Consider the following 108,813-nt stretch of genomic DNA (forward strand, 5'->3'; position numbering starts at 1 on the left):
CAGTCATGTCGGCTTGGATCGTCTGCGTGCGGATCTGCAGGGTGAGATTGATTACCTGAAGGCGATCGGTGGCCGTTACATCATATGCCCTTGGGTATCCGAAACCGAGCGTGACCGGGTCGAGGACTGGGAGAAGCACATCGAGTTCTGGAAACACGTAGGTGCTGAAGTCCGCAAGCAGGGGCTGACGTTTGCTTATCATAATCACGATTTCGAATTTCATCTGCAGCTTAATGGCGAATATGTGTTTGATGCCATTTATTCTGCTTCGGCGCCGGAAGAGATTCAAGTTGAGATGGACGTATGCTGGGTTCAGTTTGCAGGACAAGACCCGATTGCCTATATTCAAAAATATGCCGGCAGGCTGCCGCTCCTCCATTTGAAGGATTTCAATAAGGACTTGAACGGACAGATGGTAACACTGGAGCTTGGACAAGGCGTCGTACAGTTGAAGGATGTCATCGCGGCTGCTTCTGAAGCGAATGTGGAATGGCTTCTCGTCGAGCAGGACAACTGTCAGAACCCGCCGCTGCAAAGCGTGGCCAACAGCTTAAACTGGGTAAGACAGAATTATTTGACGCTCTTATAGGTTGAGAATGGACACGACGGCGTTCATGGGCCTTGTACAAGCTGCTTGTCCCAACCTTCAGGTTTACACCCTTTGTAGGTTAATAATCGATCAGGAGGTTCATTTCATATGTCTAAAGTTAAAGTGGCTGTCATCGGCTGTGGTTCGATTTCAAGGTTTCGCCATATTCCGGAATACGCGGATAATCCGAACGTGGAGCTGGTTGCATTCGTCGATGTGGTTCCCGAGCGATCCCAGCAGTATGCAGAGAAGTACGGTGCGAAGGCTTATACCGACTATAAACAAATGCTTGAGCTCGAGAAGCCGCATGCGGTCAGCGTCAATCTGCCTAATGCCCTTCATGCTCCCGTCGCGATCGACGTGGCGAACGCGGGCGCGCATGTTCTAGTAGAGAAGCCGATGGCGGCAACTGAAGAAGAAGCGTTAGCGATGATCGAAGCCGCAAAGAACAATAACGTGTTCCTCATGGTGGGTCATAATCAGCGACTTATGCCTCCGCACGTGAAGGCGAAGGAAATCCTGGAAACCGGCGTTCTTGGAAGAGTGCTTACCTTCCGGACGTCATTCGGCCACCCTGGACCTGAGGGCTGGAGTGTAGATGGGCGCAACAGCTGGTTCTTCAACAAGGAAGAAGCCGTCATGGGCGCTATGGGGGATCTGGGGGTTCACAAGTCCGATCTGATCCGGTATCTGTTGAATGACGAAGTATCGGAAGTAGGCGCCTTTATCGGCACCCTGCATAAGGATGGAACGGAAGTCGACGATAATGCGACATGCTTGCTGCGGATGAAGAGCGGAGCAATCGGCTCTTTAGTGGCCAGCTGGACCTATTACAAAGGCGAAGACAACAGCACGTTGCTCTGGTGTGAGAATGGCGTCATGAAAATCGGTACGCATCCGGATGATCAAGTCATTGTCGAGCTTCGCAACGGTTCGGTGGAGAAATATAAAGTGGGCGCAATTTCGACGAACGACAAACAAGAGTCCAGCGGTGTTATCGATGCGTTCATCGATTCGATCGTAACGGGAAATCCTCCAAGCATCTCCGGCGAAGAGGGCTTGAAGTCGCTTAAGGTCATATTAGCCGCTTTCGAGTCGCAAGCCACCGGCCAAATCATTAAGCTTTAATAGGCAGTGCTTACTCTGTTTTTCATCAATAAGCCATCCCCAGAGTCCAATAATGACTCTGAGGGTGGCTTATTCTGCTATTATCCCTTGAAAAAGGTCGCTATTGAGATGTAATGTGTATTATATAAAGAAATATTGCACATTAAATAATTAAGGTGTACAATTTTCTCTAGCAAAGAAAGATATAAAAAGAGACACTGGGAGTGTGATTCGTAATGGAACGCGAGTTGTCGCTAGAGATTGTAAGGGTGACGGAGGCGGCGGCATTGGCTTCCGCGCCATGGATGGGACGCGGGGACAAGAACGAAGCGGATGGAGCGGCTACTTCGGCTATGCGTCTAATGTTCGACACGGTTTCGATTCAAGGGACTGTCGTGATCGGAGAAGGCGAGATGGACGAAGCGCCTATGCTATATATCGGAGAAAAAGTAGGCGGAGGCGACGGCCCGGAGGTTGATGTGGCTGTGGATCCTTTGGAAGGAACGGAAATCGTCGCTAAAGGGTTGAATAATGCGCTATCGGTTATCGCCGTTGCACCGAAGGGCCAACTGCTTCATGCTCCTGACATGTACATGGAGAAGCTTGCGGTAGGTCCTGCTCTTCGTGGGTTACTTAGTATTACCGACTCGCCGGAAGTGACCATCGCGAAAGCGGCCAAGGCTCTCGATAAGAATATTTCCGATCTTACGGTTGTTCTGCTGGATCGGGAGCGCCATGCTGAGCTGATACAAACGCTTCGCAATATTGGCGTTAGAATTAAGCTGTTGTCCGATGGCGACGTTGTGGGTGCGATCGCGCCTTCATTCCCTGAAACGGGAATTGATTTATATATGGGCTCCGGCGGCGCTCCGGAGGGCGTATTGGCCGCGGCTGCTCTGAAGTGTCTGGGCGGCGAGCTGCAGGGCAGGCTCATGCCTGCTAATGAGGCTGAGTACGCCCGCTGCATAGAAATGGGAATAACCGATCCCCGGAAAGTATTAGTGATGGATGATATGATCGGTACGGGTGATGTTATTTTCGCAGCAACGGGCATCACGCCCGGTGAATTTCTGAGCGGTGTGCGGTATTTGCCGGATCAGCGCGTAGAGACGCATTCGATCGTCATGCGTGCGAAGACGCAAACGGTAAGACATGTGCATGCTTCGCACTACTTGCCGAATAAATCATATTTGTTTCGGGGCTAACGCAGACTTGTCTAATGCGGTGGTTTCCGATTAAACTTAGGATTGACAACGATTGGAATGGAGTGGATCGACATCGAACTGACCGCGCGTCAACTTGACATCGTAAAACTTGTCAAAACGCATGCGCCAATAACGGGGGACCAGATCGCCGAGATGCTCGGCTTGAGTCGGGCGACAATCCGATCGGACTTGTCGCTCCTGGTCATGCTGCATCTGTTAAGTGCCAAGCCGAAGGTCGGGTATTTTCCCGGTGAATTGCATAAAGCCGAAGCGTCTACCCCCAACTGGATGGGAATATCCGTTAATCAAGTGCAGGGTATGCCTGTCATCGTGACAGGATCGCTATCTGTACATGAAGCGGTCGTGACGCTGTTCCTCGAGAATGCGGAGACGCTGACCGTTATTGACGATCAGAAGCGGTTTCTCGGTATCGTCACGGCCAAAGACATGCTGAAGCTGACGCTAGGCAATTCACAAGCCGGCTCAATGCCGGTCGGGATGGTCATGTCACGCCTGCCGGACATGGCGGCGGTAGGTCCGGAAGACCTCGTAGAGACAGTCGTACGTATCATGCTAGCGCATGGTCTTGACGGCGTGCCCGTGTTATCGCCGGAACGTGAAGTCGTGGGTTGGGTTGGAAAGACGACGATCTTGCGGCGGTTAATGGAAACGGCGGATGAGAGCCATGAATAGGGGGAAGCCGGGATTGGGACTGATCAATAATCAGAATCAGCATATATATGTCTGCTCGGATGCTGTAGGTGAGACGGCAGAAGCCGTCGTCAAAGCGGCAATGCGGCAGTTTAAATTCAACCATATTAAACTAAAGCGCTACGGGCATATTAAACACGAGGATGAAATTATCGCCATCGTGGATGAGGCAGCCCGTACCGGCGGTTTTATCGCCTTTACACTCGTTCAGCCCGAGCTCTGCGAGATGATGAAAGAGGAATCGATACGGCGCGGCGTGCGTGCGGTTGATGTCATGGGACCGATGATGCAGGCGTTCGTCGATACCTTTAACGATTCTCCGAAGCAGCAGCCTGGTCTATTGCATACGCTGGATGACGATTACTTTCGCAAGATCGATGCGATGGAGTTTGCGGTCAACTACGATGACGGCAAAGATATGCGGGGACTGCAGCTCGCGCAGGTCGTCCTGATCGGTGTATCCCGTACGTCCAAGACGCCTATATGCATCTACATGGCGCATAAGGGCGTCCGCGCGGCCAATCTGCCGCTAGTCCCCGAGATGAATGTGCCGTCGGAGCTGAAGGTAAGACCGGACGGTCTGATTATCGGACTTACGATGGATCCGGAGAAGCTCGCCTCCATCCGTTCCGAGCGGCTTATTGCGATGGGCTTGCCGCAAGGCTCCCGATACGCTTCGGTAGAACGGATCGAGGAAGAAATTGTGTTCGCGCAGAGTGTCATGAAGAAGCTTGGATGTGAGGTTATCGATGTCACGAACAAGGCTGTGGAGGAAACGGCCGGGCTGATTTTATCCCGAATTCCTGAGGGGATCTCTTCCTCCTCTTCTTCATTATAGGGAGTCGTAATCACACGAACGGTATAGAAGATTTGCACTTATTATGGAAGAGATATGGTCAGCCAGGGTAATCTGGCTGGCCTGTTTGTTATGTCTGGATCAGTGAAGATGAGGATGGCGGCAGGATGGACGAGAGTCTAGCGGAGCGGGTCTTTTCTATATGCGCCAGGCGCAAGACCAACCGCTTGCTTGAATGCCTTCGAGAAGTGGTGGATATCGGCAAAACCGCAATAGGCTGCAATTTCATCGATCCGAATATCGGAGGTTTCCAGCAGCTCCCGGGCATGGCGGATTCTTAGATCACGCACATATTGATGAGGCGGAATACCGAATTCCTCCTTGAATTTTGCGCTGAATCGGGATGGAGACAAATTCGCTCTGCGTGCCATCTCCGGGACCGTAATCGGCTCAGACAGGTTGAAGGAGAAGAAGGAGGTAATCCAATTGAGCGGCTGCGGAGCGGCTTGCTCGGCTTTGGTCAGATCGGTATGGTCTTCCAGAACGATTAACAAAATTTCCGTGGCGAGCGATTGTGCGCGGAGCTGCATGATCGTGTCGCGGTGCTGCCAGCATTCAACCATCTCAAGTACCTTGTCCCGGAGCGCGATGGGCTGCTTCGGCTTCAAGCGGACCGGAATATGGATGCCTTGCAAATCATTCAACCTCGGCTGCAGCAGATGGGAATAGCTGCTCAAATCGGTTTGCCCGGCTCGGGTCGGAAAGCTGTTCTCGCGCTCGGGATTGTAGAACAGGTCAAAATGCGCGAAGGGCGTAATCGTATTCGAAACGCCCTCCAGGTCAGTCAGGCTGCCCGGTTGAATGAGACAAGTATCGCCGCTCTTCAGCGCATACTCGGTCCCATCGACACGAAACAAACATTCGCCCTCTTGGATATAGACCAGCAAATAATCAAGCAGCCGCCGTTCGGGGCTATTCCAGGGCTTGCGTATAGCGAAGTCGCTTTGACGGATATAGGGTACGATGGGGGACTTGGCGATCAGTTCGGATAAATAGATGGGGAACAACCCCTTCACTAGACTTTCAAACAGTATAGTCGTTTTTGACAAAAGAATGAAGAGGGTTATGCAAAGCCGGGCGTGCTGATCTTTCCTATAATATAAGGGAAAACCGTTCCTAGATTTGATGGATAAAGGAGATTCGACTACGATGCCCGATAATAAAGTACCGGCGGAGCTGCCGCTGTTGGATGAAGATTACGCGTTGACGCCGGAGCAAATCGCGTCTTACCAGGAGAACGGACATATTAAGCTGGATGGGGTCGCAGCCCCGGATGAAATCGAGTGTTACGAGCCCGTTATCGCAGGCTATGTACGTCAGCACAATCATCACGATAAGCCGCTGCGGGAGCGGGATACGTATGGCAAAGCGTTCATTCAAGTAGGAAATCTGTGGGAATTCAGCGAGGAAGCGGCGCGCTTCGTAATGGCGAGACGCTTCGCGAAGATCGCAGCGGAGCTGATGGGGGTAGAGGCGGTTCGAATCTATCACGATCAAGCATTATTTAAGGAGCCGGGAGGCGGTTTTACCCCCTGGCATCAGGATCAGCTCTATTGGCCGCTGGACTCGTCGAATACGATTACGATGTGGATGCCGCTTGTCGACGTTTCCGAGGAAGTGGGCTCGATGACTTTCGTCGACGGCACGCACAAGCTTGGATATGTCAGCCGCCAGCTGATATCCGACGAGTCGCACAAGACGATCGGCTCCTATATTGAGGGCAAAGGGCTGGCGACTACGTCTTATGGTGCCTTGTCGGCGGGTGATGCGACATTCCATGCGGGCTGGACGATTCACAGCGCTCCGGGCAATCCGACGGAGTCTATGCGGGAAGTAATGACGGTGATTTACTACGCGGACGGTACGCGCGCGCTTAATCCGGACAGCAGGGCGAGGGAAAACGACTTGAAGCGGTGGCTGCCCGGCGTCAATCCGGGTGAGCTTGCTGTCAGTCCGTTAAATCCGGTTGTTTATCAGCGGTAAGCCTCTTACTTCCTAAAGACAGGTCCATTCATAAATTGGGGCCGACTCCAAGGCTTTACTTTGGAGCTAGCTCATTTGATCATTAAAATTGTGTTTGCATTGAAATGTACAAAGAAATCGCGCTTTGGAATGGCTGGGTCATACCTCCATTTTCCCAAAGGCGATTTCTTTTTTTTGATTTTGGGCATATTTTTCCCGAAACCGATAAAGAAAAAAGAGGATATATCTGCTGTAGGAGCGATAGCGTTTGCCTTTGGAATCGTGAAATCACCTTGATGCGAGTTTACCTATTCCAATTTCACGATTCCAACAGCAACCGGAAGGAGATATATCCCCAAGATTAATGATCGATACGATTTACAAAGTGGAAGTTTCACTTATGGGAAGCCCTTTTTGTGATTGACCACAATTACTAAATGGAGTAATATGAACGTAAATAAACGCATTTGAACTTAAAAGGAGATGTTAGTCCAATGGATATCCGTTATGCATCCCACCCGGATGAAGTGAAGAGCTTCGATACATCGAGGCTGCGCCAGGAATTTCTGATGGAATCATTATTCGTACCGAATGAATTGACGCTTACATATACCCATGTGGACCGATTTATCGTCGGAGGCGTGCTGCCGATGGGTCAAGCCGTGCTGCTGGAAGCGGACAAGAAGGAGATGGGTGCCGACTTTTTCCTCGAGCGCCGGGAGATCGGTATTATCAACATTGGCGGCAGTGGAACGGTATCCGTTGACGGCACGATTTACAGTATGGACTCCAAGGATGGTTTATATATTGGGCTTGGAGCTCGTGAAGTCGCCTTCACAAGTGATAACCCAAACGAGCCGGCGAAATTCTACTTGAACTCGGCTCCCGCCCACCGGACGTATCTGACGGTGAAGATCGCGATCAGTGAAGCATCCCCTAATCATCTGGGCAGCATCTCCAATTCGAATGAACGCACGATTTACCGTTACATCCATACGGGCGGCGTGCAGAGCTGCCAGCTTGTTATGGGCATGACGCTGCTTAAGCCGGGCAACATGTGGAACACGATGCCGTGCCATACGCACAACCGCCGTTCGGAAATTTATTTCTACTTCGATATGCCCAGTGACGGCGTTGTCTTCCATTATATGGGCGAGCCGCAGGAAACGCGTCATCTTGTCGTGCGCAATGAACAGGCGATTATATCGCCAAGCTGGTCGATTCATAGCGGGGTAGGTACGAGCAGCTATACGTTTATTTGGGGGATGGCCGGCGAGAATCAAACATTCGAAGATATGGACGCGGTTGCCATGAAAGATTTAAGATAGGGGAAACCAACCTAGCAGAAACGGATGATTGCGATGAACCCTCTCCGAAGATACGAGAATATAATGGAAATGCTCCTTGAGCGTAAGGAAGTAACGGTTAGCGAGCTGAGTGAGCGGCTGTCCGTAACGGGCAAGACGATTCGGGAAGATCTGGCGAAGCTCGAGGAGAAAGGCCTGCTTCTGCGCGTCCATGGCGGAGCCATGCTGGCCCAAGGCGAGCAGCTTGGGATTCTGACGACTAGAGGCCCCGTCCATAAACATCAATCCGAGAAAGCGGAAGCCGCTGAACGGGCCCTCCGCTACATTGAACCCCATGACATTATCGCGCTCGACGGGGGCAGTACGACGCTTGAAATGGCAAGGCGGCTCGATAATGGGCCGCTGACGGTCATAACCAATGATTTGAATATCATAAGCGAGCTGGTACGCAAGGATGAGATCCGGTTAGTTGTCCCCGGCGGATACCGGGTTCGCAATATGCTTGCTGGACCAGAGGCCGTCACCTACATCCGTACGCTGAATATTAAGAAGGCTTTCATCTCCTCTACGGGCGTACATATCCAGCATGGCTTTACGATCTACACGAATGATCTGATCGATTATAAGCGGGCGATCATCGAAACGAGCGCGGCGGTCTACGCCGTCGTCGATCATTATAAATTTGGCCAATCCGCGCTGCGGACGTTCGCTGGTTTATCTGAAGTTTCACGAATTCTAACCGATAGCGGATGCGATCCGGAGACGGCGGCAGCATTCCGGGCAGCCGGAATCGAAGTGGAATATGAATGAAGAGGTGCGATAATAATGAATTTATTTGATCTCACGGGTAAACGCGCTCTAGTTACCGGTGCCTCCGGCGGTCTCGGACAAGCGATCGCGATCGGACTGGCTGAAGCCGGTGCCGATGTTGTCGCTGTCTCCTCCTCAGAGAGCCGTGAAACCGTAGACAAGATCCGGTCACTCGGCAGACAGGCGCAGTTCATTGCAGCCGATCTCGGCAAGGAAGAGCTGCTGGAAGGCGTCGTAACGGAAGCGATCGGTCTGTTTGGCGGAATTGATATTCTCATAAACAATGCAGGCATCATTCGCCGTACGCCAGCGGCGGATCACAAGCGCCAGGACTGGCATGATGTCATGGCGCTTAACCTGGACTCGGTCTTCTTTCTCTGTCAGCTGCTCGGCAATCATATGCTGGAGCGGGGAAGCGGTAAGATTATTAACATCGCTTCCGTGCTTACGTTTCAAGGTGGGGTTAACGTGCCGGGGTATACGGCCAGCAAACATGGAATAGCCGGTATTACGAAGGCCTTGGCCAATGAATGGGCTGGACGCGGCATCCAAATCAATGCCATCGCTCCAGGATACATGACAACGAACAATACAGCTCCGATCATAGCGGATGAGAAGCGTTATAAGTCCATCACTGAGCGCATTCCGGCAGGACGCTGGGGAGCACCGGCCGATATGAAGGGTCCTGCCGTCTTCCTGTCCTCATCAGCTTCCGATTATATGAATGGTCATGTTCTCTGCGTAGATGGCGGATGGATGGCCAGATAGGAGTATAGTTTACGAAACATAATCGTGTAAACTTGGCCGCCCTCATCTCGAGGCGGCCTTTCTGATCGATAGGGAACCTTTGCCAACATTTTGACAATACGCTATAGTTGTTTCATCCGGGTTGAATCGAGGTGGCTTTAGGCCCAATGTCACTGTACCAGAATGCATACGCGATTATTATCCTTCTAAACTTACTGTTTGCTGTGGCAGTCGTCTTCCTGGAACGTCGTAATGTCGGCGTCACTTGGGCATGGCTGATGATCCTTCTCTTTCTGCCTATTGTCGGTTTTGCACTCTACCTGCTGTTCGGACAAAACCTGAGCAAGGTCAAGCTGTACAAGATAAGCAAGCTGATTAGCCGGGATATTAAAGCAATCGTGGAGGGGCAGCGCAGAGCTTATCTCCATAATGAAATCGAGTTCAAGGATCCGGCAATGCTTCCTTACCGCGATATGGTCTATATGAACTTAACGAGCGGCTATGCTTTGTACACGCAGGACAATGATGTTCATATCTTTACAGATGGCAATGACAAATTCGAGGCTCTTCTACAATCGATTGCGGAGGCCAAATCCCATATTCATCTCATGTATTACATTGTAAGAGATGATGCCATCGGGCAGAGGCTGATAAAGGCATTGGTAGCCAAAGCCGAGGAAGGCGTCGAGGTACGGTTTCTGTATGACGCCATCGGAAGCTGGCATCTTCGCAGTCAATATTTCAGTCCTCTCATACATGCCGGGGGGAAGGTAGCGGCGTTCTTTCCTTCGAAAATTCTCTATCTGAACATACGGGTTAATTACCGGAACCACCGGAAGCTCGCCATTATAGATGGGGAGATTGGCTATATTGGCGGATTTAACGTGGGCGATGAATATTTGAGTCTCGACAAGCGATTCGGTTATTGGCGAGATACGCATCTGCGGATTAGCGGCAGTGCCGTGCTCCAGATGCAGGCGCTCTTTTTCCTGGATTGGAATTTGGCCTCTGAGGTGCCAATCCCGGAGGACTACGACTATTTTCCCGTCGGCCCTGCTCAAGGTAACGTCGGAATACAGATCGTCTCGAGCGGACCGAACAATTCCGAGGAACAGATTAAGAATGCGTACATCAAAATGATTCATGCTGCAAAAAAGAGCATCTGCATTCAAACGCCTTACTTCATTCCTGACGAAAGCGTGCTGACAGCATTACGGCTGGCAGCTCTATCCGGCGTAGAGGTCTTCCTGATGCTGCCGAGCAAGCCGGACCATAAGATGGTCTACTGGGCTTCGTTCTCTTATCTGGGTGATTTGCTCGAGGCGGGCGGAAGATGCTTATTGTATGAGAAAGGCTTCCTTCACGCCAAGTCGATTGTAGTAGACGGGTTGATTGCTTCGATTGGCACGGCGAATGTCGATATTCGCAGCTTCAAGTTGAACTTTGAGGCGAATGCCATCATCTATGATAGCAAGACGGCTGCCGAACTCCAGCACATTTTCGATCATGACCGGGTATATAGCCGTGAGCTGACTTTAGCGGAATACAGTGCAAGATCGCGCATGCAGCGAATCAAGGAATCCTTCACGCGTCTCCTATCACCGATCTTGTAGCGGCTCAGCAGGATGGATCTTGTTCTCCCGTAAAGGGATTTTACTTGCCTTAAGACTGCCGGGACAGTTATATCCGGCAGTCTTATTCGTGCTGTGGCTGACCTCGGCATTCTAACAAAAAGGCGTTTACATTTGATCACCCATTTTATATTATATATAATACATAAACAAAATATAGACATGTACGATTTATTAGCGATATTGTCCGATCCCAATATGTATTCTGTGAGAAATAGAGGTTGATAGGTAAGATGGAGAAATTTACGAAACCGCATGTATTGACGAAGCAAAGTATTAGTGGAGACCTGGTAGAACTGATCAAAAATCAAATATTAGAAGGTGATCTGAATCCCGGCGATCGAATCGTGGAGACGAAGCTGGCCAAGGATTATGGAATCAGCCAGACACCCGTTCGCGAGGCGATCCGCCAATTGTCAGGGGAAGGCATCATTATAATCGTCCCGAATAAAGGGCCGATGGTGCGCGATTTTCATATGAAAGACGTGTTTGAAATTTATTCGCTGCGGGCGGTCTATGAAGGATTGGCGATCCGAATAGCCGTTATGAAGGCGACCGATGAGGATATCCTGTCTTTGCAGGATTTCTATGAACAAATGAAAGTGAAGGTTCACGACGATTCGATCCCTTCACTGCTCCAGGATTCCCTGCACATCCATCAGACGATCATCGAGCTCTCTTCGCATGAACGTCTCATTGCCATGTACAGAACGATTTCATTCCAGATCGCGCTTGTGAATCGTATTCTGGGCAGCGCTTCAACGAAGGAGAAGGAGATCGAGCAGCACTTGGAGCTGATCGAAGCATTAAGCAAGCGGGATCCGGATGAAGCGGAGAAAGTGATGCGCAGCCATATCTACCGCTCGTATTGTGAATATGCCGATATGAAGAAAGGGCCTGACGATGAATTTGACAACCGGGCCTGGTTCTAGAGGAGCACCTGGTTCTATAGCGGGCGGAAACTCCCCTCTTTAGGGGAGGGCATGCATCGGTCAACGCCTATCTGACGTCGAGAAGCGACAGGCCTGGCGGGCGGGAGAACCATGCACTCATCAAGCTTTAGTAATGGAAGCGCTATTAATGTAAATTTGTGCGGATTTCTTTGCAGGTATAGCAAGGGTGGCAGGCGAATATATGAAGGCGAATCAGTCTTGTTAACAATTGAGGCGGAGAGCTGGGAAACCATTAGTTGAACAACATTTTGCTGCGAAGAAAGGTTGGATGATGAGCATGAGTTTGAAGATTGGATTCATTGGGGTAGGCGGAATTGCCTCTCTCCATATTGAAAGCTTGAAGAAAATCGAAGATGCGGAGATTGTATCGATCTTCGATGTGAACAGGGAGAACGCAAGCAAAGCTGCCGAGAGTACCGGAGCGCAGGTGATGGATAGCGCGGAGGATGTTCTGGACCCAAGCCGGATCGATGCCGTGTTTATTTGTACGCCGCAGTTCGCAAGGGGGAATCTGGAGGAGCTTGCCGCAACGCGCGGTATTCACCTGTTCGTGGAGAAGCCGCTCGGACTGAATATGGAAGATGTACGCCGGAAAGAACGCATCATTCTAGATGCCGGAATCATTCATTCGGTCGGCTATTGTCTCCGTTACCTGGATACGGTCCAGCAGGCGAAAGCTTACTTGCACGGGCGTCAAGCCCATCTGATCCAAGCCTACCGGTTTGGAGGCTCGCATCCCGCGCAATGGTGGCATCAGCTCGATATGTCCGGGGGGCATCTGGTGGATGCCGTGACGCATCAGGTGGATATGATCCGTTATTTGGCTGGCGAATTCCATGAGGTCGAAGCCAAATTTGGACGCGTCTCCTTCGATGCTCAGCAGAAGCAAGGAACAATTTATGATGCGGGCTCGATTACGTTCTCGATGGAGCAGGGCACGATTGGCAGTATCACGGAATCTTGCTTCTCCGTCCATCATTCCGCATCGGATGTCAAATTGTTCGGTCCGGATTTCTTCGTTCATCTGAGCAATAACGGCTTTACCTTAACCATCGTAGACGAGAATCAGAATGAGACGATGACTTCTACAATGGAGCCTTATTTCGAGCAATGCAAGACGTTTATCGATGCGATCGCACGCAACACGCAAGAATCGATCTTGAGCAGCTACAGCGATGCTGCGCGCACGCTCGCCGTTACACTGGCAGCGAACCAATCGTCGTTGGAACATACAGCGCTTCAGCTCTAATACGAATACGATGAATTAGGCTTAGGCCGGATCAGAGGGAGTGAAGGATTAATGAGGAAAGAAATCATTAAGACGGACAAAGTACCGGTACCGAGCGGGAAATATTCGCAGGCCGTCAAGCTTGGCGATATGGTGTATGTAGCGGGGACCTGCCCATTCGATCTCGAAACCGGAGCTGTATTGCATCCAGGGGATATTGAAAAGCAGACGCATCTGGTACTGTCCTATATCGAGGAAATATTGCGAGCGGCCGGTACTTCCCTCGAGCATGTCGTCAAAGTGACCTCCTTTATCGATGAGCTGGATGACTTCGGAATCTATAACCAAGTATACGGGACGTTCTTCCAGGATGAGCCTCCCGCTCGAAGCACCTTCGAGATCGTGAAATTCCCTCCCGGGATGCGCGTTGAAATCGAGTGCATTGCCTATATTCCGTCATGATCAGGGTCGATGATGCCATCTATATGGTTGGCAGCGGCAAGCATGGCGCTCAGCTAAGCCATGCGACGGATTGCAACGTCTTTGTTCTGGATGGAGGGGGCGGTGAATATGCCCTTATCGATGCCGGCGGCGGCGTGGAGCCGGAGCGAATCGTTGCGAATATACAGCGTATCGGCATTAAACCGGAGCAAATTCGATATTTGCTCCTTACTCACGCTCATGGCGATCATGCGGCGGGAGCCGCCTATTTTCACCGCCAGTATGGGATGCAGGTTGCAGCTTCCGCGGAAGCTGCTCCTTGGATCGAGAACGCCGACCGTGAGAAGGTCAGCCTCAACGCGGCGATACGGGCAGGCGTGTATCCGGCGGATTATGAATATGCGCCGTGTCCGGTGACCCGGTATCTTGCCGAGCACGATGAGGTCGTCATAGGGGATACGGTATTGCGCGTGCTCGATACACCGGGTCATGCCCGGGGGCATATCGGTTTTCTTATAGAGCGGGACGGAAGGAAGCTGCTGTTCGGCGGCGATTCTGTCTTTGCCGGAGGGAAGGTCGTTATTCAGAACATATGGGACTGCAGCATTCAGGATTATGCAGCTACAGTCGCGAAGATGCAGCAGCTACGCATCGACAGCTTGTATCCCGGGCATGGCATCTTCCTTGCTGAAGAGGCATGGAAGCATATCGATCAAGCGCATGGGTACTTCGAACGCTTGGAAATTCCGCCGAATTTATAATTGCCCGCGAGTGGACTGTACAGAAGGAGCGCACACGGTTGTGTCTTCGCCGATGCGATCGTGGCCTCACGTAAGTACGGACGCGATATTGCGCCAGGTGAATAGTTCACTGCAGCAGCATAAGTGAGTGCACAGGTAGTTAAGCGGTATATCAAGAATCTAGAGATGAACGCCGATGTCAGGCGCAGATTCTGACCTTATCGGCTAATGGAGGCTTCGGGAATGCTACTCGAACTACAAACGGACCCAGGACGTCCGGCCTTGTCTTTTCCTCACTTTCCTACACGTATGCAAGCTGTGATCTGGCGTAATTGGGGGATGGTCCCGCCATCAAGAATTGCCGATGTGCTGGGCGCGTCAGAGGCGGAAATCCTCCAAGCCGCAGGCGAGCTGGGGCTTGGTGAATCGCCGGTTAGGGATGCGAAGTGGCTGGAGCGGGGCTATATAACGATCATTCGCGCCAACTGGCATCTGCTTCCCGTCGAGCAGCTCCTGCAGCTGCTTGGATGGACGGAGGCGAAGCTGGCTTTCGCGTTGAAAGAGGATGACTTTCTATGGATCAAGCTGGGGAGCGGCAAGCCCTGGGCGGAGCCGGTACGATACAGGCAGCTGAGTTCGGAGGAGCAGATCCAGACGGCTTATATTAGAGAAGCTGCAGCAGATTACCGTCGTTCAGCCTCGGAAGGCGATGTCCAATCAGAGTCCTTCGAGCGGCCGTTCGACTTTCTGGACCGGTATAAGAAGGAACCCGTACGCCGCGGCAAGCCGGAACGGAAACCGCAGCCGGACGAAATTCAAATGGATATCCCGTGGACGATTGTGTATCCGCATGATAATCCAATTCTGATATCAACGGTGGAACGCTTCGTCTCGAAGCACGAGCAGGCTTGGGGGGTCAAGTGGAGGCTTCAAGGCGCTTCAGACCTGCCCGCCTCAAGCGAGGAAGGCCCGGTCCTGCGGATCATATTGGAAGCGGGGGCATCGTCGAAGACCGATGAGACGCATACGATAACGGCTGCGGATCAGGAGATTACGATTCGTGCCGGCGCCGAGCCGGGGATTATGCGGGGGCTTCAGTGGCTGGAGCAGCAGATGAACAAACGCGGCGTTCCCTACGTTATTAAAGGCGAGTACCAGCGTTCTCCAAAGATGCAGTTCCGTTATATCTACTCGTATAGTGCCGTATACGGCGATCCGCTCCTTGAGCCTGAATTGAATCCGTTTCCGGATGATCTGCTGGAGCGGCTTTCTGATGCAGGCATTAATGGAGTTTGGCTGCAGAGCGTCCTATACAGCCTAGTCCCATGGGAGGAAGTGCCGGAATTATCGGATGGCTGGGAGAGACGAATCGCCAGTCTGCGCGGGCTGGTAGAACGAGCGGCACGCTTTGGCATCGGTATTTTCTTGTATTGCAACGAGCCAAGGTCCATGCCTCTTTCGTTCTTCGCTGATAGGCCGGATTGGCAGGGACATATTGAAGATGGCCATGCGTCGATGTGTACGTCCAGCCCGGGTGTACTGGAGCTGCTGCACAATTGGGTATCGCGGTTATTTCGAGAGGTGCCCGACCTTGCCGGTCTGTTCACGATCACCATGTCGGAGAACTTGACGAATTGTTACTCCAGAGCACCCGGCGGTCTGACGAATTGTCCCCGCTGCAGTCAGAGAAAGCGGAGCGATGTAATCGCCGAGGTGAACCGCGTCATAGCAGAGGGAGCGTACGGCGCGCAGCCGTCCGCACGTATTATTACGTGGGCTTGGGGATGGGCCTACGAGGACATCCCGTCGATTATCGCTCAGCTGCCCGAGAACGTCACCGTCATGTGCAATAGTGAAGAAGCGATTCCAACGAATGTTGGCGGAGTGAAAGGTGAAGTCATCGACTACTCCATATCGGTCGTCGGTCCGGGGGAGAAAGCGCGGCGAAGCTGGAGTCTGGCGCAAGAGCGGGGGCTGCAGGCAGCGGCCAAGGTCCAGTTCAACAATACATGGGAGTGCTCCGCGGTTCCGTTCCTGCCCGTCTTCCAGCTCATTGAGGAGCATCTGGGCCATCTGAACGAATCGGGCGTCAGCGGCTTAATGCTGAGCTGGACGCTGGGCGGCTATCCGTCGATCAATCTGGAGCTGGCTTCCGAATATTATTGGGAATCGGAACAGGGGGCAAAGACAGGTCTCCATGAGCTGCTTACGGGCAAATACGGGCCAACTGCTGGCCGGACGATCGCGCAGGCTTCCGGAGCGTTCAGCAGAGCGTTTCGCGAGTTTCCGTTCAGCATCCATACCGTCTATTTCGCGCCGCAAAATTACGGTCCTGCCAATCTGCTGTACATGCAGCCGACCGACTATACGGCGACGATGATCGGCTGTCCCTACGATGATCTGCAGACGTGGAGAGGCAGCTATCCCGAAGCTGTCTTCGCGCAGCAATTCAAGAAGCTGGCCAGTGGATGGAAGAGAGGGCTGCAGCTTCTGGAGAAGGCGAGGAAGAGTCTGCTTCCCGGCACCGAGCGGGACTTCGATGATTTGATGACAGCCGCTTCGGCTGCTTATCTTCATTTTAGAAGCAGCTATTTGCAAATTGGGTTCGTCATCTCCCGCAGGCGCTATCTTAAAGCTAGAAAACCGAACACCCGGCTCCAAGCCGGCAGGAAGCTGATGGAGATCGCGCTTGAGGAAGCGGATAACGCGCGGCAGCTGATGGAAATTATTCAGCGGGATTCCCGCATCGGATTCGAAGCGAGCAATCATTATTATTATACGGTTCAGGATTTGATGGAAAAGAGGTTGAACTGCCGCAGCATCGTGGATCAGCTGCAGCAGGCGGTATCTGAAGCGGCCGCGTCGAATATAGAGGGTACTGGCAACAGCACCGAAGAGAAGGGGAATAAGCAATGAACGCATTGGTTTGGGTAGCGAATGAAACGATGGAGTGGGAGCCGCGTCCGGAGCCTGTTCCATTGCCTAACGAGGTATTGATTCAAGTGAAGGCCGTAGGCATATGCGGTTCCGAAATCGAGGGGTATCTGGGCCATAACAGTCTTCGAGTGCCCCCATTGATTATGGGTCATGAATTTTGCGGGGAAATTGTCAGTCTAGGCGCCGAGGTTTCCACCTTGCGTGCCGGTCAAAAGGTAGTCGTCAACCCGCTGCTCTTCTGCGGACACTGCCGTCCTTGCCTGAAGGGGCTGACCCAGCTGTGCGAGAAGCGCAATATTATCGGCATTCATCGGTCAGGTGCATTCGGCGAAATGGTAACCGTGCCAGCAGAGGCTGTCGTACCTGTGCCTGATTCGATCAGTCCGTTCCGGGCTGCTCTGGCTGAGCCGCTGGCTTGCTCGCTTCGCGCAACGAAACGAGCGATGGCGGGACATTCGCTGCCGAACGTTCTCGTATTCGGAGCGGGAGGAATCGGTCTCTTATGCGCGATGGCAGCCCGAATACTCGGCGCATCCAAGATTGTAATCGTCGATCGCAATCCGGACCGATTAGCCATGACCAAGCGACTGGGACTTGGCGAGGTTGTCAATTCAGCCGTGGAGGATATCCGCGTCAGAGCCGGAGAACTATTCGGCGATGAAGGCATAGACGTCGTTATCGATGCAGCCGGTTTCCAGGATACCCGGGAGACCTCGGTACGGATGTTGAATTCCGGCGGCACGCTGATGAATATCGGTCTTGGCATAGATGATACGTCGCTGCCGCTCAACCATCTGACACGTCAGGAAATTACGATTCTCGGCTCGTTCTGCTACAGCCGCGAAGATTTTAACGATGCGGTAGCACTGCTTGTAAGCGGCCGGATCACAGAGGAAGGCTGGACGGAAATTCGGCCGCTGTCAGAGGGCGGCGGCGCGTTTGCCGACCTCGTGTCCGGGCGCGTCCATCATGGGAAGATTATCTTGGATCCAGCACAATAAACGAATTTAACCGTTGCAAGAGCCAATGAACCCGGGAGCAGTCCCGGGTTTTTCTGTTATTGCTTTATCGTCGATATCGAGTGGGCGGATAATCAATTGAAGGAAGCGCGGATTGTATCGACGTACGGCAAGGAATGCCGCCTGATCTATTCGCAGGCGCTAGAGGTGGAGGAAGAGGACGGCACTCTGATCCAAGGGAATGGTTCGTTCGCGACGGTGCTCAATGGCGTGTATACCGTTAGGATAGCTTCCTAATTCCTGCATTGATTGAATCGTCACGCGGCTTGCTTGGACAGCGAGCTTGTGTACATGGGGCGGGACTGCTGGAGCCGGGCAGGGCATAACGGATTTCATTCTTTATATGCTATAATGTTGGCAGTGAATTAGCGATAAGACAATGAAATAGGTGGTGCAGTACATGCAAACTCGCATGCAAGCTCTTCATGAATATATGAACGAAAGATCGATGGATGCACTGTTGGTTACGCTGCCGGCTCACGTCTTCTACTTGACGGGCTTTCGGAGCAATCCGCATGAGAGGTTCTTAGGCCTTGTTCTGGTTAAGGGTGAATCGCCGTTCCTGCTTGTTCCCGCCATTGACCTGGAAGCTGCTCAGGCAGCCGCCAAGCAAATCCCTCATATCTACACGCATGCGGATACCGATAATCCGTATGAGGTTCTGAGCAAGCTGCTGCCAAGCAAGCTGAGCAAGTTCGGGCTGGAGAAGAGCCACCTGACGGTGAGCCGTTTCGAAGCGTTGTCTGCTGCAGCAGACGCACAGGCGTACGTCGATATTGACGAAGTGCTGCGGTCGATGCGCGTCATTAAGTCGCCAAGCGAAATTGTTATGATGCGAAGAGCGGTGCGGATGATCGAAGATGTGCTGCATGCCGGAATCGCGCATGTAAAGCCGGGTGTCAGCGAGCTGGATCTCGTTGCCGAGCTCGATTATCGGATGAAGAAGCTTGGCGCCGATTGTCCTTCCTTCGACACGATGGTGCTGGCAGGCGAGAAATCGGCCCTGCCGCATGGCATACCGGGCGACCGGAAGGTGCAAAGCGGCGAGCTGCTGCTGTTTGATCTTGGCGTGTACGTGGACGGGTATGCATCGGATATTACGCGTACGTTTGCCGTTGGAGACGTGAATGATAAGCTGAAGGAAATCTACGAGACGGTGTTATCCGCTAACCTGAAGGCCATTGAAGCGATTCGGCCTGGCGCGACGCTTGCTAGCATAGACCGCGCTGCCCGGGATACGATTGCAGCCAAGGGCTACGGCGACTACTTCATGCACCGTCTGGGTCATGGGCTCGGGCTCGATGTTCATGAATATCCGTCTGTACACGGTCAGAACGAAGAACGGCTCGCAGCGGGCATGGCGTTCACGGTTGAACCGGGCGTCTATGTAGCCGGACTGGGCGGTGTACGTATTGAGGACGATGTGATCGTGACCGAGGATGGGGTCGAAGTATTGACGGCCTTCCCGAAGGAGCTTACCGTGATCGGCTAGCTGAGGCACTGCGTCTGGAACGACCATCCTTACATCCACGGGGGTAGATCCTATGGGCAGTTGGTTTGATACCCATGCTTCGGCCGTGTTCAAGGCCTATTCACCTTCCCACTTTGCTGCTCTTGCCAGCTTCGCAGGTCTGGTACTCCTGTTGTACCTCTGCCGGCATTGGTTCCGTCAGGGGAGGAGAAGCCGGAATGGCCGGTATGTCTTGGCTGCTGTGCTTGTTCTATCGGAGATTACGCTCAATGTCTGGTATGTGACCGGCGGCATTTACAATCCTAAGGATACGCTGCCGCTTGAATTATGCAGTATTTCCTTATATTTGTGCATCTTCATGCTGCTGTTCAGAAGCAGGATCGTGTTTCAGATCGCTTACTTTGCCGGGATCGGCGGTGCAATTCAGGCGTTGTTGACGCCAGCACTGTATTATGGCTACCCGCATTTTCGGTTTATCGAATTTTTCACCGCTCACATCGCCATCATTCTGGCCGTGCTCTATATGGTGTGGGTGGAGGGGTTCCGGCCAACGCTGAAATCTATCGTGCTGACGATGGGCTTTTTGAATGCGCTGCTGATTGTCGTATATCTCATCAATGCTGCTACCGGCGGCAATTACATGTTTCTGGCCAGAAAACCGGATACAGCATCTCTGCTGGATGTCCTCGGCCCATATCCTTGGTACTTGCTATCGATGGAGGCAGTGGCTCTGGTGCTCTTCTTCATTCTTTACCTGCCGTTTGCAGCGTTCCCCCGGACAAGAGCGGAGCGAACGGAAAGACAGGTGTAGAGGATATGGGAAAACAATTCATGACCAGCTGCAGCCGCGCTCTCGTACGAGAGCGCGGCTGTTTTTAATAGATTGAGACGGACCCGCGACATTAATTTGATATGCAAAAGCAAAAATGTTCTATATCATTTCATGTCCGAATTGAACTATAATGATGCCAAATCGAGGAAAGCAGGTGCATCAGAATTGAGTCGAAAACTTCGTTGGGGCGTTATCGGCTGTGCCGGTATTGCGGTAGGCGCGGTCATCCCAGGTATTAAACAATCCGAGACAGGCGTGGTAACCGCCATCGCCAGCCGCGGGCTTGAGAAAGCCGAGCAGACGGCGGCTAAACTAGAGATCCCCAAAGCCTATGGAAGCTATGAGGAGATTTTACAAGATTTCGATATTGATGCCATATATATTCCACTGCCGAACCATCTGCACATGGAGTGGAGCATCCGTGCGATGGAAGCAGGAAAGCATGTCCTCTGCGAGAAGCCGATCGCCCTTAATGCGGCAGAGGCGCAGAAGATGGCAGACGCGAGCAGGAAGGCGGGCGTTCATCTGGCGGAAGCGTTCATGTATCGCTTTCACCCGCGTTATGACCGGATGAAAGAAATTATCCGTTCCGGGGAGATCGGCGAGCTTCGCGGGATTCATGGAACGTTCACCTTCAATAATGCCGGAGACAGCAAGAATGTGCGCTATCGCAAGGAATGGGGCGGCGGCTCGATCTATGATGTCGGCTGTTATCCGATCTCCGCAGCGCGGCTTCTCTTAGACGCCGAGCCGGAAGCGGCAACGGTGCATGCCCTATTATCGCCGGAGCATGACTACGTCGATATGATGGCTTCGGGTATACTCGAGTTTCCAGGCAGCGTCGCGCTTACGTTCGATTGCGGCATGTGGGCTGCGTTCCGTAACACGCTTGAAGTGCTTGGAACGACAGGACGGATCGAAGTACCGTCGGCCTTCATCGGCGATGCGAGCTTTATTGTCCATACGAATGACGGCAAGCGGGAAGAGCAGCAGCCGGCACTGAATCAATACGCGCTGCAGGCGGATGATTTTGCCCGGGTTGCATGGGGTGAGCAAGCGGCACGGTTCGCTCCCGAGGATGCCGTGGCTAATATGAGAATCATCGACGCTTGTTTAGAATCAGCCGAGACGCGTAAGCGCGTTCAACTTTAGAAGGGGGACATACGAAAGATGAAAACAATTGATTTGCCAGGCTTGAAGCAGGGCGTATCCCGCCTGATCATGGGCTCCGATTATTTTTCACCGGAAGTATTCGAGCTGGTGTGTACGAACATGGATGCGTTTACAGCCATCGGCGGCAATACGGTCGACAGCGGGTTTATCTATGGCGGCGGCAAGAGCGAGCAAGCGATCGGCATGTGGATGGAGGAACGGAAGAACCGCGATACCTTTAACGTCTGGACGAAGGGCGCTCACCCCGACCATAATGGCTCGCGCATGTCCAAGGCTGCCATCGAGGAAGAGCTGAAGATCAGCTTGGAGCGGCTTCGCACCGATTACATCGACGTATACGCTCTCCACCGCGATGATCGGAACGTTCCTGTCGGTGCGATACTGGAATGGCTGAACGAGCATGTGGAAGCAGGCCGGATTCTTGCCTTCGGCGGATCCAACTGGTCGACGGAACGGCTCGAGGAAGCGAACCGTTATGCAGCTGAGCATGGTCTGCGCGGCTTCGACTTCAGCAGTCCCAACCTGAGCCTTGCCAAAGCGAAGGAGCCTTTCTGGAGTGATTGCGTGAGTGTGGACGAGCAGGCGCTGGCTTGGCATGAACGTTCGGGTCTGCCGATCTTCTCCTGGTCCTCGCAAGCCCGCGGCTTCTTCACGGGACGCTTCACGCCGGAGGATCGCTCGGATGCGGATTTGGTGCGCGTATTCTACAATGATGCGAACTGGGAACGTTATTACCGTGCCGAGAAATTGGGTAAAGAAAAGGGTGTTACGACGATTCAGATCGCGCTGGCTTACGTGCTTAGCCAGTCATTCCCGACGGCTGCCATTATCGGCCCGCGGAATGAAGCGGAGATGAAGTCTTGTCTCGAGGCAACCAACATTCTACTGTCCCAGGAGGAAATAAGATGGCTGGATCTACGGACTCCCTAATTGAGCTGTGGCCGGACGGGGCCCCCTTTGCAGAAGGTACAACGGATGAGGACCGTCCGGCACTAACCCCATTCTTGGCCGAGAACGGCGGCCCTGGAGCGGTTATTGTCTGCCCTGGCGGCGGATATGCCGGACGGGCGGATTACGAAGGCGATCCGATCGCACAGTGGTTGAATACGCTCGGAATTCACGCATTCGTGCTGCGGTATCGTGTGGCGCCCTACCGGTTTCCAAGTGCGCTGACGGATCTCCAACGGGCGATCCGGTATGTTCGCCACCGCGCGGAGGAGTGGGGCATCGATGCGGCTAAAGTAGGGGTGCTCGGTTTTTCGGCAGGCGGCCATCTATGCTCGACCGCGGGAACTCATTACGATCTAGGGATGCCCGGCGCAGCCGATCCGATCGATCAGCAATCCTGCCGTCCGGATCTCATGGCCCTCTGTTACCCTGTCATTACGATGCAGCCTCCATATGCGAATCAAGGATCGGTGCATAACTTGCTCGGTCCGGAGCCGGAAGAGCGTATGATCAAGCTGCTCAGCAATGAGCTGCAGGTGACGGCGGATACGCCGCCGGCCTTCATATGGCATACATCCGACGATGAGGCCGTACCCGTCGAGAACTGTTTCCTCTTCGCTTCCGCGCTGCGGAAATCCAGTGTACCCTTCGATCTGCATGTGTACGAGAAGGGGCCGCACGGTCTCGCGCTGGCCGAGCAGGACGAGCATGTTGCTACCTGGACGACCGTATGCGGCTTGTGGTTGAAACGGTACGGCTTCACCGGGTAACGGAAATTATACGATCGCAACAATAAGCACAATGGCTGGACAGGCCCTCAAACCTGTACAGCCATTGTGCTTATTCGTTCTGTCGCTGTCTTCTTCAGCGTCCAGCGGAGCGGTCGAATGATCCTGAAGAAGCGTTAGCGTTCACCTTGTTTAAACAACAGCGATCGTAAGAACATTCGACTGTGCAGTTCTGCCGCCTATACATTCTTACGTATCTCGGATGGCGTTACAGCTTTCATTTTCTTAAAGATACGGCCGAAGTAGGTCATGTTGGAGAAACCGACATGGCCTGCGATTTCGGTCACGGACAGACTGGTTTCGAGGAGCAGCCGCTCCGCTTCATTAATCCGCAGCAGGTGCAAATATTCGATCAACGTCTTCCCGGTCACTTGTTTGAACACCCGGCAGAAGTGATTCGGGCTTAGATTCACCATCCGTGCCGCTTCGGTCACGGTGAACGTATCGGCGAATCGATCTCGCAGCACATGAAGCAGTGAAGAGAGGTCATGTCCCTTGTGAATGCGCGCGGCAGGCTGGTTCACATTCTGGACCGCATACTGCTTGGCATAGCGGAAGAATAAGCCGAACACCCGAAGAAGCTCGGCTTTCACCAGAAGCTCATAACCTGGAGCCTTCCGTTCAAATTCGGCCAGCAGCCGCTCGAACGATTCATTGATCTGATCCATGAACGGGTCGAGCTTCTTCATCACGCTCGGCCACTTCATCCGTTGATTCAAATAAGGCAGGAAGTAATGGAGCTCCGTAATATCCAATCCGTTTCCGCGCACGAGCGCTTCATTAAACACAATACAGACAAGCCGGGTGTCCGGCTCTAGACTGGCAGCACCATGCAGCTGCTTCGAATTAACGTAAGCAAGCTCTCCCTGATGAAGCTGCTCGTAACCCGCATCGATTTGAATACGGGTCTTGCCCGACCTCACGAATATCCATTCCATATGATCATGCCAGTGCAGCGGAAAGCTGCTGACAAAAAAAACATTAATGGGAAATGTCTGATCGGGAATGAGCGTGTTTTCCTTTAATGGACTAACCGTCATCTCTAGACCCCCTGTATCATACAATTCTATCAAGATATTTCAAACACATACGATTGTCAACGTTTTCTTCGGATTAGAATCATAAGATCGTATGAATAAGTCGTAATTTCGTTTCTAGCTTGGCCGGTTTCTATTTTGTACGATAGGAAGAGTAATGTTGATTAGGCGTGAGCGTTGCAGGCACTTGAGCAGGCTTGTGCCAATCCATGGAAGGGATGGGAGCAGGAGCATGATCAAACATCGCGTTATCGTTGCAGGCTGCGGAGGCATGTCGAATGTATGGCTTGACTATGCAGCTCAGCGGGAAAATGTTGAAATCGTCGGGCTTGTTGATATATTCGAGGACAGCGCGAAGGCGATGGCAGAAAGAAGAGGACTGCAGGTTCCGACGTTTACCGAGCTGCAGACGGCCATCGAAGAGACCAGGGCTGGATTAGTTTTTGACGTTACGGTTCCAGCAAGTCATAAACAAATCGTAACGACTGCATTGGAAGCGGGCTGCAGTGTCTTCGGGGAGAAGCCGATGGCAGAGTCGCTGGAGGATGCGCAGGAGATCGTGCGAATCTCACAGCAGACAGGCAATCGTTATGCCGTCATGCAGAACCGCCGTTATTTGAAGCGGATTCGCCCGCTTCGCGACTTTCTGGCCTCCGGAACGATCGGTACGGTCGGCTCGGTTCATGCGGATTTTTTCATTGGGGCACATTTTGGCGGTTTCCGCGACGTTATGGATAGTCCGCTCATCGTGGACATGGCGATTCACACATTCGACCAAGCGCGCTTTATTAGCGGTGCTGACCCGGTATCGGTCTATTGTCACGAATACAACCCTCCCGGCTCCTGGTATAAAGGGAACGCATCGGCGGTTTGCATCTTTGAAATGAGCGATGGTTCGGTGTTCACCTATCGGGGCTCCTGGTGCGCGGAAGGCATGAATACGACATGGGAAGCGGACTGGCGGGTAAACGGGAGCCGGGGTTCCGTTCTCTGGGATGGAGCCGGCGAGCCTGTCTGCGAGGTTGTGGACGAGAGTGAGTCACCGGCATTTATTCGCTCCATGAAGAAGATGAACGTGACGGAGCTGTGGGATGGACGAGAAGGGCATTACGGCTGTCTGGACGAAATGTTTGCCGCGCTTGAATCGGGCCGGCCGGCAGAGACGGATTGCGCGGATAATATTAAAAGCGTCGCGATGGTCTTCGGCGCGGTGGAAAGCGCGAAGACCGGTCAGAAGGTTTATCTGTAAAACAAAGAGCGCGGACATCGCCTTGGCGATGTCCGCGCTCTCTTCGTATACCCTTCTATCGTTACAGCCAATCTAAGACCGGGCCAACCATGGGAAGGAGGAACAGATTCTTCAAGGTAGCCTGCCAGAGGCTTAAACTCTCGGTTGGTTTAATCCGAACCGTATCGAAGTCTGTGTATGTGACCGAATCGGTATAAAATCCATGAGTGCTTTGCAGCAAATAGTCGTGCATCTTGCTGGTATCATTAATCGTATGAATGTAGGTTATGATGCCGGCCCGTTTCAGCTGTTTCAGAAAACGCGTCTTGGCAAGCGTCTCCGGCATGGTGACGGCATCGACACGGGGGTTGTCCCGTACGAATGAGAGCACCTGCTTCGGAGTATCGGGCGACATGTACAGCGTGTAAATATAGGACGGGAATGGGAACAGCGCGTCAACCTGACGGTACATATCCTGATTGTATACCTGAGGAATAATCCTCTGCAGCAGGGAGATATCCTCCTCGTCCGCCGCTGTGATCATGGTTTGGAACTGCTTCTCGACGAGACTCGGTTCCATGTCCTTCGTATCTGTAATAAAATAGATATCGGGATATTTCTCCAAGAGACCGAGCAGATCGTTAAAATCGAGAATCTGGTACGCTTTATGCACCTTAAGTGATTTAATTTCAAGCAGCGTTAGCGGCTTTCCATCTAACCCCTCAGGCGGCGCTTCCTGCTCAAACCGTTTGTACAGATAAGGCTGCCAGTCGTGACGGGAAACTAAATAGTTATCGGACGTAAGCTGCAGGTCTACTTCGAATAAACGGTGGCCCTTCTTGTAATTGTGCTCAAAAGCTTCCAGAGTATTCGTATACGTATGAGAATCGATCTCTCCCAGCCCATGCGCGACGAGCTTATAATTCGTCCATTCCGGGGCAGGATCACGATTCTTTGCAGCATCTACGGATACCGTGAACAGTAAGGTTATGGCCAAAAAAAACTTTGCAAGCATAATGGATTCCTCCAGCAGTATTCAGGTATTGCTTCCTCTACCTGCCAGGCAAGTGAAGCTCTCTTCTCTATTACCCTCTTTATATGATAATCTACTAGTATAGTTACTCTCTATGATAATCTAATCGTATGAAAAAATGGAAGTAGGAGATGACAAATTGGGACAATTTTCTGCTTATGAAGGTACATATCAGGGTGAGAAAGCCATTTGGTTAACAGCTGGAGCCTATGAAGCGGCAATTCTGCCGGAAATTGGAGGGAATCTGATCGCATTCCGCGATGTGGAGAAGGGGTATCGTTTTCTCCATGAACCAACGGAAGAGGAGATGCCTTCCTTCAAAGCAAGGCCGATCATTCATGGCATTCCGGTGCTGTTTCCTCCAAACCGCTACGAGGACGGAAAATTTCCATGGAACGGGAAGACCTATCAGTTTCCGGTTAACGAGGCGGAAAGGGGCAACCATATCCATGGATTCGTCTCCGATACGCCATGGGAAGTAGAGGAGTTCGGCCGCACGGACACAGGGAGCTACGTTACGGTCGCTCTGACTGTGAATGAAGAGCACGCGGTGTACGCACACCTGCCTCATCTATTCACCCTCAGACTTCGCTATACCCTAAGTGCTGACGGCTTGTCCCAGCACGTATTTGTCCGCAACAACGGGAAGGACGCGATGCCTTGCCTGCTGGCATTCCATACCTCGGTTAATGCGCCGTTCGCGGCTGACGGATCGGCGAAGGATTACCGCGTCAAGCTGACGATCGGGCAGCGCTGGGAGATGAGCGAGCGCATGCTTCCTACAGGCAAGCATCAGCCGCTTACGGCGGACGAGCTTCAGCTGCAGGGAGAAGGCGTCTATCCTTTCTTCGAAGAGATGGACAATCATTACACGGCTGTTGCTCAGAACGGCCGCAACCGGATGGAGCTGACCGATACCAAGCTGGACATCACGCTCGTATATGATGTGGGAACCTCGTATAAACAGTGGATGATCTGGAATAATTTCGCGACGGAGGGTTTCTTCTGTCCGGAGCCGCAAATCAATCTGGTGAATGCCCCGAATATCGATCTGCCGGCTGAAGAAGCCGGTTTGTTCAGCCTTGCGCCGGGCGAGATTTGGGAAGAGGCAGCCCGCTTCTACGTGAAATAAGAATAGGATTGCGCAGTAAGCCTAGGACCTCTGACGGCGAACGTCAGAGGTCCCTTCATTAAATTTATAGAATCGGAAATAGGTTTAAAGAATCAGTAAGAGCTGTAATTGAAATGAAAGAAAAATGTAGAAATTTGGTTTAATAATTATCTGAAAAATTTTATAATGTAGAAAACACAGTTTATTCCTAGTTCATTGCGGGAAGGAGCGGGAATAAAGGCTTTTAGAGGGAAAGTGAGGACAAACCGGTATGACACCAGAAGAAAAGCCCAGCTATATAACCGAGTCACATGAGCTGTGTAGGAGAAATAATATCATAGCGGATGTCATGCCCATGTTTAATCAATTCTCCCGCGCGGAGCTCGAATCCAAGCTGGCCAAGTACGACGAGGTGCTGGCCGTTACACAGTATTTTATGGACAAGCTGTTAGAATCCATTCCAGAACGGATGCCTTTGCTGGTAGCCGTGTGCGATCACGAAGCGACCATCCTGCAGATCGCGGGAGACGAGAGCATCAAGAGCATGATGGACGAGGTGGGCTTTAAAGTCGGGGTAGGTTTTTCGGAGGAGATTACCGGGACGAATGTCGTCAGCTTGTCGCTGCGTCACCGTACCCCCATACAACTGATTGGCGCAGATCACTTTCATACTATTTTTCACGGCTCCACTTGTTATGCCGTACCGTTCAAGTATTCGGAGGATGACCGGATGATCGGATCGATTGCCATCATGACGACGGTGAACCTGCATAATCCGCTGTTCATCTGCATGCTGCAGACGACGGTGGATTCGATTGAGCGAGAACTCATGCTGCGGAGGCAGAATAAACAGCTGCACATTCTGAATCAAATTATTATGGAAACGAAGAAGAATGCAGCTATTCTTACGGACAAGGACGGCTTCATTACCGAGCTGAACGGTTCCGCAGCCGCGAATTTCGATCTTAGACGCGTGGAATTGATCGGGCAGTCCGCGTTTCAGCTCCCTTACCTGGGATACTACTTCCAAGAAGTATTGCGTTCTGGCATGCGTTATGAAGATGTAGAGGTGTGCCTCGAGGACTACAATTTAGTAGGACTGTTCGATGCCAATCCCATTGTGGACGAGAGCGGATATGTCATCGGGGCCTATGGTCAATTCCGGGACATAACCGAGCGATACGAGGCGGAAGCCAAAATCAACTACATGGCGTATCATGACGAGCTGACATCGCTTCCGAACAGACGGATGTTCATCCATTCGGCGCAAGTCGAGATGGGCCGCCACGATCGCGCCGCTGACGACCAGCTGGCCATCGTATTCTTGGATATGGACCGATTCAAGCTCGTGAACGATTCGCTGGGACATACGGAGGGCGACCGTTTGCTGAAGCAGGTGGCCGTCCGGCTGAAATCCTCGATCAGGGAGCAAGATGTCGTGGCTCGAATGGGCGGCGATGAGTTCATGTTTTTGCTTAAGGGAATACAGGGCGAGGAAGAAATCATCGACATGGTGGATGGTATTCTGAAGTCATTCGAGAGGCCGTTCATCGTAGGCGGGAGCGATTTTCACGTGTCGGCCAGCCTTGGAATCGCGGTGTATCCGAAGCATGGCGAAGATATCGAAACGTTGATGATTCATGCCGACAGCGCCATGTATCAGGCCAAGTCGAGCGGCAAGAACAAATTTACCTTTTTCCACCCGCATATGCGGAATTTGACGAATGAACAGCTCGCACTCGAGACGGCCATGCGCAAGGCGCTTGCCTTAAATCAGTTCACGCTCCATTACCAGCCGCAGATTCAAATACGGACCGGGAAGCTGATCGGGATCGAAGCACTGCTTCGTTGGAACCACCCGACGATGGGAGCGATACCGCCTAGCCGGTTTATACCGGTGGCAGAGGAGACAGGGCTTATTCTCCCTCTGGGCGAATGGGTGCTTGCGGAAGCATGCCGCCAGAACAAAGCCTGGCAGGACGCCGGTCATCCGCCTATCCGTGTATCTATCAATCTATCGGCCGTCCAATTCGAGAAGAAAGATATGATTGATGCGATTCACAGCATACTGAAGGAGACGAAGCTGGATCCGAAATATCTGGAGCTGGAAATTACCGAGACGATGACGATGGACGTTTCCAAGACTGTGGAGACATTGAAGCAGCTGAGAGAACTCGGTGTCCAGATCGCAATGGATGACTTCGGCACCGGATACAGCTCGCTTAATCATCTCAAACGCTTTGGGCTGCATCGGCTCAAAATCGATCAGTCGTTCGTGCGCGATATTATGACGGACAGCAATGATGCAGATATCGTAGGATCTATTATCTTGATGGCCCATCGTCTCGGACTGCTCGTTATTGCTGAAGGGGTCGAGAATAAGGAGCAGTTCGAATTTTTGCAGGCGCATGAATGCGACGAGGTACAGGGCTTCTATTTCAGCAAACCGCTGCCGCCTGAAGAAGTGGTACGGATGTTCTGAATCACAGGCTGGCCAAGCACAATGAAAGGAAATGCGATTCTTAAAACAGAGAGGAGTTGTCCCCGTGGAGAGTGTCGCAGCTTTATTGGCAAAGCATTTTAAGAAATGGAATATATCACACATGTTCGGCGTTCCCGGAAAAGCGATTCTGCCGATCATCCAAGCGGCTGATCAGGTAGGCATCCAATTTGTATTAAGCAGCCACGAAGGCGCGGCCGGCTTCGAAGCGGCTGGCTACGCATGGGGGAGGCAGACCCTTGGGGTATGTCTGGGCACCTCGGGTCCGGGGGGGACCAATCTGGTGACAGCAGCAGCGCAGGCCAAAGCTTCGAACATGCCGGTTCTGATCATAACAGGCCATCCGACGATGAAAGGGACGGGGGTCGGACTTGGCCAGGACGCGTCGCCCTTCGGTACGGACATTGTGAAGGTGCTTGAGCCCGTCACCAAATTCAGTATGCGGCTGGAACGCGGGGATCTGCTGGAGATTTATTTGAAGCATGCGCTGGATCACGCTTTTATCGGGGTTAAAGGTCCGGTACACCTCTCCATACCGTTCGATGTATTCATGGAACGCATCCCGCCATTCGACCTCGATATTCCGCAGGTCCCGCTTACGAGCTCGGATAATTTGGATAAGGTCATCGCAGCAATCAAGGCGGCAGAGAGACCGGTCATACTGGCGGGTAAAGGCGTGCACAGCGCCCAAGCTTATGCCGAGCTGCAGGAGGTGGCCGAGCGCTGGGATATTCCGGTCATGACGACCACCAGTGCCAAAGGCACATTCCCGACCGGGCATCGGCTGTCGCTTGGAGGTCTCGGTCTCGGCGGAACGCCCCATGCCGATCAATACCTGGAGGATGGCGTTGATCTGATGCTGGTGCTGGGCACCAAGCTAAGTGACATGACACTGTCGGGCTTCAACATGCAGACTATGCTCCCGGCCGAGGTCATACAGTTCGATTATGATCCGATGTTCGTCGGCAAGGCCTTCCCTTGTCCAACTGTGTCGGTGCTGGGCGATATTAAAGCCAATTTGAGGGGGATGCTTAACCGGCCGGCGGAGGAGCTGTCGGATGAGCATGTGCCGCTATCCGTGCGCGTTCCTTACATTGCCCCATCCGATTCACAAGGGCCTCTTATCGCAACGGGTGATGCCATTCGCGCGCTGCAGGCAGAGCTGCCCAGAGAAGCCGTGCTGTTCGGAGACTGCGGCAGTCATACGTTCTATGCCATCCGTGATTATACGATTCACGAAGCAGGCACCTTTATCTTCGATAGTCTGTTTGGAGCCATGGGCCATGCGATCGGATATTCGGTGGGAGCGAAGCTGGCTAGGCCAGATTTGCCCATTGTGTGCTTGACCGGCGACGGCTGCATGCTCATGCACGGTACCGAAATCTCCACGGCCGTCAATTATGATGCGCCGCTAATCTTCGTAGTCATCAACAATGGGCGCCTGGATATGGTGGAGAAAGGGATGGTGAAGTATCTGGGGAAGGCGATCGGAGCAGTCTACAACAAGCCGATTGACGCCGCCATGTTCGGGGAAGCGCTTGGCGCCCGCGGATACCGTTGTTATACAGTCGAGGATATTCGGCATGCGGTGAAGGAAGCGTTAACCAGCTCTTATCCGTCTGTAATCGATATTATTGTAGATCCGTTTGAGACGCCTCCGACCATGAAACGATAAGCTGATGCTTTCGAAGCGAGTTTTGTTTCCTCCGCTCCTTGGGAACCGAGTGACATCCACAATACTTTTAGGAGGGTGATATCCATATGCATGAGAAGGAAGAAAGTCAAATGCAGGCCTACCGCCACCGCAAAGGGCTTGAAGTATTGGATGATATGATGGGTGCGCAGGGACAGGCTGCTTATGAGCAGATGAAGCAGCTTCATCCGGATTTTGCCGAAATCTTAATTGGCCTGTTCGGTGACTTCTACTCCCGTCCCGTACTGGACAAGAAACAGAAGGCGCTGGTGACCCTGACGACACTTATTACGCAGATTGCCCTTCCGCAGCTTAGGCTGCATACGCGGACCGCGTTGAATGCAGGGCTTACGGAGAGAGAAATAACGGAAGCGGCCATTCAGTGCATCCCATATGTTGGGTTTCCAGCGGTCACGAATGCGATGCAGGCCATTCAGGAAGTACTGCAATCCGGCCCGACCAACGAATAATACGGTAATTGACAGCGTACCCCTTAGATGACGGCGGAATTTCTGGTATCCGATGTCGCTTCTAAGGGGTTGTTTATGTGCAGCAATGGGTCTAAGCTGTTAATGAGATGGTAATAAAACGGTTACAGAGTATGAATAAGCATGTGAACTATACTCTGAATGTCAGAAACGGGAAGTGATTGTGCCTTGAAGTCGCAAAGGTTGCTTGTGCATTATTTGAGAACGAATTGGCATTATTACGCGGTGGCTGTCGGCTGTACGATGGTTGCCAACGTGATTCAGTCGTATTACCCGAAGCTGATTGGCAACTTCACGGATCAGCTGAAGCTCGAGCAATTGACCCGAGATTTGATCATTGACTATAGTCTGCTGCTGCTCGGGGTCGGTTTAGGATTCGGTCTGCTTGCGGGGATCGGGCAGTATCTGATTATGCGGCTGGGAAGAAGGTTCGAATATTACACGCGGAACAGGCTGTTCGATCATTTCACCACACTGGGAGAGAGTTATTATTCCAAGAACGGCGTCGGCAAGCTGCTCAGCTATGTGATGAACGACGTAACTGCTGTTCGGGAATCGATCTCGGCGGGTGTGAACCAGACGGCCAATGCAACGATGCTTATCCTATCCTCGCTCGTCATGATGCTGATCAGCCAGATACCTCCTTTGCTCATTGCCGTCTGCATGCTGCCGCTGATCGCAATCCCTTTTATCGTTATTCGTATCGGACCGCAAATTAAGCAGCGCTCGCGTACCGTCCAGGAGTCGCTCGGTCTGATGACGGAGTCGGCCGAGGAGCAGTTCGGCGGCATACGGGTGACGAAGAAGTTCGCCGTGGAGCCGATCATGAGATCGCGGTTTGGCGAAACGGTGGATCGGATACGCGACAACCAGCTCAGCTTGGTACGGATATCCTCGTTATTTCAGGCAATCATTCCTTTTCTTGGCGCCATATCCGTCATTGTCACGCTGGCGTTCGGAGGGTATTTAGCGATACAGGGTCAGCTGACGATCGGACAATTCGTTGCGTTAACGCTGTATGTCCGGATGATGGTCGGGCCTCTGCAGCAAATTGGCAACGTTATCAATACGATGCAGCGGTCGCGAGCGTCTGTGGAGCGGCTCAACAACCTGCTGGTCATGAAAGGGGAGATACAAGAATCGGAGCTTGCCAAAGCCGTCGCCTTAGATCGCACGGGCATCCGTATCCGGCATCTCTCATTCACGTACCCCGGCGCATCGAAGGAAACGCTTCATGATATCGATCTGGATATTGAGCCCGGCAGCACCATCGGCATCATCGGCAAAACCGGCAGCGGAAAAACGACGCTCGTTAAGCTTCTCCTTCGTGTGTACGATCCGCCCTCACAAGCCATTCTGTTCGGGGACACGGATATCCGCGAGATGACGCTGGAAAGCTTGCGCAACCAGATCGGTTATGTGCCGCAGGATGGCTTTCTGTTCAGTACGACGATACGGGATAACATCTCATTCTTTCGAAGAGATTCCTCGATGGACAAAGTCGAGAACGCCGCCAAGCAGGCACAAATTTACGGCAGCATTGTTTCGTTCCCCGAGAAATTCGAGACCAAGCTGGGTGAGAGGGGAATTACGCTATCGGGTGGACAGCGGCAGCGGACGAGTCTGGCCCGGGGGCTGATCAAGAATGCGCCGATTCTCATTCTGGACGACAGTGTCAGTGCCGTCGATGCGGTGACGGAGACGAGCATCATCGAGACGATTCGCAAGGAACGCCGCGGCAAGACAACGCTCCTGATCGCCCACCGGATCAGCGCGCTCAAGCACGCGGATGAAATCATCGTGCTTGACGAGGGGCGGATCGTCCAGCGCGGGACACACGGCGAGCTGCTCACCGTTCCGGGGATCTACCGGACACTCCATTCCATTCAAGAGGAGGGGAGCTCATATGTCGAAGGAAAGCAGTAAACGAGGTCCAGAGGCCGTCAGCGATCCGGCCGCCGGGATGACGAATGCGGATGAGAAGAGAAGGGACGGAGCCGCCTTCCGGATTCTCGCCAGCTATGCGAAGCCGCACCGGCTCACGTTCTTCTGGGTCGTATGCTGCGCCATAATCGCGATCGCTGCCGATCTCATGCAGCCGTACTTAATGAAGATCGCAATCGATGACAATTTAATGGTCGGGAAGAATGATTTCGGCACCATTCTAGAGATTAGCGGCATATTCCTCATTCTTTCTGTAACGGGCCTGCTGTTCAGCTACCTGCAGAACAACCTGCTGCAGTTCGCCGGGCAGAGCATCGTAGCGCGAATCCGCAAGGAGCTGTTCGAGCATATTTCAAAGCTGTCCATGTCGTACTTTGACCGTGTTCCGACGGGCAGCCTGATTACGCATGTGTCCAGCGATACCGAGACCGTGAGCCAATTCTTCACCCAAGTGCTGCTGAGCGTAGTGCGCGACGGATTAACGCTTGTTTTCATTATCGTGCTCATGTTTCATCTGGATTCGACACTGGCCTTATACTGTATGATTCTGCTTCCGATTATCGCCGTTATCGCAATCAGCTTTCGCACCTATATGCGCAAGACGTACCAGCTTTCCCGAACGCAGCTGTCCCGGCTTGTGGCTTTCGTTGCGGAGAATCTGGCCGGCATGAATCTCATACAAGTCTTCCATCAGGAGAAGGAGCAGCAGGAGCAGTTCACTAACCGCAACAGCTCGTACTTTCGGGCTAACCTGCGGGAAATCCGGACGAACGTCCTATTCAACCGTTCCTTCGACATCCTGGGCAATATGTCCGTCGCCTTCGTGACATGGCTGGGGGGCATGGCGGTGTTTAACAAAAATATGGAGTTCGGCGTATTGTATGCGTTCATCACTTACATTCGGTTATTCTTTCAACCGATCAACGCCATCACGCAGCAGTGGAACACGCTCCAATCGACGAATGTATCCGTACAGCGGATCTGGTCGATCTTCTCGGTCGTTCCGGACATACGCAGCAGCGACAACCCGCAGCCGATCCGGCTGGAGGAGGTTCAGGGACGCATTGATTTCAACCATGTGACCTTCGGCTATGAGGCGGGTTCACCGATCATTAAAGATCTTGATCTTCACATCCGGCCTGGCGAAATGATTGGAGTCGTGGGTACGACCGGAGCGGGGAAGAGCACGATGATCAGCCTGCTCTGCCGGTTCTATGATGTTCAGTCCGGCAGCGTCCTGATCGACGGGAATGATATCCGGGACATCGCGCAGCCCCAGCTGCAGCGCATGATCGGTCTGGTCCAGCAGGAGCCGTATCTATATTCAGGGAGCATCATCGACAATGTCCGGCTGTTCGACGAATCCATATCGCGGGAGGATGTCGTTCGCGCCTGCAAGTTCGTCGGAGCGGACCCGCTGGTCCAGCGGATGAAGGATGGATATGACACGAGGCTATCCGAGAGAGGAAGCGGATTGTCGGCCGGCGAGCGCCAGCTGATCTCATTCGCACGGATTATCGTATTTAAGCCGAAGGTGCTCATCCTCGATGAGGCAACGGCTAATCTGGATTCGCAGACCGAGCAGCTGATCCAGTCGGCGCTGAATGTCGTGTCCGAAGGACGTACGACGCTCGTCATTGCTCATCGGCTGTCGACGATTATGCAGGCCGACCGCATCCTGGTTATGCGCCAGGGCGAGGTCGTCGAGGAAGGGACGCACCGGCAGCTTCTCAACCAGCATGGCTACTATGAACAGCTGTATATGCACTCGCAGGGTAAAGTTAATTATGGCGCCTAATGCGTGAGCGCAGAATCAGATAAGCGGCCTATGCGCGACGAGGCATATTACTTTGGCTTGACGCCTTTCTTGTAAGCGGCCGGCGTCAAGCCGGCGATCTTCTTGAACATCCGGTGAAAATGCGGGAGACTCTCGAAGCCGCATCGCTCGGCTACGATTGCAATACTGTCATCCGATTCGATGAGCAGCTCTTTGGCCCGAATAATCCGTTTCGTCGTCACGTATTCCGTTACATTCATGCCGGTCAGCTGTTTGAATACGCGGGAGAAATGGGCAGGTGTGACGTTCGCATGCCGCGATAAGGAGGCAAGGCTTAAGTTGCTTTCGAGCTGGTTATCCATATCTGCGAGCAGGTGCTGCATCCAACGAGGCCCGATCGTCGATTCGGTGAGTCGCGTCTCCTGGTCCGGCGCAACCGAGCGCGTAATCTGCAGAAGAATATGCTGGACATGCAACAAGACGGCATGACGGTATCCGGGGCGGGCTTCCTCCATCTCCCTGTGGATCGTATCGATGCTGGTTGTAAGCGTCCCCCGCTCTGATAAGGGTGTGCCAATCTTATAGGTTTTGCTTCTCTTGGCATGATCGAAGCATCCGATCAAGGAGAAGGCATCCCCAAGATACGTATTCTGCAGCAGAATCGGGCTGAAGAACAGCGCCGAGGATGTTATGGGGTTGACAGAGTCGGGAAAGGCGCGGTGGATCGTGTTGCCCGGAATGAGGAATAGATTACCCGGCTCCATTTCATAGAAGGTTTGATCGATAAAAAAAGTTCCTTTCCCTCCATAAACGAACACAAGCTCATACCAATCGTGCAGATGATCCGGAAGCTCGCTTTGCGAGCTTTTGGTGTCTTTATAGACGAATGCGAATGGAAATGGCGAATTCGCCTCAAAATGTTTGCGTAACGGATTCATCGAAATAACACTCCAATGTAAGATGGATTCAAGCTAAGAGCAAAAGAGCAGAGCAGGAAGAATGATTCTGGAGAAGCGTTAGCTCGGGCGCCTTTGTTCCCGGATATCAACCTATTGTTCTCATTCAGGAATATCCGGGAACAACAGCGATCGGAAGAACATTCAGCCTGTGCCGCTGCGTTGCTTTCATCATTCGTTCAATATCAATGGAGCACCTACTCCTTGAGAATATCAAAATCGGTTATAAATGTGCAAGAATACGCTATTTTATTATTTGATATTGTTGGTACAATACAAGGAGAAGAAATTTAGGCTGAGAGGAAGAATGCGATTATGCTAATCGGTATTTCAAAATTGATATCACCCGAATTGTTGAAGACGCTTATGGAAATGGGGCATGGAGACGAAATTGTGCTTGGCGATGCGAATTTCCCGGCTGCGAGCATGGCTAACAAGCTGATACGCTGTGACGGCCACTCGGGACCAGAGCTGCTGGATGCCATCTTGAAGCTGTTCCCGCTCGATGTCTATGTGGATCATCCGGCCGCACTCATGGAGGTCGTTCCCGGCGATCAGGTAGAGACGCCGATATGGACAACCTATGAGGACATCATTGCGAAGAACTCGTCCATCAAGGAGCCCTTCGAGTTTGTGGAGCGGTTCGCCTTCTACGAGCGGGCTAAGCAAGCTTACGCCATTGTTGCGACAGGCGAAAGCGCGCTGTATGCCAACATCATCTTGAAAAAAGGCGTTATCAAGGAGCTGTAGATCATGATGCGAATTGATGCCCATCAACATTATTGGAAGCTGGATCGCGGCGATTATGGATGGCTGACGCCGGATACCGGCATTCTATACCGCGACTACCTGCCGAATGACTTGCTTCCGCATTTGCGGGAGCATCGCGTGGACGGCACCATTCTGGTACAAGCTGCGGCAACGCATGAAGAGACCGACTACATGCTGTCGCTGAGCGATTCGACGGACACGATTCTCGGCGTAGTTGGATGGCTCGACCTGCACGACCCTGCTTACCGGGAGCATTATGAGCGGTTCAGCCGTCATTCGAAATTTGTCGGCTTCCGCGTCATGATTCAAGATATGCCCGATGCCCGTGAAGTGCTGGAGCCCGATGTTGTCGAGGCGCTGACGTACTTCGCGCAGAAGGACGTTCCCGTCGATCTGCTCGTCGTTTCCCATCAGCTGGACGTGGTTGTCGAGCTGCTTGAGCGCGTGCCGGGTCTGCGCGGTGTAATCGATCACATCGCCAAGCCACGAATCGCCGACGGCATCCTCGAGCCATGGCATAGTCAGATGAAGGCCATTGCGAAGCATCCGAAGATCTATTGCAAGCTGTCCGGCATGGTGACGGAGGCTGACCATACAACGTGGAAGCCCCAAGATTTCGCGGCCTATATTCGACCCGTCCTCGAGATGTTCGGACCCGGCCGGATTCTGTTCGGCAGTGACTGGCCCGTGTGTCTTCTGGCGGCAGACTACGGTCAAGTGGTGGACGTGCTGGAGCAGGCGCTGCCGGAATCGTATACGGAGCAGGAACGTGCCCAGCTGTTCGGGCTGAATGCGAAGCAATTTTACAAATTATAGCCTCCGTTCCGGGGCTGAAAAGAGGTAGACATTGATGCGGCGCGACGAATCCAGACCGCTCCTGAATCCGAATGTCCTATCGGAAGAGCAGCGGCACATGTTCGAGGCGATGAAAGGCAGTCCGGTAACGGTTCTGCAAATCGGTGAAGGTAACTTTCTGCGCGGCTTCGTGGATTGGATGCTGCATGAGTGCCGAAAGCAAGGGTTATTTGCCGGAAGCGCAGCGGTTACGCAGCCAAGACCATCGGGAGCTCCGAAGATTGAAGCGCTGCGGAATCAGGAAGGCTTGTATACGCTGGTTACCCGAGGCCTAGAGAACGGGGAGCGGGTGGAGCGCCAGGAAATGATCGCCGTATTCGCTGAGGTATTCGATCCTTATTCGAATTGGGAGCAATTCCTGAAGCTGGCGGAATCGCCGGAGCTTGCGACGATTATTTCCAATACGACGGAGGCAGGGCTGGCCTATCGGCCGGAAGAGCTTGTGGAGGGCGTTCCGGTTGCTTCTTTCCCGGGTAAAATCACCCTTCTGCTCTATCGCAGATTCCTTGCTTTCGACGGGGCGGAGGACCGCGGGCTCATTCTCTTGCCTTGCGAACTGCTGGAGCGTAACGGTGACGAGCTCCGCCGCTGCGTTCTTCAATTCAGTGAAGATTGGGGATTTCCGGAGTCATTCCGCCAGTGGGTGGTTCGCTCCAACCGGTTTTTGAATTCATTAGTGGATCGCATCGTGACCGGATATCCGGAGGATGAGGCCGAAGCTTGGTTCGCCGAATGGGGTTACCGCGATGAGCTGCTTAATACGGCGGAGCCGTATCATTTTTGGGCGATTGAAGCGGAGCCGGAGCTGGATGCACGCCTTCCATTCCGCCGCGCGGGGCTTAATGTACACTGGGTCCATGATTTAAAGCCGTATCAGCTTCGGAAGGTTAGGATCTTGAATGGGGCGCACACGCTGATGACCCCGCTCGGCATTCTGCTGGGGCTTGAACAGGTACGCGATGTGATGGGGCATGATGAGCTGGGGGTCTTCGTGCGCGAGACTGTGATGAACGATATTATTCCTGTCGTTCCGCTGCCTGAGGAGGAACTGAAGGATTTTGCCGCGGCGGTGTTCGAGCGGTTCAGCAATCCGTTCATCCGTCACCGGTTATCGGATATTGCCATGAACAGCATTAGCAAGTTCAAGGTGCGGCTGCTCCCTACGCTGCTTTACTATTCCGAGTGTGGAGAGCGCATACCGGACCGGCTTATTCAAGGCTTCGCCGCACTTCTTCGTTATTATAAAGTCGACAGGCTTGATGATGGCAGCTTTGTAGGCAGGACGCTGACAGGCCAGCAGTATACCGTCAGGGATGACGCCGGATTCGTTGAAGAGCTTCGGACCGCATGGTCGTCCGCAGAGGCTGAGAATGCCGGAATACCCCCGCAGCACCTGAAGGCACGTCGGCTGCTGGTATGTACCCCGGTTTGGGATCAGGATTTGTCCGCGGTAAAGGGGCTAGCCGAAGCGGTAGGCAATCAATTGGATAAACTGGAGGAACGGTATGAATAACTGGATTCGTCTGCACGAGAAGGACCATGTGATCATCGCGCTTCGGGATTACGCCAAGGGAGAGCAGCTTGTTGGAGTGAATCCTTCCGAAGACACCGTCATCGAGCTTCAGGACGATGTGAAGAAAGGACATAAAATTATAACCAGGGCCGTGCGCCAGGGTGAGGATGTTCTGAAGTTCGGCAGCTCGATCGGCAGGGCAAAGCAGGATTTGAGCGCCGGCAGCTGGGTGCACACACATAACCTGGGTACCGGATTAAGCGGCATAATCGACTATTCCTATATGCCGGATGAATCCGTTTTGAAAGCGTTTACCAGTCCTGCTGGGGGCTCCCAGCGTACCTTCTCAGGTTATATTCGCGACAATGGCGATGTCGGTATACGCAACGAGATATGGATCATCAACACTGTCGGCTGTATCAACAAAACCTGCGAGACGTTAGCACAGCGCGCCAGCTCCATGCTTGGCAGGCAAGTAGACGGCGTCTATCATTTTGCCCATCCGTTCGGCTGCTCCCAGCTTGGCGACGATTTGACGTACACGCAGAAGCTGCTTGCTTCGCTGGTCCAGCATCCGAATGCAGCCGGTGTGCTCGTTGTTGGGCTGGGCTGCGAGAATAACCAGATCGATTCGTTCAAGCAGAAGCTGGGGAGCTATGATCCGGAACGTGTGCTGTTCATGAAGGCGCAGGAGGTCGAGGACGAGCTGGAGGTCGGTCTTGAGCTGATCGGAAGGTTGGCCGAGCATGCGCAGCGATTCAAGCGCCAGGCTGTACCCGTATCCAAGCTCAAGCTGGGGTTGAAGTGCGGCGGCTCGGACGGTTTATCCGGCATCACGGCGAATCCTCTCGTTGGAACGCTGTCGGACCGTCTGATCGGCGAAGGCGGAAGCGCAATTCTGACGGAAGTACCGGAAATGTTCGGTGCCGAGACGATTCTGATGAATCGTGCCGCGAGTGAAGAGATTTTCGTGAAGATCGTCGGTTTGATCAACGATTTCAAGCAATATTTTATCCGCCATGATCAAGAGATCTATGAGAATCCGTCTCCTGGCAACAAGGACGGGGGAATCAGCACGCTGGAGGAGAAGTCGCTTGGCTGCACGCAGAAGGGCGGGCACGCGATCGTGACCGATGTTGTGCCTTATGGCGGACGGGTGACTAAGGAAGGGCTGAGCCTGCTAGAGGCGCCTGGCAATGATCTCGTGTCCGTTACGGCCTTGGCTGCCGCCGGCGCGCATATCGTCCTGTTCACGACCGGGCGGGGAACGCCATTCGGGGGACCGGTGCCGACCGTGAAGATATCAACAAACAGCGAATTGGCGGACCGCAAGAAGAATTGGATCGATTATAACGCGGGGCAGTTAATCGAAGGCAAACCGATGAATGAGTTAACGGATGAGCTATGGGAGCAGATTATCCGCTACGCTTCCGGCGAGGAAGAGACGAAGAACGAGCGCAATGGTTTTCGCGAAATCGCGATTTTCAAAGACGGCGTCATCTTGTGAGGCGCACGGGTTGAAACGAGAAATCAAGGCGTTATAGGGCGATTAATAACTCCATAGTGGGGTTCATGCAGATTGTAAGGAGGCTCATCAATTCATGAAAGGAATCATTTGCGAGCAGATCGAACGCTTCACCATGGTTGAGATGGAAGAACCCCCCGCGCCGAATGCGGGTGAGGCAGTTGTTCGCATACGCCGAATCGGAATATGCGGCACTGATCTCCATGCCTATAGGGGCAATCAGCCGTTCTTTTCGTACCCGCGCGTGCTCGGCCATGAATTAGCCGGTATCGTGGAAGCTGTCGGCGAGCATGTGACAGGCGTGCGCGAAGGGGATCAGGTCAGTGTCATCCCTTATATGGAATGCGGCCATTGTGTCGCTTGCCGAAACGGGAAGACCAACTGCTGCACGGATATGAAAGTCCTCGGCGTTCATATCGATGGCGGAATGCGCGAGCGGATGACACTTCCAGCGGATCACCTGATCGTTACGAATGGATTGACTCTTGATCAAGCTGCCATTCTAGAGCCGTTCAGCATTGGCGCACATGCCCTGCGCAGATCGGAGCTGCGCAAGGGGGAGACCGTACTGGTCATTGGCGGAGGACCGATCGGCCTGGGCGTGATGGCATTAGCTAAACAGCAAGGTGCACGGGTTATCGCGATGGATGTCAAGGACGACCGGCTCGCGTTCTGCAGGGAATGGGCTGGGGCCGATCATACCGTGAACGCGCAGCAGGAACCGATCGGGCGGCTGAGGGAACTGACGGATGGTGAATTTCCAACGGTCGTGTTCGATGCGACGGGAAATATGCATTCGATGAACGATTCGTTCCAATTCGTCGCCCATGGCGGCAAGCTTGTATTCGTGGGCCTGGTGAAGGCGGATATTACGTTCCACGATCCGGAGTTTCACAAGCGCGAGCTGACACTGCTGGCAAGCCGCAATGCGACGCGAGCCGACTTTGACACGGTTATGGTGGCTGTTCGGGATGGAAGCATTGATGTTAGCCGGTATATCACACATCGGGTCGGATTCGTCGACATGATCGATCAGTTTGAGGGCTGGATGCAGCCGGGAGCAGGCGTCATTAAAGCGATGGTAGAGCTATAGCAGCGAATGTGCCGGCATCTATTTCCAATCAGAGCTTGAAGAATCGACGAGGAGAATGAGAGGAGATGAGGGGTAATGACCGCCTTTTTTATTCTAACGGATCTTGAGGGACCCGCAGGGGTGGACAGTTTCACGCAGACTCGCCCGGATGACGGATTCCCGGAACGGGTGGAAGCCGCCAAGGAACTGCTGACCCGGGAGGTCAATGCTTGCATAGAAGGGATCCGATCGGTCTATCCGGATTGCCGAATCGATGTCTGGGACGGCCATGGACCGGGCGGGTTGAAAGCGGATGGCTTGATCGGGGGCAGCTATTTGAGAGAAGGCCAGCCCTACAAGAAGCTGGAAGGCTATAAGGCGCTTCTGTTTGTTGGCCAGCACGCTATGGCGGGAACGATCAACGGTCCCTTATGTCATACCTATTCTTCGAGGACGATTGCCTACTACAAGCTGAATGGCACATTTATCGGGGAGTTTGGAGCAAGAGCGCTTATTGCCGGCAAGCAGGGCGTGCCGACCATCTTCTTATCCGGTGACGACAAGGCAGCCCTGGAAGCCCGCATGTTTGTTCCGGATATCGAAACAGCCGTTGTGAAGGCAGGCCATGGTATAGAGGCCGCTGTCCACTTGACCGGGGAGGAAGCCTGCAGAACAATTCGGGAAGGCGCAGCCCGTGCAGTACGGCGCATACCGGAAATCACGCCTTTCACCGGTATATCAGCACCCTATGTGCTGGAGATCGGATATTTAAACCCACTCCAGGGCAGCGAAGGAACGGCTGATCCGCGTGTCGAGAGGGTTAATGACCGGACCATTCGCATATCCAGCGATGAGCTGAATGCGTTACCGATTTAACGGGACTTATCTGCGGTGACCGATACAAATGCGTAAGCGGTGGAGCTTTCGAAGAAGTAATACTTGATAAACGAAACGATACCTCTCCTTTTCGTTGGTAATTGGCCTTGCTTCCAATCCAACAAGGAGAGGTTTCTTGTGGTCCATCCCCTGCGGTCCTTAATCATTCTTAAATCACGTGTGGGATAATCTTCAGGCTGTAATTAACATCGAGGGTTATTGCAAGGTCAAAGATTATAGCTGCTCGCCTTGACATACCCATAGGGGGTATTATATATTGAGATGGTGAGGTGAAAAATTATGGCGAACCAAGAGGAATTGCATGAAGCCGATGATGCCTGCTGCGCCGCGGATAGTGATAGTCATAGGAAGAGCCATCATTCGGACAAAACGAAGAGCAATCTGATCTCTCGTCTTAACCGGATTGAAGGACAGATTCGCGGTGTCAAAGGGATGATCGAGAAGGATACGTATTGCGATGATGTGTTGAACCAGATTGCAGCGATTCAATCAGCCTTGAACAGCGTGGGCAAGCTTCTGCTTGAAGGACATATGAAGAGCTGCGTTGTGGAACGCATCCATGCCGGAGATCATGAAGTCATTGACGAATTACTGATTACGGTGAATAAATTGATGAAATAATAGCAGTTATGCGGGCCGTCTCCGATGGCCTTTCTTTATACAAAATTTTATACCCCTTAGGGGTATTTAAGGCGTGAATAATCACAAATTTATCTTCAAGGGCAGCGGGGATTGATATGAGAACGATCTTGGTGGTAGACGATGAAGTGAAAATTAGAGATGTGGTCGTATCCTATTTGAAGCGTGAAGGGTTTCGAGCACTGGAAGCGGCGGCAGGCCGCGAGGCGCTGCATATGCTGCAGCGCCAGTCCGTCGATCTTATCATTCTGGATCTTATGCTTCCAGATATGGATGGGGAGCTTGTGTGCCAGCGCATACGCACCATTAATTCGGTCCCGATTCTCATGCTGACCGCCAAAGCGTCGGAAAACAATCGGATCAAAGGCTTGTCTATGGGGGCGGACGATTATTTAACCAAGCCATTCGATCCGCGCGAGGTCGTGGCACGGGTGCGGGCGATTCTGCGAAGGACGGATGACGGTCATTTGCTTGCGGATCGCCTATCGTTCAACCAAGGACATCTGGAAATCGATTCCTTAAAGCATTCGGTGTTCTGTCATGGGGAAATGGTCAGCTTAACCCCGAATGAATACAAGCTGCTGCTAGCCTTAGCGAAATACCCTCAGCGGCAGTTCACCCGCGAGGAATTGGCGGATAAGGTGATGGGTTACGATTTTGACGGCGATATTCGCACGATTGATCAGCATGTCAAGAACATTCGGCACAAAATTGAACAGGACCCGAAGAACCCTCGCTACATCGTGACGGTTTACGGTTCCGGTACCGGTTTGCAGGCGGTGTCCAATGATTAAACGTCTGCACGCGCGCTTGGCTCTAATCATCATCGGTACGGCGACATGTATTTTATTAATATCCGCTATTAGCATCATATTGGCAACGCATTATCACATATCCATGTTCCAGGATCAAGCTGCCGGGATGAGCCATGATGGTTCATTATTGGATTATCATTTGGAACAGGCTCTTGTCCAATCGATTATATGGACGTTCGCCGGCTCCATGATCCTTGCGATCCTCATCGGTATATATGTGGCCAAACGAATTACGAAGCCGCTGGTCGATATGAAACAGGCTGCGGAGCAAATGTCGGACGGCCAGCTCGACGTTAGAGTATCCATCGGCGGAGGAGATGAGCTTGCGGAATTAGGTACCTCGCTGAACGAGCTGGCCGGGCAGCTGCACAGACAAGAGCAGCTTCGGATCACGATGACTGAAGACATTGCCCATGAGCTTCGTACGCCGCTAGCCACGTTGAAGAGTCACATGCGGGCATTCGAGGATGGCATTTGGGAACCGACTCCCGAGCGTATCCATTCCTGCTATGAGGAAATAGAGCGACTTGCTGAGATGGTAGCCGAATTGGAAGATTTGACCCACCTGGAATCTCCAGCTTTTCAACTGGTGAGACAGCGAGTGCAGCTGCAATCGATCATTGAACAGGGGACAGACCTTGTAGCGGCGGCTTTTCTGGAAAAGGGGGTTGAGCTTACATTTAACTGCGGACCGGGCATCCGGATTATGGCGGACCGGAATCGAATCATTCAAATTTTGGTCAATCTGCTTAGCAATGCTCTAAAGTTCACGCCGCCGAGCGGCAAGGTGAGAATAGAAGCGATCGAGGAACTGAACGATGTATTTATTACCGTTCAGGATTCAGGCAGCGGCATTGAGGAGGAAGATTTGCCGCATATCTTTGACCGGTTTTATCGGGGCGATAAGTCCCGGAACCGGCGAACCGGCGGCAGCGGTCTGGGGCTAACGATTGTGAAGAAGCTGGTCAGCGCTCATGGAGGGCAGGTGTGGGCAGAACGCAATCAAGGGACACGGATTCATATCCGACTTCCTCGAAGCGGGCGAGAATTGTAGGCGGAACAACTTCATCTACACAGGATCTTCAAAAGTGGTGGTTATACTAATCCTATCCTGGCTATCGTATGACTCTGTTCTGCGAAAGCCTGCGGATTGTACAGCGGCGGCGGCCGCCCTGCTGCACCATGAATAGGAGGTCATAGGATGAGAAAGACAATGAAAGTGGCGATCATCGCCGTTGCAGCGGCGATGACCTTAACCGGTTGTTTAAGTAATAATGATGCGGGGCAAAATCAATCGTCGACTGAGTCTGCTGATCGCCCATGGATTGGAACGAAGAACACGACGCGCATCAACTCTAGCGATCCAGCCGAGGCAGCCGTTATTGTATCGCAAACCCTGTGGATGGCGACCAGCGATGATAACCGGCCGGGGGGAGTCGTACTGGCGAATCCGGAGGATTGGCAGACGACGATTGCCAGCGCTGATTTAATTCATCATCCGAACAACGGTCCGGTGTTATTCGTGACTAAGGACGGGATCCCGGACGTTACGTTGAACGAGCTAAAGCGATTAAAGCCGACGGGCGTGGACATGAACAACGGCGTCCAGGTCGTTCTGGTGGGTGATCTGGATCAGAAGGTAGAGGTGGAAGTCAAAGGACTTGGATTGAAAACAGACCGAATTACAGGCGGAAATCCAGCAGCGGTCGCGCAAGCTATCGATGCCTACTATGCGAAGGTTACGAAGGAAACCCCGGCTTCGGTTATTATAGGTTCGATGGATAGTCAGGAGTATACGATACCTGCCGTGAACTGGATCTCTCACATGCCTGAGCCGCTGCTCTATGTCCGGAAGGATGAAATCCCCGGAGAAACAGTCGATGCGCTAAAGACGCGGGGAGGTAAGGCTAATATGTATATTCTTGGCCCGGAATCCGTCGTGTCCGCTAAAGTGGAGGAGCAATTGGGCGAATACGGGAAGGTGGTACGCATCGCAGGGAATGATCCTTACGAGAATGCCGTTGCTTTCGCAACATATAAAGATCCGGCAACCGGGTTTGGATGGGGGATTACGACGCCGGGACACAATTTCTCTTTTGTCAGTCTGGAAACGCCAGCTCTAGCTCTCGCAGCCGCTCCATTCTCGCATCTTGGTAAACATGCACCGCTGCTGTGGACAGAGAAAGATAAAATGCCGGATAGCGTTCATAACTATGTGATGTCCATTCAACCGAAGTATACAATGACTCCTACCGAAGGCCCCTATAATCATGCCTGGTTAACGGGGAACGAAGAAGCGCTCAGTACCGCCGCACAAGGAGAAGTCGATACAATGCTGGAAATCGTATCCGAATCCGGGGCAGGCCATGGCGGCCACGGGAGCGGCAATACCGATACGGATACGCCGGCCGAGGACGAAGGAAACGGACATGATATGTCGAGCATGCCGGGAATGAAGCATTAAGTTGCAATAAGCAAGTTAGGCCAGCATCGGGGCTGGGCTTGCTTGGATAGAGTGAACCGCTATAACGCATTGGCTGCTGACAATAATACAATAACGATCGAATTGCGATCCCCCTGCTTCTTAGGGGGATTTTTTCGTTGAGCGTATTCTTGATGATCGGGTGGAGAAGGTGCTCCTCATATTGTTGCAATTAACAATATTTACATAATAGATTAATTGCCGGATTACAAACCACGCTTATAATCAGCCTTGTACATATACGAGTCTTGTGGGAGGGAAGCAGTCCGGTGTTGGCAGCCGGGCGAATGGCAGTAGAGAGACAAGAAGAAAACGCATATATCCGGCGCATGCAGGCAGCGGGGAAAAGCGGCTTCAATCGGCACCATGCTTGAAACGGTAAGGCGATCTCGACGAACGACAAAGTTAACGAAGGAAAGGACGTCCATCCATGTCAATGAAGAAAACGGTCATGCTCACCGTGCTTGCCGCGGCGCTCAGCACATCGGCGGCCGGTGTCGGATCTGCGGCATCTGTCACGCACTCCGAGGCTCAGCCCGTTACGATGTTCATCAATGATGCGGCTGCATCCATTCGCGCATTAAGCTACAACGGAGCGACATTGATTTCTGTTCGCGATCTTGGTACTGCAGCCGGCGCTTGGTTTGAAGTCGGTGCAAACAGCAGCGTGAATGTTTACTACGAAGGTCACACCATCCAACTGACATCATTCTCGAGTACGGTACTCGTGGACGGTGAGCAGGTACAGCTGACTTCTCCTGTCGTCAACGTGAAGAACAGCCTGTACATCGATCTTGCAGGATTCTTGGCTGCCCTGGGCATTGAACGTTCGGTCGACAGCCAAGGCCAAGTAAGGATCGATGCTACCAAGCTGCTGCAGGATGTGGAGCATCCGGTATGGATGAACAACGGGACGCTGATTGTCAGTCAGCTGACGGAAGAAGGACGTGTCGATTATACGCTGGATGCCAAGACAGGCGCATTCGCAGAGCTGCTTCGTTCCACGGGCACATCGAGCTTGACGATTGTTTCCGGAGGCGGCAAGGCAGCCTACACGGACGAGAATGGCGCGATATTCGTCATCGACCTCGTGAGCAAAGCTGCCTCGCAGGTTTCGGGAGACAGCTCCATCAAGCCGGAGCTCGTATGGTCGGAGGATAGTACTGCGATCTACTTCCTGCAGGGAGACAAGGGCAGTGTTATTGCCAAGCTGAATTTGGCTGACGGGAAAATTTCGAAGGTGCTGGAAGACAAGGTCGATTACAAATCGAACCTGGCCGTCTCAGCGGATGGCAAGACATTTGTCTACACCGTTACGAAGCCGGGAGCTGTAACCGCTGATGGCAGCAAGCCGGTGGAGTCGGATGACGTAGCCATCGATATGACGGGTACAGAGCCTCAAGTCTATCTGTTTGATTCCTCGAGCAAGGAAGCGAAGGCTTCGCAGCTAACCTCCTCAACAGATGACAAAATATTCGTTGGCTTGTCTTCAGACGGCGGCAAGGCGTTCTATATCAGCATGGCAGAGAATAATCCGTCCGCGCTCGTAGCCGTTGCGAAGGATAAGACGGTTACAACACTTGTCGGTGACAAGGATGTGCTGCAAGCGGCGCTGCTCGGCGATAAGCTGATTGTTCTAACGGCTGAATCGAATGGCCAAGCCATATATGAGGTTGACGCCGCAGCCGGCACAACGAAGCTAGTCTATCACGTATCCGATGAAGTCAGCGAAGTGATTGCGGCTGCCGGTGCGCCGATTGCGATCGTTCAAGGCGGTCAAGTGCTTATCGACAACAATGGTCAATGGAAGAAAGTATCGAAATAATCCCTTAAATCGAGAGGAGAAGTAAAATACGATGAAAACGAAATGGTTCAAACATACGCTGCTTACGGTCCTGGCCGTAGCAGTCGCATTCGGCAGTGTATCCGCGGCCAGTGCGGCGAGCAAGCTGAACGGTAAGATTGTCATTAACGGCTCTTCCGCGCTGCTCCCGCTTACTCTTCAGGCAGCTAACGAGTTTAAGAAGAAGAACCCTAAGGTGAAAATTTCCGCATCTGCGGCTGGCTCCGTCACAGGGCCTCAATCCGTGCGTAAGGGCATTGCCGATATTGGCGCATGCGATTGGGACGCTTCGTTGGATGTACCGGGTTTCAAGGCATTCGACGGTCAAGTCGCCAATAAAGTCGCGGTTATCCCGTTTGCAGCTGTCGTGAATAAAGGTGTTAAAGCGACGAATCTGACGACCAAGCAGCTGCAGGGCATTTTCTCCGGTAAGATTAAGAATTGGAAAGAGGTCGGCGGGGATGATGCGGAAATCGTAGTGGTGAACCGCGCTTTCGGCTCCGGCACTCGCGTTAATTTTCAGATGAAGGCTTTGGACGGTACGAATTTCATGAGCAAGGGCGATAACTACAAGGAAGTTAAATCGAGCGGCGACATGAAAACTGCCATTGAAACGACGCCGAACGCAATTGGCTATATCGATCTGGTCTATGTAACGGATAAAATGCGTGCCCTCAACATTAACAGCTATGCCCCGACGGAAGCCAATATCATTAGCGGCAAATATACGGTATGGGCTTATGGCTATTACATGACCAAAGGCAAGCCTACGGGCGCGGTCAAAGCGTTCATCGAGTACGTGCAAAGCAAGGAGTTCCAGAACGGTTCCTTGAAGAAGCTCAAGTTTATTCCAATCTCGGCTATGAAGAACTAACGGAACGCTAGCAATAGAGGGAGCCAGCCTCGGCATCAAGACGCGAGGCTGGCTTCTTTACGAAGCGAAGAGTTCCACAGCTCCTTCGGAAGCGAAGATCTCCACAAAACAAAGCCTATGCTTACGAAGCAAGTTTTGTTCCACCTCGCTCCTACGGAAGCGAAGAGTTCCACAAAACAAAGCCTATGCTTACGAAGCAAGTTTTGTTGCGAAGTAAAATATGTAAGTAACGCTCCACATAACTTTTAGGAGGAATCAACATGCTGGACGTCAAGGCATCCAGCGGCGGAGGGGTGGCCGGCGAGCTGGGCAGAAGTCTCCACACCCGCTCAGGCCGATCGTTCGACCGCAGAACCAGACTGTCTTTCTATAACCGCACCTTCAAAGTGATCTGTATTGCAAGCGCCATATTCGTCTGCTTGATCTTGTTCTCCATCCTATTCCTCATGGGGAGAACGGGGATGCTGACGTTCAATGAAGTGTCTGTCGCCGAGTTCTTCTTCTCCACCGAGTGGGTACCTGAGAATGAACAATATGGCGCACTCGTCTTCATATCCGGAACCTTCGTGCTGACGGCGCTGACCATGCTTATCTCCGTCCCCATCTCGGTTCTTGTAGCCGTGTTTCTAGCCGAGATGTCCCCGCGCTGGCTGAGGACGCTCCTCCGTCCGGTACTCGATTTGCTTGTAGGGATCCCGTCCGTTGTCTACGGATTTCTGGGCATGACCATTCTGATTCCCGTGCTACGCGATATCACGGGCACAAACATTGGAGACGGTCTTCTTGCGGCAGCAATAGTACTCACCATCATGGTGCTGCCGACGATTAGCCGTATTAGCGACGACGCCATTACCGCCGTGCCGAAGAAATATCGAGATGCCTCATATGCGCTCGGCGCGTCTCGGTTTCAGACGATCGTCAAGGTCGTCCTCCCGGCTGCGCGCAGCGGCATCATGTATGCAGGCATTCTGGGTATGGCCCGTGCAATCGGAGAGACGATGGCGGTCGTGATGGTCATCGGCAACACACCGCAGCTGGCCAGCGCGCTGTTCCAGCCAACAGCCGTGCTGACAAGCAATATTGTGATGCAAATCGCGAATGTTCCCTTCGACTCTACATGGAACTATGCGCTGTACATGATGGGCTTCCTGCTGCTCTTGATCTCGCTTCTGATGATTGTTGCTATTCGTATGCTGCAAAGAAAGGGAGCTGTCTCATGAGCGCTGAATCGAAATCAGCATTCGCGTCGAGAAAAGGCTGGAGCCATAAGCGCAACCAGTTATTCACGATGATCGTCTGGGCGGTCGGCATCTGCACGATTCTGTTCATCTGCGGGCTGTTGTTTCTTATCCTGCAGAAAGGGTTACCCAAACTTAGTCTAGACTTCTTGTATGGCTTACCAAGTGAAATCGACCCCGGAGGCGGGATCGGTCCCACGTTGTTCAATTCCTTCTACGTCCTTATCATCTCGCTTCTTATCTCTATACCGCTTGGAATGTCGGCAGGCATCTACTTGGCCGAATTCGCTCCCGACAATACGTTTATCGGCTTTGTGCGGATTTGCGTGGAAGGTCTTGCCTCCGTGCCTTCGATCATCTTCGGGTTGTTCGGCATCGCGATTTTCGTTGAAGTCTTTCAAGTGGGATTGACGATACTTGGGGGAGCGGTAAGTCTTGCCTTCCTCAATCTTCCCGTCCTGACTCGGGTGACAGAGGAAGCCATTCGCGCTGTGCCGAGCGAGATGAAGAATGCCTCTTTCGCCCTTGGCGGTACGCATTTGCAGACCATTCGCCGCGTGCTTATTCCAGTCGCACTCAATGGAATAATAACGGGTATTTGCCTCGTAGCAGGAAGAGCCTTCGGGGAAAGCGCGGTGATCATTCTGACGGCTGGGGTATCGACCTCCGGGGAAATGTGGGACTTCAGCTTGTTCTCCCCGGGCGCGACGCTTGCGGTGCATCTGTGGTATGTACAGTCTGAGGCCATCGTTCCGGATGCAGCAGAGATTGCCGATAAAGCAGCTGCGGTCCTCGTATTCGTGGTCCTGCTGATTAATGTGCTGTTCCGGCTTCCTCTTCTGCTACATGTGCGAAGAACCCGTTGATCTCTTCAGAATTTAGGATGACACCGAAGTTCGTTCAGGATAACGATATGTTAATCCGAACGGGCTTTTTGTTGATTATCGCGATATGAAGTCTATATTTATCCATTTTCACACTCCATTTACACTCCGTTATCCTTCCGTTAATGCTAAAGTCCTATAGTAAAAACATAGAGACAGATTAATGAAGGGAGCACATGCCATGACCAGAACGGGTGTCACCATCAGCGGGCTCGAGCAAGGTGCTGCAGCAGAGGCGATTCAAGAGAGGGAACATGCATCGACTTTTCATGATTTTATGAGACCAGCTTACAACGTTCATCCCTCTTCTAAATGCCGGGAAGTGATCGATAAATTCAATGCGCTAACCGATTGTGAGTGCGTCGTCGTCAGCGATGATAATGAGAGGCCTATTGGTCTAGTCATGAAGTCCCGGTTGTCACTGCTTCAAACGCATCGTTACGGCAAAGAGCTATATTACGACCGCTCCATCGTTAAGCTGATGGACAGCGAGGCCCTTATGGTAGAGCAGTCGATCATGGAGCAGGAGCTTATCGAGCGTGCCCTTGGACGTGATGAGAAGACGCTGTATGATTGTGTAATCCTCATGGAGCAGGGCCGTACGGCTGGCATATTGACCATGGCTGACCTGCTTAAGCTGTCCCGGATGATGCAGCAGGAGAGCTTGCAGGCCCAGATCCGCACGGTGACCGGTGCGGATGATATGATGCGTGACATCGACAAGTCGGTCGTCGAAGTGCTCGAAGCTGCGAAGATTGGGGAGCGGATGTCTGAAACGATGGTCGATCTGACGCTCAAGGGAAAGCATGAGCTCGACCAGGTTGCATCCGTGTTCCACCGTTTGACGGACAAGACGACACATCAAGTGCAGCAGATCGGAGAGCTTCAGAGAAGGGCGGATGCCATCGACCGCGTATCCAAGCTGATCCATGAGCTTGCGGATCAGAGCAATCTGCTGGCAGTCAACGCTTCTATTGAGGCTGCGCGCGCGGGAGAGCATGGGAGGGGCTTCGCTGTGGTTGCTGACGAAATTCGGAAGCTATCTGCGCAAACGAAACAGTCCGCCGGTGAAATCAACAGCCTCATACGTTCGATTACGGAAGCCGTAAAGCTCACGGTCGAGCTTGTGGAGGATGGGAGGAATGACGCGATCGCAAGCGGGGATTCCGTGAATGAAGCTTCCAGTGCGTTCGAACAGTTATTTCACGCGGCTGGAAGCAACCGCACAAGTGCCGTCCAAATCGGGAACTTGGCCGGTCATGCTTACCGGCAATCGGAACGGGTCCTGATCGATATCAGGCAGCTCATGAACGACATGCAGACAGGCGGGATCCACCTTTATTAATTATTGACAGCAGGCAGAGTACGAGCATCAATCGAAGTCCATTCAACAAGGAGCAGGCTGCCGCGGGAGCCTGTTTTTTCTCGCAGTATGTTGGTCACCGCCTTGATTGCCTTCTTCAAGCCCGGGTTGCCCGTAGTCCGGAGAACCCACAATATGAGAACGGAACGAAGAAGCAGCATTTTATCTTGACAGATTCAGTGATAACGATTATCATTCTCCTGAGTGATGATGAGAATGATAATCAATGAAAGATTGGTGTGATGATAGATGTCCCGCTTGACAACGAATCAACTTTCTCTTGCATACGGCAGCAGGCAAATTGTACAGGGGCTGAACCTGCACATTCCGGATGGTCAAATAACGGCACTGGTGGGTGCTAACGGCTCCGGGAAATCGACGATCCTGAAGTCCATGGCCCGTATTCTTAATCCGGCAGCGGGCGGCGTCTATTTGGACGGGAAGCTGATTCACCGTCAACCAACCAAGGAAGTCGCCAAACAGCTGGCGATTCTTCCGCAAAACCCGACATCGCCTGAAGGACTAACCGTTCGCGAGCTGGTCTCGTACGGCCGATTTCCTCATCAGAAGGGGTTTGGCAATCTGACGCAGGAAGACAATCAGATGGTGGATTGGGCGCTGCATGCAACCGGTATGTCGGAGTTCGGCGATCGGGCTGTCGACGAGTTGTCCGGAGGGCAGCGCCAGCGCGCATGGATTGCCATGGCCGTTGCTCAAGGGACGAATGTGCTGCTGCTCGATGAACCGACCACGTTCTTGGATATGGCGCATCAGATGGAAGTCATGATCCTGCTTGAGAAGCTCAATCAAGAGCAGAAGCGAACGATTATTATGGTTCTGCACGATTTGAATCATGCAGCCAGATATGCTCATCATCTGGTTGCGCTCAAGAGCGGTGTCGTTCTGTATGAAGGGAACCCGGAGGAAGTCGTGACCAGCCATATGCTGCGCGATGTCTTCAATATTGATGCGGATGTCATTCCGGATCCACGCCATGGCGCGCCTCTATGCCTGCCCTACGGATTGGCAGCGGATCAGGAAATCAGCTCGGAAGCACTGCCTTCGGTGAGCAGCAGTCTGGACAAAGTCAAAGTGTTAGCGTAAATGTGTTGTGTGCGTGATTATTTCTAATAAAGAGGGGAAATAGAGAAATGAAAAGATCATTATACCTAGGTGGTTTAACGCTGTTGATCCTGTTAATTGTATCGGGCTGCGGCTCTTCGAACAACGGCAATGTGAATACAGGCAAGCATAATGGTTCTGCTGATAAGAACACACCGGCCTCTACGAATACGGAATCTCCAGGAGAGACGGCTGCAGAGCAGCCAATCACGATCAAGCATAATAAAGGAGAGACGGTATTAGACAAGCCAGCAAAGCGCGTTGTTGTGCTGGAATGGATATTTGCGGAATCCGTCGTCACGCTTGGCGTTCAGCCGGCAGGTAACGCCGATAATGCGGAATACGCAAAATGGGTAACGGCGGAAGCGGCATTAGGCGCGGATGTGCAAGACGTCGGCTTGCGTTGGGAGCCGAACTTGGAGACGATTGCTGCGTTGAAGCCGGATCTGATTATCTCGAATACCGACAATAACGCCGCAATCTACGACCAATTGAATGCTATTGCGCCGACGATTGAATTCGATCCTTATCCGGACGAGGGCGATGCGTATACCGGTATGGAGAATATTTTCAACACCATTGCCCTTGCCTTGGGTAAGACGGACGAAGCCGAGAAGGTCTGGAAGGACCTGGATCAATATTACGAAGACGCCAAAGCCAAGCTTGCCGCCGCCGGCAAAGCGGATCTGAATTATGTTGCCTCTCAGGCTTTCACGTCTCAGAATGCCATCACACTGCGGATGTTCACTGATACGTCTACTGTCTCGCAAACCTTAGACCGGATCGGACTCAAGAATGATTGGAAATCGGATAAATTTGAGAAGTACGGCTTTACGACTTCGACGATTGAAGCCTTGCCGGCAGTAACGGATTCTAACTTTATCTACATTGTTCAAGCAGACGATAATGTATTTGGCGAGCCGCTTAAAGACAATAAGGTATGGAACGGGCTGAACTTCGTGAAGGAGAAGCGAACCTATCCGATTGATGGCAGTACGTGGACTTTCGGCGGACCGCTATCTTCGAAAACGATTGTTGAACGCGTTGTAGCTGCTCTGACAAAATGATGAAGAAGCATTCGGAATCGTTATGGAGAGTCATTGGGGTATTCGGGGGCGGCATTGCCGCCCTAATTGTTCTCTTCTTTCTTAGTCTGTGCTTCGGTGAGGCGAAGGTCTCGTTCCAAGCCGTCATAGACGCGCTGTTCCATAGACAGGACATACCCGGACATAACATTGTCTGGGATTTGCGAATGCCCAGAACCTTGCTCGGTTTGCTGGCTGGTGCGGGCTTGGCCGTTGCGGGAGCGCTGCTGCAGACCATAACGAAGAATCCGCTAGCTTCTACGGATACGCTTGGGATTAACTCGGGCGCTTACTTCATGGTTGTGCTCGGCACAGCTTTCTTCCCGGCGGTTCTCTCAACTTCGCCGCTCTTGTTCGCTGCTCTTGGCGGAGCGATTGCCGCCATGGTTGCCTATATACTTGGCGGGGGACGGACGGCAAGCCCTATTCGCCTGGCGCTAGCCGGAATGATTGTATCGCTGGTCATTGAATCTTTTACGCGGGCGATCCACATCTTCAAAGCAACGGAAACGCAAAACTTGTTCTTATGGGGCGCCGGCAGCCTGGTGCAGGTTAATTGGACCGGTGTTCAATATGCGCTCCCATGGGTGATCGGAATACTAATTCTGGCGATCCTTCTTGGCAAGTCATTCGATGTGCTTGACTTGGATGAAGCCACGGCGCGCTCACTTGGCCAGAAGGTCGACCTGACCCGATTCATTGGACTGGCATTAGCTGTTCTCGTGGCAGCCGTTGTGGTGAGCGTCGTCGGGCCGATCGGCTTCGTCGGGTTAGTCGCACCGCATCTGATTCGGTTAGTTGGCTTGCGCAAGCATAGATGGCTCCTTCCAGGTGCAGCGTTGTGGGGAGCTATCCTCATTACGACGGCGGATGTATTGTCCAGAGTGATAAGAAGCAGCCTCGGTGAGATGCCGATTGGCGCGGTCATGGCAATCATTGGTGCACCTTGGCTAGTCTGGCTCGTTCTGCGGAAGATGAAGGGGTTAACGGGTTCCGGCCTACAGATGTCGATGAATGTAGGCGGCCGACCGGCTAAAGTAAACTATAATCGTCTCGTGATATTCTCGTTCATTATAGTTATCGGACTCATACTGATCAGCATGACCATGGGAGGCACTACAATTCCGCTGAAGCAATTATTCGCCAGTCTGCTGGGGGGGGATGAGTCTTCCTATTCGGTATTATTAAACTTGCGTCTACCCCGAACCTTCGTGGCTGCAGGGGCAGGTATTGCGCTTGCGGTAAGCGGGGTGCTAATCCAAGCAGCGGTTCGGAATCCGCTTGCCGATGCTTCGATTATCGGAGTCACCTCGGGAGCGGGCTTCGGGGCTATGCTTATCTTAATTGCTTGGCCGCAGGTGCCTGTCAGCCTGATGCCGCTTGCTGCGATGGTCGGAGGGACTGCAGCAGCTGCATGCGTCTTCCTATTTGCATGGCGCAAGAACCTGAATCCTTCCGTATTGATTTTATTGGGAATTGCAGTATCTGCCTTTGGTGCGGCGGGGATTCAAGCCTTGATCGTCCGAGGCTCCTTGTGGGGAAGCTCCGGCTACATCTGGCTTACCGGCTCTACCTATGGGCGGACCTGGGAGCAATTCAAGTTAATCTCTATCTTTCTCATTGTGCTGCTGCCAATCGCTTGGTATCTTGGACGCAGATTCGATCTTCTCGCATTCGGTGATGAGAGCTCGACAGGGATGGGTTTAGCGGTTCGCAAAACGAGGTTAGCTGCGATGATAGTCGGTGTTCTGCTTGCCGCCGGAGCGGTGTCCGTAGTCGGCACAGTCGGTTTCCTTGGTTTAATCGTACCGCATGCGGTGCGCGTTCTGATCGGGCATCATACACGGCAGTCCATTGTTCTGTCCAGCTTGTTCGGGGCGCTGCTGCTTGTACTGACGGATGCTCTTGGGCGTACGGTGCTCGCGCCCATTGAAATTCCCTCGGGTATGCTGATCACCTTGATCGGAGCTCCGTATTTCTTGTTCCTGATGGTGCGGACCTTTAGACGGAAAGCGTCTTAGGCTTGTGAAGTTGTGATATAGGCAAGGCAACGAAAAACCCGGCTGCTGCTGCAGCCGGGTTTTTGTTGCTGTGGAGCGTTCAGCAGTCCAGGACTTGCTGAGGATCAGCGTCGCTTGCTTGTATTCGACCAGTGCGATGGATGGTGAAGCAGCGGAGGCAGCTTCGTATCGGAATTGCCCTTCGCCGAGTTGACCTGGGCTTGTGTGAGAAAGATGCTCTTACTGAGGTCGGCACCGCTGAGATCGGTATCTCTGAAATCGGCTCCGATGAGGTCGGCCATTCTCAGATCGGCCCCTCTGAGGTCAGCGGCAATGAGATAAGCCCCTCGCAGGTTGGCTCCTCTAAGATCAGCGCCTCTGAGCTTGGCACCGACGAGATCGGCTCCCCGGCTGAAAGTCTTCTGACGTCCCGATGAGGTTTGCTGCTGGCGGCGGGCTTCCGCACGCACAAGCTCGCTTGTCTTTAATAGCAGGGAATTGACTTCTGCCCGGTGTGCGGCTACATCCAATTCCATCAGTGATTCCGAGCTCAGACGAGTGAGCCGTTCCGTCTTAGCGAGCGCCGCGTTGAGCTCGCCTTGGATTGGCTGGGCTGGCGGCAGCTCCAGCGCTTCGGTCAGATACCAAAGCAGCTCATGGAGATGCCACATGATCGGGAACACCTCGAACATTTGCTTCGCAGAACCGGGTGCTTGCCGCCAGTCCTGTCCTCCGAAGGTAACTTGAGATACCTGTTGACCCGCGCCGAAGCAGTCATATACCGTGCAGCCCCGGAAGCCCCGCTGCCTGAGGCTGTCGTGAACGCCGCAGCGAAAATCCGTTTGCAAGTTCGGGCAGGGCTGACCGGCGTCTTTGTCTATTGAGAAGTCAACCGAAGCTGCGAAGGGCAGTGAAGCACAGCATAGACCAAAGCATTGCTCGCAGTCAGCCTGCAGACGGAGGCGGTTCTGATCGGGGATTGATCCTGTACTTTCGTGATTCTTAGACAATGTGCAGCCTCCCTCCGTTTCAATTCTTTTATATTATTACTGAAAATATCTTCCGTCAATTCTGTCTTGCTACTAGAGAGATGCTTACAAGCTGCAGCCGTAGACGGCAATACGATAGCTCTGCTATACTTAAAGATGTTTTTTGGAACACAGAATTATTGAGGGAGGCCTCGCTTCATGTATTGCATCGCATTCATACGTATACGGTAATGAGGGTACAGAGCATATAAGCCTAGCCATTTTTTAGAAAATGCGTAGGTTTATTTGAACTGTGCCTTTTTCATTGCTAATTACGAATGAATGGGGTGTATTTGTCATGTCCAAAAATAATATTAAAAATCGTGGGATAGCCAAGATAGCTTCCAATTTCTCTGCACAGCATCTGTTAATTAACCAACGTCTAATCCATGACCTAATCGATCTTGCAGAGATAAAGCCGAAAGATACCGTACTGGATATTGGTGCCGGCACGGGGGCGATAACATTCCCGCTCGCAGCAAGAGCGGCAAACGTGACGGCGATAGAGAGCGATCCTGCGTTCGCAGGCAAACTGTTGAATAAGCTGAATGAAGCAACCAATATTCGAGTCAAGCAGGTTGATTTTTTGCAGTACAGCCTACCGAAGGGGCCGTTCACGGTCGTCGCCAATATTCCGTATTCGATTACGACGCCCATACTCAGAAAGCTGCTCGATTATCCAACCGTCATGTTAGAGCGGGCTGTGCTGATTGTTGAAAAAGGTGCAGCCCAGCGGTTTACAGTTAATTCGGTTACCGATCCGCGCATTCTGAAATGGAGAATGTGGTATGATATTAAGCTCGTCCGGAGTGTACCGCCACACCATTTTTCACCGCCGCCTCGCGTGGAATCAGCGGTCTTAACCATTCGCAAGAAGAAGAAGTTCACGGTTCCCCCTCATCATCATTTAAGGTTTATGGCTCTGGCTGAACACGGACTGCAATATCCGCAATTCCCGTTTTACGCAGCTTTAACGGATGTTTTTAGGTCGCCTCAAATCACAAAGCTGGTGAGAATGCTAAGAATCGATAGGAATCAACCGATTTGTTCTCTGACCGAGCAGCAGTGGGGGGAGCTTTTCCTTGCGATGGTTCAACATGTTGAACCATGGAGATGGCCTAGAATATCGAAGAAATATATTCGAAAAAAATAGGTGTAAGATAGTCTTCATGCACATTCAGATGGAAAGGACCCGCTGCGGCGGGTCCTTATTATTTTGTGTAAAAAAAACGGATTGCAGGTGGAGGGCTTATCTTAAATATAGCTAAAGTTAGGGTCAGGCGGGATAACTGTGTTAGAATGATAGAATTGGTAAATATTACTTTATACTGGAAATGGAGTGGATGGATTGAAAGGCTTTGGTTACAAACGTATCGGTTTGATTGGTGCTTTAACGATGTCTGTTGTATTGTCGGGCTGCAGTTTCTCTGGCGGCGGTTCACAGAATGGGGAAGCAAGCTCATCGCTGAAGGTGATGTATTACGATGAAAGATCCTTCTATAGCCAGCTGGGTATGGTCTATTCCGCGCTTCACCCGGAGGTGGATATTACAGTCGTTACCCAACAACAAACGGGTCCGATTGATCCGCAGAAGGATATGAAAGCCGAGTTTGATAAATTTATTGCAGAGGAGCAGCCGGATGTCCTCATGCTTTCAACGGAGCAGTTGACCCAATATGCCGAGGACGGTAAGCTGCTTGAGCTGGATACACTGGTGGAAGATAAAGATTACAACAAGGAGACTTTGATTCCCGGCCTTATTGACTACGTAAAGGAAATTGGCGGGGGGAAAATATACGGTCTACCCTCGAACTTCTATAGTCAGGCGATTTTCTATAATAAGGATCTGTTTGACAAGTATGGTATCACGCTGCCGGAGGATCGGATGAGCTGGGACAAGCTGTTTGATCTGGCACAGCGGTTCCCTACTGACGGTGCGAAGGATAAGCGGGTCTATGGGCTCAGCTTGGGATATAATAGTGATCTCTATCAATTGGGAACGATGATAGGTGCTTCACAGAATCTGAGCATGGTTAACGCCACGAGCAAGCAGGTCACCATAGATACGTCAGCATGGAAGAATGTTTTTCAGAGTGCATGGAAGGGATTGAAATCCGGCGCTCTATACACGGAGGATCCCAATGGCATGAGCGGCTCTAATCAAACCTATGAGGACTATCTCCTGCGCGATCCTTTCATATCCGGGAGGGCGGCGATGAAGCTCGAGGGCGCCTATTTTATGGACAATATCAAGGAAGCGCAGACGAGAGTGAAGGATAAGGCGATCCAAAACTGGGATATCGTCACCGTCCCTGTCAATCCGGAGAGTCCGGATACGAGCCCGAATATGTCGTTCAACCAAATTTTTGCGATTAATTCAAAATCCGTGAACACGGAAGCGGCCAAGGATTTTGTCAGCTATGTAACCGGCGAGGAGTATGCGAGAGTCGCTTCGAAAGTTCAAAATGGCGGTTTTCAGGTCCGAACCAATTATTTGAAAGACGACGGTAATCACAATATGCAAGCGTTCTATAGTCTGAAGCCGGCGCAATCATCCATCTATAAGGACTACGAGAAGCTGCCGCAAGAGTTCTTCATGCAGTTTATGACGGTCGGCCAGGAAGAGCTGAAGGGTGCATTCGATGGTAAGAAGTCGCTTGATGAGGCACTCGCTTTGGTGCAGACCCGAGGTCAGCAAATCATGGATCGGGAGCAGGCGAAGGAGAAGAACAAGCCGGCTGAAGCGGACGTGTCTAATGCGGCCACGACCACCACAACTACGAATGCAAACTAAATGGAACGAATACGAAGACAACGGGCTGCCGATCGAATCGGCAGTCATTGTCGTTTATTAGAGAACACAACGGGCGAAGGGGTTATAGACAAAAAGATCCGCTGCATTAGCGGATCTCATGTTACATCTGCATAGAGCGTCGTTAAGGAGCGTAATTAATGACCATCTTGGAAACCTGCTTCTCCCATGAATCGGAGCCGGACAACTCGACCTTCAGATACTGAGTGCCTGCAGGCAATGCGCTTAGAGGCGAATAGGTTTTTCTGTACCACTGGCCCAAGGTGTAGACACCCGGCGTACTGATATGCACGACAGGCGTCCAGTTCACATTGTCGGGAGACGTGTAGAAGGCTACACCATTCCAAACGCTGGCGTGATACAGGGTTGCCGTGAAGTTGGTAATATTCTGGAGGTTATAAACAAAGCTTTCCGTGGTTCCTGTTGTCCGTTTGACCCGCGAGCCGTCATTATTGAAGTATAAGAAGCTGTTGGATGAATCGAATGCGAGGTTGCCCGTATGTGAGCTTGTTTTGGTCCAATTGTTCAGATCGTCGGTCAATGTCTGTCCCGCAGGGTCGGCTGAAGAACCATTCTCCCCGACGAATGTTACGACGCTCTTAGGTGCAATCAGCGTCTTGAACTTGCCGCCCGACAGCGGGACGTTCGGCCCCTTCGCCATATTCAATTCGCTGTTGGTAATGTAGGGAGTTAGCTTCCCGGCTGTAAATCCGCTCGGCAGGAAGTTCAGTTCGGCTGTATTGTCGCTGTCATTGACTGCAACAATCGTGAATTTCCCTGTAGCCGGGTCTTTATAAGCTGAAGTAAATACGCCTGTTTGGGGATTGTCCGGAGCGCCTATTCGAACATAGCCAGGTTTAATGAATTTGCTGAAATTACCGAAAGCATAGTATCTCTTCGTCAATTGATAGGTATTCGTGTCCTTGTACACATTGATTAATCCTTCATCATTGTTGCCTGGAATTGCTCCAGTCCAGTACATCCAGGCGTTGACATTGGCCTTCGTTATGAAATCATGAATTTGTCTAGCGAATTTTAACCCGGATGTCATTCCCGGATCATAGGAGTCCACCTTCGAGACTTCGGTCATCCATACTTTTTTGCCTTTGGAAGCAGCCTTGGTAAAAGGAGTGGTAGGCAGCTCCACGTTCACAACCGGGACGGGGTAGTTATGACCGGCAACAATGTCGATCCGTTCTGCCGAAGCGGGGTCATCGAGTGCGTCCTTTACCAAATCCTCCGACCACCACGAAGATTCGCCGGCAATGACTTTCGTGTCTTGTACGCCTTGATTGATCATAGCTTGCTTGAGGTAATCCTTCAAAAATACTTGGATGTTGGTTGAATTCCATTCGCTGGAATTCCAGGAGAGGAAGGTCATCGAGTTGGGTTCATTCGTTAAGGAAACCCCGTACAGGTCGATCCCGAACTGCTGATCATATTCCTTAATGAACTTCGACATGAGGAGGGCAAAATCACCATAGTTCTCGGACTTGAGGAATCCGCCATTCGTTGTGGAATTATTCGTTTTCATCCATGCCGGAGGACTCCAGCTGGTTGCGATAATCTTATCGACGCCTCGAGCTTTCGCTTGCTGCATCACCCAAACCTGGTCAGGCCTGGCATTGAAATTATACGTCCCGGGCGATGGGTTGAACTGCGGGAAAATCTCACCTCTAAAAATGGATATTCCAATACCGGTTTCTTGCGTGAACAGCAGGTCCATGACCTGGCTTCGTACAGGCTCCGATAAATCATAAATTGCATCTGACCAGCCTGCCTGCGATACCCCAAATCCGTCAATCTCTTGTTTAACGTCGTTCCAATTGACCGTGACATCCGAAGCTGCGTTGGCCGTAATCGGCAGCACAACCACCGTCGTCAGCATAACACTCATGGCGACTCCAACACTTGCCAGCCTTTTCAACAGGGTTTGAATCATGAAAAACCACCTTCCCTAGGATGTTGGGACTTTTGCATGTGTACCGTGCTTATGGACAGAAAGCATTGATTCACCCGCGATACCGCGACTTACCCGCGATGCCGATCACTCCCTTCCGTGCGATGGGTTTACGAAAGAATGGTGGATATACCCATTCAGGAGGATTGTAATTGGATTTAATTTGGAAGTCCATGGATACAATATCGTAATATCCGTCCATTGGTTGTTTTTGTGTGGGTTTAATGCAATCCGCTAATGTCATAAAAAGGATTAGGGTATTTTGCAGCGAATAGTAAATCGTTTTGCATAAGTTTGCTGTGGCTGGAGGCCGACGATATAAAAAATGGCTTCGACTTAGCGGCTATTTTTTCTCCTTAATAATTTTGATCTCACTACCCTGACATACAGTTGTCAGGGTTGCTGTAGTAAAATGAATACAATAGTAAATAACAAAAACCGCTGGTTTGAAATGATGGCACGCACCACCGCGTTAACTGTTGACGATACAGGCGTACGCCTTTAGAAATAGTGGAGAGAGCAGCTGCTCCGTGCTTCTCGATTCGGAGGTGCTCAATATTCCTGTTAGGGGGCAGTACATGAAGGAACACAATCCAAATATTCCATATCAGCGGTTGCTTAATCTGCGCATTAACGGCGGGAGACTGGACAGTCCCGAGCAAGTCGTAACGCAGCTAGGCGCTATGCAAGCACAGGATTATCATCAAGCCCTGTGGGCTATCGGTCTTCGTATGCAAGCTGCAACCGTAACGGATATCGAGCAAGCCATCGCAGATCGTAAGATCGTCTTGACATGGTCGATGCGCGGAACGATACATTTTGTGCCGCCAGCGGATATGAGATGGATGCTGAAGATATCGGCTTCTCGTTTGCTTAAGCAGGATAACCGAAGACTGGAGCAATTGGAACTAAATCAGGAGATCATTGAACGAGCCAGGCAGATTTCCTATGATGCCATGCAAGGGGGGCGGCGGATATCCCGCCCTGTTCTCATGCAATTGCTGGAGGACGAGGGGATCAGCAGGCAGCGCGGCTATCACCTTCTATGGTATTTGGGCCAGTCAGGCCACATCTGTCTGGGGCCGAGGGATGGCAAGCAGCAAACCTTTGTATTGCTGGATGAGTGGGTGCCTCAAGCCAATGAGCTGTCTATGGACGAATCGCTTGCTGTGCTCGCTGAACGATATTTCACCAGTCACGGGCCTGCAACCGTTCATGATTTTGCTTGGTGGGCAGGTATTACGCTGACGGATGCAAGACGTGGTGTTGAAGCTGTACAATTCCGATTGGTGTCGAAGAAGGTAAACGATCAGGTGTACTGGGAAGGCGGACAGTCACGGGCAGGATCTGTCGATGCCGAATCGACAGTCTATCTGCTCCCTGGATTTGATGAGCATCTTCTTGGTTATAAGGACCGCAGTGCGGTGCTGCGGGCGGAGTATGCAAGTAAGATTGTTCCCGGCAATAACGGCGTATTCATGCCAACCATCCTCATTGACGGACAAGTAGCTGGCCTATGGAAGCGTACCATGAAGAAAAAAGGGATTGATATGGAATTCAACTTGTTTGCACCTCATGAGGATCAGGCAGATCGCATCCTGGAGACGGCACGACGATACTGCACATTCATGGAATTGCCGATGGCGGAGACATCTTTTCAAGTTGTAGAGTAATACGGGCTGACAAAGAAGGATGCGGACCACATTAGGGATTGGCAGCTTTCGCTGTGTATGAGAGAGAATGAATGAAGCAACAAAGGCTGCCGGTAAATCGTCTATTAACTAAGTTCGTATTCTTGCAGCCTGGAGGAATTGCATATGAGGAAGCAGCTTAGAAACAAGGCTATTGTCATCATCCTGCTCATTGCCTGTTGTATTCCGTTCCTTTTCTTATGGATGTGGTACTCTATTGTGGGTTCTCTATGACAGCGGAGTTGAACGTGTTCTATGTATATGGCCGTGTTGACCCGGATACCGTGAATGTCTATAATAGGGTCATTCCTACTCTAAGGAGAGATTTGTTGTTCTTAACGAAGTAATCTCATAACCGTAATGAAGCTAATTCCATGATATAGCCTTGATCGGCTATGTTTATTTTGTGTGGATTCTTCTACGATGTGATTGGTTAAGAACAACGGAGTCTATTGAAGCCTAGGGTAGTATATCCTTGCTGCGTCTTGATCCGTGCTGATTTCAGCACTTTTTTTATTCAAGGCATAAGTAAGGATTGCCCTATATGGAAGGCGGAGAATGAACCTATGTTCATTCTCCGCCTTTTTGGTTTTCTTAGAAGGGAGGTGAGACCAAGAACGAATGCATGTAAGAATGCATGAATGGAAGTCTACTATTCTAAAAGAAGGGTGAACAATATATGAAGCTTGAAACGAATCGACTGTTGTTAGTGACGCTTGATCTTTCTTTAATCGATGCGGCAGCCCAGCGGGATGTGCGAGCAATTGAAGCCTTAGGGTACAAAACCAACGGTGAATGGCCGGGGCCTGATTTTTCTGAAGCGCTGCCTTATTTTCGGGAGATGTTGATTACTAATAATGGGACAAGGGGATTTGACTCTTGGATCATTGTGGCGAAGGAAACCCAAGAAATCGTTGGCGGTATTGGCTTCTTGGGTGATCCTGATCCGGACGGCAGCATTGAAATCGGTTTTGCCATTAATGAAATCTACCGTCGCAAAGGTTATTGTTATGAAGCATCCCAACAATTATTAAACTGGGCTTCGAATCAGAATTCGGTCAAATGCATCACCGCTCGATGTGAACGGGATAATATCAGTTCAAAGCATGTACTCGAAAAGTTAGGCTTCCAAATTGACCGTCAAGATTCGGAATTGTTTTATTGGACTTATGCTAGGTAGTGTTTGATATCGGAAATTGATATGGGCTGCCGCGAGGCAGTCCTTTGTAATGTGATATGGAATTACCGAAATGGAATCATTATTTTTACATATTATGTTATCATTGGTTTGGTTGTACTGATATGAAATTGGCGGAAAAGACCAACTGTATCGCAAATATTATATATAGATTTCTCAAGACCGAGGGAGCTTCCACATAAGGAATTATTTCAAGTAGAGTTCGATCAGATAACTAATTGGGATTCGTAGGAAACTTCTCACACCGTGAAAAACGACGAGAAAGTTTATGAATATTGAACCCGATAGGAAGTGGTGGCATTGCTGGGTACAAAGTTGATTTGCATTGAGGGCATTCCCGGTTCGGGAAAATCCTCTACAGCTCAGTTCATATCGCGTATGTTCGGTCAGCTCAGCTTTCCCCACAAGTGGTGGTATGAAGAAGAGCTGGGACACCCTGTCTATGTATTTACTGATGCGGCTTCGGCGCAGCAGACGGTGAACGATCTATCAGGCGGTAATTATCGCGACGTTATTGTAAGAGCGCTGAGGCGCTGGGAGCAGTTTGCCGAACATGTCGCGGCATCGGAAGAAATCATCATCATCGACGGTTGTTTGCTAGGTTACTTGACCTGGAGCCTGTTTCCCTATAATGTCCCGGAAGATGAGATCATGGATTACGTCAAGGAAGTTGAAGTGATCATCAGAGGGTTGAACCCATGCCTTATTTATTTCTATCAAGATGATCTTCGTGCCGCATTAAGCAGCATTATACAGAGAAGAGGCAGCGACGCAGAGAAGCATATGCTCGATAGGGTTTCGCAGTCGAAATACGGAAAGACTCATGGTTTAAGCGGTTTTGACGGGATGGTCACTTATTGGGAAGATTATCGGGCAATCATGGAAAGTCTCTATGACTCGCTGCATATTCACAAGCTTCGCATAGAGAACCATAGGGGAGACTGGATGGACTATTATCGTCGAATTATGGAGTTTCTCGGAATCGAAGCAGAGGAGGCGCTCCCTCACTCCGACCCTAGTCTGCAGCGTTTTGCGGGAAGCTATAGATTCACCGATGCGAGTGGTTTCGTTCAGATCTGTACCGTTCAATGGGACTCGGGTCAATTGATCGTGGACGGATTGCCGCAGGTATGGACCCATACGGCATTGCTGCCTAAGCCGAATCAAGATGTGTTCGATGTGGCGTCATTGCCTTTCCAAGTTCGATTCTTGGTGGACCCCGATAACGATAACATTCAATTGCACATGTCCGGTCCCGCTCTGTTAGACGGAGCGGCGGAGTGTATGGCAGTGAAGATGTAAAGATTACATTGTGAGGAGTCTCATCGTTACAAGAGACGCGTATTCATGCACGGTTTGGATCCGTCTAAGCGAGTCCGTTATGAACGGGCTAATTGAGGTGGTACCACGGGGTTTCCCGTCCTTATCTAGGACGGGAAGCCTCTTTTTATTTAAAATTGAGGAGTGGAGCAGGTAAGATTGTATTTACGGGTATTAGCAAATTTTCAAGCGGCTTCGGGCTGTTCGTACCGAAACGGGTGCATCATTTTTTTGCGAAAGACAGTCCTCGCTCTTTAAGAGCTTCGTTCAAAATTCTCACAGCCTTCGGTCCTACGCCATGCAGCTTCAAAATGTCAGCTTCAGTCACCTTTGTAAATTGTTCAAGCTTGTAATACCCGGCCTCTGCGAGATTACGTGTAGCTGGCTTGCTGATCTTGGGAAGATCGCTTTCTTGTGTTGTTGGATTGAATTTATCCATTCTATAACTCCCTCTCATTCGAGAATTTAATCATCTGGTATACATATAGGCTGTTCCTTCAATATATACAATTTCGGTCTTTCTACAAAGGGGTTTTCCTCGTTTACTCGAAGTTACTGTATGGACGCAGCTTCAACTAGTAAATGAAACGAAAGCAAGTAAAGATCTTTATATTGTTGCCGGAGGGGCGGGGAATTACGATAGAAGATAGACAGGATTGGATGTAGATCGACAACTGAGCGTGGGCATCCGATGCAAGTTTTGAATTATTTCGCGCTTTCGAAAAGCAAAGAACCCTCAACACTTTTAGGAGGATGAAGATGAGACGAACGACAGCAAGTTTGATTGTGATGATCATGCTGATAGTGGCATTAGCTGCATGCAGCGGGAACGACAATGCAGGCGGCAATAATTCGAAGCAGGGTAATGATCCATCGGCGAATAAGGGGTCTAATGTCAGCGGTAACCAATCGGATTCGGGACCGCAGGATCCCCTTGGCAAATATGAAGAACCGATCACCGTCACGCAGGTATTGGCGTATCGCGCACCTGAAGAAGGCGATGCGCTGAAGGGCGTCACGCCGGAGACGAACGGCTATCTGAAGGATTTGAAAGAAATGCTTAATATCGATCTGAAATATGAATGGTCTGTACCCGCGGATCAGTTCGAGCAGAAGTTCAGCCTCGCCATCGCTTCGGGCGACCTGCCGGACATCATGCAGATTGACTACAACACCTATGAAAAGTTCAAGGAGCAGGATGTGCTCGCCGATCTGACGGATGCTTATAAGAACTATGCCTCGCCCCTTCTGAAGAAAACGATTGAAGCGGATAACGGCTTCGCGCTTAAGAGCCTGACGACAGACGGCAAGCTGCTCGGCGTCGCAACGAGCGGCGAAGGCGTTGTACAGATCGTCTGGATCCGCTCCGACTGGCTGGCAAATTTGAAGCTGCAGCCTCCAACCACGATAGACGAGCTGGAGAAGGTTGCCGAGGCCTTCGTGAAGAACGACCCGGATCAGAATGGCAGTGACGATACTTATGGCATCGTTTTCAACAAAAATCTGCTCGGCTGGGGCTTCGACGCGAGGGGCGCTTTCTACAGCCACGGAGCTTATCCCGGAGCTTGGATTAAGGATGCAGATGGGAAGCTGGTCGCAGGTGAAGTTCAGCCAGAGACGAAGACGGCGCTGGCTCGCATGCAGTCTTGGTATAAGAACGGCATTCTGGACAAGGAGTTTGCCTTAAGGGATGAGAACAAGGCAAGCGAGGATATAGTTGCGAGCAAGGTCGGAATTGCATTCGGCGAATGGTGGTATCCGAACTGGCCGCTTAACCTGAATAAGGACAATGACCCGAAGGCGGAGTGGATTCCGCTCATGCTGCCGTCGCTGGATGGGAGTGCGCCAGGGAAGACGCTTATCTCGAGAACCGTCAGCTCCATTCTTGTCGTGAATAAGAAAGCGAAGCATCCCGAAGCCGCGATTAAGATGGCGAATTTCTATCTGGAATTGTCTAAGCCGAAATATGCCGTCAAGGAATCGCCGGACTTCAAGGGAGCGAAGAACGGCTACATCTACCTGTGGTTCCAGCCAAGGTTCTATTATCCGAAGATGTTCGATGAGGTCATGGCGAAGGTTAGCGACGCCATAGATGCCAAGCAGGATCAGCTCGACCTGCCCGATGACTTTCCAGGAGCGGGCGAAGCCCAATCTGTCTTCACCAACGCGAAGAAGTTCTTCGAGAATCCGAAGGACAATGCCGCTTGGGGGATGTGGTACAGCCGGGGAGCAAGGGACGGCGGCGTAGGGTTATCGAAGAAGGTCGTGGATGAGAAGCACACCGTCTATAACGAATATTACGGACCGCCGACGCCAACGATGCTGGAGAAGGGCGCGTCGCTGAATAAGCTTATGATCGAGACCTTTACGAAAATCATTATGGGATCGGCTCCGATAACGGATTTCGATAAGTTTGCCGACAGCTGGAAGAAGCTCGGAGGAAACGATATCACCGATGAAGTGAATGCCTGGTATGCCGAGAATGCTGTGAAAGAATGAGTTCATTGTATGGAGGACCTGCATCCGTGAATACACGAACAACGAATAAACGCAGGCTGAGGGCGGAATTGCCGCTGCATCTCATGCTCGTGCCGGGTATTATTGTCACACTGATATATGCATACGGACCTATGCTTGGCATTGTTATGGCGTTTCAGAAATTCAAGCCGCTGCTCGGGTTCTTCAAATCCGAGTGGGTCGGGTTCAAGAACTTTGAGTATGTGTTTAACCTGCCGGACTTTACGCAAGTGCTCTGGAATACATTCTTTATTTCCATCATGAAAATTGCATTCGGCTTGCTCATCCCGCTGATTCTAGCCCTGCTTCTTAATGAAATTACGAAGAACTGGTTCAAGCGGCTCATCCAAACGAGCATCTTCCTCCCGTTCTTCCTCTCATGGGCGGTGCTCGGCGGGGTGCTGATTGAAATCTTCTCGCTTAAAGGTCCGGTCAATGGCCTTATATCTGCCGTAGGCGTGGAGCCGATCATGTTCATGGGGATCAACGAATGGTTCGTCAGCATCATTATCGGCTCGGATGTGTGGAAGGGTATGGGCTATAACATGATCATCTTCCTGGCTGCCATCGTCAGCATTAATGCCAACCTGTATGAAGCGGCGGAAGTGGATGGGGCGGGAAAATGGAAGCAGATGGTGCATATTACGCTGCCGGGAATGGCCCCGATCATCATTCTCATGTGCACGTTAAGTCTGGGCGGGGTGCTGAATGCAGGCTTCGAACAAATTCTCATTCTGTATAATCCGGCCGTATACGAAAGCGCCGATGTGATCGATACCTTCGTGTACAGGCTCGGATTGTTCGATCAGCAGTACGCGCCTGCCGCAGCTGTCGGGCTGTTTAAATCGGTCATCTCTGTCGCGTTAGTGTCATTGTCATACTACCTGGCCTATCGGCTCACAAACTATCGAATCTTTTAAGAAGGCGGGTGGACGCACATGTCGTATAAACTACCGCTTGGCAGAAAAATTTTTATTGCCATCAATATTCCTCTTTTAATTGGTATTATGCTGCTGTCTATCGTTCCCTTTGTTCATCTGCTGGCCGTATCGCTCAGCTCCAATGCGGCGGCTTCGTCCGGTCAGGTGAAGCTGTGGCCGATCGGCTTCACCTTGGATGCGTATCAGTTTCTGGGGCAGAAGGCGGAGTTCATCAAGTCTCTTGGAATTTCTGTGCAGCGTGTCTTCCTGGGGACGATCATCAACATGTTGCTCGTATTCTTGACGGCATACCCACTGTCTAAGACGAATGAGCAGTTCCGGTTCCGGACGGGTTATGTATGGTTCTTCGCGGTAACGATGTTCTTCGGCGGCGGACTGATCCCGACCTACATGATCGTGAAAGAGACCGGTATCATGAATACGATCTGGGCGCTTATTCTGCCCGGTGCGCTCAATGTATGGAACATGGTCATGATGCTTAATTTCTTCAGAGGAATTCCGCGGGAGCTGGAGGAAGCTTCGAAGATCGACGGAGCGGGACACTGGTCGATATTGTGGAGAGTTTATTTGCCGGTATCCCTGCCTTCCATTGCTACCATTGGTCTGTTTACTATCGTCGGGCATTGGAATTCTTGGTTCGATGGGATGATCTACATGAATTCTCCCGCCAATTATCCGCTTCAAACCTATCTGGCGACATTGGTTACGGCGATTAATGTGAAGTCGATTACGATCGATGATTTATCCGCGCTGCAGAACTTAAGTGAGAAGACACTGCGGACCGCCCAGATCTTTCTGGGTGCGCTGCCGATCATGCTGGTATATCCGTTTTTGCAAAAATATTTTGTTAAAGGCATTACCGTCGGCAGTGTAAAAGAATAATGAATAGGAAGAGACCCTCGGTTGTTGGAGGGTTTTCTTTATGCGATTTGGCCATTAGGATAGGATTTCCTCACTTCGAGTCGAATAGTCTCATCAAAAGTCACATCATGCGCTTCGCATGCAATAAGTATGCGTTAGTAAGGGGGAGGAACAGGTGAGGAAGCTGGCTAACCTTAAGCTGTCGAAGCTGCATGTGTATCAGAGGGTGATTATCGTCTTTGTGGCGATGCTCGTGCCGGTATACTTGATCAGCTTAGGTATCAACATGTGGGGCCTCTCGTTCATGAAGAAGGGCTTCACTAATTCGATTTCATCTAATGTCCAGTTCTATTCCGATCAGCTCAATGAACAGTTCACCTTCGTACGGAGGCTGCAGCTTCAGCTGGCGAATGATTCCGACCTTCTGAAGATGAGCTTCCTAGGGGGACTGCTGAACGGATTCGATGACCTTGAACGGATCAACCGTGTGAAGGATCGTCTATTCGCTGCCCGGGATTCCAGTGATTATTTGGTTAATGTCGGGGTGTACGTCAGATCCTATGGCAGAACCATTTCGACGCAAGGCGGCATTATGAAGCTGCCAAACAATGATTTTAAGATGATATCCCGGTTTGTTTCTCAAAAGCCCGCGCAGCCGATTTTTATGAAGGATGGACGGCTTTTTTTCATCGAACCGGTCAATAACCGAAGTATTATCGTCTATATGGAGCTGTCTGTCCCGAAGCTAACGGAGACGCTCTCCAAGCTTGTGGGGCTGTACGATGATTCGGGTGCATTGCTCATGGATGGGCAGAATGACAGTGTGGTTTCCGTCCGTGCAGCCGATCCAGTTGTTGAACAGATCAGAGCATCGGCTGAAATAAGGAATGAAACGCCGCAGTCGAGCAACCACTATATGCTGAAGGTGGAGAATGAGGATTATATGGTGACACAGATCCCGATCAGCGCACTCGGTTTGAGCCTGAACGCTTATATGAATCAGGATGAAGTGACGGGGCCGCTTCGCATGTTCAACGTGTGGCTGATCGTGCTTTCGCTCGTATCCCTCGCCATAGTGGTCATGTTTTCCTTTTCCGTCAATGTGATGATTCATAGACCGCTCCTCAAGCTGATCAAGGCATTCAAGAAATTGGAGACGGATAATCTGATCGGTATGCGGCAGGGCAACAACGATAATGAATTCGGTTATTTGTACCGGAATTTCGACAGTATGGTCAGCAAGCTCAAGCATTCCATTCATGAGAATTACGAGCAGACGCTCGCGCTCCAGCACTCGGAGTTCAAGCAGCTCCAATCCCAAATCAATCCCCACTTCTTATACAACAGCTTTTTTAACATCTATATGATCTGCCGCAGCGGTGATGTGGATGGAGCCTCGCTATTGGCCCAGAAGCTGGGCAGCTATTATCAATTCATTACCCGCAGCGGGAAGGACGACGTTCCGCTAATCGAAGAATACCGCCATGCCTTGGATTATTGCGAGATTCAGGGGATACGCTTCTCGAACCGGATCGTGGTGGAGGCGGAAGAGCTGCCGGAAAGCTGTCAATCGCTCGAGCTTCCACGGCTCATTGTGCAGCCGCTCGTCGAGAATGCGTTCGAGCATGCCTTTGAGAACGGCAGGCGAAGAGGAATGATTGTGATGAAGGTGAGCTATTCCGGCAGCCGGTTATCCATCTATGTTGAAGACGATGGCAATGTACTACCGGATGAGCAGCTGCTAGAGATGCAGAGCAAGCTTGCCAACACGTCACTGATCGCTGAGAAAACGGGACTATTCAATGTGTGCAGACGTGTTCAACTCCGGTTTGGCAAGCAAAGCGGTGTCTTTGTTTCCCGCAGCCCGCTCGGCGGATTAAAGGCGGAGATTCTCATTTACGATATGGAGGGGTAGACCATGTACCGGATGTTGATCGTTGATGACGAGCCAGCTATTGTGGACGGATTGATGCAGTTCTTTCAAGACATGGAAGACCTTGAGCTTGACCTGTGCAAGGCTTATTCGGCGAGTGAAGCGCTCGATATTGTAAAGAAGACGAAGGTTGATCTCATCATTAGCGACATTCGCATGCCTGGCAGGAGCGGACTGCAGCTTATTGACGATGTGCTGTTTTATTGGCCGGCTTGCCGGATCATCCTGCTCACGGGCTACAGCGACTTCGAGTATGCGCATAAGGCCATTCAGAAGAATGTCGATTCGTATATTTTGAAGACGGAAGGGCTTGAAATCATTCACGAGGCAGTACAAACCGCACTAACCAAGATCGATGACGAATACCGGGCCAAAACGGTGCTGGAGCTGGCGGAGCTGAAGCTTGCGGCCTCAGAATCCTTGCTCAAGAAGGAATATCTGGAAGCGCTGCTGATTGGCGAGGAGGTGGATGAGACATGGGGAAGACATGGAATCGAATCGTTATCTCTGCAGATCAACAGCCCGGAGCCTCTGATCTTAATTGCCGCCCGGGTGGACCGCTTGGAGGAGAAGGTGCCGAATCGGATAAAATCAGAGGTTCAATGGTTCATTCGCAATTTACTGGCTGATCGTCTTCCTAAGCAGCTTCGCGCAGAGGCAATCCATCTGGATCGCGCGGAATCCGTATGGTTTCTTCAACCGGCTCAGGATGCGGACCGGTTTGTTGAACAAGGCGGAAGCATCGATTGGCGGGGCATCATCGATTATACGAAGGGCCTGCTGGAGCCCGTTCAGAGCAGCTGCCGTGAGGAGTTCGGCGTCTCCGTCTCCTTCATCGTTAGCCGCGGTCCTCTCCAATGGGAGGAGATCAGCGGCGAATTCGAACGCATAAAGGACGTGTTCAAGCAATATGCCGTGACAGGCCAGCCGATGGCGATCGTTGACTTGGGCACAGCCGATGATGGGGCGAAGCGGGAGGCCAGAGAGCTTAGCGGAACGAGCATGACGGTCATGAACAACAAACTCATCGCGCTTGAGAAACGGCTGGACGCTGGCGATGTATCAGGGGCGGCCTTGCTCACCTCTGAATTGGTCCAGCAAATTAAACTTGATATCGCATGCAGCTACACGATCGGGATGGAGAATTATTATCGGCTGATCCTCGCATTCCTATCGTATATGAACGGCATTCAACATAGTAACAGCCTTGAGCCGGAGCTTCGCATGCCAAGTATTCCATTCTTAGAGGCGCCGACAGAATGGGAGTCGGTCGAGGAGAGAATGCTTCGGCTGAGCGAGTCGATCTGCCGGATCAAGCAAGAACAGCTGGCCAAGAGCGAGAACCTGATCGTCGAGCGCATCCATCGTTTCATCAATGACAATTTGGGCGGCGATCTTTCTCTGGCCCGAATCGCCGAGGTCGTCTACTTCAATCCCTCTTATTTATCCCGGTTCTATAAGCAGCTGACAGGCCGCAACCTGTCCGAATATATTAATGAAACCAAATCTGAAACGGCGGTGAGATTGCTCAGCCAGACACAGATGAAGGTTAGCGAAATCGCGCTGAAGCTGGGGTTTGAATCCCCTTCCTACTTCACCTCCTTCTTCCGGAAGATGATTGGGACCACCCCTCAGGATTATCGGGAGACTGCTTGCCTAAAGTAGTAAACAAAACAGAAGCAAGTAAAGAATCTTATATTGTTGGCGCCAATTCCTCAGCTATATGATGGATGTGTGAAGCTTGTGTAAAGCGCGCTTACACGGCTTGTGCAACCAAAACCGGAACGGTTGGCTGGTTCCTTAAGAGAGGAATGAAAGTAAGGGAAATGAAAAAAAAGTTTTTTTCCTTGTTTCTTGCCGTAAGCGTTCTCATATCCGTCGTACCAATTGCAGGGGGCGGTTCTATCGCACATGCCGAGGAAGCGGCTGCTGACGTATGGGTGGAAAACCCGTTGAAGACGGTATTCAGGAGCAGCACGATACCCGCGCTGCCTGATAAGAGCATATCCCTCGTTTCAGCTAAGAATGAATACGAAAGCGCACAAATCGCAATCCGAAGCGATGCTGGCTTCACGATTAACGGGGTCGAATTTACCGACCTAACCACGACAGCCGGAGACCTGATCGAAGCCGGGAATCTTAGCTATCATTTTGTCGAATACGAGCTGCCGGATACAGTGAAGGACAATGCTTTCATGCCCGCAGGGGTCCCCATCTATCCGCTATCCGATATACCGGACCCGCTCTCTAATGAAGCTTCCATCACGGTTGCCGCGCAATCCACGCAGCCTATTTTTATAACCAACTATGTACCTTCCGCGGCGGCGCCGGGCCATTATGAAGGGTTGATTAGCTTGAACACGACCTTGGGAACGTTTCAAATACCGATCCAGGTCGAGGTGAGCAATGTTGAAATTCCGGCTCTCTCGGATTCGGAGTTTATCAATTATCAATGGGCCATGACCAACGGATTTACATGGGATGGCCTCACTTGGGACAGCAATAATCCACAAGCTATGTATGATGTCGGTGAAAAATACTACGATGTTCCGCTGTACAGCGACGAATGGTTTGACCTGCTGGATGAATTCGCCACCGTTATGACAGATTACAGGCAGAATATGATCTGGCTCCGGACGGATCTGCTGCTGCAAGCGAAAGGTACATATCTATCCGAATTTAAGGATGGCATTCCCGAATCGATTGATTGGTCCGTATTTGACCGTTATGTGCAAACCTTCATCGATAAAGGGATGACTCATTTTGCCAACACGCATCTCATACATTCCTTGAACTACATGCCGCCGGAGGAGAAGCCGAGTGCAGAGGTATGGAGCGGGGCTTTGCCTGCGGCAGACTCGATGCCCGTTACCGATGCTTATGTGAGAAATTATATGACGGCACTGCACGACCATCTGGAGGAGAAGGGCTGGCTCAATGAGGACGGATTTACGTGGTACCAGCATATCCGGGATGAGCCTATTGCGGATAAGGACCGCAATTATTGGACGTATATCGCACGTCAGATTAAGCAAGATGTACCGGACTTCAAGACGATGGATGCCGATCCGAACGGCGTGCTGATGAACGATGCCACCAAATCATACGTGGATGTATGGGTTCCGCTGACTCCGGCTTTCCAGGCGAAGAAAGGTTTATACAAAGCCGAGCAAGAGGCTGGCAAAGATATGTGGGTTTATACCTGCGATGTCAATCAGCCGCCATGGTTGAACCGGTTCTGGACGCAGCCTACCTTAACGGGACGGTTACTGTTCTGGAACTTGAATCAGGAGGGTGTGACGGGCCATCTGCACTGGGCATGGAATGCCTGGTATGTGGGCAGCTATTACGGCGATTCCACGATCGTGTACCCGGACAAGAAGAACATGACCGTGAAGAGCTCGCTTCGCTATGAAGCGCAGCGGGATGGATTGGAAGATTATGAGCTGATGGATATCGTGAAGGCTTCTAATCCTGATCTCGCCAAACAAATTGCGGACAGCGTGGTTAATCCGGCTGACCCGAGAAAGTACTCACTTGACCCAAGTTATATCAAGACATTGCATGATTATTTGGTTCGTGCTGCAGCAGGCGAACCGGTTGGAGAGGTACCGCAAGCCGTTAGTCCATATATGGGGCAAGAAATTTCGAATACCTATATGACGGACAGCGCGAGCGGCGATATTACCTTCTCAGGCAGCTGGTTCCCGAAGATCAGACAGTTTGCCTATAACGGAAGCGTTCAAGCTTCATCCGGCGCTGACGCCGATCTCGAATATGAATTCTACGGCAGCGGGATCGACGTTATTGTCGAGAAGAATGAGGATTCCGGCAAAATCGCCATATCGGTGGACGATGGCGAACCGGTAATCGTCGATGCTTACGAGAAGGTGCAGCATGACTACTTTACGATTTACAGCCAACAAGGACTGACGCCAGGCAAACATAAGATCAAGGTCATGAAAGCTGGCGGGGACAGCTCCAATCTGTATTTCGATGCTTTCCGAGTACACAAGTATGACGGGCAGATCCTCTATGATGCCTCGCTGAAAAGCCTAGACATCAGCGGCGCGCCATCGTTCAGCTTTAGCAGCAGCAAGACGAAGTACCAAATTATGATACCGGAGGATACCTCCGAAATTACGATAACGCCAACACAATTGGACGCAGGCGGAACGCTTTCCATCGGTGGGAAGACAATGGAGAGCGGTATGGCAGCCAAGGCTATTATTCCAAATGGAAAAAGCAAGATTACACTTCTAATTACGGCTAGCGACGGTGTCACTCAGAAGCAGTATACGTTGAATTTCTTAAAGGGCAATAAGAATGAAGAGAGCAGCAATATCGCCCGGGACTATGCTGAAATTACCGCATCGGCTGCTCGTTCGGGAGAGGGTGCTATTAACTATGGTCCGTATAAGATGGTTGATGGCAGCTATGACAGCATGTATGCCAGTATGCAGGGCTATGTCGATACACATCCGTTTCCTCACGAAATTGTTCTGACATGGGATGAGCCGAAGGATTTCAACACCCTCGTGATGAATACTAAATCCGGTCTCCTTCAAGGGATTATCGATATCGACGTGCAGGTATCAACGGATGGGGTGAGTTGGGAGACGGTAGTACAGCGAATACCGTTTAATTGGGAGAGTGACCAGGATGGTGTCTCAGAGTTCGCATATGGGAACATCCCTGCGGTCAGCGGAGCGAAGAAGCTGAGGATTCAGATCAATGATGCGTACTATAAGCAATGGAACATGTATGCCGTTTATGAGCTTGAGCTCTATAATCTGCCTGACAACGGCGAGGTGCAGGATATTACGCTTATCCGCGATGTCGTATTATCTGGACTCGCTATCAAGGATGTGAAGACCGGCAAGCCGATTGATATCTCTTTTGATCCTTCCAAGAAAGCCTATCAAATAGAGCTTGGAATGGAATCGAACAAAGTAGAGATTACCCCAACCTTGAAAAATAACTATGGGACGCTGACCTTCAATGGGGTGTCCGTAGCGTCTGGAAATACGGCTATCGCAACTCTTCCAGACGGTCTGAGTACCTTGACGGTGAAGTTGGCCGGCGATCAAGGCATATCCAAAGAATATACGCTTCAATGGCAGAGAGCCATTGAAAATATTGCACTGAAGGCACAATCGATTACCTTGGATAAACCGATGGAAGGCTCAACGTCAGTGGACACGCTAATCGATGGTAATTACTCGACAATATTCACGAATGGTAAGTTTAATGCTATAGCTGACTTTAATTTCCCTCATACAATAGATTTGAAGTGGAATGAGCCTCAAAGTTTCAACACAATCCATATAATTGCGCCGGACGGAGTGACCGATCATAAGGTCTCGACTTTTGCCATTAAGGTGAAGAAGAGCGGCGATGCCGATTGGACGCAAATTTTGCATGATGGCCAAACGTGGGTGGTGGATGGCAATGTTCTGTTCTGGCCTCTTTATAAAGGCTTGAATCCGGATAATGCCGGAGGAACGCTTACAGAGAAGCTTCCGATTCTGGCTCAAGAAGGCATCACGGACATGCAGATCATGCTCTATGGCGGCCATTTCTACCAATCTCCCTACTATTATGAGATTAATGAGCTTGAAATCACAAATATAGTAGAAGACGGCCAGATCGTCATCGAGGTCGTCAAGGACAATGAAGGCGGTAATCCTGGTAATGTTGGAGGCGGCTTCGTCGGTTCGGTTGATCCGCAGCCGGCCAAGGATGTTCATGTCATCAAGCCGGCTGATATCCGCAATCCTTCCCAGGAAGGGATTATTACGATCCCGGTATCGGAGGATGCCAACCGTATTGAGCTTCCAACCAATGCGGCCGAGCTGCTGGGTAAGAACCGTCTGGCCATTCAAGCAGGCGGCTTGACCTTAATCCTGCCAGCTGAAGTTCTTCAGCAGCTGGTAAGCCAGCTCTCTGCCGGGGATCTGAAGGACGGCCGCATCGAGCTGTTGATTCAACCGCTGAATGATACGGATGCGGCAGCTATTGTAGCCAAAGGAGAGACGTCCAGCAAGGCGAAGCTTACTCTCTCCGGCAAGGTCTATGATTTCGGTCTGGCGTTCGTGTCGAAGAGCGGGAAGGCCACGAATCTGACCGAATTCGATCAGCCGGTTACGATTCGAATGGCAGCTGATTCATCGGTCAATCCGGTCTTGTCCGGCCTCTATTACTTGGCTGACGACGGTACACTGGAATATGTCGGCGGCCATTACGAAGACGATGAGCTCGCCGCTGAAATTCGTCATTTCAGCAAATATGCCATTCTGGAGTATAAGAAGTCATTCGTTGATGTCCCGAAAACCCACTGGGCTGCTGACGTTATCGAGCAATTGACGGCGAAGCATATCATTAAGGGAGTCAGCGCAACGGCTTTCGTACCCGCTCGCGAGGTAACCCGTGCTGAATTCACCGTGCTGCTGGCAGGGGCGTTGAAGCTTACGGCCACAGGAGATAGCGGGTTCACGGATGTTGCGAAGGAAGCTTGGTATGCCCAAGGGATCGCCGCGGCAGCGAAAGCAGGTATCGTAAATGGCAAAGACGAGCGGGCCTTCGACCCGAACGGAATCATTACGCGCGAGCAAATGGCCGTCATGATGATGAAGGCGTATGAAGTATGGAGCGGCAAGAAACTGGGCACATACGACACAGCCAGGTTCAGCGATTCTAGTGAGGTTTCGTCCTGGGCAGCGAAGTATGTAGGTGCTGCAGGAGAGCTTGGCGTCATGAAAGGACGCGCTGCGGATAAGTTCGCGCCCAAGGGAACGGCGACGCGCGCGGAAGCCGCGCAAGCAATCTATAATTTACTGAGTACGAATGGGATTGTTCAGTAATAGGAAGGCCTTTTCGCAAGCGGTTGTTTAAAGTGAAATTGATGATTCATAAAGAAGCTGCTCAGGGTTCGTTACCGGAGCGGCTTCTTTGTTATGGAGACAAGGCGAAAACCTTTAGACGATTACTTCATTATGTGGGAGCAGTCACTCCAATTCACTGTTTAATGATTGACAAAACCAAGCTGTCATTTATAATTAAAAAGCAAACTAAAACAATAAAATGCAATATAAAGCAAAATCAATGGAATGGGAAGGTGAATATTGTGGTGGACAGCTTGAGAGACGTTGTCGTTATCGGAGGCGGTGTTGTTGGGACCGCAATTGTCCGCGCTCTTTCTCTATACAATATGAGTATCATGCTGGTGGAGAAGCAGCATGATGTGTGTGAAGGTACAAGCAAAGCCAATAGTGCTATCATTCATACGGGCTTCGATGCCAAACCAGGCAGTGTGGAATCCGACTGTCTTCGACGGTCGAGGGAGCTGTGGCCGGAGTTGATTGGAGCCTTGAAGATCCCATTCCTTCCTTGCGGGGCTGTAATGGTTGCCGCGAGCGAGACGGAGAAGGCGAAGATTATCGAGCATTACGTGCCGAATGCCGAGGCCAACGGAGTCGAGGTCCGCTATATCGAGAAGGAGGAGCTTCTGGAGATGAATCCGGATGTATCCGAACATAACCTCGGGGGCTTGGTCATCGAAGGAGAGGGCATCTGCGATCCGTTCTGGGTTACGCGCGCTTTTGCACAGCTCGCGGAATTGAATGGGGCAGAGATACGGTTTGGTTCAGGCGTGGAGCGGATCGAACCGGCGGATGATGACAGTCATCTGGTCATTGTGCTGGAGGACGGTTCGGAAATTCGGACGCGGTATGCGGTGAATGCAGCTGGCCTCTGGTCCGATGAAATCGCCGATATGGTTAAGGATGAGAGCTTCGTCATAACGCCGAGAAAGGGTCAGTTCATTCTGACCGAAGATACGCTAGGCATCTCGCAGATTGTGCTCCCGGTTCCATCGCCATCGTCCAAAGGCATTCTGGCTGCGCCCGTCGTATTCGGCGGATTCCTGCTCGGCCCTACAGCCGAGGATCAGGAGGATAAATGGGATCGTTCCACGACCGATGACGGAATGGAAGCTGTACTGAACGGTGTTGAGAAGCTGCTGCCAGGCATCCGATCCGCCACCACGATCAGGCAATTTGCCGGGCTGCGGGCTGTTTGCAGTACGGGTGACTTCGTAATCAGCCCATCGCCAAGAAGCCATCGGTTGATTCATGCTGCAGGCATCCGTTCAACCGGTCTATCGTCCTCACCGGGAATCGCAGAACGGGTTGTAGAGCTCCTTCGCAGCACGGATTTGATCATGACTGAGCGGTCGGAGGCTATCCTTGAACTGCCGGATCTGCTTGGAGAGAGCGATGCTGCAAGCAACGGGGAGATCATCTGCCTCTGCCGCTCCATTACGCGCGGCGAGATCGAACGGGCCTTATCTGCGCCGCTGAGCTCAACCACGCTGGACGGGATTAAACGCCGAACAGGAGCCATGCTGGGCGAATGCCAAGGGAACGGCTGCATTCCGAAGCTGTTGGATGTCATGGAGTCGTTCACGGCCAGCCGTGGATTGGCGAAGGCGGGTGGGGAGGAAGCCCCGCTCAAAGGTCTTCGCGAATCCTATATTGCCGGACAAGCGGGAGGACGGGACAATGAAATATAACTTAACGATCATAGGCGCAGGGATTGCCGGCCTAACGGCGGCGGCGAAAGCATATGCGAGCGGCTTAGAGCGTGTACTGCTCATTGAACATCAGCCGGTGATCGGCGGATTTACGCGCGGATACATTGAAACCAGCTTTTTCGAGACAGAACAGAGGCTGTTAAGCGAGTGCGCGGCCTTGCCTTATACGATCATGACCCGTTCGACGGTAGTCGGTTTCTTCACAGGAGACGGTGATACCCCGCATCAATTGTTTGTTCAAACGCCAACCGAAACCGAGGAGATTCAGACGGACTATATCTTAATTGCTTCGGGCGCGATGGAGAAGCCAAGAGAAGCGTGGCGGATATCCGGAGGAAGGCCTGCCGGTGTGATGACCCCGGCTATGGCTGTAGAATTGTCGCAAAGAGGTTACCGGCTCGACGAAGGGAAGACGATGATTTATATGGCCGACCGAAGATCACACGGGGCGGCCGAATATCTGGCGGACCGATTAGGTGAGACGATACAGGTATCCGCAGAGGACTTTGACATCGAGCATATTCACGGTACAGCTCAGCTAGAAGGAGTTACGATCCGGTCGGTTATAACAGGTGAGGCTGAACGTGTTAACTGCAGCAGACTGCTGTTCGCGAAAGGGCGTTACGGTAGCACCTTTTTTCTGAAGGGGCTGCCAGTTGAGCGGGACGAAAGCACCCTATGTATTATAACCGACCGCTTCGGAGCTACCGGCATCCCTCGCGTATACGCGGCGGGAAGCTGCACACAGCTTGGCGATGACGGACATACGAGCTCCATCGAGATGGCAAGCGAGGTTGCCGATCACCTGCTCGCGAAGATATAAAGTGGAAGCGAGGCTTATCAACAAAACTTAAGCGTATGCTTCCGAAGCGAGTTTTGTTCTGATCGCTCCTTCGGAAGCGATATGACCACTAAACTTAAGCGTATGCTTCCGAAGTGAGTTTTGTTCTGATCGCTCCATTGGAAGCGATATGACCACTAAACTTAAGCGTATGCTTTCGAAGTAGTTTTGTTCCGATCGCTCCTTCGGAAGTGATATATAATCACAAAACTTAAGCGTAAGTATTCGAAGTAAGTTTTGTTTCAATCGCTCCTTCGAAAGCGATGTAATCACAAAACTTAAGCGCAAGTATTCGAAGTGAGTTTTGTTTCAATCGCTCCTTCGGAAGCGATGTAATCACAAAACTTTGAGGAGAATCCATATGAACATAAACGGTCGGTTTACCATCGATGCTCCGGTTGAGCAGGTTTGGGATGTTTTCATGGACGCGGAGAAGCTGGCAAGCTGCGTGCCTGGCGCAGAACGCATCACGATGACCAGCCCGAACAAGTACGAGGCAGATATGGTCGTGAAGGTGCAGTTTATGACGCTGAAATTTGCAGCTGAGGGTGAGCTGAAGGAAGCGGTCCCGATGAGCTCGCTTCAGGTCGAGATGACCGGCCAAGCTCATGCTCTGGCCGGGTTGTTTCGTAACCGGATGCAGGTTACACTAGAGCCAATGTCGGATCATGTGACATCAATTATCTATCAAATGGACATGCAGTTAACGGGCAGACTCGCTTCGCTCGGGATGATCCTGGTCAAAGGGACCGTCACCAAGACCGCGGAGCAATTCGCTACGAATGTAAAGCTGCTGTTTGAGACAGGAAGGAATGACGGAGGACATGCTGCAGGATGAAAGATTAGAAGAAATCCTGTCCTTGTTGAAAAGCAATCAAACGGTTAAAATCATCGATCTGGCAGAACGGTTCAGTGTAACCCGTGAAACGATCCGAAGAGATCTCTATGAGCTCGAGAGCAGAGGTCAAGCTCGCAAGGTTCACGGAGGCGCGGTCATCCAAAAAGCCGGATTCGAGCCGCCCTATGCAGCTCGGAACGACTCCAATGTGAATGAGAAGGAAGCGATCGCCGAGAAAGCCGCGGAGCTGGTGGAAGACGGCGATTCCCTCTTTATCGATCTGGGTACGACTACCCTGATGTTCGCTAGACATTTGAAGAAGCGAACCGGACTAAAGGTAATTACCAATTCGGTGCTGCTCGCGATGGAGCTGGTAGATCATCCTTCGGCTAAAGTGATTTTATGCGGTGGCGAGCTGCGTGCTGGGGAGTATTCGTTATCCGGCTCGGTTGCGGCCAGAAACATGGAAGCCTTCTATGCGGATAAAGCCTTCATTGGTGTAGGCGGCTTGACGGTGGAAAGCGGGATTACCGATTATCATGTAGAGGAAGCCGAAATTCGGCGGCTGATGATCGACCGGGCCAAGGAAACTGTGGCGCTTGCCGATGCCTCCAAATTCGGAGTCATTGCTTTTGCGAAAATCGCCGATCTTCAGCTGATCGATACGATTGTTACCGATAATGGCGCCGACCCGGATATGGTACGTAAACTCCGGGACACAGGCGTTCAAGTTATGCTAGTATAGAGCTTCTCTTACTACTATTATGGATTTTGGGCTGCGGCTGGATCCGCCCGTATATTCGTTCATCTGAAGACCTCTGTCGCCTAACATGCGATAGAGGTTTTTCTATATTTAACATTGGCTTTACAATTCGCGTGTACGCTTTTAACATACGCCCGTTACGATACGAGTAGTAGATGGAGTCGTACTATAAGTCTTTGTTACCGGAGGAGAACGCCCATGACAGCTCAAATAAAGACGAAATCGTTGATCGAGATCGATAAATTGAATTTATACTATGGTACTTTCCACGCGTTGAAGAACGTCTCGATGGAAATTCCGGAAAAAGCGATCACGGCTTTCATCGGACCGTCAGGCTGCGGCAAGTCAACTCTGCTTCGTACGCTCAACCGGATGAATGATATGATTCCAGGAACGAGAATTGAAGGAAAGATCGAGATCGGCGGCGCAGACATTTACTCTCGGGAAGTCGATGTGGAGACATTGCGGAAGAAAGTCGGCATGGTATTCCAGCAGCCGAATCCTTTTCCGAAATCTATCTATGATAACGTAGCATACGGACCTCGCCTGCATGGTATTCGAAGCAAGCAGAAGCTGGATGAAATCGTGGAGACAAGCCTGCGTTCTGCCGTGTTGTGGGACGAAGTGAAGGATTACCTGAAACGATCGGCGCAAAGCTTATCCGGCGGTCAACAGCAGCGGCTTTGTATTGCGCGTGCATTGGCGGTTGAGCCCGATATTCTGCTTATGGATGAAGCGACGTCAGCGCTTGACCCGATCTCTACGCTGAAAATTGAGGAACTGGCTCAGGAGCTAAAGGACCGGTACACGATTGTCATGGTAACTCACAACATGCATCAGGCTGCACGGGTTTCGAATCAAACGGTTTTCTTCCTGAATGGCGAAGTCGTCGAATATGCCGATACGGAGAAGCTGTTCTCCAACCCGCGTGACCAGCGAACAGAAGATTACATCAGCGGCCGTTTCGGCTAATACAATAAGAAAGCAGATCGTACAGTACAGGTATAGGGGGAAAGTGACCAATGATGACGATGCGTAAGGAGTTCGATCAAGGGCTGGGCGAGTTGAAGAACCTGATCGTAGAAATGGGCAACCGCGTTGAAAAGGCGATAAGCGATGCCATGAGCGCACTTCAGCAGTTGAATGTTGCCGATGCGAAGCGGATTATCACTGAGGACCGTGAGCTGAACCGAATCGAAGAGAAAATTACCGACATCGGCTCGCGGCTTATTGCGACGCAGCAGCCGGTTGCCAAGGATCTTCGCCGGATTTTGGTTGCTTTCAGAATCGCGAGTGACCTCGAACGTATGGGCGATCTTGCCGTAGATGTTGCTAAGGTCGTGCTCCGCCTGGATGGACAGACGCTTATCAAGCCATTGATCGATCTGCCGAGGATGGGTGAAATCGTGCAAACGATGACGCACGAATCCATTCAATCGTTCATGCAGGAGAACGTCGATCTCGCCTACAAGATGGCAAAGGACGATGACCTCGTCGATGCCTTGTACAGCCAGATCATCCGCGAGCTGTTCGCGGTCATGATGGAGAATCCAACCACGATTTCACAGGCGAATCAGCTGAGCTTCGTTGGCCGCTATATTGAGCGGTTCGCCGATCATGCGACCAATATCGGGGAAAGCGTCGTCTACCTCGTGACCGGCACACGGCCGGATTTGAACAGTTAGTCCATCATACGGGGCAGTGCGGCTTTATGGATAGGCGTTTCTGAACTGCAGTCCAGTTTGATGGCAGAGGCTAGACCATGTAGCAAGTGTGCCTAGAACGCTCGAGTGAGTACGATCAACCGACAATTATTTCAACAGATAACCAATGGAGGATTTACAATGCGGAAAGGCCGCTTTTAGGCGTTACGGCAGCATCAGATCGAGTATCTGATCTAATCCGAGTGCTGTAACGGTAAAAAAGGGTCTTACAGATTGCTTTGGCGTGGAAAAACTAGCTGGAAGGCCGGTTTTAGGCGTTACGGCAGCATCAGATCGAGTATCTGATCCAATCCGAGTGCTGTAACGGTAAAAAAGGGTCTTACAGACTGCTCTCACGTGGAAAAGCTAGCTGAAAGGCCGCTTTTAGGCGTTACGGCAGTATCAGATCGAGTATCTGATCCAATCCGCGCGCTGTAACGGTAAAAAAGGGTCTTACAGACTGCCCGCACGTGGAAAAGTCAGCTGAAAGGCCGCTTTTAGGCGTTACAGCAGCATAGATCGAGTATCTGATCTAATCTGCGCGCTGTAACGGTAAAAAAGGGTCTTACAGACTGCCCGCACGTGGAAAAGTCAGCTGAAAGGCCGCTTTTAGGCGTTACAGCAGCATAGATCGAGTATCTGATCTAATCTGCGCGCTGTAACGGTAAAAAAGGGTCTTACAGACTGCCCGCACGTGGAAAAGTCAGCTGAAAGGCCGCTTTTAGGCGTTACAGCAGCATAGATCGAGTATCTGATCTAATCTGCGCGCTGTAACGGTAAAAAAGGGTCTCCGGTTTTAGGCGTTACAGCCAAAGCTGCATGGTGAGGTCAGTGTAAACCAAGATTAGTTTACTTTGTAAACAGTGAATCCGGCGCAGTATTCAGATTGTTGACGCTCGAGCTCAGCAAGACTCGATTACAGCTGATGAGCCCGAGTACGTCTCAGGTAGCATCCAAGGACGTCCCGGGTCGCATCCAAGCGATCCCAGATAGCATTAAGCACATCCCGGATAGCATCCAAGCGCGTTCCAGATATAATCCAAGCGGTCCCAGGTAGCATCCGAAAAACACGTCTCAGGTACCAAGCACATCCAGGATAGCGCCAAAGACACCCCATATTCATCCATGCTGTCCCCCAGATAGCATCCAAACAAGCAGCTCCAATTTTCAGGCGGAGCATGTCATGGACACAACGAAGGTGACTTGCTTCAGCTTCATAACCTGCAAATGATCCGGTTATCGTGTAGATTTCCCCGCTTGCTCCTGAATCATGCTGACCATTCGGGCGGCGAGTTGAGGGTCCCAGCTCGTATGAGGCCATGCGGCGTACATGCGATAGAGGGCTGGAGGGCCGGGGAGCGGGATGGCGGCGATGCCATTCAACAATTCGCCATTGATGCAGCAGGAGGGGATGACGGATAAATAGGTACCCGCTTCCACAGCCCCAAGAACTTGCTCGATCCGGTCCGTAGTCCATCTAACGGACAACGTGATCCGCTCGGCAGCTTCCCAAGCGTTAAGAGCCTCTCTGAGCGACGAATCCTCAAGTAGAATGAAGGGCAGCTGGGCCAGACGGTAAGCGGAGATTGAGGTGAAATTCATAGAGCCTGCGAGAGGGTGCTTAGCCGGGAGCAGCAGCATCAGAGGGTCCTCGGTGAGCAGGAGATTGTTGCAAGCAGGCAGACTCGTTGGTTTGCCGGTCACGATCAGGTCAACACAGCCTTCGGGGAGCAGATCATGCAGCCTATCATTATCACCCGTAACCAGCGACAGCTGAATATCCGCAACTTCTGACGCAGAAGCAAACCAGGCTCCTCGGAGAAAGGCGGTATTCGCTGTTTCGGTACAGCCCATGACGAATTTGCGCAGCCCGTTCTTCTGCAGCTCCAGCATACGCAATTCCGCCTCTGTGTACAGTCGGTCGATCTGCTCGGCATAGTGATGGAGGAGTCTGCCGGCTTCGGTCAGCAGGACCTTGCCGGTCTTCAACTCAAACAACGTCGTTCCCCATTCTTCCTCCATCTTGCGCATATGAAAGCTGATCGTAGGCTGCTTGACGCCCAGCTCGTCGGCTACCGCCGTGACCTTCTTGAAGCGTTCTATCAGCACGATCAGCCGTATTTTTAACAAATTCATAATAGAGTCCGTCTCCTGTTCATTCGATATAGAATTTATTTATAATTTTACTGCTAACCATACAAGAAATCTATGTATTTTTATTATTCCGTTAACACTTAGAAAATATCAGATTAATAACGGAGTCCTACAATAGGGATGTAAACAAATTACCGTTCAAAACGGGAGGAGAAACCAGAAGCATGAAAAAGATGTTGTTGGTAGCAGTTGCGTTGATGTTGACAATCGGGTTGGCAGCTTGTGGTTCTAGTAAAGAGAATGGCACAAACAACACAGGGACGAACGAAGGGGCTCAAACAAATAACAGCCAAGGCGGCGGAGGCAACTCCGGCGGCAAAGAGCTATCCGGTTCCATTCTGGCAGTCGGCTCTACCGCACTTCAACCATTGGTTGATCAAGTGTCGAAGAAGTTCATGGAAGAGAACGCGAAAGTGAACATTCTCGTGCAAGGCGGCGGAAGCGGCACAGGGTTGACGCAGGTTTCGGACGGCCAAGCACAAATCGGCAACTCGGATATTTTTGCAGAAGAGAAATTCACGGATGATGATGCGCCAAAAGCGAAAGAGCTCGTTGACCATCAAGTAGCGGTCGTAGCGATGGCAACCGTGGTGAATAAAGATATTACCGTAGACAGCTTGACGAAGGATCAGCTCGTACAGATTTTCACAGGTAAAGTGACGAACTGGAAAGAAGTCGGCGGACCGGACGAGAAGATTACGATCGTCAACCGTCCAGCTAGCTCCGGTACGCGTAAAACGTTCGAGAAATATGCACTTGGCACGAAAACGGAAGATCTGCAAGGCGCGATTCAAGAGGATTCGTCCGGTACGGTTAAGAAGCTTGTCACCGAAACACCGGGTGCGATTGGTTACCTAGCGTTCTCTTACCTTGATGATTCCGTCAAAACAATGAAATATGACGGCGTTGAAGCCAAAGAAGAAACGGTTATCGACGGCAGCTATCCAGTATGGGCTTACCAGCACATGTACACCAAAGGTGAGCCGGATGCCGCAATGAAAGCATTCCTTGACTACATGGTGTCCGATAGCGTTCAGAACGCGGATGTTGTAGAGCTTGGTTACATTCCAGTTAACAAGATGCAAGTCACACGCGATGTAGAAGGCAATGTAACGAAAAAATAATCCATTCATACGCATGTATTAGCCTGAGAGGTGAACTCTGATTCGCCTCTCCTTGGCTTTGAGAAGGAGGGGTCATATGGATCAATGGGCTGTAAAACAAGATGGCAATAAGCCGAATCTCATTAGAAAACCTAGCAAACAGCACATCCGCGAAGAGTGGGTTGGACGTGTATATACGGCACTCTGTATCCTCTTTCTTATTGTAACCATAATTGCGATCGTCTATTTCGTCGCTTCACGCGGCTTAAGCACGTTTATAAAGAATGGCGTCAGCATCGGAGATTTGCTGACGGGACTGAAATGGGCTCCAGAAGGAGAACCTGCCCTGTTCGGCGCATTGCCGTTCATCTTCGGTTCCTTCAGCACATCTTTGCTCGCCGCGCTGATCGCCGCGCCGCTTGGCTGCTGCGCCGCGATCTTCATGACGCAGATCATGCCGGGAGCGGGAAGACGTTACATGCAACCTGTCATCGAGCTTCTGGCGGGTATTCCGTCCGTTGTATACGGCTTTGTCGGGCTGAGCGTAATCGTTCCGATGCTTCGCAATATTTTTCCAGGTCAAGGGATCGGTCTAGCGGCCGGTGCGCTGGTTCTGTCGGTCATGATTCTGCCGACGATTACGACGATTGCCACGGATGCGCTGGCGGCACTCCCGAGCGGCTTGAAGGAAGGCTCCTTCGCGCTTGGAGCAACTCGCTGGCAGACGATCTACCGTATTGTGCTGCCAACGACACTGCCGGCCCTGCTGACAGGCGTCGTTCTCGGAATGTCCCGGGCGTTCGGCGAAGCGCTTGCGGTACAGATGGTAATCGGCAATGCGCCGCATATCCCAAGGTCGTTGTTCGAATCGACTTCCACGCTTACGAGCGTCATTACGCTCAGCATGGGCAACACGATCACAGGTTCTGCACACAATAACGCCCTATGGTCGCTTGCACTGATCCTGCTCGCGATGACCTTCATCTTCGTCTTTATCGTCCGCTTTCTGGAAAGGAGAAATAAACGATGAGCGCAAAAACCGCAAACCGTGTTGCAACAGCTGTTATTGTTCTCGTCGCCGCGTTCATCGTCCTGCTGCTTGCCGGATTGCTGGGTTATATCATCTTTCGTGGACTCGGGCATATCAGCTTGGACTTTCTAACGTCAGCTCCGGAAACGATCAAGGCTGGCGGGGGGATCGGACCGCAGCTGTTTAACTCGCTCTTTCTGCTGGTCCTTACGCTTATCATTACAATCCCGCTCGGGTTGGGTGCCGGAATTTATATGAGCCAGTATGCAAAGCCGGGCCGCCTGACGGATTCCATCCGCCTTGTTGTCGAGGTTCTCTCCTCGTTCCCGTCCATTGTTGTTGGTTTGTTCGGCTTGCTCGTCATTGTCAATCTGTTCGGCTTCGGCTTCTCCTTATTCTCTGGCGCGCTGGCGCTTACGGTGTTCAATCTGCCGCTCATGGTAAGAATCACAGAACAGGCGCTCGCTGGCGTACCGAGAGAACAGAAGGAAGCTTCTCTTGCTCTCGGTTTGTCTAGATGGAAGACGATTACTTCCGTCATGATGCCGATCTCGATGCCGGCTATCGTAACAGGCACGATTCTGGCCTCTGGGCGCGTGTTCGGCGAAGCTGCCGCGCTGCTCTTCACGGCTGGTATGAGCTCGCCAAGACTGGACTTCACGGACTGGAATCCACTGAGTCCCTTCTCGCCGCTCAATCCCTTCCGTCCAGCAGAGACGCTGGCTGTCCATATATGGAAGGTCAACAGCGAAGGCCTTGCACCCGATGCAGCAGAGATTGCAGCTGGCGCTTCAGCTGTGCTGGTCATTATGGTATTGCTGTTCAATTTCACGGCACGCTGGTTCGGCAGAGTTCTGTATCGTAAATTTACCGCGACCAAATAACCTAGGAGGATGGTTCATATGCAGAATACAGGCTTATCCGTCAAAAACTTGAGCGTCTTCTATGGGGAGAAGGAAGCGGTCAAAAGTGTATCACTCGAGTTCTCACCCCGCCAGGTTACAGCGTTAATCGGTCCGTCCGGCTGTGGTAAGTCGACGTTTCTGCGCAGCTTAAACCGGATGAACGATACGATCGGCGGCGTCAAGACAACCGGTGAGATATGGATCGATGGCCATAATATCAACGACTCAGGCGTCGATGTCGTGCTGCTGCGCCAGCAGATCGGGATGGTGTGGCAGCGGCCGAATCCGTTCCACAAATCGATTTATGAGAACATTGCATTCGGCCCACGCTATCACGGCATTCGCAGCAAGCGCGAGTTGGACGGGATCGTAGAGGATTGCTTGCGCAGAGCGGCGCTTTGGGAGGAAACGAAGGACCGGCTGCATAAATCAGCGCTGGCTCTATCGGGAGGCCAACAGCAGCGCCTCTGTATCGCCCGTTCAATCGCCGTGAAGCCAAAGATTATCTTAATGGATGAACCGGCCTCCGCGCTTGACCCTGTATCGACGGCGAAGATTGAGGAGCTTATCTCAGAGCTGAAGAAGGAATACTGCATCATCATCGTGACCCACAACATGCACCAGGCAGCACGCGTATCGGATCGGACGGCATTCTTCTACATGGGGAAATTGATCGAGACGGGCGAAACCGACCAAATCTTCACCAATCCGGTGGAAAAATCGACGGACGATTACATTTCGGGCCGATTCGGCTGAAGCATGGACCCTATAGAACAACGAAACGGCCTGCATTGCGGGTCTTTTTTTTGTTTACAGGTAAAGTTTTACTTTCGCTTAACACTTGGACAATGTTCTTCTCACAATGCAAGGGTACAATGGAGCTATTATTGAAAGATAATCCTGCGAAGAGGGATTCCACTTGGACGAAATCGGATTTGGATTGTTGGACCGCACCATGCTGCGTTACTTAACGGAGCGAGGGCATCATGGAGGGATTGGCGTCATTGTTGTGCAGATACTGGCTGGACATGCTGCTGCAGCTGAGCAGCTTCAAGCCTGGGCTTCTGAACAACATGATCTTATTTGGCGGTATCAGATGGACCATGATTATTATTATTTCTTACAGGGCGACAGGTCTGCGAATGAGAAGGTGCTCCGGCTGGAAGAGGCAGCTGCTGCGCTTGATAGAGGCCTATGCGGTGTGGATGCTATATTTGCGCACTCTGGCAGTACCGGACAGGCGAACCGGCTGCAGTATGCAGTTGGTCTTGCGAAGACAGCCCCGCTAGGAGTGGGTTATGCGGCAGAAGCGAGGATCTATCAAGCGGTTAAAGAGGCGGTAGCTTTGATTGCCGGTGCTCGGCGGACGGAGGAACCGGTGAGGGAACCGTTATGGTCTCCACCGGCTGAGCAGCCGAGCATCTGGTCCCAGACCTATCCGATCGGAGATCTGGCGAAGGAGATTCCGGTCTTCGATACACGGGAGCTTGTCTCCGATGCTGCCAAGCTATTCGAAACCAACCATCTTCTACAGGGGGCTGCCGTCATAAAGAACGGGATTCCTGTAGGGCTTGTCATGAAAGAGAGCATGCATCAGCTGCTTGCGGGACAGTTCGGATTGCCTCTGTACTGGAGCCGGCCCATCCATAAAATTATGGATCAGGACCCGCTTATCGTAGATGCCGCAATTCCTGTGGAACAAGTATCGCAGCTGGCGATGTCCCGTGAAATTTCCCGGTTGTACGATATTGTACTTATTACCAGAGACGATAAACTGCTTGGTGCGGCTTCCATCCGTTCTATTCTCGAATGCATCACGAATCTTCGCACAGAGGAAGCACGGACGGCGAACCCTTTGACAGGACTTCCAGGCAATGGAGCGATCCAGCGGGAGATGGAGCGGTATATTGACAGGAGGCAGCCTGTTTCCATTATTTATGCGGATGTGGATTATTTCAAATGGTTTAACGATTGCTTCGGCTTCAGTCTGGGCGACGAGCTCATTCGTTACATGGCTGATTTGCTGCATGAAGGCATTCGCAGGATGGGAAGGAAGGGCGACTTTATCGGCCATATTGGAGGCGACGACTTTATCGTACTTACGACTGCCGAAGATCCGCGCTCTCTATGCGCTTCGCTCATCGATCGGTTCGATGCAGGCGTTCAAGCGTTCTATGGAGATACGGATGTGTCGAACGTGACTGACCGAAGCGGAAGTCGAATCGAGCAGAGCGGCATCGGCGTTTCGCTTTCGCTTCTTCGATGGGACGGAGAACGACCCGTTACGCCTGACGCTATTTCACAGGCCGCAGCACGCTTGAAGAAGCAAGCTAAGGCCATAAAGGGGAGCGCGTGCGTGAGCGGCGATATGTTGGAAAAGCATGATGGAGAGGAACGATTGCAACGTGAGACGACCGAGCATCGCTAGGCAAGAAAGCATGTGTTCCGATCAAGACGGACCGACAGGCATTATATATGTCGCTTGGCATGGCAAAGGGAAGGAGCGGGAAGACGTGAAAGCCGCCATCCATAACCGGTGGAGACGTTTCGCGGAAGAGGCGATTAGCGAGCAGCAGGAGATTGTTTCGGGTAAGATGAGCAGTGTATGGATGCGGGATGATCTATACATATGTGTGCAGCTTCCGCACGAGGGGCCGGACTTTCTGGAGGAGCTTCTGCTGGAACTCGGCAACCGCTTTAAGGAAGATTGGGAGTGCCGATTTATGCAGGCTGCTCTTGGCGGGCGCATTGCGGAGCTGAACCTTCACACCGGCATCTCCTTCGTCGAACGGTTGTTACCCGGCTGTTACGATGATTTGTGGTACGAGGGCATGAAACGCGCAATTATCCACGGTCAGTCGCCTTCAGCTCCCGAACGGAGCATGCGGCTGAGGATGTTCAATCAGCTCATTCATGGAAGGCAGATCTACCCGGTCTATCAACCGATCATTTCGCTACAGAATGGAACCGTATACGGCTATGAAGCATTGTCTCGATGCCCGGACAACCGTTGGTTTACGGGGCCGCAGCCGCTATTTGCTTTTGCTGCCGAGGAAGGCATGCTATATCCGCTCGATCGTCTCGCTAGGGAGCGGGCTATCGAAGAAAGCGCAGGCTTAGCCCGAGGCCAGAAGCTGTTCATCAATATCACATCACAGATAATTGAAGATCCCTCGTTCACACCCGGTCAAACGCGCGGCCTGCTGGAGCAGTTCGGCTTATCGCCGCACAATGTCGTATTCGAGCTTACGGAGCGAAGCTCCATCGAGGATTTCGGTGTGGCCAAGAAGATACTCGATCACTATCGTAATCAAGGGTACCAAATCGCCATAGACGATGCTGGGGCCGGCTACTCATCGCTTCAATCGATTGTGGAGCTGCAGCCGGATTTTATTAAAATCGACAGATCGCTCATCCGCGGTATCCATCATGATTCAATGAAGGAGCATATTGTGCAGCATTTTACCGAGCTTGCCGCAAAGATGGGCATATCGATCGTTGCTGAAGGGATCGAGGAAGAGGAGGAGCTTAGTCAGATGCGAGCAATGGGCATCGATTACGCTCAAGGTTATTTGCTGGGAAGGCCGCAGATAAACATCGGACGGGCATGATTTTTTACTATGATCCGTGGGTCGTATGAAGCTGCTTTGGGAGCAAGTCGTCATTAGACGGCTATGCTCTTTTTTTGACTCGTGCACGAAATCAGAGGTAGAAAATATACGAAAAAGAAGCCGATGGGTAATGGATTCCTTTTACTTCGGTGCCCGGCTGGATTATGATAGTTAGTAGCAAATAACGAGGTGAGGTGCACCCGTATGGACAAATGGATGTTGATTGACGGAAATAGTATTATCTATCGCGCGTTTTTTGCGATGCCGCCGCTGACGAACTCTGCAGGTCTGCATACGAACGCGGTTTTCGGATTTACAACGATGCTGTTGAAGCTGCTGGAGGAAGAGAAGCCCACGCATGTGCTGGTTGCTTTCGACGCAGGCAAGGTTACGTTCCGGCACGAAGGCTACACCGAGTACAAGGGCGGGAGGCAGAAGACGCCGCCGGAGCTTTCAGAGCAATTTCCGGTACTCAAGGAGCTGCTGCAATCCTTCAGTATTGCACAGTTCGAGCTGGCCGGCTACGAAGCGGACGATATTATCGGCACGCTGACAAGAATGGCGGATGAGCAAGGCGTTGAGACGATTGTCGTCTCCGGAGATAAGGATATGCTCCAGCTTGCTTCTGATCAGGTAACCATTGCGCTCACCCGCAAAGGGGTAAGTGAGGTTGACCGGTACAATCCCGCCGAGATTCAAGAGCGTTATGGTCTAAAACCGCTTCAAATCATTGACCTGAAAGGGCTTATGGGAGACGCGTCGGACAACATCCCGGGCATTCCAGGTGTCGGCGAGAAGACCGCGCTCAAGCTTCTTCATGAGTATGAGACCGTAGAAGGGGTATTAGCCCATACGGAAGATTTGAAGGGGAAGATGAAGGAGAAGGTTGAGGCACATAAGGAAGACGCCATCATGAGCAAGAAGCTGGCCACGATCTATCGCGAGGTGCCGCTTGAGAACCAAACGGACGAGCTGTCATACAGCGGCTATGACAAATCGTCTCTCGCTCAATCCTTCCGCAAGCTGGAGTTCAAATCGTTGATTGAACGGCTGGATCTTCCAGAAGCGGCAGAAGCAGAAGGGGCGGCTGCGGCTTCGTATGAGATTATTATGGTCGATGCGGATACTGACCGTTCTCAGTTGAAGGTTGCGCTTGCCCAAGCTGAGAGCGTCTATATAGAAGCCTATGGAGAAAATCCGCATCATTCGCAGCTGCTGGGGCTTGCTGTTACATCGGGTGAGCACGTGTATGTTGTGAACTACGATGTGTTAACTAGCGAGGCGGGCAAACCGGTTCGCGAATGGTTGGCGGACGATAAAGCACCTAAGCGCGGCTATGATTTGCATAAGGCCGAGCTTGCGCTATCGTGGCATGGTCTTGCGTTCTGCGGGACAGCCTTCGATGTCCTGCTGGCAGCTTATTTGCTCGATCCGACGGAAGCGAATCAAACGCTGAATTCCTTAGCCGCCCGCTACGGCATACCTGCGGTATCCTCCGATGAAGCTGTATATGGCCGGGGAGCGAAGTTCAAGGTTCCGGATGCGGAAGCAGTCGCCCGGCACCTGGCTGCAAAGGCCGGAGCCGTGCGGCAGCTTGTGCCGCTTCAGGAGAGCGATCTGGCCAATAGCGGCATGGACAAGCTCTACTATGAACTGGAGCAGCCGCTATCGTTCGTGCTGGCTGGGATGGAGAAGCTGGGCATCAGTGTCAATGCGGAGACGCTTGAGGAGCTTGGCCGCGAGCTGGAGCACAAACTCGTGGGCTATATGACCGACATTTACCGGCTTGCAGGCATGGAATTTAATATTAACTCGCCGAAGCAGCTTGGCGAGGTGCTGTTCGAGCGGTTAAGTCTGCCGGTGATCAAGAAGACGAAGACGGGATATTCGACAGACGCCGAAGTGCTGGAGAAGCTCGAACCGTATCATGAGATCGTGAGGCTCATTCTTCATTATCGTCAGCTGTCCAAGCTCCAATCGACCTACGTAGAAGGTCTCTTGAAGGAGATACGCCGCGATACCGGGAAGGTGCACACGTATTATCGCCAGACGATTGCCGCGACTGGCCGTCTATCGAGCCAATTCCCGAATCTGCAGAATATTCCGATCCGCTTGGAGGAAGGACGCCGGATCCGCAAGGCCTTCGTGCCGTCTGAGCCGGATTGGCTCATCCTTGGCGCCGACTATTCGCAGATCGAGCTGCGCGTGCTTGCCCATATTTCGGGTGACGAGAACCTGAAGGAAGCATTCATTCACGATATGGACATTCATACGAAGACGGCGATGGACGTATTCGGTGTTAGTGCGGACGAAGTCGATTCGAACATGCGGCGTCAGGCCAAAGCGGTTAATTTCGGGATCGTATACGGAATCAGTGATTTCGGCCTGTCGAACAATTTGAACATTACGCGTAAAGATGCCTCCCGGTTCATTGAACAATATTTTGAAGCGTTCAAAGGGGTACGCGCCTATATGGACAATATCGTCATGCAGGCCCGTCAGGATGGGTATGTTACGACGCTGTTGGAGCGCCGCCGTTATTTGCCGGAGATTAAAGCATCCAATTTCAATCTTCGCTCCTTCGCCGAACGTACCGCGATGAATACGCCGATTCAAGGAACCGCCGCCGATATTATTAAGCTGGCTATGGTGAGGATGGATGAAGAGCTTCGCAAGCGCAATCTGCGCAGCCGGATGCTGCTCCAGGTACACGATGAATTGGTCTTCGAGGTGCCGCCGGATGAGCTGGATAAGATGAAGACGCTTGTTCCGCAAATCATGGAGGGCGCACTCACCCTTGATGTGCCGTTGAAGGTAGATGTCAATTACGGTGTTAATTGGTATGAGACCAAATAAGCAGCATGCCGGATAATCGGTTATAATGGGAAGTGCCGCGGCCGTCTTCGTGGATCGGTCGTGTGGGGAGGTAGACAAACATGCCGGAATTGCCGGAGGTAGAAACCGTTCGGCGGACGCTGAACCAATTGGTAGCAGGCAAGACCATCGAGAGCGTGACCGTAACGCTGCCGCGCATTCTGCAGCGGCCCAAGGAGCCCAGTGAATTCGCTGACATGCTGGCGGGGCGAACCTTGCAATCGGTCGAGAGACGCGGTAAATTCTTAAGAATTTTGTTTGACGGGCTTGTGCTGGTATCCCATCTTCGGATGGAAGGGCGCTATGGCGTCTACGAGAAGGATGAGCCTGTCGAGCTTCATACGCATGTGATCTTCCACTTTAGGGATGGAACGGAGCTGCGATATAAAGATGTTCGTCAATTCGGTACGATGCATTTGTTCAAGTCCGGTGAGGAGCTTCTGCTGCCTCCATTGAACAAACTGGGTATCGAGCCGCTTGAGGAATCCTTCACCTTAAAGACGTTCATGAAGGTATTATCGAACCGTACGACGAAGATCAAACCGCTTCTGCTTAATCAGGAGTATATCGTGGGTCTCGGTAATATTTATGTGGATGAAGCCTTATTCACCGCTGGCATTCATCCGGAGCGCACGGCGGATACGTTGAAGCGCAGTGACTGGAAGCGACTGTACGAAGCGGTTCGAACCACTTTAACCCGTGCAGTTGAAGCCGGCGGTTCTTCGATCAAATCGTATGTGAATGGGCAAGGCGAGATGGGAATGTTCCAGCATGAACTGCTCATCTATGGACGTAAGAATGAACCGTGCAGCAAATGCGGGCAGTTTATCGAGAAAACCGTGGTTGGCGGACGAGGTACGCACATCTGCACGAAATGTCAACCGCTGCGGAAAATAAGAACGCTGAAGCTTCAATCCTAAATAGATGCACGAATAGCAGGTGTGTACGCATATGATGAACCATTCATGGGCGAATGTACGCCGTTCTCGGCTTTAAACCCCCACTATGCTCCTGTAGAGTGGCGGTGATGGCGGGAACGACGCGTTTGACCTTCATGGGAGGGACATCGGTTGCTAGCACATGTTGCATCCTTGCTGCTGCTCGCTTTTGCCGTCAGCATGGACGGATTTGGGGTTGGCGTGACCTATGGCTTGCGCCGCATACGGATACCTGTCGTATCGGTTGTCATCATATCGCTATGCTCGGGATTTGTCGTCTGGTTATCTATGCAGGTCGGCAGCCTGCTCACCGGTTACATGTCACCGGATATAGCCGGGTGGATCGGGGCGTGCTTGCTGATCCTTATTGGCGGCTGGGCGTTATGGCAGCATTGGCGCAGGCGTAAGGAGAGGGTCGCAAATGCTGTCGAAGAAGCCATAGACGACCGTATTCGCCTTGGCAGCCAAGGCAATGATCGACTGACGGCGACCACGATTGTTATTCTAGAGCTGAAGCGGCTCGGCCTCGTTATTCAAATTTTGCGGACACCGCAAATTGCCGATGTCGACCGTTCAGGTATTATTTCGGCATCAGAGGCCGTATTGCTCGGATTCGCACTGTCGCTTGACAGCTTCGGAGCCGGGCTAGGAGCTGCGATGATCGGATTCCCGCCGCTGCTGACCGCCCTGATCATTTCGACGGCCAGCGGATTATTCCTGCTCGGCGGAATGAAACTAGGGTTCCGCTTCTCCGGATGGAGCGCGATGCAGGCACTTTCGATTTTGCCGGGTGTGATGTTGGTTATGATGGGAATAATGAAATTGCTTTAGAGCAAGCAGAGGTGAACGTATGAAACTCGGATTAACGGGCGGTATCGCCAGCGGCAAGAGCACGGTGTCTGCCATGCTCGTCAAGCTGGGTGCGAAGCTCGTCGACGCCGATCAGGTCGCCAGGGAAGTTGTGCTTCCCGGCGAGCCGGCGCTCGAGCAGGTAGTTGCGCGGTTTGGACAAGCCGTATTGAATGAAGACGGGACGTTGAACAGAAGCAAGCTGGGAAGCCTTGTCTTCACGCCGGACAAGCAGAACTTGAAGGATTTGGAAGCGATTCTTCATCCGGCCATCCGAGCCCGGATGCAGGAGAGAATGGATGCTTACCTGAAGGAAGACCCGAATCTTCTCGTCATTGCCGATATACCGCTTTTATATGAAACCAATCAAGCCGGGCTTTACGATGCGGTAATGGTCGTATATGTTCCGCCTGAGAAGCAGCTGCAGCGGTTAATGGAACGAGAAGGACTAACGGAAGAGGAATCGTTAATGCGCATAAAGCTTCAGATGGACATCAATGAAAAGAAGCGATTGGCCAATTACGTTATCGACAACAGCGGCTCACTTGAGGATACGACAAGACAGGTTGGGCAATTTTGGCGGGAACACGAGTTTTCATGAGAAAATTGCGGCGCAAGAGAGTCTTTCTCGTATTGGTCCTCGCTTTATTAGCCGTTCTGTTCTTTAAGTCGGAGTGGATGAGCCGCTGGATGTATCCCATCCATTATAAGGAAGATATCCGAATCAGTGCGGACAATTACAAGCTGGAGCCGCAATTGCTTGCCGCGGTTATCCGTACAGAGACGAATTATAAGCCGAGTAAGGTATCGAAGAAGGGTGCGATCGGAATTATGCAGATCATGCCCGATACGGCGGACTGGATCGTCGAAAAAAGTGGTTTTAACGGTGTGACAAGAGATAATCTGGCGCATCGGGCCGATGTTGGAATTGAGATGGGCGCATGGTATTTGCAATGGCTGCAGAAGCAATTCAAAGGGAATCATGTAGCCGTAATCGCCGCCTACAATGCTGGGCCGGGTGCAGTCAAAAGATGGATATCTGAGGGCACTTGGGACGGGCAGATGGATACTGTAAGCCGCATTCCATACGGGGAAACACGTCACTATGTGCAACGAGTCAATTATTATTATAACAAGTACAAGAATTTGTATCCGGAGTTCTAGCTGCTTCTAAGCTGTACATAGTTCATTCTCAGAATCGTCAGCACAGGTTGCTGGCGATTATTTATTATGGCTGCTCCGTTTCTTCCGTGCAACCGTATGAAGCGCCGAGCTGTTTGAGGCGGGCAGCCTTGGGGAGGATGCCAGCCTGTGTTTATCCTGCAATTTGATGAGAATGAAAAGCTGGAGAGTCATAAAGTAACCCATGATTAACATAGGACAAGAAAACGGTAACAACCATGCAGCCAAGCAAATCCGACTATATTTTTGTTGAATTGTCTGGAAAAAGGGGAATTGGAAACACGATGGATGTTAATGACTGAAGTAAAAAGTCAGTATTAGCAGGGGATTAGCGTCTCGTCGGTGTTTTTGTGGACAGGTTTTATGCTATAATAAGAAGTATATGTGTGCATATCCCGATTATCCGGGAGAGAACAGGAGAAGAAGCCCCGGTCAACCGCCTTTGAAGGCGACTGATCGAAGCTTCCGTTATTAAGCCTCATTTAGCGTTGTTGTCCGGCTAGGGACTGCTCTGCGATTTGTACCAGTTTACGTGTGATGTAACCCCCAAGGGATCCAGCATCACGCGTAGCCATGTTCCCGTAATATCCGTCTTGCGGGATAGCAATACCAAGCTCTTGCGCTACCTCGTATTTCATTTGGTCAAGCGCTGCATTGGCTTGCGGTACAACCAATTGGTTGCTGCTGCGATTTTGTGCCATTGTCGTTCACCTCCTCGCGGTTTGTAAATGTATTATGTGCGAAAGCGTGAGTTTCATAACAGGAAAAGGTTAGAAAATGTTACCGTTTTTTGTTCGACTCCACGAAATGGCGTCGAATGGGATTCAAATTGGTTACTTCGATCAGATGGAGGTTCTTACAAGCATGAAATGTCCGTACTGTGATTATTCCGGAACAAAGGTGCTTGATTCACGGCCCGCAAACGAGAATAAGTCCATCCGCCGTCGTCGTGAATGCGAAAAGTGCAGCCGCCGGTTCACAACCTTTGAAATGATCGAAGAAACGCCCTTGATTGTGATTAAGAAGGATGGAAGCCGGGAAGAGTTCAGCCGGGACAAGATACTTCGCGGTCTTATTCGGGCGTGCGAGAAACGGCCTGTGCCCGTTGAACAGCTCGAGGTTATTGTGTCCGAAGTGGAGAAAGAATTGCGTACGACTGCTTTAGCCGAGGTGGAAAGCCGCGAAATTGGCGAAATTGTCATGCAGCAGCTGTATCCAGTGGATGAGGTGGCTTATGTTCGTTTCGCGTCGGTTTACCGCCAATTTCGGGATATCGACATGTTCATGAAAGAGCTCAATTCATTATTGTCAAAAGATTCGCTCGCCAGCCCCAAAAAAGATTGACAGCGCCGACAGTCCCATGATATTATCTATCTTGTCGCCACAAAATCTTGGGGCCTTAGCTCAGCTGGGAGAGCGCATCGCTGGCAGCGATGAGGTCAGGGGTTCGATCCCCCTAGGCTCCACCAAATTAAACATTCAACGCAACCTGATAAGGGTTGCGTTTTTTTATTTGGTGGTTAGCCTAGGGGGAGATGAACCCCCGATGGGTACGCCCGCAATAGTGAAAGTGAAGCTTCGCAGCATACTCATTAAAACGGACGAGCACGGCGTCTGAATCTACCGTTAAAAGTCCTCACCCGAGTTAGCATCGTCAGATTCGGACATCCCTTGATGGATTAGCGAGCTTATGCGAGCTAAATCCCAGGCTCCACCAAACATTAAATTCAAACCACTTCATTTGAAGTGGTTTTTTTATTGTTTTAGTGGAGAGCCAGGGGGTAGACCGCGCCGCACGAAGCGATAGCGTAGGGGCACGGCATCGAAATTTACCGCTGCGCTTTGCATCGTTGAAAACTTCTTTGAATGTTTAACCAGAATTTCGATACCCCGGGGTTCAGTCCGCGCGGCCGGAACGAATGCGGACGAGCACGGCGTCTGAATCTACCGCAGAGGTCGTTAGCATCGATTCGATTCGTGAGCGAGTGAGATCAGGATTCGGGAGTTCACTCCTGGTGAGCGAGTCATACGAGATGAACCCCCCTTGGCACCAATGGTGATCGTAAAGGAACTCAGCGATCTTATTTCAATGATTTTGATAATATCTCAATGCTAACGGAACTCAGCAACGCTATTCGCCCATTTCAATGGCAATTCTTCGTAAATTCCGGGCAATAAAGTCGCTGAGTTCCGCAAACTTTCAGAAACACCTATTTTCCACCGAATAACGCCTCTCAGTTCCGTATGCTCTATCCTTATCCGCCGAAACTCCTCAAGTTACTGGCAACATTCAACTGGTACGTCCGAAATCTCAAATTTCCTCCCACCACTACCAAATGTTGGCCCTCAACCAAACCACGCAGCACCATTCGAGCGTAACGATCCGTTACCCGCAGATGCCTCGCAAGCTCCATTGGTGTAAATGGCTTCATAAGTCGTCGCGCATATCTCACCGTTTCCGCCTCCATACCGTTCAACCGGGCATCTACATCTAATGATAGAAACTTCCCGATGAACGATAAGACTAATTGCTTGCAAAACTCCGGTTCTTCCCGTATCGACAAATACGCAATCGGCAAGAAGATCCAATCATCGAGTGACAACAAACTTTGTCTGCGACACAAATCCTTGAAACGACGCGTATCCAAATCTCGGGCATGCGATCGGTAATCTTGAACTTCAATATCACCTTTAACACCTCCCGGCAAAAAAGCCAAGTCGAGATACCGGTATCCGTTACTCATATCGCGCACCTCCCATTCCGGATGCAAATGATCAAAGTTACCGACAGCTGGATACCAGATCGAACGTAACAATTCCACGGTTCCATGGCTGATTCCTTTTTGCAATAACTCCCGTCTTCTATGGTTCTTCTCTTGTTCAATTTGTTTCTGCATCCACATCTCATATTCTTTCTTAAACATGCTACTCCCCCCGTATACACGATCAAAAAAAGAAAATGCCGCTTTGATACATTCAAGTATCAAAGCGGCATGTGCTTCATGTCCGTTGTCCTAAGTATAGCATTTGGATCTATTTCAGATCAAGAATGGAGTCCCCAACTGTAACAGTCTCGCTAGTCCTCGGGCATAAATGTGTACATGTTTTCGTAAATGTGACCGAGCTTACAGCCTCCAAAGATGTGCTTTTTGATTTATTGAAGGGCATTGATTAGCCGAGAATTGCATCGTGGTCATACGTTTGGTCACGCTCCGAATTATTGGGAGAAAATTCGGGAATTTCGAGCAGTTGAGGACTACATCCAAGCATCGTGTTTCTCGATAAAACAATAATCGCCTTCAAAGGGGCAGGGCGATTATATGATGTCTTGGTTCAACGCTGTGCTGTAAGGCGTTCAGTTCATTGAACATTGAAGTGGAAATTAATGAATCAGCTTGAGTGATTCGATTTCGGAATCGGGGAGTCCGCAAGCCAGATCAGTTAAATGCGCCGGAACCTGCCTTTTGTACCTTCAACGGACTGTTGATCCGTTATTGCCTCTTTCTTGGCCCGATTGGAGAACGTCGGTCCGTAAGCGGCGCCAACTTGGCTGAATCTGACGCTTTAAACGGAAGATATAGCTGTAGAACCCAAGCAACCGCTCCGATTATCAAACCGATGAGCAAAGCCGGTTATCGGATTTCATATTCGGATCAAGCCTTTGTCACGCGAACAGATGGGCTGTTTGAGCCATTAAGTACTCGGGAGCGAATCCAGGGTTAGGTATTGTATTTTTAATCTCTTTATTTTATAATGAGTAAAAATTCACTCAAAAAGGTAGTGTATTCATGCCGCGAACGAAAGAACAGTTTGCAGAAATGCGTAACGCAACAAGGGGAAAAATACAATCCGCAGCCATGAAGCTGTTCGCTCAGAAGGGATTCGGCACAACGAATGTTCAAGAAATTGCAGATAAAGCCGGAATCAGCATTGGGCTTTTGTATAGGCACTATAAAACAAAAGATGATTTGTTTAATGAATTGGTGGAATTTGCACTAACAGGTCTTATTAGAATTATTGAGCGATTCGAATCAGACGAATCACCTACTGCGCTTATGAGTGAATTTGTCAATGAAGTTTATCATGACATGGTATCAAGCGATGATCTTGCCAATTTGATGGTTCTGATGTCGCAGTCGTTTATTTCAATAAGTGAAACAAATGAAGATTCAAATGAAGTTGCTGTTGTAAATAAAAATGTGATTAATGCTACTAGCAAACTTATCAAGCGAGGACAGAATCTTGGCGAATTCGTTTTGGGAGATTCTTATGAGATGGCTTTGTTTTTCTTTGCTGTAATTCAAGGATTGGCTGAGATGAAAGTTAAGTTGAAAAACGACTTCGTTATGCCCTCTTCAACGATATTTACAGCTTTCTTATATGGGAAGGGAGTTTGATTAAGGATGTATACCATAATAAGAGCAGATCAAACTGATTTGAATGTAAGATTGCAGATGTCTGAAATATTTGCAGATGGATTCACGCAGTGGCTTGGCTTTTTTTCCAAAGACAGACATACTATTGCCAAAGCCTTTGCTCATATGTTTGTTGAGAATCAATTCTATTTAGCCATGTCTGGCGACAAAGTTGCGGCTATGGCTGCATGCACGGACGGCACGGATCTTTCGGTGAGACTTAATACGAAACAGATGGTCAAACATTTGGGCTTATACAAGGGAATTCTTGCAGGATTATTTCTCAAGAGGGAATTTCAAGTGCTTTTTGAAAATCCAACCGGCGATAAATGTTCAATAGAGTTTGTCGGAACAGCACCTGAATTCAGGGGTCAAGGAGCGGCTTCGCAATTGATTACCCATATTCTTGAAAGCAAGTCTTATAAAGAATACTTGATCGAAGAGGTTGCAGACACGAATATACCTGCTATGAATTTATATGAAAAGTTGGGCTTTAAGGAGTACAAGAGGAAAGCTCTTCCGAAAAAGCTAGCCGAAAAAAACGGAATATATCATCTTATATCTTTGAAATATGTGAAATGAAAATAGAATAGTTTTGAAGAATTTCAGGGGTAGTGTAATCGACAACAGTGGGAGAGCGCATCGCTGGCAGCGATGAGGTCAGGGGTTCGAGGCCCACCAAACAATAAAAAACCACTTCATTACGAAGTGGTTTTTTATTGTTTGGTGGAACCCATTAGGAGGCGAACCTCGCAGTTTAGTCCGCGCGGCCGGAGTGAATGAACAGTCTTCCGAGCTTATATGAGTCATATCCCCTGGGCTCCACCGGGGAGACCTGCCTACAAAGCGAAAAAACGACTTGACATTGGAGTCTACTCAAATGTTATCTTGGATGTATGGAAAAAAATTATACTATACAAGAGGTTTCGCAGATGCTTGGAATACCGAAGGATACGCTTCGGTACTATGATCGGATTGGAGTCGTATCACCGCCCAGGAGAGAGAATCGATACCGAAGGTATTCAAGGGAGGACCTCATCGATCTGATGAATATTCAAATCATGCAATATGCGGACTTTTCACTGGACGAAATCAAGGGAAAGTTTAGTTTTCACAGGATGGAGAGCATAGATCCTGCTTATTGCGAAGAGGTGGCTGTGTTTCTCGATGCCAAGAAGGCAGAAACGCTCAAGAAGATTGCCCATCTGGAAAAGATCAGCCAGCTGCTCAGCGCAGCAGCTGGAACGCTGAGGAATTTTAATCCTGAAAACGACCAGCGGCTGGCAGAGATCGTCCGCAAGATTTACAAAGACATCCAAAAAGATGAACCGGAACATGTGAAGGAAGGTTGTGATGAAATTGAAGATTAGAAATTTTTATTATCTGATTGCAGGCGTTCTTGCTCTGCTGTTTGCCTACACTCATGCATGGAACGGGCAGTCCGCTGTGCTGCCGGCTCTCGACATTAGGGCGGTATCCATGGATACCCAGACGGTGTTCACATATGTTTGGCACATCATCACAGCGGAAAATCTGGTTTTCGGCATCGCATTCATTTGCATGTCCTTCCAAAGGGAGAGATCGAAGATCCAGTTTGCCGCGTGGATGATTGCGGCGATCCTGTGCGTCCGGCTGATGGTCATTCTTGGCGTAACAGCAATGCTTGACGTTTCGGCGCTGACGGATACGTTTATAGATTCAGTTGCCATCGTAATCTATGTAGCCTTGATTATCCTGGGCACCAGAATGAAGAATAAACAGTCTGTTGGTCACGATACCGTGTAATTGTGAAGAGAGGTTAAGTATTCAATAACCGTCACCACTTCATGTGGTGTAACGGTGAGATTATCGAGAAACCCACATTTTTTATATGTTGGGTTTCTCTTTTTTAGGAGGCTGGAAAAGGGGGCAGAGAGTTTTCGTCCGCCAGTGGGCGGCAATAGATGCAACTATCAATGGCAGGATCGAAGAATTGACCGAATAACCATAGAATAACCTTCCTTAAATGACTTGAAGTGCACCCCTTAGAATAGACATTGGAAAAACCCCTGGGTAAATCCGATGAAATTCTAGGGGGTGCATTTTATTATGCCATCGAAGAAAGGTCAGAAGTTTAAGCATTATCCTGAGTCACTTAAGTTGGAGGCTATTCGGTTACATGTTGATGAGGGGTGGAGCTACAGCAAGATTACAGATCACCTAGAAGTGCATGATAAAGATCGAGTTAAAGTATGGATGAGGAAATATCGGGAAAAGGGAGCAGCAGCTTTCGAGGATAGACGTGGCGATCCACATCGGACTGAAACAAAGCAAGAACGTGAACTACGTCGTCTGTACCTAGAGGTAGATGTCCTAAAAAAGTGGTTACAAATCTTGAATCGGGAGGGTTGAAGAACAAGCATAACGTCATTGATGAACTGAAGCCTAAGAGAACAGTAAAGGAACTTTGTGTCTATCTGGGTATCAGCCGAAGCGGTTACTACGCCTATTTAAAGCGCAAGGATAACGATCCAGATGCAGAGTTGAAACTTAAGATCCGAGCGATCTATGAGC

The 108,813-nt window shown here is 51.3% G+C and carries 91 protein-coding genes and 1 tRNA gene (1 of these 92 only partly in view); 82 read left to right on the top strand and 10 right to left on the bottom strand.

Annotated elements, in window-relative coordinates; genetic code table 11:
- The 5 genes from NNL21_RS13830 to NNL21_RS13850 form a co-directional block, all read left to right on the top strand.
- Positions 1–589 carry the 3' portion of a sugar phosphate isomerase/epimerase family protein gene (locus NNL21_RS13830; RefSeq protein ID WP_204819545.1) on the top strand. 185 nt of this gene lie to the left of the window's left edge, so only the last 589 of its 774 coding nucleotides appear in the window; its start codon lies beyond the left edge, outside the window; the stop codon is at positions 587–589.
- Between the two features lie 108 nt (positions 590–697).
- Positions 698–1,717 carry a Gfo/Idh/MocA family protein gene (locus NNL21_RS13835; protein WP_204819546.1) on the top strand — a complete coding sequence of 340 codons (1,020 nt, stop codon included), beginning with the start codon at positions 698–700 and terminating at the stop codon, positions 1,715–1,717.
- Between the two features lie 215 nt (positions 1,718–1,932).
- Positions 1,933–2,901 carry a class II fructose-bisphosphatase gene (gene glpX / locus NNL21_RS13840; RefSeq protein ID WP_204819547.1) on the top strand — a complete coding sequence of 323 codons (969 nt, stop codon included), beginning with the start codon at positions 1,933–1,935 and terminating at the stop codon, positions 2,899–2,901.
- 57 nt (positions 2,902–2,958) lie between these two features.
- The gene (locus NNL21_RS13845) at positions 2,959–3,594 is read left to right on the top strand and encodes a CBS domain-containing protein (protein WP_204819548.1); all 636 of its coding nucleotides are present in this window, start codon (positions 2,959–2,961) and stop codon (positions 3,592–3,594) included.
- Positions 3,595–3,613: 19 nt separating this feature from the next.
- Positions 3,614–4,450, top strand: coding sequence for a pyruvate, water dikinase regulatory protein (locus NNL21_RS13850; protein WP_256555239.1), 837 nt, complete (start codon positions 3,614–3,616; stop codon positions 4,448–4,450).
- Positions 4,451–4,587: 137 nt separating this feature from the next.
- Here the strand turns inward: NNL21_RS13850 and NNL21_RS13855 are convergent, their stop codons facing one another.
- Complete coding sequence (locus NNL21_RS13855) at positions 4,588–5,484, bottom strand: AraC family transcriptional regulator (protein ID WP_256555218.1); 897 nt, start codon at positions 5,482–5,484, stop codon at positions 4,588–4,590.
- 133 nt (positions 5,485–5,617) lie between these two features.
- Between NNL21_RS13855 and NNL21_RS13860 the strand changes: the two genes are divergently transcribed.
- The 17 genes from NNL21_RS13860 (at position 5,618) to NNL21_RS13940 (ending at position 23,437) form a co-directional block, all read left to right on the top strand.
- Positions 5,618–6,451 carry a phytanoyl-CoA dioxygenase family protein gene (locus tag NNL21_RS13860; RefSeq protein ID WP_204819550.1) on the top strand — a complete coding sequence of 278 codons (834 nt, stop codon included), beginning with the start codon at positions 5,618–5,620 and terminating at the stop codon, positions 6,449–6,451.
- 473 nt (positions 6,452–6,924) lie between these two features.
- The gene (gene kduI / locus NNL21_RS13865; RefSeq protein ID WP_204819551.1) at positions 6,925–7,758 is read left to right on the top strand and encodes a 5-dehydro-4-deoxy-D-glucuronate isomerase; all 834 of its coding nucleotides are present in this window, start codon (positions 6,925–6,927) and stop codon (positions 7,756–7,758) included.
- A 33-nt stretch (positions 7,759–7,791) separates the two neighbouring features.
- Positions 7,792–8,547, top strand: a complete 756-nt coding sequence (locus tag NNL21_RS13870; protein WP_204819651.1) for a DeoR/GlpR family DNA-binding transcription regulator — start codon at positions 7,792–7,794, stop codon at positions 8,545–8,547.
- A 15-nt stretch (positions 8,548–8,562) separates the two neighbouring features.
- On the top strand, positions 8,563–9,315 hold the full coding sequence (gene kduD, locus NNL21_RS13875; protein WP_305880776.1) for a 2-dehydro-3-deoxy-D-gluconate 5-dehydrogenase KduD: 753 nt from the start codon (positions 8,563–8,565) through the stop codon (positions 9,313–9,315).
- Positions 9,316–9,461: 146 nt separating this feature from the next.
- Positions 9,462–10,907 carry a cardiolipin synthase gene (gene cls, locus NNL21_RS13880; protein ID WP_204819552.1) on the top strand — a complete coding sequence of 482 codons (1,446 nt, stop codon included), beginning with the start codon at positions 9,462–9,464 and terminating at the stop codon, positions 10,905–10,907.
- A gap of 251 nt (positions 10,908–11,158) precedes the next feature.
- A complete protein-coding gene (locus NNL21_RS13885) occupies positions 11,159–11,857 on the top strand; it encodes a GntR family transcriptional regulator (protein WP_204819553.1) in 699 nt (232 codons plus the stop codon).
- 298 nt (positions 11,858–12,155) lie between these two features.
- The gene (locus NNL21_RS13890; protein WP_204819554.1) at positions 12,156–13,127 is read left to right on the top strand and encodes a Gfo/Idh/MocA family protein; all 972 of its coding nucleotides are present in this window, start codon (positions 12,156–12,158) and stop codon (positions 13,125–13,127) included.
- A 51-nt stretch (positions 13,128–13,178) separates the two neighbouring features.
- On the top strand, positions 13,179–13,568 hold the full coding sequence (locus NNL21_RS13895; protein ID WP_204819555.1) for a RidA family protein: 390 nt from the start codon (positions 13,179–13,181) through the stop codon (positions 13,566–13,568).
- Entirely contained in the window at positions 13,544–14,308 is a 765-nt protein-coding gene (locus NNL21_RS13900; RefSeq protein ID WP_204819556.1) for an MBL fold metallo-hydrolase, read from the top strand. Before NNL21_RS13895 ends, NNL21_RS13900 begins: the two co-directional genes overlap by 25 nt.
- A gap of 222 nt (positions 14,309–14,530) precedes the next feature.
- On the top strand, positions 14,531–17,203 hold the full coding sequence (locus tag NNL21_RS13905; RefSeq protein ID WP_204819557.1) for a hypothetical protein: 2,673 nt from the start codon (positions 14,531–14,533) through the stop codon (positions 17,201–17,203).
- Positions 17,200–18,225 (top strand): zinc-dependent alcohol dehydrogenase, encoded by a 1,026-nt coding sequence (locus NNL21_RS13910; RefSeq protein WP_204819558.1) that lies wholly within the window; start codon positions 17,200–17,202, stop codon positions 18,223–18,225. The genes NNL21_RS13905 and NNL21_RS13910 overlap by 4 nt, the downstream gene beginning before the upstream one ends.
- A 75-nt stretch (positions 18,226–18,300) precedes the next feature.
- Entirely contained in the window at positions 18,301–18,480 is a 180-nt protein-coding gene (locus NNL21_RS13915) for a hypothetical protein (protein ID WP_373567566.1), read from the top strand.
- Between the two features lie 163 nt (positions 18,481–18,643).
- Positions 18,644–19,735, top strand: coding sequence for a M24 family metallopeptidase (locus tag NNL21_RS13920; protein ID WP_204819560.1), 1,092 nt, complete (start codon positions 18,644–18,646; stop codon positions 19,733–19,735).
- Positions 19,736–19,787: 52 nt separating this feature from the next.
- Positions 19,788–20,525, top strand: coding sequence for a YwaF family protein (locus tag NNL21_RS13925; protein WP_204819561.1), 738 nt, complete (start codon positions 19,788–19,790; stop codon positions 20,523–20,525).
- Between the two features lie 186 nt (positions 20,526–20,711).
- Positions 20,712–21,698, top strand: coding sequence for a Gfo/Idh/MocA family protein (locus NNL21_RS13930; RefSeq protein ID WP_256555219.1), 987 nt, complete (start codon positions 20,712–20,714; stop codon positions 21,696–21,698).
- An 18-nt stretch (positions 21,699–21,716) separates the two neighbouring features.
- Positions 21,717–22,649, top strand: a complete 933-nt coding sequence (locus NNL21_RS13935; protein WP_204819563.1) for an aldo/keto reductase — start codon at positions 21,717–21,719, stop codon at positions 22,647–22,649.
- Entirely contained in the window at positions 22,625–23,437 is an 813-nt protein-coding gene (locus NNL21_RS13940) for an alpha/beta hydrolase (protein WP_204819564.1), read from the top strand. The genes NNL21_RS13935 and NNL21_RS13940 overlap by 25 nt, the downstream gene beginning before the upstream one ends.
- A 197-nt stretch (positions 23,438–23,634) precedes the next feature.
- Here NNL21_RS13940 and NNL21_RS13945 read toward each other — a convergent pair whose 3' ends face one another.
- The gene (locus NNL21_RS13945; RefSeq protein WP_204819565.1) at positions 23,635–24,495 is read right to left on the bottom strand and encodes an AraC family transcriptional regulator; all 861 of its coding nucleotides are present in this window, start codon (positions 24,493–24,495) and stop codon (positions 23,635–23,637) included.
- Between the two features lie 229 nt (positions 24,496–24,724).
- On the opposite strand from NNL21_RS13945, the gene NNL21_RS13950 reads away from it, so the two are divergent.
- Positions 24,725–25,741, top strand: a complete 1,017-nt coding sequence (locus NNL21_RS13950) for a Gfo/Idh/MocA family protein (protein ID WP_204819566.1) — start codon at positions 24,725–24,727, stop codon at positions 25,739–25,741.
- Between the two features lie 61 nt (positions 25,742–25,802).
- Here the strand turns inward: NNL21_RS13950 and NNL21_RS13955 are convergent, their stop codons facing one another.
- Positions 25,803–26,735 carry a phosphatidylinositol-specific phospholipase C/glycerophosphodiester phosphodiesterase family protein gene (locus tag NNL21_RS13955; protein ID WP_204819567.1) on the bottom strand — a complete coding sequence of 311 codons (933 nt, stop codon included), beginning with the start codon at positions 26,733–26,735 and terminating at the stop codon, positions 25,803–25,805.
- A 136-nt stretch (positions 26,736–26,871) separates the two neighbouring features.
- On the opposite strand from NNL21_RS13955, the gene NNL21_RS13960 reads away from it, so the two are divergent.
- From NNL21_RS13960 to NNL21_RS13985, 6 genes are all read left to right on the top strand, one after another.
- Positions 26,872–27,885, top strand: a complete 1,014-nt coding sequence (locus NNL21_RS13960) for an aldose 1-epimerase (protein ID WP_204819568.1) — start codon at positions 26,872–26,874, stop codon at positions 27,883–27,885.
- 334 nt (positions 27,886–28,219) lie between these two features.
- Entirely contained in the window at positions 28,220–30,346 is a 2,127-nt protein-coding gene (locus NNL21_RS13965) for an EAL domain-containing protein (RefSeq protein WP_256555221.1), read from the top strand.
- Between the two features lie 64 nt (positions 30,347–30,410).
- The gene (locus NNL21_RS13970; RefSeq protein WP_204819570.1) at positions 30,411–32,039 is read left to right on the top strand and encodes a thiamine pyrophosphate-binding protein; all 1,629 of its coding nucleotides are present in this window, start codon (positions 30,411–30,413) and stop codon (positions 32,037–32,039) included.
- Between the two features lie 86 nt (positions 32,040–32,125).
- The gene (locus NNL21_RS13975) at positions 32,126–32,527 is read left to right on the top strand and encodes a carboxymuconolactone decarboxylase family protein (protein WP_204819571.1); all 402 of its coding nucleotides are present in this window, start codon (positions 32,126–32,128) and stop codon (positions 32,525–32,527) included.
- Between the two features lie 186 nt (positions 32,528–32,713).
- Entirely contained in the window at positions 32,714–34,471 is a 1,758-nt protein-coding gene (locus NNL21_RS13980; RefSeq protein WP_204819572.1) for an ABC transporter ATP-binding protein, read from the top strand.
- On the top strand, positions 34,452–36,287 hold the full coding sequence (locus tag NNL21_RS13985; RefSeq protein ID WP_204819573.1) for an ABC transporter ATP-binding protein: 1,836 nt from the start codon (positions 34,452–34,454) through the stop codon (positions 36,285–36,287). Before NNL21_RS13980 ends, NNL21_RS13985 begins: the two co-directional genes overlap by 20 nt.
- Positions 36,288–36,334: 47 nt before the next feature.
- Here NNL21_RS13985 and NNL21_RS13990 read toward each other — a convergent pair whose 3' ends face one another.
- Positions 36,335–37,204: a helix-turn-helix domain-containing protein gene (locus tag NNL21_RS13990; protein WP_204819574.1), complete on the bottom strand. Its 870-nt coding sequence runs from the start codon at positions 37,202–37,204 to the stop codon at positions 36,335–36,337.
- Positions 37,205–37,537: 333 nt separating this feature from the next.
- Here NNL21_RS13990 and fucU point away from each other — a divergent pair, with 333 nt between their 5' ends.
- The 18 genes from fucU to NNL21_RS14080 all read left to right on the top strand — a co-directional run bounded on the left by fucU (position 37,538) and on the right by NNL21_RS14080 (position 58,221).
- Positions 37,538–37,972: an L-fucose mutarotase gene (gene fucU, locus NNL21_RS13995; RefSeq protein ID WP_204819575.1), complete on the top strand. Its 435-nt coding sequence runs from the start codon at positions 37,538–37,540 to the stop codon at positions 37,970–37,972.
- Between the two features lie 6 nt (positions 37,973–37,978).
- On the top strand, positions 37,979–38,809 hold the full coding sequence (locus NNL21_RS14000; RefSeq protein ID WP_204819653.1) for an amidohydrolase family protein: 831 nt from the start codon (positions 37,979–37,981) through the stop codon (positions 38,807–38,809).
- Positions 38,810–38,843: 34 nt separating this feature from the next.
- On the top strand, positions 38,844–40,361 hold the full coding sequence (locus NNL21_RS14005; RefSeq protein WP_204819576.1) for a tagaturonate reductase: 1,518 nt from the start codon (positions 38,844–38,846) through the stop codon (positions 40,359–40,361).
- Complete coding sequence (locus NNL21_RS14010) at positions 40,354–41,868, top strand: UxaA family hydrolase (protein WP_204819577.1); 1,515 nt, start codon at positions 40,354–40,356, stop codon at positions 41,866–41,868. Before NNL21_RS14005 ends, NNL21_RS14010 begins: the two co-directional genes overlap by 8 nt.
- A 94-nt stretch (positions 41,869–41,962) precedes the next feature.
- Positions 41,963–42,979 carry a zinc-binding alcohol dehydrogenase family protein gene (locus tag NNL21_RS14015; RefSeq protein ID WP_204819578.1) on the top strand — a complete coding sequence of 339 codons (1,017 nt, stop codon included), beginning with the start codon at positions 41,963–41,965 and terminating at the stop codon, positions 42,977–42,979.
- Between the two features lie 75 nt (positions 42,980–43,054).
- On the top strand, positions 43,055–43,834 hold the full coding sequence (locus tag NNL21_RS14020) for a M55 family metallopeptidase (RefSeq protein WP_204819579.1): 780 nt from the start codon (positions 43,055–43,057) through the stop codon (positions 43,832–43,834).
- A 300-nt stretch (positions 43,835–44,134) separates the two neighbouring features.
- Positions 44,135–44,476: a metal-sensitive transcriptional regulator gene (locus tag NNL21_RS14025; protein ID WP_204819580.1), complete on the top strand. Its 342-nt coding sequence runs from the start codon at positions 44,135–44,137 to the stop codon at positions 44,474–44,476.
- 116 nt (positions 44,477–44,592) lie between these two features.
- The gene (locus NNL21_RS14030) at positions 44,593–45,288 is read left to right on the top strand and encodes a response regulator transcription factor (protein ID WP_204819581.1); all 696 of its coding nucleotides are present in this window, start codon (positions 44,593–44,595) and stop codon (positions 45,286–45,288) included.
- On the top strand, positions 45,281–46,363 hold the full coding sequence (locus tag NNL21_RS14035) for a sensor histidine kinase (RefSeq protein ID WP_204819582.1): 1,083 nt from the start codon (positions 45,281–45,283) through the stop codon (positions 46,361–46,363). Before NNL21_RS14030 ends, NNL21_RS14035 begins: the two co-directional genes overlap by 8 nt.
- Positions 46,364–46,510: 147 nt before the next feature.
- A complete protein-coding gene (locus tag NNL21_RS14040) occupies positions 46,511–47,773 on the top strand; it encodes a cell wall-binding repeat-containing protein (RefSeq protein ID WP_256555222.1) in 1,263 nt (420 codons plus the stop codon).
- Positions 47,774–48,221: 448 nt separating this feature from the next.
- Positions 48,222–49,616 carry a stalk domain-containing protein gene (locus NNL21_RS14045; protein WP_204819583.1) on the top strand — a complete coding sequence of 465 codons (1,395 nt, stop codon included), beginning with the start codon at positions 48,222–48,224 and terminating at the stop codon, positions 49,614–49,616.
- A 31-nt stretch (positions 49,617–49,647) separates the two neighbouring features.
- Positions 49,648–50,508, top strand: a complete 861-nt coding sequence (locus NNL21_RS14050) for a phosphate ABC transporter substrate-binding protein (RefSeq protein ID WP_204819584.1) — start codon at positions 49,648–49,650, stop codon at positions 50,506–50,508.
- Between the two features lie 260 nt (positions 50,509–50,768).
- Positions 50,769–51,728 (top strand): phosphate ABC transporter permease subunit PstC, encoded by a 960-nt coding sequence (gene pstC, locus NNL21_RS14055; RefSeq protein ID WP_204819585.1) that lies wholly within the window; start codon positions 50,769–50,771, stop codon positions 51,726–51,728.
- Positions 51,725–52,612: a phosphate ABC transporter permease PstA gene (gene pstA, locus NNL21_RS14060; RefSeq protein ID WP_204819586.1), complete on the top strand. Its 888-nt coding sequence runs from the start codon at positions 51,725–51,727 to the stop codon at positions 52,610–52,612. The genes pstC (NNL21_RS14055) and pstA (NNL21_RS14060) overlap by 4 nt, the downstream gene beginning before the upstream one ends.
- Before the next feature lie 199 nt (positions 52,613–52,811).
- Positions 52,812–53,975, top strand: coding sequence for a methyl-accepting chemotaxis protein (locus NNL21_RS14065; RefSeq protein ID WP_204819587.1), 1,164 nt, complete (start codon positions 52,812–52,814; stop codon positions 53,973–53,975).
- 267 nt (positions 53,976–54,242) lie between these two features.
- Positions 54,243–55,097 carry an ABC transporter ATP-binding protein gene (locus NNL21_RS14070; protein WP_204819588.1) on the top strand — a complete coding sequence of 285 codons (855 nt, stop codon included), beginning with the start codon at positions 54,243–54,245 and terminating at the stop codon, positions 55,095–55,097.
- A gap of 47 nt (positions 55,098–55,144) precedes the next feature.
- Positions 55,145–56,182: an ABC transporter substrate-binding protein gene (locus NNL21_RS14075; protein WP_204819589.1), complete on the top strand. Its 1,038-nt coding sequence runs from the start codon at positions 55,145–55,147 to the stop codon at positions 56,180–56,182.
- Positions 56,179–58,221, top strand: a complete 2,043-nt coding sequence (locus tag NNL21_RS14080) for an iron ABC transporter permease (protein WP_204819590.1) — start codon at positions 56,179–56,181, stop codon at positions 58,219–58,221. The genes NNL21_RS14075 and NNL21_RS14080 overlap by 4 nt, the downstream gene beginning before the upstream one ends.
- 104 nt (positions 58,222–58,325) lie before the next feature.
- On the opposite strand, the gene NNL21_RS14085 is transcribed toward NNL21_RS14080, so the two are convergent.
- Positions 58,326–59,210, bottom strand: a complete 885-nt coding sequence (locus NNL21_RS14085) for a pentapeptide repeat-containing protein (RefSeq protein WP_204819591.1) — start codon at positions 59,208–59,210, stop codon at positions 58,326–58,328.
- A 316-nt stretch (positions 59,211–59,526) separates the two neighbouring features.
- On the opposite strand from NNL21_RS14085, the gene erm reads away from it, so the two are divergent.
- Both erm and NNL21_RS14095 read left to right on the top strand, forming a co-directional pair.
- Positions 59,527–60,381, top strand: a complete 855-nt coding sequence (erm, locus tag NNL21_RS14090; protein WP_204819592.1) for a 23S ribosomal RNA methyltransferase Erm — start codon at positions 59,527–59,529, stop codon at positions 60,379–60,381.
- Positions 60,382–60,576: 195 nt separating this feature from the next.
- Positions 60,577–62,022, top strand: a complete 1,446-nt coding sequence (locus NNL21_RS14095; RefSeq protein WP_204819593.1) for an ABC transporter substrate-binding protein — start codon at positions 60,577–60,579, stop codon at positions 62,020–62,022.
- A gap of 142 nt (positions 62,023–62,164) precedes the next feature.
- On the opposite strand, the gene NNL21_RS14100 is transcribed toward NNL21_RS14095, so the two are convergent.
- Positions 62,165–63,982 carry a glycoside hydrolase family 30 protein gene (locus NNL21_RS14100; RefSeq protein ID WP_204819594.1) on the bottom strand — a complete coding sequence of 606 codons (1,818 nt, stop codon included), beginning with the start codon at positions 63,980–63,982 and terminating at the stop codon, positions 62,165–62,167.
- A gap of 596 nt (positions 63,983–64,578) precedes the next feature.
- On the opposite strand from NNL21_RS14100, the gene NNL21_RS14105 reads away from it, so the two are divergent.
- The 3 genes from NNL21_RS14105 (at position 64,579) to NNL21_RS14115 (ending at position 68,191) form a co-directional block, all read left to right on the top strand.
- Entirely contained in the window at positions 64,579–65,673 is a 1,095-nt protein-coding gene (locus tag NNL21_RS14105; protein WP_204819595.1) for a winged helix DNA-binding domain-containing protein, read from the top strand.
- 697 nt (positions 65,674–66,370) lie between these two features.
- A complete protein-coding gene (locus NNL21_RS14110) occupies positions 66,371–66,871 on the top strand; it encodes a GNAT family N-acetyltransferase (RefSeq protein ID WP_204819596.1) in 501 nt (166 codons plus the stop codon).
- 318 nt (positions 66,872–67,189) lie between these two features.
- A complete protein-coding gene (locus tag NNL21_RS14115) occupies positions 67,190–68,191 on the top strand; it encodes a P-loop NTPase family protein (protein ID WP_204819597.1) in 1,002 nt (333 codons plus the stop codon).
- Positions 68,192–68,432: 241 nt separating this feature from the next.
- On the opposite strand, the gene NNL21_RS14120 is transcribed toward NNL21_RS14115, so the two are convergent.
- A complete protein-coding gene (locus tag NNL21_RS14120) occupies positions 68,433–68,648 on the bottom strand; it encodes a helix-hairpin-helix domain-containing protein (RefSeq protein WP_204819598.1) in 216 nt (71 codons plus the stop codon).
- 320 nt (positions 68,649–68,968) lie between these two features.
- Here NNL21_RS14120 and NNL21_RS14125 point away from each other — a divergent pair, with 320 nt between their 5' ends.
- From NNL21_RS14125 to phoU, 12 genes are all read left to right on the top strand, one after another.
- Positions 68,969–70,708: an extracellular solute-binding protein gene (locus tag NNL21_RS14125; protein WP_204819599.1), complete on the top strand. Its 1,740-nt coding sequence runs from the start codon at positions 68,969–68,971 to the stop codon at positions 70,706–70,708.
- Positions 70,709–70,791: 83 nt separating this feature from the next.
- Positions 70,792–71,646: an ABC transporter permease gene (locus NNL21_RS14130; protein WP_256555241.1), complete on the top strand. Its 855-nt coding sequence runs from the start codon at positions 70,792–70,794 to the stop codon at positions 71,644–71,646.
- A gap of 18 nt (positions 71,647–71,664) precedes the next feature.
- Positions 71,665–72,549: a carbohydrate ABC transporter permease gene (locus NNL21_RS14135; protein WP_204819601.1), complete on the top strand. Its 885-nt coding sequence runs from the start codon at positions 71,665–71,667 to the stop codon at positions 72,547–72,549.
- A 154-nt stretch (positions 72,550–72,703) separates the two neighbouring features.
- Complete coding sequence (locus tag NNL21_RS14140; RefSeq protein WP_204819602.1) at positions 72,704–74,443, top strand: sensor histidine kinase; 1,740 nt, start codon at positions 72,704–72,706, stop codon at positions 74,441–74,443.
- A gap of 3 nt (positions 74,444–74,446) precedes the next feature.
- Positions 74,447–76,126: a response regulator gene (locus NNL21_RS14145; RefSeq protein WP_204819603.1), complete on the top strand. Its 1,680-nt coding sequence runs from the start codon at positions 74,447–74,449 to the stop codon at positions 76,124–76,126.
- Positions 76,127–76,287: 161 nt separating this feature from the next.
- The gene (locus tag NNL21_RS14150) at positions 76,288–81,324 is read left to right on the top strand and encodes a glycoside hydrolase domain-containing protein (protein ID WP_204819604.1); all 5,037 of its coding nucleotides are present in this window, start codon (positions 76,288–76,290) and stop codon (positions 81,322–81,324) included.
- Positions 81,325–81,590: 266 nt separating this feature from the next.
- Positions 81,591–83,033, top strand: coding sequence for an NAD(P)/FAD-dependent oxidoreductase (locus tag NNL21_RS14155; protein ID WP_256555223.1), 1,443 nt, complete (start codon positions 81,591–81,593; stop codon positions 83,031–83,033).
- Entirely contained in the window at positions 83,023–83,877 is an 855-nt protein-coding gene (locus NNL21_RS14160; protein ID WP_204819605.1) for an NAD(P)/FAD-dependent oxidoreductase, read from the top strand. The genes NNL21_RS14155 and NNL21_RS14160 overlap by 11 nt, the downstream gene beginning before the upstream one ends.
- A gap of 379 nt (positions 83,878–84,256) precedes the next feature.
- Positions 84,257–84,733, top strand: a complete 477-nt coding sequence (locus NNL21_RS14165) for an SRPBCC family protein (RefSeq protein WP_204819606.1) — start codon at positions 84,257–84,259, stop codon at positions 84,731–84,733.
- A complete protein-coding gene (locus NNL21_RS14170; protein ID WP_204819607.1) occupies positions 84,708–85,478 on the top strand; it encodes a DeoR/GlpR family DNA-binding transcription regulator in 771 nt (256 codons plus the stop codon). Before NNL21_RS14165 ends, NNL21_RS14170 begins: the two co-directional genes overlap by 26 nt.
- 216 nt (positions 85,479–85,694) lie before the next feature.
- Positions 85,695–86,468: a phosphate ABC transporter ATP-binding protein PstB gene (gene pstB, locus NNL21_RS14175; RefSeq protein WP_204819608.1), complete on the top strand. Its 774-nt coding sequence runs from the start codon at positions 85,695–85,697 to the stop codon at positions 86,466–86,468.
- 53 nt (positions 86,469–86,521) lie between these two features.
- Complete coding sequence (gene phoU, locus NNL21_RS14180) at positions 86,522–87,181, top strand: phosphate signaling complex protein PhoU (protein ID WP_204819655.1); 660 nt, start codon at positions 86,522–86,524, stop codon at positions 87,179–87,181.
- Positions 87,182–88,435: 1,254 nt separating this feature from the next.
- Here phoU and NNL21_RS14185 read toward each other — a convergent pair.
- Positions 88,436–89,335, bottom strand: a complete 900-nt coding sequence (locus NNL21_RS14185; protein ID WP_204822115.1) for a LysR family transcriptional regulator — start codon at positions 89,333–89,335, stop codon at positions 88,436–88,438.
- A gap of 182 nt (positions 89,336–89,517) precedes the next feature.
- On the opposite strand from NNL21_RS14185, the gene NNL21_RS14190 reads away from it, so the two are divergent.
- From NNL21_RS14190 to NNL21_RS14240, 11 genes are all read left to right on the top strand, one after another.
- Complete coding sequence (locus NNL21_RS14190) at positions 89,518–90,477, top strand: phosphate ABC transporter substrate-binding protein (RefSeq protein WP_204822116.1); 960 nt, start codon at positions 89,518–89,520, stop codon at positions 90,475–90,477.
- A gap of 76 nt (positions 90,478–90,553) precedes the next feature.
- Positions 90,554–91,486, top strand: coding sequence for a phosphate ABC transporter permease subunit PstC (pstC, locus tag NNL21_RS14195; protein ID WP_204822117.1), 933 nt, complete (start codon positions 90,554–90,556; stop codon positions 91,484–91,486).
- On the top strand, positions 91,483–92,370 hold the full coding sequence (gene pstA / locus NNL21_RS14200) for a phosphate ABC transporter permease PstA (protein ID WP_204822118.1): 888 nt from the start codon (positions 91,483–91,485) through the stop codon (positions 92,368–92,370). The genes pstC (NNL21_RS14195) and pstA (NNL21_RS14200) overlap by 4 nt, the downstream gene beginning before the upstream one ends.
- A gap of 18 nt (positions 92,371–92,388) precedes the next feature.
- On the top strand, positions 92,389–93,147 hold the full coding sequence (gene pstB, locus NNL21_RS14205) for a phosphate ABC transporter ATP-binding protein PstB (protein WP_204822119.1): 759 nt from the start codon (positions 92,389–92,391) through the stop codon (positions 93,145–93,147).
- Between the two features lie 163 nt (positions 93,148–93,310).
- Positions 93,311–94,819: a GGDEF domain-containing protein gene (locus NNL21_RS14210; protein ID WP_204822120.1), complete on the top strand. Its 1,509-nt coding sequence runs from the start codon at positions 93,311–93,313 to the stop codon at positions 94,817–94,819.
- Positions 94,797–96,002 (top strand): EAL domain-containing protein, encoded by a 1,206-nt coding sequence (locus NNL21_RS36500; protein ID WP_204822121.1) that lies wholly within the window; start codon positions 94,797–94,799, stop codon positions 96,000–96,002. Before NNL21_RS14210 ends, NNL21_RS36500 begins: the two co-directional genes overlap by 23 nt.
- A gap of 204 nt (positions 96,003–96,206) precedes the next feature.
- Positions 96,207–98,858, top strand: a complete 2,652-nt coding sequence (gene polA / locus NNL21_RS14220; RefSeq protein ID WP_204822122.1) for a DNA polymerase I — start codon at positions 96,207–96,209, stop codon at positions 98,856–98,858.
- A gap of 80 nt (positions 98,859–98,938) precedes the next feature.
- Positions 98,939–99,796, top strand: a complete 858-nt coding sequence (gene mutM / locus NNL21_RS14225; protein ID WP_204822123.1) for a DNA-formamidopyrimidine glycosylase — start codon at positions 98,939–98,941, stop codon at positions 99,794–99,796.
- 150 nt (positions 99,797–99,946) lie between these two features.
- A complete protein-coding gene (gene ytaF, locus NNL21_RS14230; RefSeq protein WP_204822124.1) occupies positions 99,947–100,645 on the top strand; it encodes a sporulation membrane protein YtaF in 699 nt (232 codons plus the stop codon).
- 19 nt (positions 100,646–100,664) lie between these two features.
- A complete protein-coding gene (gene coaE, locus NNL21_RS14235; protein ID WP_204822125.1) occupies positions 100,665–101,264 on the top strand; it encodes a dephospho-CoA kinase in 600 nt (199 codons plus the stop codon).
- A complete protein-coding gene (locus tag NNL21_RS14240) occupies positions 101,261–101,827 on the top strand; it encodes a lytic transglycosylase domain-containing protein (RefSeq protein ID WP_204822126.1) in 567 nt (188 codons plus the stop codon). Before coaE ends, NNL21_RS14240 begins: the two co-directional genes overlap by 4 nt.
- A gap of 500 nt (positions 101,828–102,327) precedes the next feature.
- Here the strand turns inward: NNL21_RS14240 and NNL21_RS14245 are convergent, their stop codons facing one another.
- Positions 102,328–102,546, bottom strand: coding sequence for an alpha/beta-type small acid-soluble spore protein (locus NNL21_RS14245; RefSeq protein WP_204822127.1), 219 nt, complete (start codon positions 102,544–102,546; stop codon positions 102,328–102,330).
- A 163-nt stretch (positions 102,547–102,709) separates the two neighbouring features.
- On the opposite strand from NNL21_RS14245, the gene nrdR reads away from it, so the two are divergent.
- On the top strand, positions 102,710–103,189 hold the full coding sequence (gene nrdR / locus NNL21_RS14250; RefSeq protein WP_204822128.1) for a transcriptional regulator NrdR: 480 nt from the start codon (positions 102,710–102,712) through the stop codon (positions 103,187–103,189).
- 49 nt (positions 103,190–103,238) lie between these two features.
- Positions 103,239–103,314, top strand: a tRNA-Ala gene (locus tag NNL21_RS14255).
- A 786-nt stretch (positions 103,315–104,100) separates the two neighbouring features.
- On the opposite strand, the gene NNL21_RS14260 is transcribed toward NNL21_RS14255, so the two are convergent.
- Positions 104,101–104,769, bottom strand: a complete 669-nt coding sequence (locus NNL21_RS14260; protein ID WP_204822129.1) for a transcriptional regulator — start codon at positions 104,767–104,769, stop codon at positions 104,101–104,103.
- A gap of 864 nt (positions 104,770–105,633) precedes the next feature.
- Between NNL21_RS14260 and NNL21_RS14265 the strand changes: the two genes are divergently transcribed.
- The 5 genes from NNL21_RS14265 (at position 105,634) to NNL21_RS14285 (ending at position 108,651) form a co-directional block, all read left to right on the top strand.
- On the top strand, positions 105,634–106,242 hold the full coding sequence (locus tag NNL21_RS14265) for a TetR/AcrR family transcriptional regulator (protein ID WP_204822130.1): 609 nt from the start codon (positions 105,634–105,636) through the stop codon (positions 106,240–106,242).
- Between the two features lie 6 nt (positions 106,243–106,248).
- Positions 106,249–106,842: a GNAT family N-acetyltransferase gene (locus NNL21_RS14270; RefSeq protein ID WP_204822131.1), complete on the top strand. Its 594-nt coding sequence runs from the start codon at positions 106,249–106,251 to the stop codon at positions 106,840–106,842.
- 314 nt (positions 106,843–107,156) lie between these two features.
- Positions 107,157–107,630 (top strand): MerR family transcriptional regulator, encoded by a 474-nt coding sequence (locus NNL21_RS14275; RefSeq protein WP_204822132.1) that lies wholly within the window; start codon positions 107,157–107,159, stop codon positions 107,628–107,630.
- Positions 107,614–108,045, top strand: coding sequence for a hypothetical protein (locus NNL21_RS14280; protein ID WP_204822133.1), 432 nt, complete (start codon positions 107,614–107,616; stop codon positions 108,043–108,045). Before NNL21_RS14275 ends, NNL21_RS14280 begins: the two co-directional genes overlap by 17 nt.
- A gap of 303 nt (positions 108,046–108,348) precedes the next feature.
- Positions 108,349–108,651: a helix-turn-helix domain-containing protein gene (locus NNL21_RS14285; RefSeq protein ID WP_204818892.1), complete on the top strand. Its 303-nt coding sequence runs from the start codon at positions 108,349–108,351 to the stop codon at positions 108,649–108,651.
- Positions 108,652–108,813 lie beyond the last annotated feature (162 nt).

This window comes from Paenibacillus mendelii, from assembly GCF_024498075.1.
Classification (GTDB): domain Bacteria; phylum Bacillota; class Bacilli; order Paenibacillales; family Paenibacillaceae; genus Paenibacillus_Z; species Paenibacillus_Z mendelii.

What these genes read in the sequence shown, in the direction of transcription:
- NNL21_RS13835 (WP_204819546.1), top strand. Translation starts at nt 698, where the DNA reads ATGTCTAAAGTTAAAGTGGCTGTCATCGGCTGTGGTTCGATTTCAAGG.
- glpX (WP_204819547.1), top strand. Translation starts at nt 1,933, where the DNA reads ATGGAACGCGAGTTGTCGCTAGAGATTGTAAGGGTGACGGAGGCGGCG.
- NNL21_RS13845 (WP_204819548.1), top strand. Translation starts at nt 2,959, where the DNA reads ATGGAGTGGATCGACATCGAACTGACCGCGCGTCAACTTGACATCGTA.
- NNL21_RS13860 (WP_204819550.1), top strand. Translation starts at nt 5,618, where the DNA reads ATGCCCGATAATAAAGTACCGGCGGAGCTGCCGCTGTTGGATGAAGAT.
- kduI (WP_204819551.1), top strand. Translation starts at nt 6,925, where the DNA reads ATGGATATCCGTTATGCATCCCACCCGGATGAAGTGAAGAGCTTCGAT.
- NNL21_RS13870 (WP_204819651.1), top strand. Translation starts at nt 7,792, where the DNA reads ATGAACCCTCTCCGAAGATACGAGAATATAATGGAAATGCTCCTTGAG.
- kduD (WP_305880776.1), top strand. Translation starts at nt 8,563, where the DNA reads ATGAATTTATTTGATCTCACGGGTAAACGCGCTCTAGTTACCGGTGCC.
- cls (WP_204819552.1), top strand. Translation starts at nt 9,462, where the DNA reads ATGTCACTGTACCAGAATGCATACGCGATTATTATCCTTCTAAACTTA.
- NNL21_RS13885 (WP_204819553.1), top strand. Translation starts at nt 11,159, where the DNA reads ATGGAGAAATTTACGAAACCGCATGTATTGACGAAGCAAAGTATTAGT.
- NNL21_RS13890 (WP_204819554.1), top strand. Translation starts at nt 12,156, where the DNA reads ATGAGTTTGAAGATTGGATTCATTGGGGTAGGCGGAATTGCCTCTCTC.
- NNL21_RS13895 (WP_204819555.1), top strand. Translation starts at nt 13,179, where the DNA reads ATGAGGAAAGAAATCATTAAGACGGACAAAGTACCGGTACCGAGCGGG.
- NNL21_RS13905 (WP_204819557.1), top strand. Translation starts at nt 14,531, where the DNA reads ATGCTACTCGAACTACAAACGGACCCAGGACGTCCGGCCTTGTCTTTT.
- NNL21_RS13910 (WP_204819558.1), top strand. Translation starts at nt 17,200, where the DNA reads ATGAACGCATTGGTTTGGGTAGCGAATGAAACGATGGAGTGGGAGCCG.
- NNL21_RS13920 (WP_204819560.1), top strand. Translation starts at nt 18,644, where the DNA reads ATGCAAACTCGCATGCAAGCTCTTCATGAATATATGAACGAAAGATCG.
- NNL21_RS13925 (WP_204819561.1), top strand. Translation starts at nt 19,788, where the DNA reads ATGGGCAGTTGGTTTGATACCCATGCTTCGGCCGTGTTCAAGGCCTAT.
- NNL21_RS13935 (WP_204819563.1), top strand. Translation starts at nt 21,717, where the DNA reads ATGAAAACAATTGATTTGCCAGGCTTGAAGCAGGGCGTATCCCGCCTG.
- NNL21_RS13940 (WP_204819564.1), top strand. Translation starts at nt 22,625, where the DNA reads ATGGCTGGATCTACGGACTCCCTAATTGAGCTGTGGCCGGACGGGGCC.
- NNL21_RS13945 (WP_204819565.1), bottom strand. Translation starts at nt 24,495, where the DNA reads ATGACGGTTAGTCCATTAAAGGAAAACACGCTCATTCCCGATCAGACA.
- NNL21_RS13950 (WP_204819566.1), top strand. Translation starts at nt 24,725, where the DNA reads ATGATCAAACATCGCGTTATCGTTGCAGGCTGCGGAGGCATGTCGAAT.
- NNL21_RS13955 (WP_204819567.1), bottom strand. Translation starts at nt 26,735, where the DNA reads ATGCTTGCAAAGTTTTTTTTGGCCATAACCTTACTGTTCACGGTATCC.
- NNL21_RS13960 (WP_204819568.1), top strand. Translation starts at nt 26,872, where the DNA reads ATGGAAGTAGGAGATGACAAATTGGGACAATTTTCTGCTTATGAAGGT.
- NNL21_RS13965 (WP_256555221.1), top strand. Translation starts at nt 28,220, where the DNA reads ATGTTTAATCAATTCTCCCGCGCGGAGCTCGAATCCAAGCTGGCCAAG.
- NNL21_RS13975 (WP_204819571.1), top strand. Translation starts at nt 32,126, where the DNA reads ATGCATGAGAAGGAAGAAAGTCAAATGCAGGCCTACCGCCACCGCAAA.
- NNL21_RS13985 (WP_204819573.1), top strand. Translation starts at nt 34,452, where the DNA reads ATGTCGAAGGAAAGCAGTAAACGAGGTCCAGAGGCCGTCAGCGATCCG.
- NNL21_RS13990 (WP_204819574.1), bottom strand. Translation starts at nt 37,204, where the DNA reads ATGAATCCGTTACGCAAACATTTTGAGGCGAATTCGCCATTTCCATTC.
- fucU (WP_204819575.1), top strand. Translation starts at nt 37,538, where the DNA reads ATGCTAATCGGTATTTCAAAATTGATATCACCCGAATTGTTGAAGACG.
- NNL21_RS14000 (WP_204819653.1), top strand. Translation starts at nt 37,979, where the DNA reads ATGCGAATTGATGCCCATCAACATTATTGGAAGCTGGATCGCGGCGAT.
- NNL21_RS14005 (WP_204819576.1), top strand. Translation starts at nt 38,844, where the DNA reads ATGCGGCGCGACGAATCCAGACCGCTCCTGAATCCGAATGTCCTATCG.
- NNL21_RS14010 (WP_204819577.1), top strand. Translation starts at nt 40,354, where the DNA reads ATGAATAACTGGATTCGTCTGCACGAGAAGGACCATGTGATCATCGCG.
- NNL21_RS14015 (WP_204819578.1), top strand. Translation starts at nt 41,963, where the DNA reads ATGAAAGGAATCATTTGCGAGCAGATCGAACGCTTCACCATGGTTGAG.
- NNL21_RS14020 (WP_204819579.1), top strand. Translation starts at nt 43,055, where the DNA reads ATGACCGCCTTTTTTATTCTAACGGATCTTGAGGGACCCGCAGGGGTG.
- NNL21_RS14025 (WP_204819580.1), top strand. Translation starts at nt 44,135, where the DNA reads ATGGCGAACCAAGAGGAATTGCATGAAGCCGATGATGCCTGCTGCGCC.
- NNL21_RS14030 (WP_204819581.1), top strand. Translation starts at nt 44,593, where the DNA reads ATGAGAACGATCTTGGTGGTAGACGATGAAGTGAAAATTAGAGATGTG.
- NNL21_RS14035 (WP_204819582.1), top strand. Translation starts at nt 45,281, where the DNA reads ATGATTAAACGTCTGCACGCGCGCTTGGCTCTAATCATCATCGGTACG.
- NNL21_RS14040 (WP_256555222.1), top strand. Translation starts at nt 46,511, where the DNA reads ATGAGAAAGACAATGAAAGTGGCGATCATCGCCGTTGCAGCGGCGATG.
- NNL21_RS14045 (WP_204819583.1), top strand. Translation starts at nt 48,222, where the DNA reads ATGTCAATGAAGAAAACGGTCATGCTCACCGTGCTTGCCGCGGCGCTC.
- NNL21_RS14050 (WP_204819584.1), top strand. Translation starts at nt 49,648, where the DNA reads ATGAAAACGAAATGGTTCAAACATACGCTGCTTACGGTCCTGGCCGTA.
- pstC (WP_204819585.1), top strand. Translation starts at nt 50,769, where the DNA reads ATGCTGGACGTCAAGGCATCCAGCGGCGGAGGGGTGGCCGGCGAGCTG.
- pstA (WP_204819586.1), top strand. Translation starts at nt 51,725, where the DNA reads ATGAGCGCTGAATCGAAATCAGCATTCGCGTCGAGAAAAGGCTGGAGC.
- NNL21_RS14065 (WP_204819587.1), top strand. Translation starts at nt 52,812, where the DNA reads ATGACCAGAACGGGTGTCACCATCAGCGGGCTCGAGCAAGGTGCTGCA.
- NNL21_RS14070 (WP_204819588.1), top strand. Translation starts at nt 54,243, where the DNA reads ATGTCCCGCTTGACAACGAATCAACTTTCTCTTGCATACGGCAGCAGG.
- NNL21_RS14075 (WP_204819589.1), top strand. Translation starts at nt 55,145, where the DNA reads ATGAAAAGATCATTATACCTAGGTGGTTTAACGCTGTTGATCCTGTTA.
- NNL21_RS14080 (WP_204819590.1), top strand. Translation starts at nt 56,179, where the DNA reads ATGATGAAGAAGCATTCGGAATCGTTATGGAGAGTCATTGGGGTATTC.
- erm (WP_204819592.1), top strand. Translation starts at nt 59,527, where the DNA reads ATGTCCAAAAATAATATTAAAAATCGTGGGATAGCCAAGATAGCTTCC.
- NNL21_RS14100 (WP_204819594.1), bottom strand. Translation starts at nt 63,982, where the DNA reads ATGATTCAAACCCTGTTGAAAAGGCTGGCAAGTGTTGGAGTCGCCATG.
- NNL21_RS14105 (WP_204819595.1), top strand. Translation starts at nt 64,579, where the DNA reads ATGAAGGAACACAATCCAAATATTCCATATCAGCGGTTGCTTAATCTG.
- NNL21_RS14110 (WP_204819596.1), top strand. Translation starts at nt 66,371, where the DNA reads ATGAAGCTTGAAACGAATCGACTGTTGTTAGTGACGCTTGATCTTTCT.
- NNL21_RS14120 (WP_204819598.1), bottom strand. Translation starts at nt 68,648, where the DNA reads ATGGATAAATTCAATCCAACAACACAAGAAAGCGATCTTCCCAAGATC.
- NNL21_RS14125 (WP_204819599.1), top strand. Translation starts at nt 68,969, where the DNA reads ATGAGACGAACGACAGCAAGTTTGATTGTGATGATCATGCTGATAGTG.
- NNL21_RS14130 (WP_256555241.1), top strand. Translation starts at nt 70,792, where the DNA reads ATGCTCGTGCCGGGTATTATTGTCACACTGATATATGCATACGGACCT.
- NNL21_RS14135 (WP_204819601.1), top strand. Translation starts at nt 71,665, where the DNA reads ATGTCGTATAAACTACCGCTTGGCAGAAAAATTTTTATTGCCATCAAT.
- NNL21_RS14145 (WP_204819603.1), top strand. Translation starts at nt 74,447, where the DNA reads ATGTACCGGATGTTGATCGTTGATGACGAGCCAGCTATTGTGGACGGA.
- NNL21_RS14150 (WP_204819604.1), top strand. Translation starts at nt 76,288, where the DNA reads ATGAAAAAAAAGTTTTTTTCCTTGTTTCTTGCCGTAAGCGTTCTCATA.
- NNL21_RS14160 (WP_204819605.1), top strand. Translation starts at nt 83,023, where the DNA reads ATGAAATATAACTTAACGATCATAGGCGCAGGGATTGCCGGCCTAACG.
- NNL21_RS14165 (WP_204819606.1), top strand. Translation starts at nt 84,257, where the DNA reads ATGAACATAAACGGTCGGTTTACCATCGATGCTCCGGTTGAGCAGGTT.
- NNL21_RS14170 (WP_204819607.1), top strand. Translation starts at nt 84,708, where the DNA reads ATGACGGAGGACATGCTGCAGGATGAAAGATTAGAAGAAATCCTGTCC.
- pstB (WP_204819608.1), top strand. Translation starts at nt 85,695, where the DNA reads ATGACAGCTCAAATAAAGACGAAATCGTTGATCGAGATCGATAAATTG.
- phoU (WP_204819655.1), top strand. Translation starts at nt 86,522, where the DNA reads ATGACGATGCGTAAGGAGTTCGATCAAGGGCTGGGCGAGTTGAAGAAC.
- NNL21_RS14185 (WP_204822115.1), bottom strand. Translation starts at nt 89,335, where the DNA reads ATGAATTTGTTAAAAATACGGCTGATCGTGCTGATAGAACGCTTCAAG.
- NNL21_RS14190 (WP_204822116.1), top strand. Translation starts at nt 89,518, where the DNA reads ATGAAAAAGATGTTGTTGGTAGCAGTTGCGTTGATGTTGACAATCGGG.
- pstC (WP_204822117.1), top strand. Translation starts at nt 90,554, where the DNA reads ATGGATCAATGGGCTGTAAAACAAGATGGCAATAAGCCGAATCTCATT.
- pstA (WP_204822118.1), top strand. Translation starts at nt 91,483, where the DNA reads ATGAGCGCAAAAACCGCAAACCGTGTTGCAACAGCTGTTATTGTTCTC.
- pstB (WP_204822119.1), top strand. Translation starts at nt 92,389, where the DNA reads ATGCAGAATACAGGCTTATCCGTCAAAAACTTGAGCGTCTTCTATGGG.
- polA (WP_204822122.1), top strand. Translation starts at nt 96,207, where the DNA reads ATGGACAAATGGATGTTGATTGACGGAAATAGTATTATCTATCGCGCG.
- mutM (WP_204822123.1), top strand. Translation starts at nt 98,939, where the DNA reads ATGCCGGAATTGCCGGAGGTAGAAACCGTTCGGCGGACGCTGAACCAA.
- coaE (WP_204822125.1), top strand. Translation starts at nt 100,665, where the DNA reads ATGAAACTCGGATTAACGGGCGGTATCGCCAGCGGCAAGAGCACGGTG.
- NNL21_RS14240 (WP_204822126.1), top strand. Translation starts at nt 101,261, where the DNA reads ATGAGAAAATTGCGGCGCAAGAGAGTCTTTCTCGTATTGGTCCTCGCT.
- NNL21_RS14245 (WP_204822127.1), bottom strand. Translation starts at nt 102,546, where the DNA reads ATGGCACAAAATCGCAGCAGCAACCAATTGGTTGTACCGCAAGCCAAT.
- nrdR (WP_204822128.1), top strand. Translation starts at nt 102,710, where the DNA reads ATGAAATGTCCGTACTGTGATTATTCCGGAACAAAGGTGCTTGATTCA.
- NNL21_RS14260 (WP_204822129.1), bottom strand. Translation starts at nt 104,769, where the DNA reads ATGTTTAAGAAAGAATATGAGATGTGGATGCAGAAACAAATTGAACAA.
- NNL21_RS14265 (WP_204822130.1), top strand. Translation starts at nt 105,634, where the DNA reads ATGCCGCGAACGAAAGAACAGTTTGCAGAAATGCGTAACGCAACAAGG.
- NNL21_RS14270 (WP_204822131.1), top strand. Translation starts at nt 106,249, where the DNA reads ATGTATACCATAATAAGAGCAGATCAAACTGATTTGAATGTAAGATTG.
- NNL21_RS14275 (WP_204822132.1), top strand. Translation starts at nt 107,157, where the DNA reads ATGGAAAAAAATTATACTATACAAGAGGTTTCGCAGATGCTTGGAATA.
- NNL21_RS14280 (WP_204822133.1), top strand. Translation starts at nt 107,614, where the DNA reads ATGAAATTGAAGATTAGAAATTTTTATTATCTGATTGCAGGCGTTCTT.
- NNL21_RS14285 (WP_204818892.1), top strand. Translation starts at nt 108,349, where the DNA reads ATGCCATCGAAGAAAGGTCAGAAGTTTAAGCATTATCCTGAGTCACTT.